This window comes from Candidatus Poribacteria bacterium (genome assembly GCA_028820845.1).
Taxonomy (GTDB): domain Bacteria; phylum Poribacteria; class WGA-4E; order WGA-4E; family WGA-3G; genus WGA-3G.
This window is the reverse complement of the sequence record JAPPII010000092.1, coordinates 108,571-214,130: the sequence shown is the minus strand read 5'-3', so window position 1 is coordinate 214,130 and position 105,560 is coordinate 108,571. Positions and strand designations below refer to the sequence as shown.

Here is a 105,560-nt window from a genome sequence, read left to right as displayed (position 1 = left end):
ATCAAATTTGCCGCTAACAAGGATTTAACCAATCCCAAAACTACTTATTGCGAAATAAAATAGGTTTGTCAAATTTTCCTTTCTAAATTATTCCATACTGGTTCGATTAGAAAAAATAAGCCGTTGCATTACACAACAACACATGTTTCGATTCCAAATTGGTTCGATTAAAACACCATTCACAGATACCACATACACCAGCATCAACGAAATTTCTATTCCATACTGGTTCGATTAAATACGATCTTCGCTGTTTCAGACGCTCACTTTGAAAAAAGGTTTAAAATTGTATTGAACCCCTGTCAGATTGTATTGAGGTTCTCACGTGTATGGCTATTTTTCGGGTGAAGGCGTGCGTGTGTCGGGTTTCGCTCTGTTTCTGGAGCAGGCAGAGGCGTTTGCGATTTGGGCCTTTATTTTCAAGGACAGGGGTTCTGGGTTCTTATCGCTCTACCCGACCTACGGTTCTAACAGTCTATGCTACAAATATAACAGCACCTGTGTAAGTCCTAAGGAGGTATTACGACCTCGCAGTCCGTTCCTGTTTCAGGATTTCTATCTCCTGCCGCAATGCCTCGTATTTTTCGGTGTGTTCGCGGAGTTTCCGTCCTTGCCATGCAGTAATGATCTGTGGCAGTCCTATCGCAACTGCAATCAATGCTATCAAACCGAGGACGAGATTAAAATTCCGTCCTACCTGTGTATCCACTGCGTTAATTTGGCTGGTCAGGCGTTTATCCATTTCATCAATCTTGGTGTTAACCTTCGCGATTTCTTGGGAAACGTATTCTTTCATACGTGCTTCGGATCCTTTGACAATAGACTCTACTTTCTCAATATCTGCAATGGAAAGGTCAGCAAATACGGGTGAATTTATCAATAAGGTACCCACAACGAAAAGCATTATTATCTTCATTTCAAATCTCCTATCACAGCCACAAAATCTGAATATGTCAAGCTATCAACGGGTTATGGGTTGGGAAACCCAACCCATACGTTTGCCACAAAATCTGAATACGGTATACATAGTTTTACATATTTTACGCGGTGTGTCAAGGGTAAACCGTTTTCAACCTTAAACCTCCACCATCCCAAAACCCGCACTGTTTTTGTCGCCGAAACCGCATTCGTAGCCAATCTGGATTAATGCTGGATTCCCTGAGACCCTGAAAGGACACAAGACCCCGCGGACCTTGATGCCCTTGAAGTCTATCAGCCGCGTGACGCGTCCGCGTTTCCTGTCGATGTAATTTTTATCGAATTCGAGGGTGAATGCGTCGTCAGACGGAAGGCGACCATGGATCACCTCGTGCTTGCGAATTAGATTTTGACAGACGAGGTCAGAGAACGCTGGATCGTCGGGCAGGCAGTAGTGCATGACCTGCTCGCCGTTTCGCTCGCGCACTGTGGACATTACAATCGGAGAGAGACACCGAAACTGCATCTCCGATTGGAAACGCGGTATACGCGGTACAGTGACATCTCGGATTTGTAACCGACGCTGACCAAAGGACAGGCTGCCCTCGGTTAGCAGTGTATCGGCGAAATGGGATAGGAACGTCTCTACAGGGGAGGAAACCGACCACGTTAAGGTTGAGCCGAAACGGATACGATCTCCAGTTACGCGGCGGCGTTCTGCCATGAGCTGCGAGAAAGTGAAGAGTTTGAAGCGTCTCTGCTCATCACCGTAGCCTTCGTTGTGGAGGAAGGAGGCGTATTCTGGATTGGATTCGGCGAGGAAACGGTAGATGACACTGGTGAGTAGGTGGTTGTAGTTGATGGGGAGCGTGATTCCCTTCCCGACATCAGCGAGGATTTTGATGCGCATAGAACTCCTTGATAATTATAGTAGATTTTGGCATTAATTTCACACTTCGCGTCCGTGCGGTTGGAAACCGCACCTACCGGGGATGTCCGTGCGGTTGGAAACCGCACCTACCGGGGATGTCCGTGCGGTTGGAAACCTCGCCAGCAGGGATTATAGATTGATGTCCATGCGATTGGAAACCTCGCCAGCAGGAATTATAGATTACTGACTACTGACTGCTGACCGCTATATTATATCCCCATACGCAAAGCAACCGCAGCGAGTAAGATGAGCAGGGAAACAACACCCATCAGACTCGATACAATCGACATCCGAGAACGGAGCGGTTTGATTTCGGGTGGGAGTTCTTCCAAATCTGGATCCAAATTCTCGACAGCGGCAGCCAATTGCGGTGCCAAGACCATACCGTGCAACGCCGTCAGGATCACCAGCACGAAGAAAAGTCCAATCTTAATAAGCAGCGTCCGCATGAACGCGCCAGAGAGCGCAGTCGGTGAGGTAAAGTCTACGGCATAGAAAATGTTAACAATACCCGTGAAAAATAGCACACCGACACATCCCCACACGACAGGTTCAAAACGCTTGCCTATCTGTGTTAAAAGTTGAATACGCTGGACAGGGGGTAGGTTTTGTCGGAAGTGTGGAACAATTACCATCGCTAAGATGAGATTGCCGCCGATCCATGTAACCGCGGCGATGATGTGTAGCCAGAGCATGAAGAGCGAAAATATTTCCATTTTTTATGACTCCTTTCGATAGCGAACCGCGAATCGCGAACCGCTAAGCGTTTTGAAGGTTCTCAATATGGTTGATGATTGCCTTCGCGCGAGCGACGAGTGCATTCCGTTCGTCAGCACTGAGCGGGACAGGTGCAAACCGATGATAATCGCACTTCGTGAGAATATCAATCAACTCTGTCTGGACAGACTCGGCGGTATCCAACTGACTGCACGCCTCGCGGACCGCCGCAACGTTACGCTGTGGGAGTACGAATACGTCCTCAAGGTATTGGTAGAGTGTGTTCGCGAGTGTGTTCGCGAATGAGGTCGCCTCGTTAGCTGTGTCGATATCTACCAACGCCGCAAGTTCAGTCCGTATCGTTCGCGCCTCAGAACCGCTGTCATCGGGTATATCCGTCCTTGCTGGTATATCTACCGATGCCTTCGTGAACCTCGCACGATACCAGAAGAAACCCGCTATCAGACCACCCACTACTAAGATTGCCAATAATAGTGCCACCCAAAATCTCCACGATCCGTCTTCGGTCTCAATATCAGCAATAGCATTCGGGTTTGGACGGACAGAGAGCGGAATTGGAAGCGTCTCAGTGGTTGCGTAAGTCGCACGGTTCGGATCGAAGTAGGCATAAGCAATTGCGGGAATGCGGAGTGTACCGGTGTGTGCGGGAATTAAAGTGTAGGCGTAGACCCGACTCGTTGGCGTAGAGTCCTCCGAAAGGTTCGGTCCGTTCACAATCACCCCTGCCATTGCTGGCAGTGTAGGTGGTGTGACCGTCTGTATATTCCCACGTCCAGAGATACGAACAGAGAGCATTACTGCGTTTCCGGTTTCTACCCAGCCGCGCCCCAGTTCCGCCGAGATTTGATATTCACCGATGGCACCGTTGAAGTGAGGCGGTCTGCCCATCTCGGGTATCGGTTGCACCGTCAACGTCAACGGTTGGGTTTTCAAAGTTCTGTGGCCTTGCGGGAGCGGCAATAGCAGTGCAGCAGCATCAAGAACAATTCGTCCGGCTTTCTTCGCGTATAACTTATGTGTGTATTCCTCGACCCAAAACGTCTTCCCACGTATTTGCCGTGTGTATGGGGGTGGTGTTTCCAATTTCTCGACGAAGAAATCACGGAACTCCGGGAGTCGCGGGGTTGGCGACGCACGCGTTGGGAGGGTTACGGTATAAAGATAGCGGAAGGTATATGTAAACGGGGCGTTGAGATACGGTTTTTCAGTATCGACTTCAACCTCAATCTGATGAACGCCACCCGTTAAGGCTTCTTGATACGTATCGGTACCGCTGACCCGGATAGCACCTGGATTCGCAAAGTAAAGACTGCCTTGATAGTCGAACTGGATATCAGATAGCACAAAGTCCCCAACGACTTGCGGAATGAGTTCATAAATCCATGCCATAGAGACCGCAATCTTGTCTGATTTCAAGTGTGGCACCGTCTCGGAGTGAAGTGGTACAGCAAGAAATGCAGGCAGAAAATTGAATTTCGGTGCCTGAATGTGTTTGATGAAGGTGTCGCCAGAGATAGTGAGTTCCAACCGGGCCTTCTCTCCCAGCTGGATATGGCGAGGCTTCACAACCGCAGCGACGTTAATAGTAGCATGCGTTGCACCAGTTGCTATCTGTGCTTGGGCAGCGGCAAAAAGGGGGAATATTAGGAAGAGACACAAACTAACAGTTTGTGCTACAAAAGAGAAGGATAAGTTACCAATCCTTTTCCCGCCGAAGTCCACTTTTGCGTTGTTCTTGTAATAACTTTTGTCGTATCCGATTCTCATTCTTACTTAAACGTTCCAAGAGGCGGACTGTTTCTGCCTTACCGATGTGTTTCATCTCGGTCTGCGGTGCAGCGTCTTTTTTCGGCTCTTGTTGCTGCGCGAAGTTTGACTGCTGTCTCAGGAGCTGTTGTGCCAATGCGAGATTGTGTTGTGCATCGACATCTTGCGGATCTAAGCGGAGCGCGTGTTTGTAAGATTCAATGGCACGTCCGAGGTCGCCACTCTTAAATTGGGTGTTCCCCAAGTTGTAATGGATCGCTGCGAGATCCGGAAGTTCATCAGTTTGCCCACTGTGTTTAGATAACGATTCCTGAAATGCGAGGGTCGCCTCGTTAAATCTACCTTTTTTATACAGCGCGGTGCCGAGGTTATACGGCGCAACCGGCGTGTCCACATTTTCAAGGGTCGCCTGTTGAAAGGCAGCGTGTGCAGCGTTATAGTTCCCAAGTGTGTATGCTTCATTCCCCGCTTTCAGCACCTGTTTCCAACCGTTCACCCATCCGATAAGCGCAGTGGAAAGTGCAATAAAAACGCAGATTCGGGACCAGTTTCGCATGATACAGTTTCCCGTCGTTGCTATCAATAAATCCGTTGAACCCGTTGATCATACAGAAATATTTTAACGTGTTGATTTGCGTTTGTCAATGAATTCTTTTGATGGTGCCGGAGGCAGTATCCTGAACAAGTTCCATCATGGTAATACACGGAAAAAAATATGGCGAATTACCGTACACAGTCGTACAATAATTCGCCATATATGGGAGCACTTACACAGCACTCCAAAAAAATACCAAGCTAACTATTTGCGTTTGATGTCTGCCCAGGTCGTTGCCAACTTACCCTTGGCTTCAACATCAACAGACGAAGCCACGAAATCAAGTAAGCCCTGCTTGTCCATTCCAGCGTCGGGATAGAACGTAACAGCATCGTTCGTTACATCGTCAAAGTGCAAGTTGAGATATGCAGAACCGCCGGATTCACCACACCGATAAAGCAGAACGTTCAGACCCTTTTGTAACTCAACTTCAACGTCGTGAAGAATCGTTAGGGGTGCACCTGTCCATCTGGAGTTGTTGTACCATTTTTCGCCATTAATCCAGATCTGTGCGTAGTCATCGTGCGCCGGGGACATAACAGAGGTCATGTCGCTCGGTGAATCAATGACTGTAATAACATAAGTATCAACGTTATCAGCGGGGCCGTCTCTATTCATGTGGTTGTTGTCCACAGGATCCAATTCAAAGACAGTCCAGCCGCGGGTGCCGCCGTGGTCATCGCCCCATTCCACATCGATGTCTGCTGTCATAAGCAAGCCATCAATTGTCGAAAGCGAGACTTGGTCGAGTGCACCACCGGTACCTTCTGCTATAAGATCGATGGGGGCAGAAGCTGCGAACCCGCCGTTTTCTTCGTAATTCCCGTCGGGTCCATACCATACACTAAGCCAAGAATCTACACCACTGCGATCTTCTCTGAGAGCATCAGTGTTGGGATCTGGATCTTCTAAGAGCATATCTTCCGCCAGAGGACCACCTTCGATTAGGTTCGCCTGCGAGAATGCGAAGTGAGAGAAACTCATACTCAAGGCGAAAATAATCGCAATTGCGAGGGTAAAAGTATTTAATCTTCTCATTGCTAAGTACTATATCCTTTTTGTAGGTTAATTAAAAGTTGAAAGTAATTAGGTCGCGTTATTATAGGCTCCCTAAGTTTCTTTGACAGTTTTTAAAACGCTTAAACGCGTTCAACAATTACAATCTAATTTATTCTAACATCTTGACGGAAATTTGTCAAGAAAATTAAAATTGATTCAAACAAAATAGAGGGTCTTAGTTACTGCGCTTGATGTCCGCCCACGTAGTCGTCAATTTATCTGTCGGTTCAACAGACAATGCCCCCGAGACTTCGCTGAAGAAACTCTTCTGGTCATTCGACTTATCGGGATAGATGTCGCAAACCTTATGGGTTTCATCGTCAAAGTGGAGGTTCATATAGGCAGACCCTCCCGATTCACCACACCGATAGAGGACCACGTTTCCGCCTTTTTGTAATTGAACTTCAATGTTGTAATCAACTTGGAGCGCGGCACCCGTCCATGCGGAGTTGTTGTACCACTTTTCGCCGTTAATCCAGATTTGCGCGTAGTCATCGTGCGCTGGCGACATAACAGCCTTCATGGCCTTAGGTGCTTTAACAACGACAATCCCATAAGTATCAATATTGTCAGCGGGACCGCCTCTGTTCATGTGGTTGCCATCCGCCGGATTCAATTCAAAGACAGTCCATTCACGGGGACCGCCATTCGCCTTTTTCCAGTTGATATCAACGGTCTGCGTCAGTTTCAGACCGGCTGCAGTCGAAAGTTTCACTTGATCCAACTTGCCGTTAGTAGCTTCATCGATGAGGTCTTTGGGTGCGGAAGCCGCGAACCCGCCATTGTTCTCGTAGTTGCCATCGGGCCCGTACCACTTGGAGATCCATGTCTTTTCCGCTGAATGATCTTCGTTCAGTGCAGCGACTTTAGGGTTTGCCAACCAATCTTTTTCAGGGATGGGACCGTCGTCAATGTTAACTTTCTGTGCAAATGCAAGGTGAGAAATACTCACAATCAAAGCAAATACGATTGCTGTTGTGAGTGTAAACTGGTAAAACATTTTCATTCGTAAGTGTCCTTCCTTATTAACAATTCAAAACTTAACGACAGATTTCAGAAACCTGCCAATTTGGTAGAAATCTAATCAAGTGCGAACGGTTCACTATTCACGGCGCGTTAGTACAACAAACTGTTTGTTTGCGGGATACCAAACGTATAGATGAAACCATGCGATATAAAGAGGACAATCTAATAGATTGTACTATCGGGAGGGTTCTATCGCGCGCCTTCTGTTACGAACACGCTCTATTAATATGATACCAAATCAAAATGCGTTTGTCAAGTTAATTTCAGGGTCATTCGTTGGGTTTTTTGAGCGTACCCCAGCGGGTGGAAAGTTTACCTTTTACGTCAATCGCCCGAAAACCCGTGTCATACGCCTCAACCCCTGGCGAAAATTCGTTTCTTCCCTTAGGTCCATCCCCCCTACCGCCAAGGAGGTAGATTGTACCGTTAGCAACTGCCGCTACCGTCACTTTTGGTGTGAGCATAGGTAGCGATGGCCGCCATCTATTGGCTGCCGGATGATAAACCTCTACAAGGTCAAGATACGCGTCATGATTGTCCAGATCATAGCCACCAATTGTGTAAATTTCACGATCTACAACAACGGTTGAAAAATCATATTTGAAGGTCGGTATATCAGGAAGTCTCCGCCAAGTGTTCGTTTTCGGGTTATATTCCTCAATCCGTCTGGAGAACCGATCAACACGAAGACCTAACCCCTGTTCTAACAAAATGAATCCGCCAATCACATAGATTTTGTCATCAACGACAGCCACATCAATGTAGCCGCGTTTTGTTGGCATATCGGCGCGCTGTTCCCATCTATTCGTCAACGGATCGTAAACCTCAACGAGACCTGTCGACACCTGTTTACCGAGTTGTTTGTTGTGAACGCTGCCACCGATGATGTATATTTTCCCATCCACAACAGCAGTCCCGAAGCTCCTACGGAGCGTCGGCATATCCCGTTTCTTGATCCACGTGTCGGTTCGCGTGTCATACACTTCAACGGTTTTTGTGTAAACAATTTTTTTGCGCAACTCATTGCGAAGTGCCATCCGGGTGTATCCACCAAATACATAGATGTCGGTAGAAAAAACGGCAGCTCGCGCGCCTATCCGAGGGGTCAGCATATCGGCAGCCGTGTGCCATGTGTTTGTCAGCGCGTCGTAGACATCCACTCTTGCAAGCGGAGGCGCGCTACCCCCTAAATTCTCATCCAGATTGATACCGCCGATGAGGTAAATTTGATCGTCAACAACAGGTGTCGCTTTTGCAAATCTCAACGTCGGCAATTTAGATACCTTTTGCCACCCGTCAGCCACATTGGCGAAAATCGCAACACATAGCAGCACTAAAACCGATGGCAAATACCTGTATTTTGCGAACATCTTGTCCTCCTTAGAAGGTAGTAGGCATAAGCCGTGTGCCCTCCACTATTAGTATATAATGTAGTAAGCACAAGCCGTGTGCCCTCCACTATTATAGTAGATTCTGTAATTACTTATACACTCAGCATCAGTGCGGTTAGGAAACCGCACCTACCGCTGGTTGGAAGTGTGCATTTATTTTTGGAATTTACTATAAAAGCATTTAGAAAGAGAATCACTGCTATTCTTTAAAGAGACAATTTTAAGGTGGAAAAGGTGCATAATTTGAAAAAAGCAGGACTTACGCAATTTTGACTGCAGCCCGTTCTGTTTAATGCGAATTTTCGGAAAACACAGTGTTCTCGTGCCACAAACTGGGAAGTTTGTGCTACAAAAGAGCAGCATGCGTAAGTCCTAAAAAGAAGAAAATAGGGCAAAAAAAGCCCCTACCTCAAAGGAGAGACAGGGACTTTTATTGTTTTAGTTAGTCCGTTTAATATCCGCCCATGTCGTCGTTAACTTACCAGCAGCCTCAACATCTAAGACCCCCTGAATTTCCCTGAAGAAACTCGCTTGGTCGTCTGACTTGTCGGGATAGAAATCGGCGACATCGTGGGTCTTGTCGTCAAAGTGGAGGTTCATATAGGCGTGTCCGCCGGATTCACCACACCGGTACAAGACGATATTCGCGCCTTTCACCAAGTCAACTTCAATATTAAAATCGACTTCCTGTGCGGCACCCGTCCATGCGGAGTTGTTGTACCACTTTTCACCGTTAATCCAGATCTGTGCGTGGTCATCGTGTGCGGGGGACATCACGGCTTTCATGTCCTCTGGCGCGTCAATAACACAGATCGCATACATATCCATGTTATCGGCGGGACCGTCGCGGTTCATGTGGTGTGCATCCGCTGGATCGATCTCAAAGACAGTCCAGCCGCGTGCACCCCCGTTAGCACCCTTCCATCCGATATCAACAGTCTGCGTCAACTTCAAACCTTCAATCGTTGAAAGTGAAACCTGTGTCAGTTTGCCGTTGGTGCCTTCATCAATAAGGTCTTTAGGTGCCGAAGCCGCGAACCCATTGTTGTTTTCGTAATTGCCATCGGGACCGTACCATTTCTCGATCCAATTCTTGTTGTCGGCATGGCTTTCGTTCAATGGTGCCTCACCGGGATTCACCATCCAATCTTTCTCAGGTATGGGCCCGTCTTTAAGGTTGACTTTCTGCGCGAATGCGAGGTGTGATATGCTCATAGCCAGCGCGAAAAGAATCACAACGGCGAGCATAAGGTGATAAGATTTCTGCATTGAAGTTTATCTCCTTAGAGTTATCATAAACTTAACAGTAGGTCTCGAAAACCTACATGTCTCACCAAAAAGTTAGGTGAATCTTGAACGTCATTCAGATTCACGAGGGAATTTACACAATTTGTTAGCGATATTCTAAATTTTTAACAAAAATTTGTCAAGAAAATAAATTAATCAATTCAACCTGATGGATAGGCTTCCAACGCAGCCTGCCACTTCGTAAGTTGTGTGACACGATCTGCGGAATCCGTCGGAATTTCGAGCGGCCTGCCGCGGGTATCAATAACCAATCCGACAACACCGCCCATTACCTCTGCTTCAATGGCGGTGCCGCGCCCCGCACCAAGATCAAATTTCCGAGACGGTTGGAGTTTCACCGATGCCGTTTCACCCAATGCCAACGGATAGAGACAGAGTTCACCGTACGGCACGTCCTCGACAACAGGCGGACTGCCCGGTAGATCGAGTTCAATAGAGAGACACGCCTCACCAGCATTGCCAATACCGATAGGAGAGATACACGTCCCTAAATGGATGAGACAATCCCGTTCAAAGACTTGGGTAGCAGCCTCTGGGTTGACTTGTGCAAGCACACCAAGCTGCGGCATCATGAAGATACTGTCAACAGCGAGGTGGGTTATGCCTTCAGGTTCAAAAGCGTCTATTATCATGAGCATCGCTTGCTGCCGACGCGGTGCGTGTGACAAGACACCACCGCTGCCAACAAGCATGTCTAAATCGAGCATATTCACGAGCGTCTGTCCGCTTTCGGCTTGATCGAAGGCTTCAGAAATTGTGCGTTGTTGTTGGACCCCTCGCAATTCGACAGCGAGCTGTTTGTGCTGTTCAAAAGCGAGTCGGAGTGCCTCGCGGGCGATCGCCTGTTCGAGGATCAATTCCTGCAGCGTCTGTGGAATTGTCGTCGGACGAATCATCTTGTTCTTAACTCGGTTTCGGAGATCCCCAACCTCAATGTCAAACGGGACCCAGCGGAGGACGTTTTCTAATCCGGTTTCAGCGAGGACGTTCGAGACACTGTAACTCATACCGAGGTTCGCACTGACGGTTCGGTTAAAGATTGATTCTGCCTCCTTATTCTTGAAAACAGAAAAGACATCGGTCGTCGCACCGCCGATGTCAACCCCGACGACCGCAATATCTTGTTGTGCAGCGACGGTCTGAATAATCTCACCCACGGCTCCAGGGGTCGGCATAATCGGGGCATCCGTCCAATCAATCAGTTTCCGATAACCGGGGGCGTGTGCCATGACGTGTTCGAGGAATTGCTCCTGTATCTTGTGCCGCGTCGGCATGAGGTTTTCACGCTCTAAAACCGGACGTAGGTTATCCACTATCTCCAGTGCCATTACATCTTGCAAGCGTTCTTCAATGGACTCACGTGCATCTATGTTCCCAGCGTAGATGAGAGGGAGTTCATAAGCGATACCCAATCGCGGTCTGGGACGTGCCGCAGCGATAATCTCCGCCAATTCAACGACGTGCGAAGTTGTTCCACCATCAATGCCGCCCGACAAAAGCAGCATATCAGGTCGGAGATGTCGGATGCGTTCAATCTTTTCGTGAGGGAGACGTTTGTCGTTGGAGGCAATAACATCCATGACGATTGCACCCGCACCGAGTGCAGCGCGCTCGGCACTCTCTGCTGTCAGATTGCGGACAACGCCTGCGACCATCATCTGAAGTCCACCACCGGCACTGCTGGTTGATATGTAAATATCAACGCCTTCGTCGCCACGCTGCGGTTTCAGAACGCTTCCGTTATTGAGAAGTTTGCGTCCAGCAAGTTCCTCAACTTCGGTAATGGCGTTAATAACGCCTGCTGTTACATCTTCGACGGGTGCCTCAACCGTCGTTGGTGCCTCACCTCGCACGATGAGTTGGTATTCGGCACCCCGTTTCTCAATAAGAATTGCCTTTGTCGTTGTGCTACCACAGTCGGTAGCGAGAATAGAGCGGATCTCCCCCGCTGCTTTGTTCATGCACTCAGTCTCCAGTTTGAATTTCGCTATTTGCTATTCGCCTACCGCAACTCGCGGTTCGCGGTTCGCGATACGCGGTTCGCTATTTGCTAATACCCTAATTCCCGCAGATATTCGCGGTTGACGCTCATGCGTTCGATATCTGAACGGTCTTCAACCTGTCCGGGACACGCCGTGACCCAGCGGTCATATTTGAGTTCCTCAAGTGTAGACATAATGCCCGGGAAATCCATGACCGTCCCTGCACCGACATCGACCCAACCGACATCGTAAGGTGTGCCATCGTCGCCACCCGTGACGCTGCCGTAGTCCTGGAGGTGGACGTAGACGAGCGCGTCGCTATAGCGGCGTATAGATTCGATTGGATCGTAACCCCAGAGTGCCGAATGCGACACGTCTATACAAAGTTTGCACTTTCGGAGAAGACTCATATATTTCGCCCAGTCGTCAATCGAATCGACGGTGGTGTTGGTGTGGATATGATAGCAGACCTCCAAACCGTATTGCGAAGCGTACTCCGCCCATTCTTCGGAGACATCGGCGAGTGCAGCGAGATCCTCACTATTGACAGGACGGTCTTTCGGTTTGCCTGCCCCCATAAACATGAAACAGTCGGCTTCAACTTCTGCGGCGAAGTCCATACGCCGTTTATTGAGCTCCATCTGCTCCGTGTTTTTATCAATCGGCAGCCCGCGTGCTGTGACAGCAGCAATCGGCAGATCCACATTATCGCATATCTTTCGGATGCGTTGCGGTGTTCCAACCCAATCTAAGGATTGACGCATCTCCCAACCGTCCCAACCTGCGTCCTTGAGTTGTGTCAAGAGTTCCTCAAAATCCGGCGTTTGCCAGCGTAACGTGCTATATCCAAATTTGAAACCCATAGTGTTCCTCCTTGTTTTTGGCTGATGGTCTTTGGTCTTTGGCTGATGGTCTATGGAAACCGACAGCCAACAGCCAATTGCTAATAGCCAACTGCCAACTGCTATTATAACACATTTGAAAAAAAATTACTTGCTATATAACATCGGCATTTGATAGACTATATCCGTGAAATTTAGGGATTCTCCCCAAGCACACATTTTTTTAAGGAGAAAGTTAAGGAGAAAATATGGATAAAGTGAAACTCGGTTTTATCGGAACCGGCGGGATGGCAAGTGCCCACATGCGCAACATCAAAGAAAATTTTGACGATGCTGAATTCTGTGCGATGTGTGATATTTCCGAAGACCGTGCAAAACAACGTGCCGAAGAATTTGGTGGAAATGCTTACACCGACTATCGCGTAATGTACGACAAAGAGGGCCTCGATGCGGTTTACATCTGTACGCCTCCTTTCGCACACGGTGAACAGGAACGGATCGCTTGCGAACAGGGAATTGCGATGTTCATTGAGAAACCGATCCACAGCGAATTAGAACCCGCAATCATTATCAATGAAGATATTCAGCGGAGTGGGGTCATCACAAGTGTCGGTTATCACTGGCGTTATGGTGGCAACGCCCAGAACGCGAAAGCGATGCTCGAAGCAGAGCCGCAAATTCTCGGCGCACTCGGTTATTGGATCGGTGGATTGCCGGGTACACCTTGGTGGCGCGTACGCGCACAATCCGGTGGACAACACGTCGAGCAGACAACACACATCTTCGATCTCGCACGGTTCCTCCTCGGCAGTGACGGTAAAACCGTACACGGTGTTGCCGCAAGTGGTACCCTGACCGATGTTGAGAACTATGATGTAGATGACATCAGTATGGTGAACATCGAATTCAAGAACGGCACTGTCGCGAACATCGTCTCCTGCTGTGCGATGCAAGGTTTCGGACGCGTCCAACTCGAAGTTTTCACACGTGGATTGGTCGTTACCGTCGGTGGTCCGAACCAAGTCAACCGTGGTGGCGAAACAGAGCCACTCTCAAACGAGGATGGACAGGACCGGGATCGCGTCTTTATTGACGCTGTGAAAACTGGAGACAGTTCACAGATTCTATCAACCTATAGCGATGCATTAGAGACGTTGCGTATCATGCTCGCTGCGAGTACCTCCTTCCGCACGGGTAAAGCTGTAGATCTGTAATTTCGCGATTCGCAGTTCGCGATTCGCGACTAAAGAAAGAGAGAATTATGCCAATTAATCAATCCATCTGTTTCGGCGGTTTCAGCCGTGGCAGAGACCCAATAGAAGTTATCAAAAAAGCCGCTGAAATCGGTTATAAATCCGTTGAAATGCTTCCTGCAGAATATTGGTCGGTTGTCAAGGACCATGGGATGCGGGTTGCGATTATTTCTGGACACGCTTCACTCCCCGACGGCTTGAACAAGCGCGAAAATCATGACCGAATTGAGGATGAACTCCTTCAGAATATCGACATCGCCGCAGCGAACGACATTCCCGGACTGATATGTTTCTCTGGAAACCGAGAAGGAAAATCAGAAGAGGAAGGACGTGATAATACAATAGAAGGTTTATCGCGCGTTACCAAAGCCGCTGAAGAAAAAGGGATTAACCTCTGTATCGAGTTACTCAACAGCAAAGTTAACCATCCTGACTATCAATGCGATAAGACGGAGTGGGGTGTTGAGGTTTGCAAGGGTGTCGGCTCTCCGCGGGCACTGCTCCTCTATGACATCTATCACATGCAGATCATGGAAGGCGACCTCATTCGGAACATCACCGACTACAGCGACTACATCGGGCATTACCACACAGCGGGTAACCCTGGACGTCACGATCTCGACGACGAGCAGGAGATTTACTATCCTGCCGTGATGCGCGCCATCGTCCAAACTGGCTACGATCTCTATGTCGGTCATGAGTTCGGGCCGAAAGGCGATGCGCTCGACGCGATGCAACACGCTTACGATGTTTGTAACGTCTAAGCGTAGTTCACACAGATTGTAGGGGTAGGTCTTGTGCCTACCCTTATTTTTTCTTTTGTCTGAATCGCGGATTTTCACGGATTTATCGGATTACGCGGATTTTATGGTAAACCTTAGAATTAATTAGACATTCAGGACCGGTGCGGTTAGAAACCGCACCTACCAGGCCGGGGTAAAATGTTCATTTATTTTTCTGGTTTACCATAAGATTTCCGTTTATAGTAGATTCCAAAAATACTATGTGCAATTTTTGTGTTTCGATTCAACCTAATCTACGAAATGCTTAATTTTCTTTATTAACAACAATGACCGCTGAACAGAGAGCCAGACGCAACATAGATAAGATGCTTGAAGCAGCTGGTTGGCACGTCCAAAATTACGTTGGACATGCTACAAATGCTGCGTTGGGTGTCGCTGTTCGTGAATATCCGTTGAAATTCGAGCAGCGTGCAGATTACCTCCTCTTTATCGGCGGTGTCGCGATCGGGGTTATTGAAGCGAAACCCGAAGGAACAACCCTCAGCGGAGCACTTCAACAAGCGGAACGGTATCGTGCAAGTTTGCCAGATGATTTGCCTAATCGCACCAGATTTTTCTTTTCTTATGCGTCAACGGGGGTTGAAACATATTTTCGGGATATCCGAGATCCTAATTCCCGTTCTCGACCCGTCTTTACATTCCATACGCCTGAAGCACTTTCCGATGCCTTTCATCAACCCAGAACTTTACGCGAGAGACTTAAAACGGATCTACCCCGCTTAGAAAGAGGTTCGTTGAGAAATTGTCAATTTGAGGCGATAAACAACCTTGAAGCCTCTTTGAGAGAGGCACGGCAACGCGCCTTAATCCAGATGGCAACCGGCAGTGGAAAAACGCACGCCGCTGTAAGTAGTGCATACCGACTCATCAAATTTGCGAATGTCAAACGCGTTCTCTTTCTCGTAGACCGGCGAAACCTTGGTAGGCAAACCCTCCGTGAGTTTCAGGCTTACGAAACACCTGATGATCGTAGGAAATTCACAGAACTCTATAACATTCAACACCTCTCCAGTAATGTTATTGATCCGGTAAGTCAGGTTTGTATCACAACACTACAACGTCTCTACTCCATGTTGAAAGGTGAAAGTGAGTATGCAACTGATACTGAGGAAGATTCTGCCTTTGAAAATGATACTGAAGGCGCATTACCGCAGCAAGTTACCTATAACCCAGACATACCAATCGACACCTTTGACCTTATTATCGTCGATGAATGTCACCGATCTATCTACGGCAAATGGCGGCACGTATTAGAATACTTCGACGCGTTTATTACTGGACTAACCGCAACCCCGTACAGGCAAACGCTCGGCTTTTTTGACCATAATCTCATTTATGAATACCGCCATGAACAAGCCGTTGAAGATGGTGTAAATGTTGGTTACTATGTCTATAAGATTGAGACCGCAATTACGCAAAGCGGCAGCCATATTGAGGCGGGCAGTTATGTTGCAAGACGAGATAGGGAAACCCGACGACTCCATTGGGATGAACTGGATGCTGACGTTGAATATACGGAAAACCAGCTGGATCGGGATATCGTCGCCACAGACCAGATTCGGACAGTAATTCAGACTTTCAAGGAAAAACTCTTCACGGACCTTTTTCCCAACAGACGTATTGTTCCTAAAACGCTTATCTTTGCGAAAGACGATTCTCACGCTGAGGATATTGTCCGTATTGTCCGAGATGTATTCGGCAGCGGTGATGATTTCTGTCAGAAGATTACCTATCAGAGTGATAAACCGGAAGATCTCATCAGAAGATTTCGCACACAATTAAACCCACGGATCGCAGTAAGTGTTGACATGATTTCTACCGGCACCGATATTAAACCGCTTGAGTGTTTGGTCTTTATGCGTGCGGTTCGCTCCAGTGGCTATTTTGAGCAGATGAAAGGTCGTGGCGTGCGCGTTATTAATTCTGATGATTTACAATCCGTTACCGGAGATGCCACTGCCAAAACCCACTTTATTATCGTTGATGCGGTCGGGGTTTGTGACTCACTCAAAACCGATTCACAGTCCCTGCCGGGTGAACCGCCTTCTACTGATGATTCAGGCAGCTCATCAACAAGGAATACCGATCAAATCCTTGATGATATAAGCGAAGATCGGATCCTTGATACCGGTTTCGACCTCCAAAGTTCTACACAGGCAACGGAGGTTATTTACGCCTTTAAGCGGTTCATTGATGATAATATAGACAAACTGACAGCGTTACAAATTCTCTGCAGGCTTCCGGAGGCACGAGGCACCCTGACAGAAGCCAACTTGAAAGCGTTAGAAAATGCTTTGCAACGACATTCAAACAACCTCAGTCGCGAGTCCTTGTGGTTTGCCTACAAAAGACGATCACCACAGAATGTTCGAGGAAATACTGAACAGCGTACAGATATTATCTCTCTCGTCCGATTTGCTATGGGTGAAAGTGCTTTTCTGGAGCCTTTCCGTGTAAGCGTGAATCGACGTTTCGGGGAATGGTTAGCAGGTCAAACTTTTACGGCAGATCAACATAAATGGCTTGAGATGATACGGGATCATATTGCGATTTCGCTTGATATTCAGATGGCAGATTTTGAGTATGCCCCTTTTGCCGAACTTGGGAATGTTGTGAAAGTTTATGAACTCTTTGGTGATGACTTAGATGAGATTTTAAAGGATCTTACAGAGAAGTTGGTTTCTTAGCTCCCCTCCTTTGTAGGAGCGAGCGCTGCTCGCGACAGAAAAATGGTTGGCATCCGAGTCAAATTTGTGGTAAACTGCTTAATGCAAATGCGTTAACAAATTTAAAACGTTCCAAAGGGGTATGTTCGGACAACGCCTCGCGAAAATTCAATAACAGAGGACGCGCGTGAGTAAAACAAATTCTATGGGTTTGCCAGAACATTGGCAGATAGTCAGATTTGGAGAGGTTGCTACGTTTACCAAGAAACCGAGAGATTTACGATATTCTGACTATGCTGAAGTCCCGTTCGTGCCGATGAGTTTGATTCCGATTGCGACATTATTTTCAAAGAATTTTATACACAAGCCAACCGACACAATAAGCAGTGGAACTTACTTTGAACCTGGGGATATTCTGCTGGCAAAAATCACACCTTCTTTTGAGAATGGTAAACAGTGCATTATTCAAGAGTTGCCAACGCCGTTTGGTATAGCAACAACTGAAGTAATTCCAATTCGTGAAGTTGAAGGTGTCAGCGACAAATTCTATATCTTCTATTATTTGTTAGTTCCTGATGTCCGCGCTTTGCTTACAGCAAGAATGCAAGGTACAACAGGTAGACTGCGTTTAGGCACTAAAACACTTGCTGAGTTGAAAATTCCGCTTCCGCCGTTGGCAGAACAAGGCCGTATCGTAACCAAATTAGAGGTGCTATTTACCCAATTAGACGCAGCAGTTGATAGCCTTAAAAAAGCACAAAAGCAGTTGCAGCGGTATCGTAAATCAATCCTCAAAGCTGCTTTTGAAGGGGAATTGACAAAGGAATGGCGAGATAGATATTCAAATAAGTCTCAGCCAACGAATAACTCAACTGGATTTCCTGAAAATTGGGAAAAGACAACGGTTGGACAAGTAATAAAAAAAGTGTCTCTAAGTGGCAAGAAAGTAAAAAAAGGTGAATATGAATCTGAAGGAAAATTGCCAGTAATAGACCAAGGATCGTCCTTTATCGGAGGATACACAAACGACGAAGAACTAAAGATTGAATGTGAATTACCAGTTATCGTTTTTGGAGACCATACTAAAGCAATTAAATATGTAGACTTCGACTTTGTAGGTGGTGCTGATGGGATAAAGGTGATAAAATCTCAAGAAATGTACCATCCGAAATTGTTTTATTATTTTATTCGTGCAATTTCACTTCCGGACAGAGGATATTCCCGACATTTTCAATTTTTGGAAAAGGCAAAGATACCCATCCCGCCACTTACTGAACAAGAACAAATCGTCTCTGAAATTGAGCGACACCTTGCAGTTGCTGATGAGGTCGAAACAACCATCGCTACAGGACTTAAGCGCGCTTCGCGTTTGCGGCAGTCTATCCTCAAGCAGGCATTTTCTGGTAGACTTGTGTCACAAGACCCACACGATGAACCCGCAAGTGTTCTGTTAGAAAAAATTAAAGACGAAAAGAAGCAGCAACCAAAAGGGAGAAAAACGATTAGGACGAAATCAAAAGCACAAGACAACGATGACTATCCACTTCTCGCGCGTGCGGGAGCGTTGGAACACCGCGATAACGCTATCGGCGGTGCGTCGTTGGCGGAATTGCGAGGTGACGAAAGTGAATGAAAAAGATCGAGACGAGTTTAACGGAGAGGATACCGATCCGCTTCTCGCCTTAGCAGGCACGTTAGAATGCGATGTTGCAAAAATAAAGGAACGTCTCAAAAATGCTGTCGTTCCAAAGATCCGTGTGGTTAAAGGACCTTATGAAGACCACCCCGATCCGCTTATTGCCTTGCTGGGAACGTTGGAATGTGATGTCACAGACCTGGGTGAACGCCACGACGACTATATTGCGGACGCACTTTTAAGGGAATTGTGGGGAGATGAGGACGAATAAGATGAGGTGAACTGTAATGAAATGGTATTGAATCTAATAGGGGACCATGCTAAAATATAAGATATATCATGAAATGACTCTCAAATTTTGATAGGTGATACACTATGAAAATCTTACAAGATAACTTTGATCCTTTCTTGCTGCCAGCAGACAGGTCACTATTGAGGAAACACATCCAACGCGAACTGGACGAAATTCGCGAGGAGGTCGAGGAAACCTGTAAAGTGGTTAGCGACGTTAGGCCTGTCCCACAACAAGCTTATGACGAAACCTCTACTTTGCTGAAGCGAATATCTCCTGGTATTCCAATGCCCGACCTGATGTGGTTGGAAGATGGCGGGATTGGGTTAGAATGGAGACCCGGTGATGGTATTATTACGATAAGCCTATATGGCGATGAGCATGTTAACTTCGTTGTAGTTTTAGATGATCAGCACGAGATTGCGGGAACTTGCCCGTTATCAGATCCGTTCTTACTACCTAATTTTTTAACAATATTACCTGAGCTTTTCCAACGAAGGACATGATGTGGACGATATTTTACAAAACGAAATTCTCACCCGTTTTATTTTTTCTTCCAGACACTTCGCTCGTAGAAACGAGACAATAAAATTTGGCGCATTTATGCCACCTCGCGCTAGTAAAGATCCACCTTATATATAGCCCAGATATTTCAGTTTACCGTTTATCAGGTCTCTCAGATAGCGAAAAATGGACGATTGGCCGGGAATATGTCCAAACAGAAGGTAGATCCATAAAAGCAAGAGCCGATCTTCCGGCGCGAGAAGTTTACAAGAATAAGCTAAAAGTTATATCAGATATGCAACCTCATGAAAGACATGCCAACATCACACCGTTTCCACCTGATAGATTAGCATGTCAAAGGTTGGCGACTAAACTTGCGCGTGCCAGTAAATTAGTCATGCTCCCCGAAAAGAACTGATTCCCATCTAAACACAATTAAGGGTATCCATGTCAAACGAATCCGCAACAATCGTCCAAAAACTCTGGAATTTCTGTAACGTCCTCCGAGATGATGGGGTCAGCTATGGCGATTACGTCGAGCAACTCACCTATCTGCTGTTCCTCAAACTCGCCGACGAACAGACGAAATCGCCTTTCAACAAACCTTCAACAATCCCCGCCGGTTTGGATTGGGAGAGTCTCCTCCAAGAAAGCGGTGCCGAGTTAGAGGCACAATATGTGAAAACCCTCCGAGAACTCAGCAATGCCTCAGGTTTGCTTGGTGTGATCTTCCGTAAATCACAGAACCGTATTCAGACTCCCGCCAACTTGCAACGCCTTATTCATCTCATCAACGCTGAGAACTGGAGCGGGATGGCTGGCGACATCAAAGGCACAATCTATGAAGGGCTTCTACAGAAAAACGCCGAAGATACAAAGAGCGGCGCAGGTCAGTACTTCACACCGCGCCCCCTTATTAAAGCGATGGTTGCAGTGATGCGTCCGAGTCCGATGCGAACTATCTGTGACCCAGCCTGTGGCACCGGTGGTTTTTTTCTCGCAGCACACGACTATATTTCTGAAAATTACGGCAGTACGATGACCCGCGAACAGAAGGAATTTCTTAGATTTAACACCTTCGCCGGCACAGACATCGTCGATAACGTTGTCCGTCTCTGTGTGATGAACTTATATCTGCACGGTATCGGTGGAACCGAGAGTCCAATTACAACCGATGATAGCCTGAGTCGTGACACTGGTGAACGCTACGATATGGTGCTTACGAATCCACCCTTCGGGAACAGGAGCAGTATTACAATCGCCACCGATGGCAGTCCGCGAAATAACGCTTCTCTTACCTACGAACGCGATGACTTTTGGGCGACGACCTCAAACAAACAGTTTAACTTCCTTCAACACATCAAAACCATTCTGAAAACGGATGGCCGCGCCGCTGTTGTCCTTCCTGATAATGTCCTCTTTGAACGGGGCGCAGGAGAAACAATTCGGCGACAGCTGCTTAAACTGTTTGATGTTCACACCCTATTGCGATTGCCTACAGGTATCTTCTACGCCCAAGGTGTCAAAGCAAATGTTCTCTTTTTTCATAAGCGTCCGGCGCGCGAAGAACCTTGGACACAGAAACTCTGGATTTACGATTTGCGAACGGACAAACGTTTTACCCTCAAAACGAATCCCTTACGCGATAGTGACTTACAAGATTTTATTACCCTCTACAATCCACAGAACCGCTATGAACGTGTAGAGACCGAGCGTTTTCGTGCCTTCACTTACGAGGAACTTGTCCAACGCGAACATGCGAATCTTGACATCTTTTGGCTGAAAGACGATTCATTTGAGGATGCAGCAGACCTCCCTACCCCAGATGTATTAGTGGCAGAAATCACCAAAAATTTAGAATCCGCATTAGCGCAATTTCAGGACATTCGAGCAGCATTAGACAGCAAGGATTAAATGAAAAAACATTTTCTTGAAAACCTCCTCGGTTGCAAATTAGAAGACACGCTCGCGGCGATCTCAGCAGATACCGCCGCAGTTGAAACGCTCCTTTCCTCACTTCCCACAGACACACTCGAAAACCATCTCAACCCGCAGTGGGTTGTACTTGCCGCCGGTAAAGGCACCCGTATCGACCCGACGGGACGCTTGAGCAAAACACTGGACATCACCTTCGGCGAACAGAATATGCTCCAACACTCGCGACAACATCTCCCCGGCACCCGTCCCGATATTGTTGTTATCAACCCAGAGATGGCAGCGCGGATTGAGAAAAGTGAGTCTCCAGAACAGTTATTAGGTCCCAACGCCGTTTACGCTGTCCAAGAAGAGATGAACGGCACAGGTGGCGCATTACAGGCAGCACTCCCTACACTCCGCGAGTCCGACGCTGAATGGATCGGCGTGTCGTTTGGTGATGAACCCTTTTTGGAGAGAGATATTTTTGCACAGACGCTGCTCTCCCACCTCGTCTCCGGTGCGGATGTCACTTTGTGTGGGAAAATCCCTGAAACAGTCGTAGATAAAGGTGGACTTTTCTTTGATGCGGCTGGGAAGTTCATAGGAACCAAAGAGTGGTACGATATGACAGAAGCCGAAAAGCAGGAGATGTGGGACAGATGGCACAACGGAGAAGCATACACCAACACAGGCATTACACTCATTCGGAAAAGCGCGCTCTTAGAACGAATAGATCGGTTACAACCGCACCCAAACCGAAACAACGAACTTCACCAAGTCGATCTGATACGCCACTGCTATGAAGACGGTCTAAAAACAAACGCTTTCATTTATCGCGACGAGGTATTGTCAGGGGTTAACCGTTGGTCGAATGTCTTATCAGGTGAGGCAGCACTATTTGCACAGACCCGCGAACGCCTTGCGCAGAAAGGGGTTCGCGTTGATCCGGCTGCACAGATAACAGTGGGCAGCGATGATATTGAGATCGGAACGGCATGCTACCTCATCAGCAGGGTGCATCTCGGCGAAAAGGTACAGATTGGAGACTATTGTAGACTTGAGAACGTCACACTGCTCGGTGCAACAACGGTCGGGGATTCGGTCGGATTAGAGGGTGTTTCTGCGACCGATACCACATTCAAGGGTAACCCTTTACCCGAAACACTGGCAGCACCTGTCCGTGGCCTCGCTACCGCAAGTACGATTAAAAATTGCACATTCGATGCAGTCAGCATCGGGAACGGCGTTCAACTATCATCGGTTGTAGCACGAGGAACAGTTATCCCCGCGGGTATTGTCTTAGCGGATCGGACGCTTGGTGTGCCACCGGCGCAAACGCCGCCTTCAGTGCCGAAACCCATCTTTGATGAGATTGTGCCATCCGGGTATATCCCAGGGCTTTTCGCGTTTGGTGAGAAGAAAGAACTACCCGACTGGGAGAACCTTCGCCAACATGTCCTGTCGCATAGTTCTACAGAACTGGTCCCGCGAGCCGCACACACACCGGAACTCCAACAGGTTATGCGTGAAGCAGTCCAGACGCTGTTGGATATGCGCCACGCCAACGGTGCCTATCTGATTGAATCCCTTACGTCTGAAGAGATATGGGGGAGTATCTTCGAGATGGTAACACTCCATAGCGGGAACCCAAACCCCTACCACTATGACAAACGTAAAGCAAGGCAGACCGCTTTGGAACTGCTGCCGGAGTTCTGGGGCAACGATTGGTTACAACGTTTGAAGCTGGTTATCACTGGAAATATCGTCGATTACAACAGCGAACGGGTTATGAAGAGATTGAGAGCCAATCCAGACTATTTTTCTGAAGTCTTACGTGCGGCGGTTGAAGCACCTTTCGCGATAGACTGTTATGAAACCTTCCGGGCGAAGGTGATTGATGGGGAACCGCAGGAGATCCTCTGGCTTGCCGACAATGATGGTGAGGTAATCTTTGACATCGCCTTCGTTCAAGACCTTGTCGGATGTGGACACCGTATCACGATTGTTGGAAAAGCAGAAGATGCCAGCAACGATGTAACGCTTGCCGATCTTCACGAGATGGTGAACTATCCACAGTTCACGGAGCTTCAAGCGGCGATTCAGAACGGGACCGTCAGATTGATGTCGTCAGGTGCGAAGACAATCGGGACGAACCTTTATCACGGAACTCCCGAATTCTTCAATGCCCTATTAGCAGCGGATCTGGTTATTTCAAAGGGACAGGGAAATTTCTTTACAACTCCCGGGTGGAAAAAGGATACCTTCTACCTATTACTTTCCAAAGGTGTGACGGCGGAACAGAGTACGGGAGTTGTCGCAGACCGAAATTTAACTGTTGATGGTTTAATCTTGGCTTATCTTCCGAGTGGAACAGAACGGAACGCGCCGCTCCGGGAGCTTGTTGAAATAAACAAAGATTAACTGGTATTTTGGCAGAAGATCTGCAGTAATATCAACCCACTTCTGTTACTCTCGAAATCGTGAATTCTCGTTTGCCTGACGGTGGCAGTGGGATATCATCAACAAACACCACCTCAACACTAACATCCGCCCCGAGTGCTTCCTGAATTCTCAGGACGAGGTACCGGCGAGTCATCTCCCGCCACTGAGCATTAATAACCAGTTTCAAAACACATCGATCAAGCGTTTCCTGAATGAGTTGGAATTGAGTCACGCCTTGAACATTATAGAATTGTTGTGTGAAATAGCCCCCATGTATCAGCGTGCCAGTTCTCGTCCGGAAGGTCGCAGTGGAGCGTCCAAGTAGGTCCGCCAAAACGGGCAACGCATTGCCACACGGACACACTTCTTCAGAGAGAATACCGATGTCTCCAATCCGATAGCGAATAAAAGGCATGGCATAGTTATTGAGTTGCGTAATGAGAATCTCTCCGGGGACAGTGTATGGGTTGGGGCTATCTATTTCAAGGTAGATGTCCCGGCAGTTGATGTGCATCCTGCCTTCCGCACATTCCATAGCAATCAAGCCGACTTCTCGTCCGCCGTAGCGATTATAAACCTTCGTACCGAAAACCTGCTCCGCTAAAGTACGGTAATGCGAATGGAGCATCTCTGCCGAAGAGATAATTCCCGTCAACTCCCACTTGGGCTCCAAGCCGTTTTCTAAGAGAAATCTGGCAAATTGATAAAGCGAGGAGGGATAGGTGAGAATCGTCTGTGGCTGGTACTGCTCCATCTTCTCAAACGCCATTTGCATCGTTCTGTCTGTGAGATGAAATCCGTCGAGCCAATATTGATTCCGACAGAAATTGTTGAGTCGATGTTTCCAACCTTCATCGCCCTTCAGGTCCGCGGGCGCACCCCAGATAATCAGTTGGGGTTCCCCAGGACTCCAGCCCGCCCAGCGATCGAAATAGTAAACGCTCAAATTCCGTTGATTCCAATAGTCCCTGTCTTGATAGAAAGTAAGTGGTGTCCCTATTGAACCACCGGTGGCATTCTTAATGCGTTGATTCGCATTAAAGGCTTCAGAACAGAGACGCTCCAGATGTTCTCGGATATCCTGTTTCTCAAGGGGCGGGATATGTGATATGTCTGGGGGCTCCGTCGTTAGCAACTCGCGATAATAAGAGGTCGTCTGATACGCGTGTCGGAGGAGTTTTTTTAGGCGTTCTGCCTGAAACGCCACAATCGTTTCGCGCGCCCCATCCAACAACGCGGTAATTTCCGAGAGTTGGGAATTGTAATTCATCCCCTTGCGGTAGGTATTGTAGGCATGCCACGCTGCCTTTGAGAGCAGCATTTTAACAGAACGACGCATTGGCATAATTTCAGCATTCGCTATTCGCGGCTCGCGCTTCGCTATTCGCGGAGTGTATCAACGTTTGGTGAATAGCCATCTGGAAACTGATCGCTCACGGAACGTCCGTCTTGGAAAAGCTGACCCGCATCCGGATTTTCAGGTTCATGAGGTGCCGGGAAGTCTCGCCATCTATTGCCATCCAACGGAACTTCGTACCCGTCCTTGCGGAACCATTCAATCAAGCGTTCTCGATAGGTGTTGAGAACCCTACCATATCCCGGGTTACCGGCAACGCTACGTTCGTCAAGTCCACCCGGGGAACGTCTGAAAAGCCACTCCTTGCGATCCGCTGCAGAGTAGATGTATTTGTATTCAGACGTAAGGAGCATATACAGTCCCGTGCCTTCTTGCCCCAATTGACCGACGATGGCATCTCGTTGGGTGTTGCCAGTGGCAATATCTGCGAGATCTACGCCGCTGCGATCTGTTTGTAGCGGTAATTCGGCTGCGCTGAGACTGGTTGGGAGCACATCAACCAAACTGGTCGGTGTGTCGCACTGTGTGTCCCTTTCAAAACGTTCAGGATAGCGGACGAGTAACGGAATCCGAGCCGCTGCGTCAAGAAAAGAGCGTTTCCCATAACAGTCGTAGTCACCGAGCAGCTCGCCGTGATCGGAAGTATAAATGATTAACGTGTTATCCAACTCACCTGCCGATTCGAGATGGTCAAGGATCCGACCAACCTGATAATCTATGAAAGAGATAGCGGCATAGTAAGCCGCGCGCATCGTTCGGAGGAGATTCATATCGCGTCCTTGGTCGCGGTATTTATAACGGTTCTGATGCCGGTTCCAATAGGTATGCAGATGCGCATAGTCCGTTGGTAGGAAAGGCAGTGGCATCTCGACCGTGCGATAGAGTCGGTTCCACGGTACTGGCGATTCAAAGGGCGGGTGTGGTTTGATAAAACTCGACCAACACAAAAACGGTCGGTTCGTATCACGCTGAGATAAAAACTGGAGTGTTTTATCACCTACCCACTGCGTGTGGTGCAAGCGAGCAGGAAGTTGTGAGGGTTGCGGGATGTAGTAGTATTCGCTGCGTTCACCGTGCGGTGCGACGATATGATCGTAGTCGTTCTCGTGTAGAAACTCTGTAAAATCGTCAGGACCCGGTCCCTCTTCGGAATAGTCGCGCGTTTCAAATCCCCACATTTTGCGGCTTTGTGGGCTGAAGTGCATCTTGCCAATACCGTGGGTCTGATAGCCTGCCTCGTTCAGCAACTCCATCACCGAGACGCGATCCTGTGGCATCGGTGAATTGTTTGTGCATCCGGTCTGATGGGGCCACTGCCCAAGTAGGAAACTGCAGCGAGATGCCACGCACACAGGAGACGGACAATACGCCGACGTAAAACTCGTACCCTCGCGAACAAGGCGATCCAGACCGGGGGTCTGAATAAGCGGATTACCCAGCGCACCGACTGTATCAAAACGCTGCTGATCGGTCATGAGAAAGAGGATGTTGGGTTGTTTTGCCATGAGAGGTTCCAGTCCTTGAAAAAAAGCATTTCTATTGGCGTGTAAATTATGGATAGCATACCAGATTTGCAAACAAGACGCAACTATAAAACGCGGAAATTGGGAAACTGGATGGCACTGCTGAACGCCATTTTCTGTTGACACTTGGTGGTATATATGATAACATTCTTATAGTCGAACCCGGGGGAAATTTCTGTTGAATTACACCCATATCCGTTGAAGCGTTGTCAGTAAGTAAACTTTCTTTCTAATAACCAAATACAGAATATTGACACCTACAAAAAGCAGAGGCTTTCGCATGGCTTATAGCAACTTTACCTTAGAGTCAGTGGTAGCAACGTTTCAATTAGAGAGAATTGAAACTGACAACATCTTTTCAGAAACGGAACCTGTGGCCCCGAGTAGTCATCTTACCGCCGCATTAGCGAGAAATGTGTCGTTAGCCGTTGCGATAGGAACAGAGAAAGCACGTTCGGAAATGATTGTTGCAAATGTCCTTGTTGAACTTCGCGAACACTATGAGCGACGCATCAGCCTTTTTTCGGGAATCGATTTCAATGTTGATGCCGAAAAAGGATTGACTGGGGTCTGTGACTTTTTGGTGAGTTTGTCACCGGTACAACTTTCTTTAGAGGCACCTGTTATTGTTCTGGTTGAAGCAAAAAACGCAGAGCCGAAACTTGGGTTAGGTCAGTGTATTGCTGAGATGGTCGCTGCACAACACTTCAACGCCGAAAAAGGAAATGATATTCCACGCATTTATGGGGCTTCTACTACAGGGACTGAGTGGTACTTCCTCAAATTGGAGGGACAAAAACTCCAAATTGATATGGCAGCCTATCAGATTGTGCAGTGCGAGAAAATTCTGGGCATTCTCTCTAAGATGGTCGCTCAAAAAGCATGAGCTCTTTCTGACAACTGATAACTCTAAAAACAGATGCAAAAATGGTATGAACACAGAAAACTCCTGAATACGCTCATCGTTTTAATGTGCGTCAGTTTTGTCGCCTATTTTTTCTTTCAATGGCGATGGGGGATGCCGTTATTTCTGATTGGCGGCACAGCGATTATGGTGCGAGGCGTTGTAAAAATTACGATGCGAATGCGAAATAGAAAAAGAGGCAAGGAAAATTAAAAAAAATGCGAAGACGAACATTCATAAAACTGAGCGCGATTAGTGCCGCAGGAATGGTGCTACCGCTTCAACTCGAAGGACAAACAGACACGATGTCGTCCTTGAGACCGAGCACACTGATAACACCAAACGCCGACTTCTATATCCTACAGATTGGTGATCCGGCTGTACTTGACGGTGCGACGTGGCGAATGGCTATCACCGGACTGATCGAAAAACCGATGCGCCCCTTGGGACTTCAAGACATCACAGCGATGGAATCTGTTACGGCGATGCGGACGTTGAAATGTATTGGGGACCCAATTGGCACGGAACAGATGAGCAATGCGGTGTGGAAAGGGGTGCGCCTACGCGATCTGCTTGAGAAAGTCGCTCCGAAGCCTGAAGTCAAAGTAGTCGTTTTCCGCTGCGCAGACGGCTATCATACAGCAATCCCACTTGAAGAGGCGATGGAGGCGGAAACGCTCCTTGTCTATGAGATGAACGAGGTTCCACTGCCGACAGAACACGGCTTTCCGGTTCGCCTGCTAAATCCGGGGAACTACGGCACGAAAAACCCGAAATGGATCGTCAACATCCAATTGGCTGCCGAACATGAAAGTTATTGGGAGAAACGGGGTTGGGATCCCATCGCACACGTGAAACTTGCCACAATGATTGGCACACCGAGTGAAGGCGAGGCGATTATAGGCGGAAAAACGTATACAGTCAGCGGCGCAGCGTTCGATGCAGGGAACCACGACGGTATCAAGAAGGTCGAAGTCAGCATCGACTACGGTCAGACGTGGGAAGCGGCGGAAATTTGGGCAAAGGATACACCGCTCGCATGGGTACTCTGGAAATGGGAATGGCACGTACCAGAAAACGCAGCCCCTGTTGAAATCTATGCAAGAGCGACCGCTAACAACGGGGTCGTCCAAGACGAAATCGGGCTTGATATCGAACCGGTTGGCGCGACAGGCTATCATATAGTCGATGCAGAGGTCGTCCTACCATAGACCTCAGGTGCGAAACGATAAAATATGCGCCGAAACTTAAAGTTGAGCCAACTGCTTACCGTCTATTTTCCTGTTCTGTTAATCGACTTCGCTTATAGCAGTGTCTTAACGAACACCTCCTTTTATACGAGTTATTTAGGATTATCTTCCACGTTTCTGGGTATCCTCAATGCAGTTATGACCGGTTTCTTCGTGGTGCTGGCGATTCCGTTCGGTCGCCTATCGGATCGGATAGATCGGAGATATGTACTTTATACTGCGTTCCTGGTGATGGGTGCTGCGAGTATCGGGCTTCCCTACTGTCGGAACGGTACGCACCTCTTACTTATTTTTCCCGGCATCGGGGTGAGTATGGCACTCTTCTGGCCCGCTTATGAGGCGTGGCTTGCTGAACGCGAGGGTGAAGCTGAACTCGTCCATCGGGTCATGCTTTTCAACTTGTTCTGGAGTATCGGTATTACTTTAGGTCCAGTGTTCTCCAGTTATCTGTATGGCGACGCGAATCCGTTTAGACCCTTCTATCTTGCCGGCATCTCGACGCTGTTCACCTTGGTGACAATTTTCGGGAATAACTTCCTGAAACTCGATGTTGCCAGAGCCGAGCAATCGGAGCCTACTGAAGTACTTTATCCACCCCTACCCGTTCGGACAACACATCTCAATATTGCGCGATATGCGAATCTTGCCTCTTGGTTTGTGCTGGGGGTCCTGAGACGGCTCGCACCGAAACTTACGAAAGAGATGGGGATGCTACCCACAACATTTGGCAATCTCATGCTAACGCTTGGCGGACTGCAAACACTGGCGTTCGTTATTCTTGGGACAGGGTACTCAACCCGTTGGCACTACCGTTTCGCGCCAATACTCGTCGTTCAGTTACTGGCAATACTCAGCTTTCTCGGAATATGGGGCACCCAAAACACACTCCTTTGGGCATTTGCGTTTGGGATTATCGGTGTATCCGCTGCTTTTACTTATTTCAGCAGCCTCTATTACGGGTTGGACCGGCATGTGGACAAGGGAAACAAAAGCGGGTGGCACGAAGCCATACTCGGTGTAGGGATATTGTTAGGTCCGTTCTTAGGTGGTATTTCAGCGGATTCGCAACTCGGCGTTCGGAGTCCATACTTACTCTGTGGCGTGGCGATTGGTATTGCTATCCTGATAGAGGTTTTTATGCTAATTAAGGGCTCGCAATCTGCAGAAGATTCGCCTTGATGTAGTCTTCATCGGGCGTGACACCGAGACCGGGACCGTCTGGTACTGTTACGACGTGATCCTGAATTTCGACACCACTTACTGCCATAGTTTCCAAAAAAGCGGGGGCATTGAGTTCTGCTGGTAGCACTAAGTCCAACGTTGAAAAGAGGTGGACACTGGCGATGAACCCAATCCCTGCTTCAGTCAAACCGCTGCCGAGGAGTTCTAAGGCGTTGGCTTCAGCGACATGAACGCTTTTGAGGCATTCCCCTAAACCGCCAGATTTACAGACCTTCAGAACGACAGCATCCGCACATTCCAGGCGTACGATTTTAGCGAGATCGAAGGACGTAAAACAACCTTCATCAATCGCAATCGGAACAGGTGCGTCTTCTCGGACGCGCTTCATACCGAACCAGTCTTGGCTTGCCACGGGTTGCTCCATGCAGTAAATTTCGCGGATATCGGCAACCCGCTTCAGCAGTTCCAAGGCATTGGAGGGTGTGTAGGACTGATTCGCATCTATCCAGAGTTTCGCATGTGGCATCGCTTCATGGACTGCGCGTACCCGTTCCTCATCTTCCGCGGGGTTGCCACCGACTTTCACTTTGAAACAGGAACAAGGAGACAACGCCTTCGCCTTCAAACCCATTATTTCTGGGGTATCAATACTTAAGGCGTAGCAGAGCGGGAGTGCCTCGTGTCGTTTCCCACCGAAAAGGGTATGCACCGGCACACCGAGGATCCGTCCACGCAGATCGTGCAAAGCGATGTCTACCGCGGCTTTAGCGAAAGGGTGTCCATTGCTGACAGCCGGTTTCAATGCGTCATAGATGGCGTGGTGGATTTCGTTGCGATTTAACGGATCCCGTCCGAGGAGTAGGGGTGCGATGTAATTGCAAATGGTGGTTGTGATAGATTCAGTGGTTTCGTAGCTCCACGAGGGGAGTGCGCGTTGCTCACCCCAACCGACGTAACCGTCGTCTGTTGTAATTTTGACAAAGACGTGATCGCCTGCGGCAGTGGTATCTCCAACGAAACCCGTGCCGATGTTGAAGACATCTTTCATCCCGACAGCAGTCGGATAAACATGGACGTGTGCTATTTTAGTCATCTGTTTTTAGTTGTTGGTTATTGGTTTTTAGTTTTCGGTATTGTAGCACAAGACTCAGGAATTAACCAAAACAATTCCGTTGACATGCTCTCGGTTATCCGCTATAGTAACGGAAATACGAATTGCTGTACGCCGTTGTGAAGGGAACACAGAATGCTCTTTATTATTTTTGTAATTCTAACGCCTATTGTCGTTTGGTTAATCCTGCACTTTATGTCCTCTCGACAGAAAGCAGACGGGGACGCGGCTGAACCCGTAGCACAAATAGAAGTCTGTGCGATGTGCCAAGACGAGTTCCCGATGACCGAATTGCTCGAAAAAGAGGTCGGCGGCTACGGCAGGGTCTACTGCTTTTGTGGACCGTGTATTGAAAATCTTTATAACGAATACCAGAACAAAACAGATATAGAAACAGGAGAATAAACTATGTACGATTTAGTTACATTTGGTGAAGCGATGATCCGACTCACGGCACCGGAGTTTATGCGGCTTGAGCAGGTGTCATCGCTGGCAATCACTGCAGGCGGTGCAGAGATGAACGTTGCCGTCAACGCTGCACAACTCGGATTGCGGACGGCGTGGGTATCCCGACTCGTGGACAATTGGTCGGGTCGTTATATCCGCAACAAAGGACGCGAACTCGGTGTGGACATGTCGAACATCGTCTGGGCGGACTTCGACGGGATCGGCTTGGAACGGAACGGATTCTATCATCTCGAATTGGGTGCCGGTCCGCGTGCGAGCAGCGTTACCTACGACCGCGGCTATTCTGCGATTTCCAACGTGCAGGTCGGTGAGATTGATTGGGCATCTATATTTAGCGGTGCGCGTTGGTTCCATCTCAGCGGTATCACACCGGCTTTGTCGGAATCGGCGGCGGCTGTCTCAGCGGAGGCACTCAAGGCGGCGCGTGCAGCGGGTGTCAAAACGAGTTACGATCTGAACTTCCGTTCTAAACTCTGGAGTGCGGAGGAAGCACAAGCAGCGAACCGACCCATGATGGAGCACGTCTCTGTTCTCATCGGTAACGAGGAAGATTTCGAGAAATCGCTCGGCTTCGCGGCGGAAGGCACAACCGAATCCTACAGCAAACTCGAACCCGATAGTTACAAAGAGATGGCGCAACGGGTCAAAGACGCTTTTCCAAGCATTCAGATGATTGGGACGACCTTACGCGACGCAAAAACAGGGTGGCTCAACGACTGGCGGACGCTCTTGTTTGACGGTGAAGAATTTTACCTGTCCCGTATCTATGAGGACTTAGAACTCGTAGACCGCGTGGGTGGTGGTGATAGTTTCTCGTCGGGATTAATTTATAGCCTATTAAACGGCAAATCGCCCCAAGAAGCAGTCGATTTTGCGGGTGGTTATTCTGCCTTGGCGCATACCTTCCCCGGAGACTTCAACTGGGCAACGGCAGAAGAGGCAGAAACAGCGATACAAGCAGGGAGTGTGCGTATCAGTCGCTAAACGGACAAAACTATGGCAAAGATTTTACTCTCCCAGATTTTTGAAAACCCCGAATTCGATACTGCGGAACGCCGTGCGGCGTTAGCAGATTTAGGAAAACTCGGTGAATTGAGTATACACCCGCGGGAACTCACTGAAGAACACGCCGATGATGTTGTTGGTGTAATCGCAAGCTCAGTGCCGTTTCACGAAAGCTTCTATCAAGCCGCGGAATCGCTCCGAATCATTGCGCGTTGGGGTGTCGGCTATGAAACTGTTAACGTGGATTTAGCAACCGAATACGGTGTTATTGCCACGATTGCCCCGGAACACATGGTGACTGTCGCTGAATATGCGATTGCACAGTGGCTTGCAACGCTGAAGCGGGTCTACACACTCAACAGGGCTTCGCACAGTGGCGACTTCGGTCTCATCAAAACGCATGAGGCGATGGGTTCTACGCTCGGTGTGTACGGCTTTGGCCGGATTGGACAAGAGGTTGCCCGGCGTGCGCGTCCGCTTCTCGGTGAGGAAGGGAGGCTCTTAGTTTATGACATCCGTCCGGACATTGCCGAACTCGCAGCGGAATTTGGTGCAGAGGCTGTTGATACGCCGCTCACGCTCTTTGAAGAGAGCGATACTGTATCCTTGCACCTCTCCGGAGCGGATACGGTTGTCGGCTACGAGGAGTTCTGTGCGATGAAACCGCATGCGTCCCTAATCAATCCGTCGCGCGGAAATCTTGTTGACGACGCAGCAGCCAACCGTGCTGTTAGTGAAAATCGGTTATGGTATTATGTGGTGGACGATCCGGTCAACGGACCGCGGGAGATTCATAAGGACCACCCGCGTATCATCTGTACGAACCACAACGCCGGTATGACTGTTGAGTCTGGGATTCGGTTGGATCTGCGGACAATTGGACAGGTTACGGATGCGATTGAAGGACGCGCGCCGGCTTATATGCTGAATCCAGAGGTGCTGGAACATCCGAGAGTCAAGGCGTTTTGTAAGGACACTTCGCAAACACTCACGCTTTAGTTTCTCTGAAGCAGGAAAAGGAATTCTCGGTTCGTGAGGATGCTAAGCAAGCGGGCGAGGCGACCTCGCCCCTACGATGGTGTTTTATTTTTTTGAAGTAGGAAAAGGAATTCTCGGTTCGGTTCTTCAGCTGCGTTTATCCACTCGTGCGTCCACTTCATACCTGCCATGACGTTTCTTTTATAGTCAAGCTCAAGAACGGTGAGGAGGTTGCCGTTACGCTGCATGACTTCGTTGAGTTGATCAGCCGTCGCGCGACCGCCGGAACTGTAGGATAGCAGTATCCAACGCGCTTGCGTCATCTGAATAAGGTAGGCAATGGCTTCAACGGCGATGAAACGACCATCGTCGTTGCGGCGGAATTCCTCAAATACAGAGGCGGCGAGGCGATCTGATGTATCTTCTCGCCGTTTTGCTTTGCCGAAAAGGGTGGGTTTATCAAAGAGGACGACGCTTTTCCAGAGATGGTAGTAGGCGGCATATCTGACACGAGAGGGGGGCATTTTCTCGTTGTTTGAACCATAAGGGGGATCGAAATACGCAAGGTCAACCGATACCTGCGGCGTGAGTTCAAAGATGTCGGTTTGATAAACCGTGTGGTCTCCTTCTGACGTGAAAACTTCAGGCACTTCAAGTCGTAGCGTTCTATAGGCACGCGGTGCCCAGTCCTTGAGATAGGCTGAAAAGTGACCGAGCGTGCTGTCAACACGGTCAAGCGCGAGGATTAGGCTTGTGAGTGCAACGGCTTTTTCAACGGGATCGAGATTGAGGATTTCGATCTCTTGTCGAATCGCGTCCAACTTACGGGTGTTGTGGAGCTGCCACGGTTTTTTGAGTCCGTCTGTTTGAATGGCGCAACCGCCGTTGGCGTGTCCGCCGTAGTGTTCTGTGAACCAACCGTCAACAGGTGTCAAAGCATTGAGATGATCAATGAGGGGTTGATACGCTTCTCTCGGTTTCGTGTTGAGGAGGTAGCACGTACCGAAAACCTTCGACCACGGTGCGATGTCGTTGCAGACGAGGGTATAGCCGAGTTTGGCGAGTGCTTGCGAGACGCGCGTCGTGCCTGCGAACCCATCCAAAACTGTTTTCGCGTTGACTTTTTTGACGAGTTGGAGGATATGCGGGATGAGTTTTAGCTTGGAGCCGATGTATTTGATGCTTTGTGTTGGAGGAATGTGAAAGGACAAAGGCGTTTGTTGCATTGTTTATCGTCTGAATCGCGGGTTGTCGCGGATTTCACAGATTTCGCGAATTTTAGAGTTAAAGAGTCCTTGTAGCACAAACTTTCAGTTTGTGCAATTCCCTACGCAAACTAAAAGTTTGCGCTACATTCTATTCAAAAAGTTCCGCAACAGAACATGCAAACCCTTCCACAACATCCTCACCGGTCAATGTATCTTCACACGTCAGCAACGTAAAATCTGTCTCAGAACGATAGACCATCACCGTTTTCGCGACCGGTTCAAGCACCCAGACGAGACGCGTCCCTGCCTTCAGATAGGCGAATGCTTTTTCGGTAACATCGTACTGTTTGTCTGCTGGTGAGACGACCTCTACTGCCAAGTCAGGCGGTATAGGTGACCCTTTGTCTCTATTTTCCGGCAATCGCTCCGTCGAAACAAACGCAACATCTGGCTTTACTACCCGGTCCCCTAAGTGAAATGTCGTACCTTCGGTATAAGAACGTCCCAACTGATGTTCAAAGACGTGCAAACCCAAATGACGGAGAACGTTACTACTGATTTCGCCATGTTCCATTGAGGTGAGGGGCATGGGAACCAATTCTCCTTTTACATATTCATAACCCTCTAAGTCGTTTTCGAGAAATTCCTCCAGCGTCATTGTATCGGCGGTCGGCATTTCTTGAATAGAGTCAGGGTTCGTTTGGGAATTAAGCATCAATTTTCTTCTCTCCATTGCGTGTTTATGTTAAGAAAAAAATGCTTTGATCGCGCCACCGACACCGACCGCGGCGGCAATACGGAACAGCCAATCCATCAACGTTTTCTGGAAAGTTGACACGGCTTTTTTACCCGCGACAGCTTCCTCAACATTCCGCATCCGCGCCTCCAAAGATTGTATATCGCTCCGGATATCTTGCATATCCATGACAAGGCGTGACTCTAAAGATTTTATATCCTCACGCAGCAGCTTAAACATGTCAAGTGTTGTAATTTGCTCGTCGTTCATGGTGTTCTCCTTTATCAAATTTATGTATGCCGAATGGCATCAATAGGAGTCATCTTCGCTGCTTGACTGGCGGGATAATAACCAAAGAAAATACCGACTGCTGCACCTGCAGCAACAGAGACCAGCACGGCTTCAGGTGTAATCACAGAGGGCCAAGTCATCTCTTGCAGAAACCGACCAACGATCCACGCGAAACCTTTTCCGGCGACAGCACCTAATAAGATGCCTAACAAACTACCGATCAGGCATAAGAGGACGGATTCTGTGAGGAATTGGAGCCGGATGTCAAAGCTTTTCGCACCCACCGCTTTCCGGAGTCCGATCTCTGGAATCCGTTCTGTCACCGAGACGAGCATGATATTAAGGATACCGATACCCGCCACAATCAAAGAGACTGACGCAATAACAACGAGGACTGTCTCTATGATAAAGATCATTCGTTTGGCGTTCGCGATACTTTGTTTAGCAGACCACGTTCGGAAGAAGGTATCATCTCCACCGTGATTGCGCATAATCACCGTCTTCACCTCTTTTAAAGCCTGCTCCACCAAAAGTGGACTCTTGGCGCGCACCATGATGTGTCCAACGTGATCGTGTCCCCAAAACCGTTTCTGTGCGGTTGTAATCGGAATGAAGAGCATATTATCATCGCTCTTGCCGCGTTCCAGTCCATCCCCTCGGCTCTCCATGATGCCGATAACTGTGAAACGGTTGTGTCTCCCATGGTTGTTAATGACAACTTCCTTCCCGATGGGATCCTGTCCTTTAAATTGCTCTTTCCATATCTTAGCACCGATGACGCAAACTTTCGTCCAAGTGTCCATATCGGTATCAGCGAGGAATCTGCCGTATTCTGCACGCCAATCGCGAACGGCTTGATATTCATTTGTTGTCGCACGGAGGTAAGTCTGTTGAAATTTTCCGTCAACACCGAGACCGATGTAGTAGCTGCCTTCGACAGTCGCAACTTCAACGGAAGGACAATCTGCTAAGACATCGCGGAGATCGCTCATCTCTAAGTAATGTGGACTGGTGTTGCGTTGCCAGCGTCCGTTCTTACGGATATGACCGGGGCGATAAACGCCAAACATACTCGGGCCACCGATATTGTCGATCTCGGACATTAGGAGTTTTTCAGCACCCGCACCGAAAGACATCATCGCTATCACGCCTGCGATGCCAATGGTGATTCCTAAGAGCGTGAGAATCGTTCGGAGTTTGCTCCCGCGCAGAATAGCAAACGCTGAGATAAGATTTTCGAGTATGTTCATGTCTTTTCCTTACAAAAAAGTTTTGATTGCACGAATTCATTATGTGTGCTAAACTGCTTAACGGACAAAATAGAGATATGTTCAGTGGATTCGGACTGCACCTATAGCACGCCTCGGTGTTATTGCTATAAAGTATATCACAGAATCTTTAAGAGTTGCAAATTTTTCAGGCGAACAGTAGGAGCAAAAATTGTGCAGATGGACGCTTTTAAGACAGGGAGCGTGCTATTATGGAGGCGGAAACAAGAGGCGGCGATACACCGCTCAGAATTAGATGCACTGTCACGACGCGGAGAAGGCGCGTGGATCCAGCTGCCGTCTGCTTTGTTAAAAACGCGCTACCGTTTGAACGCTATAGAATGGGTGTTCAATAATACAGGAACAGCGGCGGCAATCCAAGGGTCGCTTCGGCAATTTTCCCAGAGGCGTGAATCCGAATCCTGTCGGTACTACCTAATTGCACAACCCCACGCCGACGCGCCGTGCTATCATATCAGCGACTACGTCCAGAAATGTGTGGCAGGCGATCTCGAAATCGCTGAACGGCTTCGCGGGCGAACAGTGATTGTGCTTTATCAGACGGAAGAATCGGCAGCAGACCTTTTAAGCGACACCGGCGTTTCAGCGTTTGTAAGACATGTATTGAGGGAATATTTAGAGACTTACGGAAAGCGAGACATCATCGGTTTCAGTTGTGAATTGCCGAAGTTCCTATCGATGATGAGTGTTTTAGAAGCAGAAACGTCGTCGGTTCCGTGGAGTCCAGCACTGTTGGAAACAATAGAAGAGACAGTCGCCGATTATTTGCCGCTGGTGTTTTATGAGACTTACAACTCAGCAGCGGTTAGGAATACATTTTGGCGCGAACTCACGACCCGATTTGCGACGCGTTTCCTTGGTGGTCTGCGTGATTTCTGTCATCAAGAGAGGTTACAGTTCGCTTTAAGCCTACCAGGGACCGCTAAGACATTGGAGTTTGAATTGGGAACGATGTTAGCGGAAGTGGACTCCCCGATTCTAAACGTCACTGAAATAGATACACCCAAACGGTTCGCGGTCGCAAAATGGGTCTGTAGCAACACACAGCATGCAGGCATCGCACGCAAAGACAGTCATAAAACAGACAGGCAGACACTAACAGGAGACGCGAGTCTCGGTTTCAATCTCTGGATAAACAGAAATAGAAGCACAACAAAAAAATCAGATACCACAACACCGACGTTATCGCAACTGTTAGCAATAGGTTACCCAAAAAGACCGCTCCTGATGGTAGCACCGACGCAAAGCCTCTGGACAAAACCCGATCAGAAAGTCTGGAGTCAGGTAACAAAAGCGTGGGGGTGGCTCTGCCAAACGGTGTGGGAATTGGGATACGACTTCAGGGTTGTTTCGGAACAGGAATTGGCTTCAGCGGAGATTATAAATTCAGCGCGTATAGGAAAACGTGCCAATAGGAACTTCAGTCTCCGTTTAAATAATACCCGCATAGACGTTAAAGAGGACTATGGTATTGTTCTATTGCCGAGCTGCATATCATTGCAAGAAGAGACGGTGAAGTGTCTGAAAGCATTTACCAGAGCAAAAGGGAGATTGATCGTAGACGAACCGACACCGTACCTGCTCAACGGCAAGATAGGACTCGAACCCTATCCGCTGGAACAACTTATCTATGGACGGCGCGCAACCATTCTCCGCGGTCCCCTGAATGAGAAAGCCGTCCGACTCAAAAAATGTCTGCGTAAATGGGTGCAGTGGACCGTGTCAGTGTACGTGAAACCGGACAATACGGAGACGGATACCGTTCAGATTCACCATAGAGACGCGGAAAATTCTGAACTTTTTTATCTCTTCAACAGAGGCGATATAGCAATCGACACATTGATTGAGATACGTCGAGCGACTATGAGTGTTGTGGAGTGGGATATATTTGATGGTAGAAAGAAAAACATTGATTCTTGGGACGCTAACGGAAAGACGTATCTGAATACTACGTTTGATCCGCAGCAGGGGCGACTTTTTGAAGTTTCGTAAAATTTGAAATCGAGATTACTCACTATGAAAGGGGTTAATCATGACAGGTGGAGATCTTTTTGTTGAAGGTTTGAAGGCACAAGGTGTGAGCGTCATTTTCGGTTTACCGGGCAACCATCTCGATACCGTCTATGAATCACTGTATAACAACCAAGATAGCATCCAGCACTATGTGACACGCCATGAAGGTGGCGCATCGTTTATGGCGGACGGTTATGCGCGTGCAACAGGTGAAGTCGGGGTTTGCATGACTGTTCCGGGTCCCGGTTCCAACAATGCTTCTATCGGTATTGGCGAAGCGAACACGGCATCTTCACCCGTCCTCTGGATTACAGGTCAGAATCCATCTTACTTAGCGTCGCGCGATCCAAAGAAGAGTTTCCACGGTTTGGATCAACGCGCTGCCTTTACGCCAATGACGAAACATCTGGAAATTGTGCATCGCGTCGATCAGATTCCAGGCGCGATCAATCGGAGTTTCAGTGCACTCCGTTCAGGTAGACCGGGACCGGTGCTGGTTGAGTTGGCGAAAGATGCGTTGGATGCATCGGCAGATTTTTCAGTTCCGCCGTATAACAACGGTATCCAAACAGCAGCGAGTCCACAAGACGTAGATGCCGCTTTGGAACTACTGAATAAATCGGAGCGTCCACTGATTATCTCTGGTGGGGGTATCAATCATACGCGCGCCACTGCGGAGATGCTTGCGTTCGCACAATTGTTAGATGCCCCAATCGTGATGACGGGGTTTGGGAAAGGTTCAGTGCCGGAAGATTCACCGAATGTTATCGGTATCTTCCGTGACGGTGTTGCGCAAGCGGCGATGGAAGCATCTGACCTCCTAATTGCTGTTGGGACACGGTTCAACTATCGGGACACGGGAAACTGGAGCCTCAAGATTCCACAACCCCTGTTGCATATTGAAGCAGACACGGAAGAGATACACAAGGAATATCCGGCGACCGTCGGTATCGGTGCGAATCCCAAACTCGTTTTGCGTCAGTTGAACGCTGCGCTGCGTGATGAGAATCGGTCTGGTGGTTGGGGTGAAGGTCTACGCGAATTGCGTCGTCGATTCACCGCAATTGAACCCCCTCAGATTCTCAAGGAGATGCGCGATGTGATGCCACACGATGCAATCCTATCGGTCGATGTTAATATCACTGGCTACGGCGCACTGCAGCATTTCCCGTGTTACCATCCCGGCAGCTACATCTTTTCGGGTGTCTCTGTTGCGATGGGAATTGGATTGACGGGTGCTATTGGTGCACAGGTCGCTTATCCAGAACGGAAGGTGGTCGCACTTAGCGGTGACGGCGGTTTCTTGATGTCGTGCCCAGACCTTGCAACAGCCGTGATGTATAATCTACCCGTCGTGACGCTTGTGATGAACGACAATCAATATACCTCTATTGAACGCGGTCAACTGCGACGTTTCGGCAAACGGATTGGTGTTGAATTGGCTAATCCGGACTTCGTACAGTTCGCTGAGTCGTTCGGTGCAGTCGGTCTACGGGTTGAAGATCCGAACGATTTCAAACCCACATTTGAAAAAGCACTCGCTTTTGACAAACCCGTTCTTCTTGAAGTCGTGAAGTAGTTTTCGGTTCGCATTGCTACGCAATGCGAACCGAAAACCAAGAAAAAAGGAGTTTTAATATGCCCAAAAAGATCGGTGTTTTAACTGGGGGTGGCGATACCAGTGCACTCAACGCCACCCTGAAAGGCATCGCCTTGAAAGCCGAAGAACTCGGTTTTGAATTGGTCGGATTCATGGAAGGATGGCGCGGTGTCCTAAAAGGTGGACGCTACTTTACGTTAACCCCAGACCTGATTGATGAGAACCGAGGCGGAACACTGCTAAAAAGCTCGCGCACAAATCTGATTAAAGATAATAAGTTAGACGAAGCGGTAAGTAATCTGAAAAAGTTGGACATCAGTGGTCTTATTCCGATAGGTGGTGACGACACTTTGACGGTCGGAACCGCACTCTCAGACCAATTCACGACCACGTTTGTGACCAAAACGATTGATAACGATGTCGGTATCAATCCGCCAGAGGGTGACGCTGTTGATTATTCCAAAATGGTCAACTATTTCTGTCCCGGTTTCCCGTCGTCGGCACAGAGCGTTATCAACGCCGTCCGAGACCTACGGACGACTACCTATTCCCATGACCGTGTGATTGTTGTTGAAGCGATGGGTAGAGATGCGGGGTGGTTAACACTCTCCGCAGCTTATGGGCAGGCAGACCTTATTGTTGTCCCAGAGATCCCATATCAACCTGAGAGACTGGCGGAAGCGATTCGTGAAAAACACGCAGCACAAGGGAACGTCATTGTTGTCGTGTCGGAGGGGATTCGGAACGATGCCGGGGAATTGATGATTAGTTCTCAAGCGGAACTCGATGCTTTTGGGCATACGAAACCGGGGGGATGTTCAGAAATCATCGTTAAAGCGATGAAGAAACTGCTCCCAGAAATTCCAAGTTCAGCGTTTCGTGCGTTGATTCTCGGCTATCTCCAACGATGTGGTAGCCCGATTCCATTGGATAGGGACACTGCTATGAAAGCAGGCGCGATCGCGGTACAGGCACTCTCAGAGGGGATGTTCAACGGTGTTGCGACTATCACGCGAACAGATACCGGTATTGAGCCGACACTCTTGCCGTTAGAACAGGTGCTCAAGCGCGATGAGACGGGGCATGTGATTCGCAGGGATCTCGATCTTCGGTTCTACGACGCGGAACGGTATCAGATTTCTCCGGCGGGTGTGGGTTATTTCCGTCCGCTTTTTGGGGACCTACCGCGTCCAGACAGGACCTTAGACGACCGATTGATTGAGGTTGGCGAGATTGGGTGATACACAGACCTATTTCCGGTAGGCGAGGTTTCCTAGGGGAAACACCCAAGCAAAAACACCTCGCCTTTAATTCTCGCTATAAACGCTTTTTCCCTCGCCGTAGTAAGAATCGTAGATGTGCTGATAAACCGCCTCGGACTTCTGACCAAATAGTTCTCGTGTGTAAGGTTGCGGTAGTCCCTCATCAAGTATGCCGTTAACGGTTTCCTTGACTTCCGCTCTCGACTGGGTCCGTTTCCGCCAATCCAACTCCAATTTTTCCTGTTTGAGCGTCTCAAGCAATTTCCGTACTGCAGTCTTCACTTCGTCTCGCTCAGGGACAGTTAGATGCGGCTCCCGTCGTGTCAGCAGGTCAAATACCGCCAGTTCCTCTTCAGAGAGGTCTTCCGTACTGGAGCGTTGGTCTTCTTGATTGAGGTCACCCACAAAGTCAAAAAGCCTCTCAAAATAATCCTCAACACCAATAATTCCTGCGTTGTATTCCGCAATCATCTGTTCAAATTTCGCCTGATAATCCATGCGGCTCCTGTTGAGGCGAACCATCACAGTGAGTTTCGTGTTAATCGCGCCTCTGAGTCTCTCTGCCTCAATGCGTTTGTGTTGTGTATTGAATTGTTCGCTTAACTGCTCGAAGTCGATTTGGCTTAAATCTATCTGATTCATATCATAACTATCAGGCGGTATCTCAATACGATAGCCTTCAGGTGCGATTGATTGATCGAGTAGGGTTTCGACTTCTGTCATCACACCGGAGATGTTAGCCGGTGGTGTTAAATTCCTGATTTTCTGTGCGATGACATTGATCAGTTGGCAAATTCTGGTGAACTCGTGTGCATCGGGGTCGGGCAGAATCGCTTTGTATAGTTTAGTGGCGTTCCCTGCTAACTGTAGGTAATTCTTTTTCGTTTCATCGTTAATCAAGATGCGTTCCACCGCATCATTGATTTGGCTGATGTTTTGCAGAGCGTGATCCGTTTGGGCTTCCGCCAAGTCAACACCGAGACCTTCGCAGAATTCGGAGATTTCAGCGATCGCCTTTCTGAGTTTTTCGACCAGTTTCGACTTATCCGCGATTGGCGTTTGGTCTCCTTCAACATCGGCACCTGTGGCATAAATCGCCAACGCTTTTTCAAGGTCTCGGAAAACCCCGATGTAGTCAACAATTAAACCATTATTTTTATCGCCGAAGACGCGGTTGGCTCTGGCGATGGTCTGCATCAAGGTATGATTTCGCTGGGGCTTGTCGAGGTAGATTGTGGAACAGGAAGGAACATCGAAACCTGTAATCCACATCGCACAAACGAAGACGATTCGGAAGGGATCGTCCGCGTCTTTGAACTTGGTATCTAAATCTTCAGCGTTCATACGGCGGCGGTGGGGTTCGATATCAACGCCTCTTTCTCTAAGGTCATCAATCTCGTTTTGTCCCGGAGAAACGACAACTGCCATATCGGTTTCTTCCATGTAGTTAATTCTTTCCTCTAAGAAGATCCGTTCGCTACCCGTCTGTGTGGCTATCTTCGATTTTAGACGCTTAATGTGCCGCTTCCAATGTTTCTGAACCTTGTCGAACATCTTAACGGCAGTGGCTTTGTCAATTGAGATGACCATTGCTTTACCTTGGTAACCCCTGCCCATAAAGTGCTCAACAATATCTTCAGCGATGGTTTCTAAGCGTTCCTCTCGTGTGATGAGATGATACTCTCTGGCGAATTCGTGTTCAAGCCTCGCCTCTTGTGCCTCATCAAGCTCGGCTTCGTCAAGAATCTGTTCGATATCTGCGTTAAAGTCTTCGTTCATCAAGTGTAGGGTCGGCACACGGTTTTCATAATAGAGTGGAACGGTTGCACCGTCAACGATAGATTGATTAAAGTTGTAAACACTCACATAATCACCGAATACGGATTTCGTCTTTTCTTCGCCAGTCATGAGGGGCGTACCGGTAAATGCGACAAATGCGGCGTTGGGAAGCGCAGTACGCATGTTCAAGGCGAGTGTATCGTATTGACTGCGATGTGCCTCATCAGTGATGACAACGATGTCTGACCGCTCCGAAAGAACAGGGTGCCTTTCGCTACCTTGCGTCTGGAACTTGTGAATGAGGGTAAAGATATAGCGATGGTCTTCACTTAAGAGTTGGCGGAGATGGACGACACTCTCTGCATGTACCTCCTGCTGGGTCAAGACACCGACTGTACTGGCGAAGGTTTTATAGATTTGGTCGTCCAATTCCTTACGATCAGTTACAACAACGAATGTCCAGTTTCCCGGCACTTTCCTCAAGACTTTCTGTGCAAAGAGGAGCATTGAGATGCTTTTCCCACTACCTTGCGTATGCCAGAACACACCGAGTTTGCCGTGATTGTCTTCAATTTGCTTCAAAGCACCAACAGTCCTGTTGACACCGAGGTATTGATGGTTTTTGGCGAGAATTTTGATTAATCCACCCTGCACCTCCATAAACAGGATAAAGTTCTCGACAATATCAAGCAGTCGTTCGGGTGTGCAGAGGGCATGTAGGATTGTCTGTAAAGAGACGTTAGGTGGTTCATCTTCACTGTGAATTCGCTTCCACTCGGCAAAGTGTTCCCAACTGGCAGTGAGGCTTCCGACCTTGCTCTGTGTGCCGTTAGAGAGGAGAATAAAGGTGTTGTACCAAAAGAGATGTGGGATGGTCCTTTTGTAGTCTCGGAGGTTATCGTTGTAGGCAGCGTAGAGGTCCACATCAATCCGTTTGAACTCCATAAGGATGAGTGGAATTCCGTTGACGAAACAGACGATATCTGGCCGTCTGGTGTACATCTCTCCAGTAATCGTGAATTGGGATGCAGCAAAGAAATCGTTATTTTTCGGATTTTCCCAGTCAATGACCCGAAGTACTTCAACAGTTTCGCCTTCGCCGTTTGGATCGGTGACGGCAACCTTCACACCGTCTTTGAGGAGGCTGTAAATCTCGCGATTCGCTTCGACAGGATCCAAAAGTGCGCGGGATTGAGTGAGTTCCTCGACTGCCTCGTTAATGGCATCTTGGGTTGCATTGGGGTTAAGTTTTTGTAATGCGGGCTGGAGTCGGGAGGCGAGGATAACTTCGGCTTTGGTGTGTCTACCGAGTGAGCTACCATCCTGTTGGTTAAATTCGCTGTGGCAGTTGCGTGTTTCCCATCCTATTTCGGCAAGAATTGCAAGGGTAGGTTGTTCTATGAGTTCATCTTCGCTGTAAGGGTTCATCCACGCCTCACCTCTGCAAGTGCTTCCTCAAAATGACGTATCACTTCCTCCTCTGGTATATCGGCAAAAGCATTGTGGAAGGGTGCTATGGCCCTATTCCATTCTTCCCGAAACCGTTTGCGCGCACTCTCAACCTCAGCGCGCAAATGTGAAACGATATTCTGCCACTGTGCCGGTACGGTGGATTCTGATTCTTGAAGATCGGAGAAGGAAAAGACTTTGTCGGAAAAATTGCAATCTGTGACAACCTGTCTGAGTTGATTCACAAGCGATTTTGACGCTTGCTGTCGTTGCGAATCGGGGTCAATGACGAAAACAATATAGTTGTCTTGCTTGAGGTAGTGCTGAATTGCCTTCCGGAGACTGCCCCTTAGCGGTACGCCTTTTCTGTGGCACTTGCGAAGTGCACTTCTGCCAGCTGTGCGGATAGCGAGATATTCAAGCTGCCTAAATCTCAAGAATTCGTTTTCCAAAAATTTGACTGCTTCGGCCTTGCAGTCCGATTGTAAATTCCAGACTCTTACGCTTAGCATGCCGCTCTCCCCAATGGTAGTGGATCATAAACCATTACAAGCCGCACTCACGATCCTCATGAATAAGGTCATCAATGAAATTCATGAGTTCATCTTCAGTCATTTTATCAAAATTCAACCCTCGCGAGGTACATAGTTTCCGAAATTGGATGTAAGCATACTCTCTAAGGGATATTTGCTGGGTTTCTACTTCCACGGCATCAGTTGCTAATTCAGTCGTCACATTCATTTTATTTTCCTCACTCTCCAAAGAATTGACATGTGTATTCAATTTACTTACTTGCTTGTGTGAGCACATTTCCAAGATCCCTGAGAGAATTGTTACGTCGTAATGTTTCTTGGTTGATGATTATGTGTTTAGCCATATCAGGGGACATTCTTTCATGATACCGATCGCGGCGGACATTCCTTTGAGGCATATTCGGATTGAGTGCAAGCAGGACCTGCTCAGAAAACTTTTCCAAATACTCTTTGGGACCGTTGCCTCCTACTACCGTTTCAACAACGTGTTCCGTATTGCCCTTCTGATAGTGCCTGAGCAGTCGTATGAAGGATTGGTTTGCCGATACTTTATCACGGCAATTATTTCTATATTGTGCGCGCCGACTAGCAAAATAACAGAAAATACCGAGACAGTCAATCAACAACCACGCTTCAAGTTCATGAACAGCTGGAGCGAAAAATGCCTTACCAGCAAAACTTTGATCTCCAATGATTCGTTTAATTTGATTAATCAGCGAATTTGGCTCTTGTCTTCGCTGGTGCATGGACATTGAACTGTCGCTGTCAATGACAAAAATGATATAGTCATCCTTCTTAAGGTATTGCTGGATTGTCCGTCTTAGTCTGTCGCCCAAAGATTGCCCTTTTTTATTATACATCAGGAATTCCGTGCCGCCAGCTGTGTGAATAGATAGATTCCCGAGTTGCAAATGTGTCACCAACTTACTAACCAAATGCCTGACAACTTTGGCATCATTGGTTGATTCCAATGTCCATATCCTTACTCGCGGCATGCAGATTGATCCTCCATCATGTCTTGAAGAATCTCATTATGAAAGATTGCACTGCCAATCCCAAAGTCCGCGAGCCACCCATTCAGTGATTCATCACTCCCACGCTGATCCTCAAGGTTAATTACTTCTGTGCCTATTCCGGGCTGATTATGTAAGAACAAAACACCGAGAAAATTCGTTAACTTATCAAAACTAAACGCATCAAGGAGCTGCGAACTATGAGTTGTAATAATCACTTGTGTCCGTTCAGCAAGTTGCTCAAGGACACCAGCAATATTCGCCAATGCACCCGGATGCAGATTTCTCTCCGGTTCTTCGATAGCAACGAGTGGCGGTAATTCTGGTTGATTGAGCAAGGTATAATATGCCACGAGTCGTAATGTGCCATCGGATGCCATCTTCAAAGGCACTGGATTCTCGTAACCTTCTAAAAGGTATAATTGGTTATCGCCGTTAATTGTACGACAATCAATACCTATATTCATACTATCTGCCAGAGATTCACTAACGCTGCGAAAACCCTCTGGCATATTTTCGTGCCAATCCGAGAGCACCGCCGGTAATCTAAAACCATAACTATCCAACTTTGGAGATTCAGAAACATCTTTTATATCAGATGAAAATATAGCGAGACTATCTCGGATGACATCTGGTCGAAAGTTATAAAATTTCCATTCTTTAACAAACTCTGTTAGGGCACCCGTGATAGGTTTGTTTCCATAAGCACCCGCGGACTGCAAAGCGAGTTTATTAGATGTATATTTCGTTTCATTTTCGCTATCTTCATCACGAACTACGCCTTGTCCGCTCTGAATTGCTATAACCTTTACATCATTAATCGATAATTGTTCAGAAACAAACGGATTATTAGGGTCTGCCGTGAATTCCAGTTGGTAAGTAGTAAGGGTGGTTTCTACCGCTGCATGTAATTGGAAAGTGATGTGACTTGCTCCTCCGGCCCAAAGGCGATCTTTGACGAATTCAACTGGCGGGAGATTATCAGCAGTCATCATAGTTCGAAGCAGACTCAACGCATGTAAGACATTTGACTTTCCGCTTGCATTCGCTCCAACAAGAACTGTCAGTGGTTTTAGCGAAAGTTCAACATCCTGCAAACTCAAAAAATTTTTTATATAAATTTTTTCCAAGAACGCTTTTTGTTCAGACATAATTATTTACCTCTACTTATTTGTTAAATCTTCAGAGTCTCTCAGTTTTCAAGGTTCAAAAGATCATGCGTAAACTCATCAATGTTTGATGCGCGGGCGGCGACGCGGTGTAACTGATCCAGACGTTGTAGATCGTCAATGGCAGCAAGAAAAGGCTTGAGTTTCTCCGCGACATCAGTCTGAAATCGGACCTCCAGTACTGTGAGTATCGCTTCAACAGCGTGCTGTTTTTTGCCTTGTTCAATACCTTGCTCAATACCTTGTTCTATGCCTTGTTCGATACCTTTCTCAGTGAAGTATTGGATGATAGAAGATTCTTGCACGATTTCCTCCGATATTATATCGCGAATGGTTCGCGAGTCGTGTGCTAACCCACCGAGAAAAGTTTTTTCCCAATCGCCTTTCTGTAAATTATACACCGTCGCGTTGTATCTGTCAATTGCTTTTGGGATCAGTCTCAATATCAAGTTTGGATACGTCAATCTCGCCAGAGATGAGTTTGGGGAGGAGGAGGTCGCGGGTTTGTTGAAGGTTAACGTTTTTAAGGTTTAAGGCAACGATGTTGTTAAAATTTGGTTCAATCATCTGGTTAAATTTTTCCAACACACTCTGTGGAGGCGAAATGACAGGAATTCTGTTTAAGTTCTGCTGGTTAATCTTTGGCTGTGCGGTGCCTGTAACATGGCCCGAAATAACTACATTAGACATAAACAAGTAAAGGAAGTTTGTTGAGATTGGTGCTTTCCCTTGAACAACGTGCGTATGATTGTTTACCCAGAATTTACCGGTTACTAATTGTAGCACAGGTTTTCCGTGTTCAGTAACAACGCTACCATCTTCTCCAATCAATAAATACCTTCCATCAAATAGATAATCATTAATATGGTCCAAAACTTTAGCAGCACCATAATATGGATATTCCCCTTGCATTGTTGACCTTACTTTTCCTGATAACGGTTTACGCTGGCGATCAAAGTTAAGAGAGACTTCGCCGAAATTCTTAACCTTCCACCCTTCCGGTATCGGACCCAACGGCGATTCCACCATCGGCACATCCGCATGTCCGGGAAATAGGAAGTGGACGAACCATTCTCGGTAAAGGGTCTGTGCCATGTCTTCAAGGATTTTGATACGGCGGGTGTTGTTTTCGATGAGGTCGTCGTAGGCGGAGAGGATAGCGGCGATTTTGCGTTGGGTTGAGAGAGGCAGCAGCGGAATTAGAATATTTTCAACCGAGGATAAAATAGCGCGCTGTCGTCCTGAAGCACCCGTCATACTCTTTACTGCAGGATCCCGAATTGTAGGGCTCAGAGCCAGATAGAAAATATACGTTGGATCTGACACATTGGGCTTGCCACGAAAGACGAAGAACTCTGTAGATCCAAAACAGGGTTGATTACCGGTATTTTTGAGTCTGACGATTTTTCCATTTTCTAAACACGGTGTAATGCGGGCAAAAAGCGTGTCTCCAGCTTGGAATCGTGAGCCGCCACCTTTGTAAGTACGTTGTTTTTCAGGGAAAACAAAAGCGTTGCCAGGGCTAACATCAGCCATTTCAACATAAGGATATTCTCTGCCTTTTTCCAATTGGATGCGTGGATTAATCTCAACGAAATCACCAAAACGAATTGTATCTCTCATGATGTCTTTTTGTTTCTGGATGTTTAGCGTGACTTGAAATTTCACTTCGTGGGTTTCATCCCAATAATCAGCAAGGCTATGTGTGTCCCAAAATTTTCCGATCTCCTCTGGAGTAGCCTCGGGAGGTGGCATTGGATCTCGCTTTTTATTTTTTATTTTCATAGTTCGTGCGATCTTCTCTTATCCCTTTTTGATTTGTGGAGGCGTTTGATGGGGGCAATCCGCGTTTTCAGTGTTTCTGCTGAATCCACTTCAACAATTTTCAAAATACCTTTTGCTGCCAAAGCCTCTTCAAACTCAAAACGATGGATGCCAGCCAACTCAGCAGCTCTCCCGAGCGTTACCTGATCTTCTTGATAGAGCAAAATCGCGGCATCAAGTTGTGATTCCTTTTCAAGGGATTCACGGAGTCGCTCGCGCTCAATTTTCGGTAGTTTTTGTATTAGTGGCAATAGTTTTTCGAGAGTTATCGGTTCAGAAATTTGAATCATTTCAACCTGCTCCTCTAAGTGTTTATTCCCGATTTACTTCATAAAAAAATAAAGCCAGATCGCAGACACATTGCACAGCCTAACAGGCTATGCTACATAGTGGCAACTTAGGTTATTATACCGTATCCTCCAGAATCTTTACAACATTTTCAGCGATGCGTTCTTCGAGTTGATGTGCTTCCGCGTTCAGAACTGCTAATTCCTCATTGAGTTCTGTAAACCGCTCGGTGAAGTCAAAATCGTCTGCGCGCTGTTCGGCAACACCGACATAACGTCCAGGGTTGAGACTCCACCCTTGTGCTTCAATTTCGGCAACCGTGGAGACCTTACAAAGTCCGGGAACATCAATGTATGCTGCATCAGGGAATTTCGTCGTGAGGAAATCTGCACTGTCGTGTCGGTTTTCAGGGGATTCACTCCGATAAAGTCTGACAATATTAGACAGGAATTCGAGTTGCTTGGGTGTGAACTGCCGATGGGCGCGACTCACCTGTTGATAGAGGTGTCGCGCATCAATAAATAGCACTTTATCGTGTCTATCGGTATGGCGTTTAGATTTGTCGAAAAACCAGAGGGTACAGGGCAAGGTGACCGTATAAAAGAAGTTTGAGGCGATGCTAACAATGATATCGACTGCACCGGATTCGATAATTTGACGGCGGATGTCGAGTTCAGAGGCGCGGGCATCGGCGGCGGAGTTTGCCATGACAAAGCCTGCCCGTCCAGACTCGGAAAGCGAGCTATAGAATAACTGAATCCAGACGTAATTGGCGTTATCGACACGAGGCATGCCGAAAGGGAACCGAGGATCGTCTTTGATGCGTTCCCTATCCACGCGATCGACATTGAAAGGCGGATTTGCCATGACGAAATCGAACCTATCCAAACAGTTATGTGGATCTTCGTAGTAACTATTTGCCTGTTTGACATCACCTTCAAGCGCATGGACAGCGAGGTTCATCTTACACAATCGAATCGTTTCGGCGACGCGCTCTACCCCGTGAATACTGATTTGTCCTTGCTTTCCGTTTTGCTGATGGTTGCGGATGAACGCTGCACTCTGGACGAACATGCCACCGGAACCGCATGCGGGATCGAGAATACGACCGTGAAAGGGTTGGATAACCTCAACGATAAGTTTCACGAGGGAGGTAGGCGTGAAGAATTCACCCCCGCGCTGTCCTTCGCTCATGGCGAAATTGCCGAGAAAGTACTCGTAGACTTTTCCGAAGGCATCTCCCTCAATATCCATGGGAATCTGTTCCATGATGCGTAGGAGTTCAAGGAGTGTACTTTTTTCAAGGCGATTGTAAGTCTTAGGCAGGACTCCGTTGACCTGCGGATTTTCTGCTTCAATTGCCTTCATCGCGTCAGTGATCGCTTGTCCGATGTTTTCACTCTCCGGCAGATTGAGGAGGTATTGAAATCGTGCGGTATCGGGTAGGTAAAATGCGCCGCGCGCTTGATACTGCGTTCGCGGATCCGTTCTACTTCGCTTACCCGCAGCGGTTTCGCTGCCAATCGCTTGTGCGACTTGTGTGAATTTATGATCGGCGTATCTCAAAAAGATTAGCCCAAGTACGGGTGTAGAGTATTCTGAGGCGCGGAGGCGTGAATTGGCTCTGAGTTCATCGGCGGCACTCCAGAGCCGATTTTCGATCTCGGCGAGGTTAGCGTCCATGATATTTCCTTATTAATAAAATTTTTGCTTTCATTAGGCGTTTCCTATTTGAAAGGGGAATTGCTCGGCAACGACGAATCGGTCATTCGTCTCTGGCGAGCGGTAGATAAGGCTAAGAGATACTATTTCACACCGTATCGGTTGCCATTCTGTCTGGAGTCGGTGTTGTTCACTCTCAAGGGATCGGTGTTGGAATTGCCCAACGGAGAGGTGTGGGTGGAATCCGCCTGCGAACCGTGCCGTGTCATCGTAGTTAGGCAGATGCTGTAGGAGTGTGTCGTGTAACCGCACGATTTCATCTGCCGGTTCAGGAACGAGGAACATCGTACACGATCTGCGATGTTTGAAAGCGTCAAAACGTTTCAGTTGAAGAGAAAAGGGTATTATCTGCTGTGCGGCTTTTGCGAGTGCAGCGGTAACATCTCTGAAATCGCGGCGTTCAGCGAACGGATAGAGCAGCGTTATGTGTGGCATCCATCGCACGAAGTTTCGGTCGTGGACTCTGCGGATGGCTTGGATCGGTGGTTGTGCGGATTCTGGCGGGATTAGGACAACGGCGGTTGTGTGGGTTTTGCTTGGCATATTTTAGTTGTCGGTTATCGGTTAACGGTTGATTGTCAGAAAGGCTCGGTGCGGTTGGAAACCGCACCTACCAGTCACGAAAGTGAACACACGCTTCCATTGGATATAGATCAATCTCTGCTAACAGACATTCCCCAACGCCCGCCGTCAACGTGTATTGTCTGCCCTGTGATATAGGAAGCGTCGTCACTGAGGAGAAAGGTGATGGCTGATGCTATCTCTTCGGGGCCACAGCGGCGTTTCATGATGCAGGACCTGATAGGTGTCTCCTCTAACTCCTTTTTCCGAGCCGCGGGGTCGGATGCTCTCCCGAAGTGCATCTCTGTGACAACCCAACCGGGTGCAACGGCGTTAACTCGAATCCCGTATTCGACGAATTCGTACGCCATCGTTTTCGTGGCAGAGACCCATGCGGACTTAATGGCATCGTAGACCCATCCGCCGGGTCTGCCGAGGTAGCCGCCCTCTGATGAGAGGTTGACAATCGCGCCACCTTCCTGTTTTAAGAGGGGTAATAGGTGCTGCGTGATCATTACCCACCCTCGAAGACCGATAGACGTTTCGGGGCCCCACGTTTGTTGCCACGTGCCATCTTCAATTGCGCCACCACCCGCGATAGCGGCATTATTGACGAGGCTATGGAGTGCGGAAAATTTTTCTGAGACGACTTGTGCTGCTGCGATGACACTTTCATCATCAGCGAGATCCACTTCTACAAAGAGTGCCTTCCCGCCTGCTTCTTGGATTTCCGAGACAACCTTGTTTGCCATATCTGCGTTGATGTCAGCGATGATAACGTGTGCCCCTTCGGCTGCCAGACGATTTGCCGTTGCTCTGCCGATGCCAGAAGCACCGCCTGTTATTAAAGCGACTTTATCTGTAAAACGGATTGTTCCCCATGGGTTTGCTTGCATCTGTTGTTACTCCTGGTCAATTTTTTAAAGTACTGTTTCAAAGTCACAAACTAACGGTTTATCCTACACACCAGCGGCGAATCCACCATCCACGAGGAGGGAGGCACCCGTGACCCACTCGGCATCGTCGGAGGCGAGGAACACAGCGGCGCGTCCGATGTCTCTCGGCAGCCCGAAACGTGGCAAAGCGGTTTTCTCCAATGCCTCTTCAATTTGTTCGGGGGTGAGGTAGTCCTGAATGGCTGTTTCAATATATCCCGGACAGATGGCGTTGACAGTTATACCGAATTGACCGATTTCTAATGCTGTATCTCGAACCATGTTGACGACAGCCGCTTTCGCCGGTGCATACGCAGGTCCCGCACCGCCGCCGTAGGCATGGACAGAGGCGATCTGGATAATCCTTCCAAATTTTGACCGCTTTAGATGAGGGAGTGCGAGTTTCGTTGCGACGAAGATGCCGCGGAGGTTTACACTGACGACTTTGTCCCAGTCGGCGATGGAGATCTCTTGCGCGCCACCGGGAATGTGGATACCGGCGTTGTTGACGAGGACATCGAGCCCTCCGAAGTGTTCGACAGTCTGCTGGATTAAGTCCGCAATTTGCGATGCGTCAGAGACATCGGTCTGGACGAATATTCCTTGCGCACCGAGTTTCTCAATTTCTTCAACGGTTGGTGTTGTGGTATCGGTTTCGTGGTACTTGCCCCGAAGCGGTGTCTCTTGCTTATCGGCGATGACGATCCGCGCACCTTCACGGGCATATTCGAGGGCGATGCCGCGTCCGATGCCTGAACTTCCGCCGGTTATGATAGCGATCCGATCCTTAAGTACCATGAAGCTTTTCCTTAAGTTGCAACGACTCGTAGGTACCCGATTTTCTCGTCGGAAGGTGTGATGCGAATCTCCACGTTTCGATTCAACTGACTGAGGATTGTAAATAGTTTATCAACGTTAAAATCAAAATCCCCATTTTGTATTCGGGATACGTCGGATGGATCAAGTCCAAAGTGTGTTGATGCCTTTGCAGGAGTCAACTCAAGTTCCTCAAAAAGTTGATAGATTTTAATCACAAGATCCACCCGTAACTGCTCACGTTCAGCTTCTTCTTTCGAGAAACCGATGTCTAAGAATACGTTTCCAGAACTCTCCTCAATTTTGATTTCTTCACTCATTTTTTTCCTCCATCTCTTGCGCTACCTTCAGACGTTGTTTAATTAAGTCAATTTCCTTTTTCGGGGTCCTAACACCACGAGTAGATTTCTTTTGAAATGCATGAAGCACATAGATGCTCTTGCCAATTCTAATAGCATAAACGGCACGGTAGGTGTTCGTATCATAACGAGCCGTAATTTCTAATACACCAGAACCCACTCCTCGTAAAGGTTTGGCATTAATGTGCTTAAGTCTGGATTGAGCAGCATTTAACGCTTGTCCTACTATTCTTCTTACAGGCTTGGGGAAACGCTGCACCTGTTCACGGGAATCTCCAATCCATTTCACATCTCTCATGATTTCATTCAAAACCTCACTCCGCTGATATTATACTGTATCCTCCAAAATCCTTGCAACACTTTCTGAGATGCATTCGGGCGATTCGATTTAGGTTTTTTGTCGGTTACACAGGCACAGACTAACAGTCTATGCTACAAAAAGAAAAATTAGAAATATGACCTACCGAGCGAGCTCCCGGTACCGAAGGCGTTGTAAGGCATGCCTGCAGGTACGGTGCGGACACCCCAAGTTTCAGTTGTAGCGTCATAGCCGACCCCCATTGAAATCGCAGGTTCCTGAATTAGACTAACTTGGAATGTGAAATCTTGGCGGACGTTGTTGTAGACCGAGTCTTGTCGCTTGATACCAATCCGGTTCCATGAGATGCGGAGATTCCAGTCGTGAAGATTCCGAGTCATCGTAATGCGCTGAGAATAAAACTGCCGCTCAATCGGATAGTAGATGAGACTGATATCAAATTCAAGGTTTCGACTGAGGCGGTAGCGTCCGGTAGCAGTGATTGCCCGGGACGCTTGCCTTGAAGTGTGGCGTTTACTAAAGGAGTTCCCAAGGCTCACGTTCCACGTCTGTCGCGTATAGCGGATATTAGAACGGAAACCGACCATTTTGAAAATTTGTCCGTCAACCGGATGCGGATTCGGATCGTGGGTGAACCGAACGGTAACATTTAGGTTTCGACTCGGGAGAGGTACAAATGTAAGATCACTCTCAACAGGTGTGTATTTACGCTTATATAACGGGTCAAATTCAGTGAAATCAGCGGTAAGCCGTGTATCATAATAGAAAACACGATGCGCCGATTGGCTCCGTCGGGTTTTAATCTCAAAACTTGTGCTGAAGTTATAGGAAAGCATCTTCCGCTCAAAGAAATAGGTACTCGGTCCGAACGGATAGAGACTTTCGTCCTCATCAACAGGCGGCTGATAATCAAATCGGAGCGAGGATTGTATCTCGTGCCGCAATTTCCGCAATCCGGGGATGTAACTGACATCAAAGATACGGAAGAGTGTATTCGTCGCGGTTGCATTGATACTGTAAACACCGCGTATAATGTTCCTATTTTGGCTTTGATCCCGGTCGTGCCAAATCGCGTTTGTGTTAAGATAGAGACTCAGCTGGAGTTCACGGAGCGGTGTAATCAGAAGCGTTGATTGCTTTCGGACATCGAATCCGAGATCCATTGTCTGTAGGTACACATCCCGCTCCTCACCGCCCTTACCACGATAAACCTCTCTAAAGAAATTTCCAAGTTCAACATCCAGGTCAAGACTCGTACTGTCCAGTGTGGGAACTGTAAACATTGAGAGAAACGGTGTTTCCGTTTTGAATTTCTCAGCAATGGATACCATACCATCGTTGAGGGTTTCAAAGAGTGGGAATGCATTCACACGCATTCGTGAGAAGTTCAAAGTGAGTTGTGGGAGTTTTTGCAATGAGTTTGTACCCTCACCCGTGAAATCGTGAATGTGGCGGACTTCAACCCTACCTGTGAAGTCCCCAATAGTTTCTCGTGAAAACCTGAGATTCCCGTTCTCATCAAGATCGTCTCGACTGGAGGCAGAGAAGGCGGTACCGTAGGTGAGTATGCCGAAAGAGTTGAGCGTCGATTCACCCGGAAGTTGCAAATCCTCTTTATAATTAAGGGCGCGTAACTCTGTCCTACCGTTAAAGCTGATGGGGCGTCTGCCGGCTTCTCGGCTGTCCCACGGGGTAAAGAACGATTGGGTATGTGCCCATCGCATAATCCAGCTTCTACCAATCCGAGTAGCGTTCTGTCGTTCATAAGAGTAGCGATCCGCGCCGTAGAAGTAGATATCCCCTCGATACGCCCGCTTTCTATCGACTTTGATAAGACGGAAGGATCTCCGTGTTCTAATCGGGCGACGGCTATGTTCGCCAGCGTACAAGCTCTGCGCTTCCGAGGCGACAGCACTTGGGTCTTCCCACCTTCCGCGAAAGTCGTGTTGCCTGTAGACTCCCTCTTCCGTGTCTTCTTCTTCCGTTTCTTCGTCTGAGTCGACTACATCTTCGTCTTCTGTCTCACCGTCTTGATCGCCTTCCGGTTCAATCGCTTCAGCGTCTTGGCTTTCTTCTTGGTCGCCTTCCGGTTCAATTGCCTCCGTCTCTTGACTTTCCTCTTGAGACTCCATTTCTTGGAGGTCTTCCGGTTCAGTCGTTTCAGCATCTTGGATTTCTTCTTCTGCATCGCTGGTTTCAATTTCTTCTGTCGGTTCTGGAACTGTAGGTGGCACATCCGTCCCTTCTACATCCATTTCATCGGTCTTTTGTGTCTCTGGGGCATCTCCATTTTCTTCGCTGCCCTCTGGTACTGGATTCATTATGCCTTCGTAAAAAGTCTCCCATTCCGCCTCGAATTCTTCAGCGAGTGCCTCAAAAGTAGGTGTTTCCTCTTTTTCAATTAATTGGAAGATGTAAAATCCTTCTGGCGTAGAAACAGGACGACGCTCTGTAACATCACCCGGGTTTTCCATACGCCTAACAGAATATTGCCAAGCGGTATCCATCTCATTTAGCAGCATCCCTTTGCCTTCATTAATTTCGGAAAGCGTCGCTTGGATATAGTCAGAGAGAACATCGGCGCGTTGTAGGAGTTGTTCAAAGGATTCACCCTCATGTGCCTGTTGTAGGAGATCGTCAGCTAATTCCCGGAGCATCGCTTCGGTATCATCGCTTGCAGTAATATTGATGTCGATGCGGCGAAGTCTGACTTCACGCTCGCCATAAACGTCAATCACGCGATCGGCTTTGAGAATATGAAAAGCGGACTCCGTCTGTATAATCGAACTCACTTCGCCTTCTTGTAGTGCAAAGGCGGCTGCCTCCAAAGCGGGATCGAGTTTTGGATTTCCATCTTCATCCGTTTCGCCGGGAACGAGGAACCCTATATCGCCGCCCTCATAACGGGTGTCAGAGTGGTCAGAGTTGCTTTGTGCGAGTTGGGCAAAGTCCGTGCCTTCTTCTAAAGCCTGCGTTCGGACTTCCTCGGCACTCTCTTTCGCGCGGGCGATATCCTCATCCGTAATCTTATATTCAAGGAATAGTTGCCTCAGCCAATAACGATCATATTCACCGTCAAGTCGTTCTTGTAACTCGTTCGCCTTCTCTTCCAATTTGGTGCGTTGGTTCGGCGTTGCATCCTCCGGAATAGCGATATGTATCTCTTTATACTTTGTATCACGAAAACGATACTTTCCCTCAAACCCGTAACCTTGTCCTCGCCGCGCGCTTCTGTCATAAAGGAGTGCGGCATCGTAGCGTCTTTTACGAACAAGGGGTTGGATAATGCTGAGGTAGGGTCCTTGGTAGCTGTCGGTTCCGACTTTGACGATAATCTTGGCAATTTTCCCTTTGCGTAAGTCGCGACGGATGGCTGGAAAGTAGAACAAGGGAAATCCGCCGATGCGCAGGACGATGTTCTTGGCAATCAGTTCCTGATTCATTCGGACAATCACTTCAGAGACACTGAAATAGTAGTGTGGATGTTCCAGAGAACAGGTCGTCAGGGTCGCGCCACGGACATAAGATTTATCTTCCTCTATTTTAAAGATTTCGCTACCGCCAAAATACCAAGGATCGCTATAAGTAAATCCATTTCTGGCGATTCCCTTTTTGGTTTCAAGGTTAAAGACGAGTTCATCGGAATAGGTTTCTTCGTCGCCGACCTTAAGGTGAACGTTTCCAGAAGCACGCATCAGATTTTCATCAAAGTCAGCCCAGACATGATCAGCACGCAGGATGACATCTTCAAATTTGACGAGGGCGTTGCCGTGAATTTGAACAAAATTCTCCACCATCGACACACTGTCACCATCACCAATCACCATGCCTTCCTCAGGAACGTCGGTTTCTGGATTCAAACGTTCAGAGGCAGTTTCGCCTTCCGCTTCCGTCTCATCCGTTGCATCGGGAGGCTGTTCCGCATCAGTCGGCGTTTCGTCTGTGGCATCAGGGGGTTGTTCCGCATCAGTCGGTGCTTCATCTGCGGTATCAGGGGGCTGTTCTCCATCAGTAGGCGTTTCGTCTGGAGTGTCAGGTGTCTGTTCCCCATCAGTCGGTATTTGTTCCTGTGGCGGGGCATCTTGGGCGATAAGCATCTGTGGAGGACAGAAGAGATAGGCAATAACCAAAACACCTATGCCTATAACCGCAATTGAAGCGGCTTCTGCAAAAATAGAACGACGGCGCGATACAGCGTTTCCTGTACCTACGCGTTTCTTGTTGGAGCATCGGTGTTGGTGATAGGTAGGCAGATCGGGGTGGCTTTTTCTCACGTATCTCTTACTCTTTCAATTTGATCTGGATGTAAGCGTTCGAGATGAGGTTGTCGGTGTATACGTCCCACTCTTCTTGAAAACGCTGTTGACGGAGTATCGCAGTAATCTGTTGTTTCTCGGCTTCAGTGAGGTCCGGGGTATTTCGCGCATCGACTTTGAAGATGTGAACGCCAGACTCAGTTTCATGTGGATTGCTGTAAGTCCCTGCTGCGAGCGGTTCAATGATTGTACGGGTTTTAGGGTTGAGTTCAGTTAGGGATCTAACTCCGAGGTCGCCACCGTTTGCTCGCGTCTCAGTGTCGTCGGAATAAGTTGTGGCGAGTGTGCTAAAATCTTCTCCATCTTCCAATTTTTTGAAAATCTCGACACTTCGCTCGCGTGCCACTTGCATCGCTTCGGCACTAATTTCGAGAGGCACAATGAGATAGCGAAACGCAATCATTTTATCGTCTTTTGTTTCGACTTTAAAAAGGTAAAGTCCTTCATTCCCTTCAATCGATTCACTCAGCTCACCGGCTGCTAAATTCGTCAAGACGTTCTGAAATACCTCTGGAAATCTGTTGAGTTCTTCAGTTGTGGCTTCGATAAGGATACCCGCTTGTGAAGTCGTATTCTGCTTTGAGGTATAGCGTTTTGCAATCTCTTCAAAATTAGAACCCGCTGCCAAGATTTCTTCGCGCGCTTTTCCAGCCTTCTCATAAGCGGCATTGCGGTCAATTTCGGTTGGTTCATAAGCGATAAAGATATGCCGTAAATGGACTTTATCCGCCTTAACCGGCAATTGATCCTGATTTTCCTCAAAGAACTTTCGGATCTCGCTGTCTCGTACCTGCAACCGCGGGACAATTCTGCCCATAACAAGTTTTTCGGCTTTAAGGTTCCGTTCTGCCTGTTCACGAAAAGCGACGACTGTCATGCCTTCTCTATTTAACTGTTTTTTAAATTCCTCGTCGGTTTCAATCTGGTATCTATTTTTAAATTCTCGGACGTACTGCTCCACTTCAGCATCGCTGACAGTGAGTTGCAATGTTAACGCCGCCTCCAGAAGTAGCATCTGACGGATAAGACGATCAAGGAGTTCACTTCGTTGTCGTTCAGCCTCGTTGCGGGCTTCGCGTTCGCTGAAACGGTAGACCTGCTGGAGTTCAATTGCGCGCTGGTTCACTAAAACATCCAACTCTCGCTTGGTTACGATGTCGTCATTGACATAAGCGACGATTTTGTCGAAAGTACGAGCCGTCGCGTTTGTAAGTCCACTGGTAAGGAGTAGCAGACAGATGGTTAGATAGGCACCTACATGGCGCATCATGTCCATACCTCCTATTTAGGCAATAAGGGTTCTTGGTTAATGGTTATTAGTTAAGAATCTGTCCTCACAAGGGACCCTCTTAACCAACAACCAACAACTATAAACTAACAACCGTTCGCTAATCGCTATTCTTCGGGTTGCGCCTCAGCAGGGGCTTCCTCTGCTTCGGGTTGATCCTCAGTTGGTTCCTCTTCAGCGGGTGCCTCTGGAATGCGATCAGTGTAAGTTTTAACTTCAGCGCGCTCGCGGAGTTGGAGGATCCATTCATCCATAAGTGCCTGCCGCTTTTCACGCTCGACCTTCCGCTCTACATTTCTACGAACATCCTCTTCCTCAAAAGGCTTCTGATACGCATCACGCGCCTCATCTTTACGGAAGATCATGTAATATTTCTGTCCTTGGACATCAACTTCGATAACGCCATCATGCAGTGTTCCGATTTCTGCGGCGAAAGCTGCATCTAAGAAAGGCTCCGTTCCAGCGGGGAAAGATTCCCGACTAATATAGTCAGTGTCGCCCGGACTCGCTGGATTCGCACCGGGACCGACGAGTTCACCCTTATCCGAAAGTTCCTGAGCGAGTTCAGCGATGTCGCTGCCCTCTTGGATTTGGGCGTAAGTTTCATCTGCCCGCACTTTATCGGTCATAGTGATACACATAAGCCTAACCTGTGCTGGACGGACATAGTCTTCCTTATGCGACTCGTAGTAACCGAGATAGTCCTGCTCAGTCAAAGTGAGTTTATCGTCAACTTCCTGAGTGGTAATCCGCTTAACCATCAACTCGTGAAGATAGTCTTGGACTTTCTTGAGAATTTCGGGGTCTTCATTGAGTTTTTGGTCGCGAGCGAGGTTGAGAATCAAGCGACTTTCCGCCATGAGGAGCATATAGGTTTCGAGTCCCTCTTTGTCCTGATATTGGCGTTGCTTGTACTCAGGGAGCTCGCTAATCTCCTGCTGCATCTCTTCCAAGGTGATATGCTGTTTACCGTTCCATTCAAATTCCGCGATGACAGTACCATCTGCCCCGATTGCTTTGTCACTACAACCGTAAAAAACCGGGTGTATAGCAATCATCGCAAGTAAAAATAGAGGGATAACCGGAAGTCGGACCTGGCTATCCATTTTGCCGATAAAGGGGATAATTCTTGTGAGCATTATTTCTTCTAACTCCTTTTTTCCACTTAGTGCTATGACTAAGGGGTTGTTTCCACAAAATGGGAATAGGCTATTCGTCTGACTCCTCAGTCTCCGCTTCCTCAGGTTGCGGCGGTTCTGGGATATTTTCAGGATAGGTTTTCAATTTACCTTTTTCAGAGATCTCGGCGACCCATTCATTGATGCGGGCGCGTTTCTTTTCACGCTCAACCGTCCGTTTGATGTCATCTTTCACTTCCTCGAATTCCTGCTGCCGTTCTGGCTGGTGCTCCTCTTTACGGAAAATGAGGTAAAAGACCGCATCGTTAACTTCGGTTTCAAAGACGGCATCCGTCCGTTCGCCAACTTCCATCTCGAAAACAGCGTCAATGAATTCTGACCAACGCGCGGAAGCACCCTTCGAGAAGAGATAGGTATTTCCCGGATCATCCTGATTCGTGCCGGGTCCAGCACCAAGTTTGCCAGCTTCAGAGAGCTCCTTCGCCATCTCAACGATGTCTTTACCGGCTTTAATGGCATCGAGTGTCTCATAAGCAAAGTCTTCGTCATCAAGTGTGATACAGATTGCGCGGACTTTTGCTTCCTCAACGTACTCGCTGAGATTTGCCTGATAATGTGCCATGAGATCCTCGTCGGTATGGACGATTTTGGCATCGACTTCAGCCTCGGTTAATTTTTCCACCATGAGTTGATGCGTGTAATCCTCAAGTTTCTTGAGGTGTTCAGGAAGTATATCAAATCCGTCATCTGTCGCACGAAGGATTTTGAGCCGTTCCTCTATTAATTCCTCAAGATACTCGGCTTTATCCGCTCTGTTGTCATAGTTCTGCTGCCGGTAGACCGGCAATTCTGCAATCGCGGCGTTCAAATCTGCCAGCGAGATCTGATAAGTTTTGTCGTTCCATTTGTACTCTGCCAAAATCACTTGGTTTTCGTCGAGAGCAGGCATAGATTCCTCATGCCCGTCAGACTGAACAAATCGCCACGTGAGTAGACAGGTCACAGCGACAATTACAAAAACAGTAATCGTTTTTTTCATATTTTTAATGTTCCTTGCGGTTCGGTCAGGTCGGTTTAGGGAATACAGTACTTTTCCGTATATCCAGCCTGCCCGTTGGTTAGGCTTACGCGCTTTGGATAGTGCGCGCAGCACGTCTTTTTTCGTTTGCCTTTCATCTTTACGATTACACAACAAACAACTTCAGGGTTTGCTGCAATTCGGTTAACATATTCGCGCCAGTCATACCCGGCATGCGAATTTTAAGTTGTGCAGGTGGTTGCAACTGAAGGTTCTTATTTTTGTGTACTATTTCAATGAATTTCTTCACATTAATTCGCGGGTTCTGCTCATCAAAGGTGACCTTTACCTGTTCCTTTCCAGCAACAATAGCACTAATGCCGAGTTGGTTGCTCTGTTGCTTAAGGTTCGCAATTTCGAGTAACATCTCGACCGGCTCAGGAATAGGTCCGTACCTATCCTGCAGTTCCTCGCGAAGTTCTTTGAGAGCCGTATCGTCTTTCAATCCAGCAATTTTTTTGTAGACAGAGACCTTTTGCCGACTGTCAGGGACATAATCATCGGGTAAATAGGCTTCAACTGGCAAACTAATACGTGTATCAAGTGTTTCTTCGACCTTTTCTCCTTTTAGTGCCATTACCGCCTCTTCAAGGAGTTTACAGTAGAGTTCATAACCAATGGTAACAATATGTCCGTGTTGTTCGGCACCGAGGATGTTCCCTGTACCGCGAATTTCAAGATCTCGGAGTGCTATTTTAAAGCCCGAACCGAGGTCAGTGAATTCCTCAATGACCCGAAGTCGTTTCTGCGCGCCTTCGGTAATTGCGTGGTGTTGTGGATAGAATAGATACCCGTAAGCCTGTGTGGTAGCCCTACCCACCCGTCCGCGTAACTGATAGAGTTGCGCCAAACCCAGGGCGTCTGCTCGATTAATCAAGATCGTATTCACATTCGGTATATCGAGTCCAGACTCAATAATCATTGTACAGACGAGGATATCGTGCTTATGGCGGACAAACTCAAGCATCACGCTTTCCAATTCACGCTCAGGCATCTGCCCATGTGCGACAGCGACCCGTGCCTCAGGAACCAGCTGTTGGACAGTTAAGGCGATACTCTGAATATCTTGAACGCGATTGTGGACAAAGAACACCTGACCGCTGCGACTCAATTCTGCAGTGATTGCTTCACGAATGACTTCGGAGTCGTAAGGCATAACATGCGTCTGAATCGGCAATCGATCTGCGGGAGGTGTATTAATAACACTGAAATCTCGGATACCGACGAGCGACATGTGGAGTGTCCGTGGGATTGGGGTTGCAGTCAACGTAAGCACATCAATCGTCTCTTTAAACTGTTTGATTTTTTCCTTGTGCTTAACACCGAATCGGTGCTCCTCATCAACGATGAGGAGTCCAAGATTGTTAAATGTCACCGTTTTAGAAAGCAAACTATGCGTCCCGATAACAACATCAATCGTGCCTTTCGCCAATCCTTCCTTAATCTGCTTTATCTCTTTTGGTGTCCGAAAACGGTTTAGCATCTCGACATGGACTGGAAAATCCTGAAAACGTTTTTCAAAAGTGTCGTAATGCTGGAGGGCGAGGATAGTCGTTGGGACGAGAATTGCGACCTGCTTTTCTGACATGACGGCTTTGAAGGCGGCACGGAGGGCGACCTCTGTTTTGCCGTATCCGACATCACCACAAACGAGTCGATCCATCGGGCGTTCATTTTCCATGTCGACTTTAACGTCCTCAATGGCTTGGAGTTGATCGTTAGTTTCTTGGTACGGGAAAAGGGCTTCAAACTCGGTTTGCCAAGGGACTTCAGCCGGGAAACTGTACCCCTTTCGGGCTTGTCGGAGCGCGTATAAGTTCAGGAGTTCATCTGCCATCTCCTGTATGGCTGCTTTGACACGCGCCTTTCGACGGTGCCACGCAGGACCGCCGAGACGGTCGAGACGCGGTTTATAGGTTTCATCCTTACTACCGATGTATTTTTGCACGAGATCGACCTGATAAGTAGGCACATAGAGCGTGTTATCGTCATTGTATTTGAGCACCAGAAAATCTTGAGGCTTGCCATCAATATCCAATCGACGTATACCATCATAGACGGCAATACCGTGGGAGACGTGAACAACATAGTCCCCAACTTTGAGATCGATAAGGCTGAGAATAGGAGTCCCATCTGTGGGTGGACGGCGGCGGATTGGACGATGGTGCCGGTTTCCGAAGAGTTCATCTTCGGAGATAACAACAAGGTTTAGTGATTTGTTGAAGAAACCCTGACTGATTGCACCAACGCTGATATCTATATCCGGTGGCGACAAGTCGCGTTCGGCTAAGATTTCCGAGACCCGCTTGGACTGCTGTGGGGTTTCGCAGAAGAGATGAACTTGTTTCCCTTGCTGAGCCCAGGTTTTAATCTGATTGATAACTGTTTGATAGTTCCCTGATGGTAAAGCGAGTGCTTCCATTCCAAAGGGCATCGGTGCCAATTTGTTATCTGAAATTTCACGTGGCGGTGCTAAAGACGAAGAGACGATGGGATACTGCTCTATCTGTGTGGTAAGGGTTTCAAAGGGAACTAAGAGTTTATCTGGCGGCACAACAAAATGAGATTCATCGAGCTTTTGTTGATAGATTTCCTGCATCCGTTCGTGTAGGCGCGCTGCTTCTCGTTTCTGCCATTGCAGTTCAATCAGACAGACAATCGTATCGTCGGAGAGGTAATCTGTAAGGAGTTCAACTTCAGATGTGAGCATTGGCAAGAATGCGTCAAGTCCATTATTTTCCGTACAGGCGGCAAGCCCATGCGGAGATGACTCGCCTTCTGTTAGGTCTCGCGTTATCTCTCGGATAGCATTTATGAGTTGTGGTGTCGCGTGTTCCTGAATGAAAGCATCCGTTTGTGTTTGCCAGTAATCCATTGACAGATCAGCAGCAAAGATTTCGCGGAGTGGTGTGAGTGTGACAGATTCAAGGGATTCTATGGAACGTTGCGATATGGGATCGAAAGCGCGGATCGCATCAACTTCATCTCCAAAGAATTCGAGGCGCACAGGCGTATCAGCCGTAAGTGGGAAGACATCCAAAATATCGCCTCTACGGGCAAATTCGCCTTTGACTTCTACGAGTTCAACGTTTTGGTAGCCACCGTCCATGAGCATGACGGCGATGTCGTCTGGATCAATTTCATCGCCGAGATTTACGACGCGACACGCGGCAGCCAAACGTGCTCGCGAAGGGAGTTTGTAAATCAGTGCCTGACTGGTCGTGACAACGACGTTCCGTTCGCCATGTAGCAAGCGATCGAGACATCGCATCCGATCAGCGACGATGTTTTTAGGGGGCGCGATGCCTTCAACGAATTTCCGATGCCAACCGGGGAAGAGATTGAGTTCAGGATAAGCATCTGGGGTCGGTGAATTTTCTAACGCCGGATAGGCACGATATGTACAGATTTCTTCGAGGATCTGTTCGGCTTCGCGTTGCGAAGGTAGCACAATCAGGAAGGATCTGTCTGAGAAATCGTCAATCAGTGCTGCTAAAAGATAAGCAGTCGATGCGTTCACTAATCCTCTGAGCCATGGAAGTTTTTTACCATCTTTGAGGCGTGATACGAGTGTTTGGTAATTTTCTGTTTGACGTAAAAATTCTATCACGGTGTATTGGTTGTTGGTTGATAGTTGATGGTTAATGGTTATTTGCCAATTGCCACGTCTTAGTTTAGGAATTCAATACCTGCTAAAGCCGCCTTGAATGCTCCCATTTTACTCTTTGCTTCCATCTTGACGGGTAGCCGCCGTTCATCATCCGTGAGCCAGAAACGGTCGCCTTTTGAGGTTCCCAACACAAGTGTTTGAACACGTCCTAACGCCTTGTTCTTAATAACTTCTCTGCGTTCAACAGTGAGTGTAACCTTCTGTACTTCTCCTTTAACGACAACAGGGAAGAAATAGGTTTCACCGAGCGCGAGTTGTTTAGAACGTAGAAAGTAGAGTGTCGATAATTCATCCTGTGTACCGACCGGTATCGTTAAGGTTTTTACTTCATGTTTTTGATCTGACTTCCGGTCTCGTTGGGAGATTCTTTTATATTCTGCTTCGCCTTCTCGGAAATCGATTGCGACGGTGGCAAGAAATTTCCGATCCTGTACATGATTCCGAAAACGGACAGGGGCAAGTGTAGACGGATTTAGAAATGTCTCTTGTTGACTTTGGAAACTATAAAATCTGAAAAGCGCACGGGTCTTCATTTCAGAACGGATATGATAAACAGGGACGCCATTCAACGTCTCTGCTTTAGCGATCCGGTCTGTTCTTCTTCCTGCGGGTAATCTTCTCCAACTAATATCGTAAGTTAATTTTTCACCAATCCGCAACGGTTGAGGTGAGATGTCCGGACTTTCAACAAGAGAGGTAGACATACCGTTTACGGTAACACATCCAAACAGAAGATAGATAAAAATTAGGTGCTTCGCATAATGCACACTATTGTCCTCGCGATCGGTATTTAATCAAATCCGAAGGTGGATAGGCGAATGGGTCTATATTCTGGTTTGAATGCGGTTTATGAACCAGACACTAAAACCTATGTGTAAACATCAGAGATTGAACGCCGCTATCTGTTTGTTGCATCTCTACAGAAAATCTTCGACTATTATATGCCTCAGCTGTCTTGGGTGCATCGAGGATATTCCAGATGTGTAGTCCGATACCGGTTGCGAGAAACATGCCACTGAAAAAGGTATGGTTCCACATCCGGGTGCGTCCTTGTTCGTAGGTTAGGAATTCACCCGTGCGAGCGTCCAAGAATCCTGTCTCAAAAACGTTTTGTTTATTGTAGTGTAAGGCGCGCGCGACGTTGTAGCCAGCGAGTGCGAAAGCACCTAATTCCGAACTGAGGAAAAGCGTCGCCTTCATGTAATTACCTGCGTAAGCCTGTCCTAAACCGGGCATAAGAGTTGACAGTTGCGTTGCTTTTTTGACATCTAATTCCGGGTAGTACCGCTCTGCGTGCGAACGGAATAGTGGATAAGTAGATTCCGTTTCGCGCTCCGTTTCCGCCATGTAATTACGGAAAAGAGGTAGGATATCCTGAGTTTCGGCATCAGATTCCGCTGCGGAAGCATTTGTGTCTGTCTCTGAAGTTTCGGCGATTGCGGAAATAGAGCCAGTGATAAGAAAAAGCAAAAATGGAAGGATTATGTATAGAGGCGACATCTGCACCGCCCCCCGACTTTTTTGCATGCGAGGTACTCCTTGTCAAGGTCTATTAAGAGGTGGAGCTAATTGGATATTATCGGGATCGGTTTGGTATGCCCAGTCAAAAATGACGGCATCATCAAAAAGCTCGCGCACCTGAATTTTTGCGAAGTTTCCATCGGGTGTATAGAAGGCATAGATATGTCCTTCTATGAGTTCGACGAACACCGTTGTATATCCGAACTCTGGAACGAAGTCAACTGACTCGAAGTCCTCGTGATACCCTAAATCTTGCATAAGGGTTTCATTGTCTGAATAGAGGTAGGTAACGCCAACTTCCGTATCAAGCCCGAAATAGATATCTGTCTCCGCTGTGTCCCAGTGGATACTCCCTTTGTATGGCTGTGAGAAATCGAACCCGCTCCTTCCCGGAAAAAGGAGATAGTCATCCAGCGTAATATTTCGCCCTTCTGGTCGTGGGGTATCCCAAGCATTTTCAGGACTCAGTTCACTCTCATTACCTTCAGTGTCATAGGCGGAGACGGCGTAATAATAAGTTTCCCCGTTTCGTACATCTGTATCTATGTAGTGTGTCGTATTTTCGGATACGTCTACCAGCAGATCGTTAAAATTGACATCATCTCTGCCACGCCAGACTCTATAGCCTGCCAAGTCGAATTCTCCATTCGGATACCATTCAATGACAACCTGCTCGTCGCCAGTGGTAGTGCGGACACCGCGTGGAATCGCTGGCGGTTCACGATCGCTTTCATTGGTATCAATATAACATCCACTGATACCTGCAATTAGTGTTGTGAAAAGTAGGGTCGAGAGAATTCTGTTAATTTTGAACAACATGGGTCTATATCCTCCAGAGTTTGTATTACATTTGAACTCTGTAACGGATATACCTCTGAAAACGTTGACAGACTTTTCATTAAATAATATCACAAAAGGGGCGGGAATGCAAGACAAAATATTTCTGAAGATGGCTATTAGCAGATGGTGATTGGCAAGAGTCGCGATCCGGAGGTCGCTCCTACAGAGAAAAGGCAGGGCCATTCAGTTTTCCGATAATTTAGGTCCGGAAGCCCGGATTTAGTCTGGGAATAGACTAAATCCATTCCTTGTATTACATTCTTGTTCGGGAAAAGTGTGCTGCCCCGAATAAATTCGGGCATCCATCAAGAGAAATCCTTTACGTAAGTAAACTTATCTCTTAAAACTAAACAGCCCTGGAGAAAAGGCATCAACAATTGACATTGTGTTCTGATTATGGTAGGATGGGGAATAAATACAAAAGCAAGATAAGGTGACATCATGAAAACACTTCTTATTCTGCGACACGCAAAATCGAGTTGGAAGTATCCAGCACTCTCTGATTACGACCGACCCCTTAACAAACGCGGTAAACAGGATGCACCGCGTATGGGGGAACACTTGCGTCAGGAAGGATTGCTTCCAGATCGGATTCTTACCTCATCGGCGAAACGTGCTCGAAAAACAGCGAACAAAGTGGCGAAAGCGTCCGGTTACACGGGAAAAGTAAAAAAACTGGAGGCGTTTTACGCCAGTGTTCCTGGTGTTTACTTTGAAACGCTACAGAACCTATCTAAGAAATATCAACGCGTCATGGTTGTTGGACATAATCCAACAATGGAACAACTCGTGAATCATTTGACAGGATATATCAAGCGGATGCCGACAGCAGCACTCGCCCATATCGAACTTCCTATCGAACGTTGGGACGCACTTGATTTGTATACAAAAGGAACTTTAGTCAACTTATGGACTCCGAAAACGCTTTTCACGGATTAATCAAATCGTTTGCAAGGTTAACGTTTTTCTTCTTTGTAGGTGCTTGTTTTCTATGTAGCACCGCATCGGCTGAAGTCGCCGTTTCGACTGCGGTAGATGGGCAATTCCTGCCGTGGGTTGTAGACGACGGTGAGGGCGGTGTCATTGTTATGTGGGAGGATTATCGGACAGGGAAGGATTGGGATGTCTATGCGCAACGTGTTGATAGTGCTGAAAAAGCGCGTTGGGAACTCAACGGATTAGCAATATGCACAGCAGACAGAAACCAGCGTCGATTGCGAATGATTCGACACGACAATCACGCGATTGTTGTCTGGAACGATAGACGGGATAGAAGCAACTGGGACATCTATGCACAAGCGGTGAGTCTGGAGGGTAATGTTCTCTGGCAAACAGATGGGATTCCAGTCTGTGTGGATGCTGCCGATCAGTCAACCCAGGCGATTATGAGTGATGGTGAAGGGGGTGCTATCTGTGTCTGGGAAGATGAACGCCGGAGTTCTGAATTTCAGGACCTTTACATCCAGCGGATTAATGCTGCAGGGGAACCGATATGGAAGGTTGATGGGATCTCTGTTTTTCCTTCAGAATCGTTGCAAAGCAATCCTATCCCGATTAGAGATGCAACCGGTGGGTTCTATATTGTTTGGTGGGACGTTATCGGTTACGAGGCGTGGCATCTAAAGGCATATCGACTGAGTCTGGATGCGGAACCGTTGTGGGAGGCTCCAATCTTTGTTACACCGACGCGTGGCATGCAAGGCGAACCGCGGGTGATTGCCGATGGCGAAGGCGGGGTTATCGTTTTGTGGCAGGTGTATGAAAATTTTATCAACGATCAACTCTATGCACAACGGATTACCCCTGATGGTAGCAAAATGTGGAACGAAGACGGTATCCCTGTATGCACTGCTGTCGGCATCCAAAAACACGCTTCGGTTGTTAGTGATGGGAGTGGTGGGTTTATTGCAGTGTGGCGTGATGAGCGCGATGTCTATTCCGACCTATATGCACAACGTGTCCGTGGAGACGGGACACTCGCCTGGGAAAAAGATGGTATTCCTATCTGTACCGCCGGTGGTCATCAAGACAAGCCGTTCATTGTGGAAACGGAGAAGGATCGGTTTTTCGTGGCATGGGTAGACTATCGAGAGGACTTCGGTGAAGAGAGTAGAGATGCTATCTATGGACAGCAAATTGATTTATCGGGTACATTGCTATGGGAAGAAACAGGTGTTCCTATCTCTACCAGCAAAGGAGAACATCATCCACCGTTTGTGGTTTCGATTGGAGACGGACAGTGGGCTGTTGTCTGGAGCAACATGCAGGAAGATAAAGGTGATATTTATCTTGAGCGGTTTTAGATAATGTGAGTGCTATAAAAGGTTTCTACAAAATCTACTTCACAATGAGCATCTTCCGCGTTGCTGTGAAATTGCCTGCGGGAACGGAGTCGCGTGTGGCCTCCGTGGACAATGTATAGAAATAGATGCCACTTGCAACAGGCTCTCCGTGTCGGTTTCTACCATCCCAATAGGCTGCGCGGCTCCGACTTTGATAGATACCTGTGGGTTGGTGTCCTAAGGCTAAGGTGCGAATCAACTGTCCGTTTATGGCATAGATAGTCAATGTGACATCCGCCGGGCTTGCTAACTGATAAGGTATCCATGTCTCTGGATTAGAGGGGTTGGGGTAGTTCGGTAGTAAGTTTGTGGTGGCTGGACGGACGACAGCGGGTGCGGCGGCAACAGGTGTCGTGTCTGTATCTGTCCGGAGCACGAGGTCTATCGGATGTGCTAAACCCGTAACGACGTTTTGGATGTTCTTCCCGTTGAGGTTTGCCCGTTGGATTCTGCCTGCGGCGTTCGTCCAGTACACTTTCCGTCCGTGAGTATCCACAGCGATTCCGATCGGTGAGCTTTTTAATGTAGCAAGCGTTTGAAGGTTTGTGCCGTCGAGGTTCGCGCGCTGGATTTTACCGGCATTCTTGCCTGTCTGTTCTGTCCAATAAAGTTTGTCCGCAGCGACGGTAAGTCCGCCGGGTGTTTCCAGTCCGATGATAACAGTTTGAACATTTGAACCGTCAAGGTTTGCCTGTTGGATGCGTTCAGCTGCTGCTGTCCAGTAGATCTTGCCATTTGCAATATCCAAGGTGATGTGTTCGGGGGTATCTAAGTTTGTGATAAGGTTGGCTTCAAATTTTGAACCGTTAAAGTTCAATCGCTGGATCTTGCCAATCGCGTTTGTGCAGTATATCTTTCCGTTCCGTGTGTCAATTGCAATGTCGCGAGGCAAACTAAAGAAGCTCTTAAGAACTTGAGCATTTGAACCATCAAGGTTTGCACATCCTATATCACCCCGTAAATTGCCTGTCTGTTCGGTCCAATAGATTTTACCACCCTCTGTATCTACGACAAGTGCTGTTATATTCAGGACCCCCAGTGCTGTGTGCTCTACGGATGTTTGGGAGCGAATGAAGCGATGGAATCCGCTGGTCTCTGTGTCTGTCCAATAGAGAGGCGGAAGTTGCGGGTCTATGATTTCTAAAATAGGCGAGAGTTGTGTGAGATCAATATCCACTTCCAATCTGGGGTTTCGATTTGAGAGCGTCTGAAGCGGGGTTATGTCGGAAATCGGGTTTCTTGCGAGGCGTAACGTGCTGAGTTTCACAAGTTTTGTGAATGGACGCATATCGCTAATCTGATTATCTTCAAGTGACAGAATTTCCAAGTGCTCCAATTTCCGGAGCGGTCTAATACTACGAATCTTATTGCGATCGGCGCGCAAGGCCTCTAAGTTTGTTAGGGTAGCGAGGGGTGTCAAATCCGTAATTGCACCGCCGTTTATATCGCCAGAGATGTCTAAATGTTTTAGGTTCTTTAATCCACTGAGCGGGGTGAGGTCAGCCAGCGGATTGCCAGGAAGATACAAAAATTGTAGGTTTGTCAATCCGGTGAAGGGCGTGAGGTCGTTGACCTGATTGTACCAAAGTTCTAAGAACACCAAATTCGGCATTTGTGCGATGGGTGTGAGGTCTCGAATCTGATTACTTATTGCGGACAAGTACCTCAGCCGTTTGAGTTGTGTAAGCGGCGTAATGTCCGTAATTCCATTAGAACCGATTGCGAGGTGGACTAAGTCAGGAAAAGTTGTAAAGAGGTTAGCATCTAACGTAACATTTAGGAGATTATACCCACGCACCTCTAATGCTCGCAATCCGGTTAGTGCTTTGATTGGCGTTAAATCCTCTACAGGATTATAGGGGATAGACAGTTCCTCCAAATTTGTCAATTGTGCCAGTGTAGAGACATCAGTAATCTGATTGAATCCAAGAGCGAGATGTTTCAGATTCTTGGCATATTCAAGCCCGGTGAGTTCAATGATTTGTTTATGGTTAGCACTGAGGGCTGTCAAGTTTAACATATCCAGTTCTGTGATATGACTGCTCCGTGTCAACCTGAGTTCATTGCGGATGGCTGCTGCCAAATTGACATCAGGAATCGAGACAACTCGCGGAGTCGGCAGGATCGCGTTGATGTCAATCGGATAGTCTTGCGATGAAAGATTACCAGCAGCATCCACAACGCGCACTGTGATAGACTGGGACTCTGGTGTGAGTTGATTCGTAGCAAACTCTACGTTCTGACTGTTGCCTTCCAATTTTTTACAGTCGATCAATTTCGATGACCCGGGATCCTCATAGATAGAAGTTGCGGGGGTCATCAAGTGTACGTGCCGGAGTCCGTCGGCATCACTTATCTTGAATCGGAAGCGGATCGTATAGTCTGGGTCCGCCTCGGCCGCGAGCATCTCAATTGTCGTTTCGTGATTGTTAGCATGCGTTCGGTGATCATTAAAATAGCGATTGGCATGCAACCATTCAGCGGTACAGCGTGCCAATTGGTCTGGGTTCTGCCCATAAGACATGATATAGGCACTTTTCCTGAAATCATGGGCTAAGCCGAAGGCGTGTCCGAGTTCGTGGGCGGTGAGTTCAAACCCTAAACGTGTATTTAAACAATCTCCGGACGCTGGAATGAAGGCGCGTCCTCCCCAATCTCCGGCAGTATTCCAAACATCTCCACCCCTTCCACAGACGCTATCAATCAATCCTGTACTCACGTCAACGACCACGAGATAGACATTTTTTAGGAAGTCGAATCGTTGGGGGACCTCTGCAACGACTTTAGACACAGTGTCCTCATGATAGTGCGTATCAAGGAATTTCCCGGTCACGCGATGCACGACGGCATTACCGTGCCTATCGATTTCAAATTGGAATGTTTTTCTACCGAATCCGTGGCGTTCCATCTCGTCGGCAAAAAACGCCTGCACGTTTTTTATAAGCGTATCCAATTTTACATCGATGTCTGATTGCGGTTGACGGCGGTAAGGGACGAAATACACCAGTCGTACAATATTGTGAGGGTCAGTTCCTTGTGCAGCAGTATTAGGTACAAACAGCAACATCCCTAAAACAGATAGACATAACGCGGAAAGGAACTTTATTTTCATGATTTATCGGTTTTGAGGGTTTACGATGATCCGAACTATTTCGGTTTTTTCATCGAACCCCAGGTCGTCGTTATGCTTCTTTGCAAGCGTGGTGCAAACTGCACCGCTTCAGGATAGCGACTCATTTCTTCACCTTGGTATGAGAGAATGAGGACATCGCCGGTTTTATATCCGCTCTGTGTGCCGTAGAAGTACTGAAAATCTAAGGCAAAACGCACCTGATTCCCCAACCTTCTAAACAATTTTCTCGGCAGCAGGGCAATCTCTGTGTCGGCGTATTTTTCACCCCGCGCTTTTTGCGGCGTGATTAATAAACTTTCCCGACTCTTCATGTTCACGAATGCGGAACTACCATCGGTACGTGCCAAAGATAGAGCCCAGCCTTGCGTCACATCAATGAAACGTTGTCTATGATTGCGGAGTGTAACGACTAATCGGCGGGGTCCTCTCAATTCAACGACACCGACAATCTCTAATTGGCGTGTGGGCCCTCGGACTGCTAAACTTGAGAGCAATCTGTACCGTCTTCCATCGTCCTGAGACTGAGGCGTGAGCTGGCTTTCCTCGATAGCTTCACCTTCAATGATCGCGTACAACCCGTCTTCTGAGGATTCCGGTTCTGCTATCTCCACAAAATTTTGCTGCTGTCCGTTATGGGTAGCCGTTATTGTTTGCTCTTGATTTTGGATAGCAGGTGGATTTTCCTGGCTCTCTTGAATAGATATAGGCGTTGCTTGAGGAGATAGTGGATCGGCTTGTGCATTTTGCGGAGATTGTGCATCCCCCTGACTATTTGGTGGATCAGGTAAATGACCGGCAATTCCATAGTCCTCATAGGTTGGATCTGGCGTACCAACCGCACTCAGATCATCCGGCTCCGTAAAACCTGGATTGTTATAACTACGCCCATGAACCCCTTTAACGTCACCTGCTTTAGGCAGCCCGTCTATTACACTTTGACGCGTATGCGGGTTGTTCGCGTGAATCTCATCGACTTCTGCTTGTGTATAGCTTGAGGTTGAATAGTCATGGATATGTGCGACGAAATTTCCGTCACTATCATAAAGATCCTTGTGGGTAACGAGTTCAACAATTGTACCATCTGAAGATGTTATATCAAACGGGACGGGTATATCGTGAGAATAACTCGGTTCACTTATGATAAATGATGCCCCCAGCAGCATGCACAACACTGAGAGCAAATAGGTGTTTCTTTTTTCATAATGATTCATTTTGAGTGATCCTTCAGCCGTTATAATTGTTGTTAAATATCGCATTGTTGGATTTTCCTTTTGACTATTTTCTACATAGGACTTACGCAATTTTGACTGCAGTCCGTTCTGTTAGATGAGAACTTTCCGAAAACAGAGCGTTCTCCTGCCACAAACTGGGAAGTTTGTGCTACAAAAGCGCAGCATGCGTAAGTCCTATATAGGTAAAAACGTTAGCGAGAGAGGTTGGGTTTCAAACGAGACGATCTGTGAGGGTCTCTATAACCCGCAGGCTCTGAACGCGTGTTATACCATTTCTAAAAGTTTATATCGCATTAATTGCCGTTTCATGCACAGGCTAAAGCATAGTGCGACGCGCCTGCAGACACTAAAGTTTATGCTACAATTTCAATCAGAAAGGGTGTTACTTCCTTATCAGCATTTTTCGGGTAGCAGCGAAGTCGCCTGCGGTGAGGGTGTAAAAATAGACTCCACTTGCAACAGGCTCTCCGTTTTGGTTTCTACCATCCCAATAGGCTGCGCGGCTCCGACTTTGATAGATACCTGCGGGTTGGTATCCTAAGGCTAAAGTTTGAATTAACTGCCCATTTGTGGCATAAATGTGTAATGTGACTTTGGCGGGTGCCGCGAGTTGATAGGGTATCCACGTTTCTGGATTAGAGGGGTTGGGGTAATTCGGTAGTAAGTTAGTGGTGGTTGGAAGGATGGCAGCGGGTGCGGCAGTGCCTGGTGTCATGCCTATATCTGTCGCGAGTACCAGTTCTATCGGATGTGCTAAACCCGTAACGACGTTTTGGATATTCTTCCCGTTGAGATTTGCCCGTTGGATTTTCCCTGCGGCGTTCGTCCAGTACACTTTCCTTCCATTAATATCCACAGCGATTCCCAGGGGTACGCTTTTTAATGTAGCAAGCGTTTGAAGGTTTGTGCCATCAAGGTTCGCGCGTTGGATTTTCCCTGCATTCTCGCTTGTCTGTTCTGTCCAATAAAGTTTGTCTGCAGCGACGGTGAGTGCGCCGGGTGTTTGTAAACCGGTGATAACAGTTTGAACGTTTGAACCGTTGAGGTTTGCCCGTCGGATGCGTTTGTCTGCCTCTGTCCAGTAGAGTTTCCTACCAACGGCATCCAGAGCGATGTGTCTGGGATCCTCCAAGTTTGTTATAAAATTAGCATTGAAGTTCGCGCCATCCAGGCTTAGTCTCAGGATTTTGCCGTTTGTGTTCGTGGCATATAGGTTTCTGTCTATGGGGTCAATTGCGATGTCAAGGGGCAAGCTATAAATCCATCTAACTTGTTGTACATCGGAACCGTCGAGGTTCGCGGATCCGATTTCACCGCGTTTCTTTCGGCTCTGTTCTATCCAGTAGATTCTGCCTGCGCGCGTATCAATAGCGAGGCTGGTCATGTTCAGAACGCCCAAAGCGACATTTTCTGCTGTCTGTTTGGCACTAGCAGGACGATAGAAGCCGCTCGGATCAAGAATATTCACGGACATCTCCGTGCCATGTTTGGCACTGACGAGATGATACAAGCCGCTGGTTTCGCTGTCTATCCAGTATATCGATGGTAGTTCAGGTCCCACACGGTGCAAGATAGGGGTGAGCTGTGTCGGGTCAATATCAATTTTTAACCTTGGGTTCTGGTCAAGGAGTGTTTGCAGTGGGGTTTTGTCCACAATTGGATTCCCAGCGACGCGCAAGTCGGTAAGATTGCTTAACTGTGTAAGAGGCGTGAAGTCGCGAATCTGATTATCAGTAAGACCTAAGGTTGATAATTGCGTTAATTTCCTGAGGGGTGTGATGTTGCGAATTTGGTTATTATCCAGTTTTAAAAGCTCCAAATTCGTTAATTTCCTGAGGGGTGTGATGTTGCGAATTTGGTTACTTGGGAGGATTAAGCGTCTGAGTTGTGTCAATTCCCCCAGGGGTGTGATATCGTTAATGTGACTGTACCAGAAATCAAGACTGATTAAATCCTTTAACCTTGTGAGTATGGAGAGGTCTCGGACTTGATAACCGAATAAACTTAAACGTTGTAACTGCGTCAATTGTGTAATTGCATCCAGATCCAGTATGGCATTGGGGCCCTGTGATGAAAGCATTAATCCCGTTAGATTTCCCAATTCGGTGAGGGGTGTGAAGTCGGAAACCTGTTTTGTAACCAGTTTTAAATATGTTAGATTTCTTGCATGCTCTATGCCGGTTAGGCTGCTCACCGGTCTCGAAAGCCCCAGTTCAGTCAACTGTAGCATATCCCCTTGGGTAATTGGAGATTGCGCTGATAGATTAAGGGTTTCACGCACGATTGCTGCTAAAGTGGCATCCGGTATGGATACGGGTGTCGTAGGCTTTTCATTGGTATCCGGTTGGGTTGTTTGGGCAATACTCTTAGGCAAAAATGGTGAGATCTGAAAAATAAAAAGTATGAAGAGCGCAAATAGTTTTGTTTTCACGTATGTATCTCCAAGTTGATTCTTATTATCTCCGGGATTTCATGGATCCCCAGGTTGTCGCCATTTTGTCAGTTGGGTCGACAGGCATGACTTCCAGAAATTCTTTCAAGCCCATTTTGGAATTACGGAGTGCTTTTATCTCATAAGGGCTGAATCCAGTTTCAAAGAATCCGAGATCGTCCATCATGATACTTCCTTTGATTTCACCATGATAATGTACGCGGATCAGTGCGGAGTTCCCGATAAATCCCAAGTATGAATCAAATTTCTCTCTTTTGACGAGTTTTCCATCTACGAATAGGTTGAGATAGTTTGCATATTGCGTGAAAGCGATATGGTGCCATCTGTTGTTTGCGACATCTTGTTGGGTGTTGTCCCATGCGTTTGTGGACATATTTGCCCGAGTCAAACCTCTTTCAAGCGTTCCGATCAAATTGCCGTCTGTATTTACCGTAAGTGCCACCATGCCAGATCGGTGTTGGGAATCGTTGCTGCCCCATCCCTCTGCGGACATGGAGAATTGGTATTTCTGCTTTCGCATTTTCACCCAAGCGACTATGGAGAATTCGGCACCTACAATACTCAGTGATTCATCTTCGTAATAACCACACAAGCATCCCGTGTCTGTAAGTTGTAAGGCATTGCCAATCCTACCTTTGTCAGATATAGTGGCTGTTATTTCATCGTTCCCCCCGGCCAATTCGGAGTTCCCGCCGAAGTTCAAATGAAACCCTCTGGGCCCACTATCCTGATTATTGTTAAAATAATACACGGCAATAGTATCATCGTATTTACTATCAGCATCAAGACCAGCAATAGCAATATTTGCTAAGCAAGTTAAAATCAAAATTGTTGTTAGATATCGCACTGTCGAATTTTCCTTTTTTTTAGAGTTTTCTCCAATTAGTGATATTGCACCAACTGCCTGGTATCTTCTGAAGCGCGTAATCTCGCGACCTATTGTAGATATAATAACCTTTTTCCCGCAAGAGATCAAGAAAAAATATCTGAGCTTTGAGATTTTAAGGTGCTTCCTGAGAGGTTTATCGCCGCATTTCAATGAGGTGCGCGCCTTCTAATCCGGCACGTACATCTTCATCATAACTCGTCACGACGATCTGATGCTCCTCAGCAAGTTGACGGATAAAGTCCACCATCAAGACCTTCCGTTCACGATCTAAATGGAGCGTTGGGTCATCAAATACAAAGAAACCGGGATTGCCTAATACATTGGCGAGTGCGACTTTGAAGCAGAGATAGAGGAACATCTTCTCACTACCACTGAGTAACATGAGACTCCGGTCAACACCATCTATGGTAAGGGACGGGAGGAGGTGTTGGCGTTGTAAGTCGATGCGGGTCTCTCCACCGTTCTGGCGAGAAGAAGAAAAAAGTTGCATCTTTTCGAGCCACCGATGGAGTTCTTCCTCAGCAGGTTTGAGAATCTGTTTTTGCAGGGTCGCGATGGTTTTGTCAACACCTGCACAGGCGAGTTCTAAGCTGAGGAGGGTCTTCTCAGTATGCGATGCGTCTCTGTTGACGCGTTGAAGCGCGCCCAACCTATCTAAACGAACAGCCTCTTCTCGCTTGAGTTTGTCAAGTTGTTTCCGTTCGCGATCAATCTGGACTTTCAATTTAGATTTGTCAAGGCTTACGGTGGTTTCAGAAGCCTGCGATTTACTTTGTTGGACACCTTTTTGGTTCAAGCGTGCTGCGAGTGTAGTAAGTCCGTTCTGAACGCCCTCAATTTCCTGTGTGCGTTGTTGAAATTGAGTTGCGCGGGTCTGTAAAGTCTCAAGGCGTTGCTCCAGGGCATGCCTACTTTCCAAATTTCGGGTTTCTGTCTCCAGCGATTTCTTGTGCGCCTCAAGTTCAGCGGAGTATTTCGTTTTTTCTTTTTCCTTCTCGTCAATAATCCGTTGGACGACTTCTTGTTCAACCTCTTGATAACAGGTTGGACAGTGTGGCTCTTCGCTTTCAATGAGCGATCGGAGGGTATAACAGACGTTTGTCAGTGCCGTGATTTGGGACTCAAGACGTCCGATTTGCTGTATAAGTTCCTCACGTTTTGTCTCTAACCCTGCAGCCTCCTGAATGGCAGTCTCAATTTTGGCTATTACCTTGTGGAGATGTGCAATATCGTTGACACCCCTTAAAGCTTCACTTTGCTGGCGTGTCAACGCGTCTAACTGAGTTTGTAAGCGATTCTGGTTCTGCGTCCATTCCGCGATGAGTTCGGCATCTCCTGTGTCGGCACCGTAAGCTGCTTCCAAGCCTCTTAATTTTTCTTCGATGCGCGCGATCTCAGTTTTATGGTCGTTCCGTGCATTGAAGCGGAGACTGTTTTGGTGCGCACGGATTCTGCCTTGTTCACGTTTAGCGATACGACGGGTATCAATGAATCGTTCCCGTACCTCTATTAACCTGTCGATGCCGAGGAGTGTATGAAGCACATCTCGTCGAGTCGTGGATTGACGTGCGAGGAATTCAAAGATTTCGCCTTCGCGGAGAAAGGTGGTGAGTGCAAGCTGCTCGTGCCTAATCCCAAATCGCTCCTGCAGCATTGTTTCAGTTGCTTTGATACGCTTATCATCAAAAAGGACATGCCACCCGTCGCTTTTCTCAGCACGGAGTTGGAGGCGTTTTTCGGTTGCCCGGTAGAGTTGATAGCGATCACCATCGGCGACGAATTGGAGTCCTGCTGTACCGCTATAGGCTTTGGCGTTCTTTATGGCTGAGCTATCCACGCGCGGCACAATCGGTTTACCGGTTAATGTGAAAAAGATGGCGTTGACGAGCGTGCTTTTTCCACTGAAGTTGGGACCAAAAATGAGATTGATACCGTTATGAAGTTCAAAATCACGCTGCTGGAAGCATCCGAAAGTTTTAAGGCGAATTCGCTCTAAGCGCATATTAGCTATCCCTTTTCTCATGAATGAGGTCATAAAGCATTTGGGCTCGGACTTTCTCGCGCCCATTTGTCAAAGTAAATTCAAATGCACGCACAATGACCTCAAGTTCATCAGGACCTAAGTCTCTATACTTCTCATCGCTCTGAATAAGTGTTTCAATTTCTTTTCTGTACACATTCAGTGTTTCGTTCTCAAGGGAGATGTCCATATTTGTGCCTCTCTGGTGCGGAGAAAAGGGGTGAACGGCACACGGCGTGTGCCTACTACTTTGTCAAATTTTCGTTTTGATCTGCATCAAGCGTTCACCGGCTTCCGCGAGGATGTCATCTGCCATACTAAACATAAACCTAAACTTTGTCTTGCCGAGGTGCGGACGACTATAGAAACTGGATCCCGGCACGCCGCCGACACCAATTTCCTTCACCAGCCAGTGTGCGAAGGCTGTATCGTCCGGGAAACCAAAGTCTGTGATGTCTGTCATAATGTAATACGCGCCTTCTGGTTGATGACATCGAAATCCTGCTTCCGTAAGATTTTTCAGAAGACGTTTACGATTCTTGTCATATTTCGCAACGAGTTCTTGGTGGTAACTCTGCGGTAAGTTAAGGGCAACGACTCCCGCACGCTGAAGCGGATGTGGGGCACCGACGGTGAGGAAGTCGTGCATCTTACGAATCGCATCGGTCAGTGTTTGTGGTGCAATGACGTATCCCAACCGCCAACCTGTCATTGAATACGCCTTGCTTAACCCTGATACCGTAATCGTTCGTTCCCGCATCTCTGGTAGAGAACCGATGCTGATATGCGGTTTCTCATCATAAATCATGTGTTCGTATATTTCGTCAGTGATTGCGAGGCAATCGTATTCACAGCAGAGGTCGGCAATCTGTTGAAGTTCATCGCGTGTAAAGACTTTGCCAAGCGGATTGTTAGGGGTATTTATGACAATCGCCTTTGTGTTGGGAGAAAAAGCCGCCCGCAGTTCGGAGGTATCGTAGGTAAAGCGGATAGTGCCATCAGAGGCAGGTGTCTCTTGCAATGCGACATAGACAGGCGTTGCTCCGGAGATGATGGTATCGGGTCCGTAGTTTTCATAAAAGGGTTCAAAGATGATAATTTCGTCGTTCGGATTGATAATTGCGAGGAGTGCGGAGAGCATGCCTTCGGTTGAACCACAGGTGACGGTAACATTTCTGTCGGGATCCGTGGGAATGCCGTTAAATGCTGTCATCTTTTGTGCGATTGCTTCACGGAACACCGGCGCGCCCCATGTAATGCTATACTGATTATATCCCTCTTGAATTGCTTTAATTGCGGCGGCTTTGACTTCGGGAGGTGGTTGATATGCAGGGGTGCCTTGGGATAGGTTAATCGCGTTGTGGCGCAAGCAGAGCTGCGTCATACCTCGGATGACAGATTCCGTGAAACGTGTGGATTTGTCTGAGAGTTTGGATTGTTTTGCTGTTTTTTCGAGCCGTTTTAAAAGGGGTTGGTATTTTTGCATAGTGTGTAGTGTTCGGTGAGTTTCATCGTAAAAGGAGAGAGGCGACAAAAATTGCCGCCTCATTTCAGTTAGCGCAGTCTCTTAATATGCGCCCAAGATGTAGTGAGTTTATCCTTCGGATCGACAGCCAAGAACTCCTCTGCTCCCATCTCCATGCTCTGTTTCATCTCATCGTCAGAGAGGGCACGGTTCCAGAGGCGAACCTCATCAACAATGCCGGGCCATGCTTCACCAGACCATGTGCCGATCTGAACGCGGCTCGTAGCACCTGCGGGTGCAACAGGGTTGTTGGAGTCCTGTTCGTGCGTGACTTCACCATCGACATAAATTTTCACCTTACCCTTGTTATCAGAAGTGTGTGTATAGGAGAGATAGTACCACTTACCGGTATCAAGGGGGGTTTTGTTATCATTAATGTCAAGGAATCCACCACCAGCACCGTTCGTCCAGACCTTTATCCCGTTTTGGGGGTTCATGCCGTATCCGAACCCGATGTGTCTTCCGCCGCCACCCATACGCGTGCCAAAGACAATAGCGTGTGCGCTTGGGAGTCGGTCGAGATTAATCCAGGCGGCTTGCGTGATTTCATCTTCAATGTGAAAGGCTGCATCGTCTTCCACCGCCACGAAATCGCTGGATGCGGAGAATTCCAGTGCCTTTCCGAATTTACCGTCAACCCATTTAGCACCACCGTTGAGTTCACCTTCAAATCCGTTTTCTGAGAAGTCCTCAGTTGCGTTTCCAGCACCCTCGTCAAGTGGCATATACAACACAAGGCCTTCGAGTAAATCGGCAGTCGCGAGAGGATTACATACCAAAATACAAAACAAGAGAATAGAAAGTCGTTTCATGAGTTACCTCCATGTAGATACTTATATGTATAATAATACCACAAATCGTGGTAGGTGTCAAATATGTTTATGATGGCTGTCAGCCATCAGCCGTCAGCAGTCAGCGGAGAAATGCTGAATCACTGGCATAGCTGCCAGCTTCTACCGGGGACATCGGTGCGGAACACTTCCACATTGCCTCGGTCTGCCATTGTGACGTAGCAGGTGCGTCCGTCTGGACCGCCGAATGCAATATTTGAGCAGCGCTTCCCTGTCAACTTCACCTCTAACAACACCTCACCTGCGGGTGAGAGTTTTGCGACCGTCCCTTTTCCGTATCGAGTGACATAGAGGTTGCCCTCAATATCGCACCGCATTCCGTCCATATTGAAATCTGGAAACTGAATCAGCAAGCGTTTATTGCCAATCTCACCTTCAGGCGAGAGGTCATAAGCCCAGATGTTACGTTGCACCGATTCGTTGACATACAGCACTTGTTCATCAGGACTTACCTCAATCCCGTTTGTGGTTCCCATGTCTGGTTCTAAGAGGGTTACCTTTCCATCGGTATCCACTCGCCAGATTTGTCCGGTGAACTCCGCCCAATTCGGATCGCTGACGTAGAGAATATCGTTTGCGCCGATAGCAAGATCGTTAGGCTGATTCATTGTCGGTTCGTGTGCATGGACGCTAATTTCGAGCGTGTCCATATCCACTTTTAAGACGTTATGGTTGGTGTAATCAGCGATGAACATAAAACCTTTGCTGTCAAAGCGGATACCGTTACCAATACTACCGGTTGGTAGCTCGACGAAAACGCTTGCAGTGCCATCAGGTGTAACTTTGCCGATGGTGTGTTGTCTGGCATAATTGACGGCATATAAGTTGCCAGCTGCGTCGCAGGCGGGTCCTTCGATACCAGATGTAAATCCGTTGACCTGTGTAAATTCCTGAGCGACAAAAATTTCTTCGTTCATTTTTTCTCCTTGGTTTTTTACCTTACAGCGGAACAGAGCACGAAAACACCGGTATAGGCGTGTGCAAAGTTACGTCCACCAATTGGTGCGAATTCTGAGTTTCCGAAGAATCCTATAATCGGGAGTCCAGGGAATTTATCTTGGATAACACTGATGTCGTGATTCGCTGCGCCGTAGAGTCCTTTCCCGCGCCCGAGGCAATTAAAATAGAGTCCGAATGCAGGCGGTTGGGACTGCGTTTTTTCAGCCAATTGTGCGATAATCACCCGAATTTCTTCAGCGGCGGCGGCTGGATTCCGAAGGTGGAACTGCACTAACTGTCCTTCTGTCACTTCCTCAGAAACAGCGATTGCGGCGTGTTCCTCGTTAATACCGACCAGATTACGAATTAGAAAATCACCCCGTGTCGGGTTTCTGTTTTCAGCATCCATTGCGATACCGACGAAAACCGTGCCTCCTGATTTACGAATATCGTCTTGTGTTAGGAGTTGCAGGGTTCCCTTGAAGTTTTCCAACGCCGGTTCACCGTCTAATTCAAAGATGATGCGCCCTTCGGCTTTCGTAACCTCTCGTGGCTTCCCAATGGGCTGACACCCTTGTGCAACGCCAATCTCTGTGGTGAGATTCCCTGTCAGCAGTACTCCCGTGACACCGCGTTCCGTCGCTTGCTCACCTTTCCAGTGGTACATCTGTGCGCCGGTTGCATCGCCAGAAACGGCAGCTCCGACGATAGGAAGTGCGGCACCATCACTGCCAATGTGACTGACGAGTTCTGCTGGATTTATTGCGCGGATATCTGGAAAAATTACGAGAAGTGCGTCGTCGCCTATTTCAGGTTGGATATGCTCCTGAATTTGGGCACTAATCTCTGATTCTGTACCTTGTGCAGCGAACGATATAGCAGAAAGTTCCTCGGCGCGGATGACCATTACAGCGATAGCGGGTTCACCTTCAAACTCGCCTGCCGAGGTTAAGACGCTCATCCCACTGCAGCCGATAAGTTCATCACAACTGGAGTTCGCCTGAACGGCTTGATATAACTCGTGATATTCTGCTTGGTAATTAATGGTTGCGAACACAATGGCAAGATCGGCTTTCGCAATACCTGCGTTCCCCATAGCCAGGCGTGTTGCCCGTTCCGCTGCTTCCGTAGTGGAGAGGCTTTGCGAATGTCCTACACCTACATGTATCATTTTGTCCCTCCGCTTTTTGTGACATATCATATAGTATCTACGAGAAAAAGTCAATATATTGGTTGTTAGCTGTTGGCTATTGATAATTGGTTGTTAGTTAATTGTCAGCAGAGAAATAAAAAAACATGCGCTGAAGGGAGATATATGCTATAATAGTTGTTGTTATGAAACCCGAAACTGAATTTATAAGGATTCATTAAATTGCCTTGCGCTACAATTCAGTGAATCTAATACCCGTAAACTGGAGGAAAACGGATTTGTCAGCCGAACTCCTTAATGGCACTCGTCTTGCAAAGCAGATCCGGAGCCAGATCCGGCGGAAGCTTAAAAAACTCACATTCACCCCGGGTCTTGCAGTTGTCCAAGTAGGAGACAATCCGGCATCAACACTCTACATCAAACATAAACAACGTGATTGTGAGAAAGTTCATTTCCATTCTGAAGTCCACCATCTATCAGCAGATGTCAGCCAAAGCGCGCTCATCCAACAAATTGAAACGTTGAACGCTCGCTCCGATATTCACGGGATGTTGGTGCAAATGCCGCTACCCGAAGGCATCGACAAAGAGACTGTTATTGATAGTATCCGTCCAGATAAAGACGCGGACGGTTTAAATCCTGTCAATTTAGGAAATTTACTCATCAACCGCGAAGGCGTTACACCTTGTACGCCGACTGGCATTATTCGTCTGATTGAACTGACAGGTGAAGCGATTGAGGGCAAACATGCCGTATGCGTTGGCAGAAGCCCGCTTGTTGGCAAACCTGTTGGGTTGATGCTCCTCAACCGCAATGCGACTGTTACGTATTGCCACTCTCGAACCCCAGACCTCGCAGCGCAGACGCGAAAGGCGGATCTCCTCATTGTGGCGATTGGTAGACCTGAATTTATCACTGCGGATATGGTGAAACCGGGTGCTACGGTTATTGATGTGGGCATTAATCACAGAGAGGGTCGCGCTGTCGGGGATGTCAAATTTGAGGAAGTTCAGGAAGTTGCAGGATTTATTACGCCTGTTCCGGGTGGTGTGGGTCCCATGACGCGCGCAATGTTATTAGAAAATACTTTGAAATTGGCGTGTAGATAGAGTTTCGGCACACAGGAGTGTGCCTACTACTTTTAAGCGATTGGAGGTTAGCATAGTGGCATTTCCAGGATTTGAGTTGAAAGATAAAGTGATGTTAGTGACCGGTTCCGGTAAAGGTATCGGCAGAGGGATAGCGATAGCGGCTGCGCAAATGGGGGCAAAAGTTATTTTGAACAGTCGCACACCGTCTGACCTTGAGGAGGTTGCAAGCGAAATTCGAGCCAACGGTGGTGAAGCGGCATCTGTTGTATTCGATGTTAGTGATATGGCACAAGTCGCCGAGGGTGCACAAGCGGCGATTGATGTATGGGGACGTGTGGATGTCCTCGTCAACAACGCCGGTACCAACCGCCCAAAACCGGCACTTGAACTCACTGAAGAGGATTGGGATGCAATCTATGATCTCAACTTGAAGGGACTGTTCTTCTTGACACAGACGCTTGTCAAGCCGATGATAGAGCGGGAGAACGGAAAGATTATCAATATCTCTTCGACGATGGGTCTGGTCGGTGGTCCGCTAAGGACGGCGTATTCGGGGAGTAAAGGCGGTGTCGTCCTGCTGACGAAAGGTCTCGCTGTTGAATGGGCACCCCATAACGTCACGGTGAATGCTGTGGCACCGGCGTTTACGCGCACCCCACTTGCCGATGTCCTCTTACAACGCAAAGAATTCTATGAAGATGTCGTCCGTCGCATTCCGATGGGACGGGTCGGTGAGGTAGACGAGGTTGTCGGTGCGGTGTTGTTCCTGGCCTCGGAGGCAGCGAACTGGGTAACCGGACAAACAATCGCCGTTGATGGCGGTTGGGTTGCATGGTAATTCTGACAAATATCAAAACCGATGGAAGAACATCTATCATGGAGGAACGTTAATGAGAAGTTTTTTTCTGATGACAGGTATCGCTCTTTTGATTCTCTGCCAATTGAGTTGCTCTCCTGACGAAGAACAGACAGAAATTGAAAACCCTGTTACGAGTGAACTCATCACAGGATTAAACGCAGCACCACTCTTGGGCGATGTCGTCTTAGAAAATATGTATGAAGATGAAGCCCGAAAACTCACAGATAAAACTCCCGTTCAAATCGTTACAGTCCTTGAAGGTACAAGCAGAGTCGTGCTTGAGGCGCGGTTCCGTGGCGTTCGAGATTTCGGTTTCGGATTTCCGCTCTACGAATGCGAACTGATGGACGCATCGGCTGAGGCTATGGGGGGCATTGCGCAAGGCATGTCTGGCAGTCCTGTCGGTCCGCCTGGACGTATCATGGGCGCGCTCGCTTATGGTAATGCGTTCCCAAAGACACCAACTCGGTTCTGGGTAACATCTATTGACGCGATGGAAGCGACAATAGATCATCAAACATTAGGTGGACTCCTTGATGCAGAACCTGCGCCTGCTGCCCCTGGTGTGGGCATTAATGCGACCTACGTCCCGGTTAAAACACCTGTAATGGTTACAGGCATACAGTCCCATAGGATTCAAGAACTCTCCTCACATCTCTCTGATTCACGCTACAATTTCATTGAATTGTTTGCCGATATCGGTAACGCGCCTGCGGCACCGCCGGCAGGGTCTTCACGGGGACTTGCTCCCGGGGATATGATAGGGGCAGCCATAGCAACAGGGGATATTGTCAACTCAATAGGCTTTGGAACCGTGACGCAAGTTTATGACGACAAATTTGTAGCGTTCGGACATCCATTTTTTTATGATGGTCAATCCGCACTGCCGGTATACAGAGCCGTTGTCAACGGCATCGTTCCGAACTATCAAATCTCCTATAAATCCGTCTCAGCTTATGGTAACCCCATTGGGACGATAACAAAAGATTTGACACCAGCAATCGTTGGTGAACTTGGGGCACCGCCTTCAATGATTCCTGTCAAGGTTTCTTACCATCCTGCCAACAGTGAAACAGCGATAGAAAAACATCATCAGGTGGCTTATGGTCAAGAATCGTTTATCTCGCTGGTCGCTGCGATTACACTCGACTCCCTTCGGATGGAGTTGAGCAACAGCACGATAGAAGGGACTGTCACGCTGCAGTTTGAAGAGACCAACGCGGTCTATACAGAGCCGTTCCGGCGAACTTCTCCAGTTGCGTTCTTAGATGTGTTGCTAAACGTAGACCAGATTGTCAGGTCCTTCGCCGATACACTCTCAAACAGTGCAGGCAAAGCGACGTTAAAAGCGGTGTCGATATCCCTCACGGACAAACCGCAAATCGCGAAGGCAGAGATTGCAGAGGTTATCGCGCCTGAGGAGATAATGCCGGGTGAGAGTATCACGGTTGGCATCACCTTAGTCCCGCACTGGAGCACTGCTGGGGCAGCGCGGACGATTCAGAGAGAGGTCGTTCTTGAGATTCCTGAAGATTTCCCCGCTGGCGAGGCGAATATCAATGTTTCTGCCAGTTCTTTCGACTTCTTCGGAGACCTTGGACCTATTGGACCCCCGCCGGGTGCTATTGTTGATTTCGGGTTTGGCGGTTTCGGGGATGAAGAGGAAAGACCTGTCCCCCAAACGCTCGACGAACTCATCAAACAGATGGAGGAAGATCAGATAGATCCCGGTTTAATCACAGTAACGCTAACGCCACCGGGTTCTGGTTTCCCGGGATTACCGCCAGACTTGCTGCCACCAGATGGCTTTCCACCATTAGACGGTTTGCTACCACCGGATGACGGTGATATGCCAGACGATGGTGAGGAAGACGGGGATGATGGCGAAATGCCAGACGATGGTGAAGAAGACGGTGATGGTAATGAGATGCCCGGAGATTTTCCATTCCCTGAAGGTTTTCCGGGGTTAGATGCATTAGGGATTCCAGAAGACGTTGAACCACCGGAACCTATTGAAGCGGAGCTCACTATCGACGGGTTTGTTGTAACGGGTTCGAGAGATACGACTGTTATGATAAAAGGTGAAGAGATGGATGCGGGTATGCTTCCGCCGATGGAAGGTGAAGCACCTATGGAGCCCGCTGAACCTGTGGAAGAGGAATAATTCCGAAGCCAATTACAAGGGCAGGTCATCGAACCTGCCCTTTTTCAATTTGTATAGGCAGCTCATTATGCTGGTGTACAGGCAACGGGTTTTCGTTGCACATAACACCGCACAATATCAATAATAAGCGAAATATCGTGCCGCGCGGATTCCAGTGAGGTATAGCACGTCTCACCTTCTGTAATACAGGCGTGGAAGTGCCGCAACTCCCGCACGAACGCGCCCTCCCATTCAACTGCAGGTGTCTTGCTATAGGTCGTGCCATCTGCATCTATGCCGTGTATTGTTACCTCTGATAGGATGCCTCGTGAAAAACCCGTCGGATAGGATACAATCACGCGCTTGTTATCCCCGTAGATTTCCAATGTCTCTCTAAAGTCCCACAGATCTGGAAGGTCTACCCACGTTGCGACGCAGCGTGCGCCGTTCGGATAGGCAAAAACGATTGTCACCCCACGTCCATCAGCCCAGACCTCCGCGCTAATAACTTTACTCGGTGAACCGAGCATCACCCGTAAACTATAGATGTCGTGGATCATGCTGCCTGCAAGCAGGTAGAACACCCGCTGTGCTTTGCTGTGGACATGGCTCTCAAGCCCGGCTTGTGATAACACGTCTCCGATGGCTTCTGCCTGTGCTTTTTCACGCGCCGCACCTGCCGGTTTAAACGCGTCGGGTGGTAAGTCGTTAAACCGTTCCACATCAAACTGACTCAGATGTAAGTTGTTATTTGGATGGAGGTGATTAATCTGAACGAAGCGATAACTCTCCATTGTATCGACTTCGCGCTTGGCGAGTTGAAAAGCGGGGTCATGCACCTTCATATAACCGGCTTGTGCCACGGTACCGGCTTTACGTTGTGCGGTGAGCATCCCGTCGATTTCTTGAAGCGAAAAACAGACAGGTTTTTCGATAAATACATGCTTTCCTGCTTCAAATGCAGCGAGTGCGACTTCCGTCTTCGGATCGCCGTGGCAAAGCAGCACGGCATCCACATCTGTAGCGAGTAACTCGTTATAGTCTGTAACATATTGTGGAACGTGGAACCGTTTTGCGACGGCGCGCGCCGCACCGCGAGAGAGATCACAAACGATTGGCACCTCGAATTCCCGATGAAGTGCGGTGAGGTTGGGAAGGTGATGTACCTGTGCAATCGCGCCACACCCGATAACACCTATCCGTATACGACTCATAGTTTATAGCCTCCAGTTAATAACGCGTTCTATTGCGTTTATCGTATCACGGACAGGAAATAGAGGCAAATTATAGTTTTGGGTTATGGGTTGTGGGTGGTCAGTAACGGTTGCGCCTATAGGAAGGGCGGAAGGTAGGAGTTAAGTTTGTGTTGCAGAGAAGTTGACAATAAATGCGAAAACCTACATAATAGAGCAGTAAAACCAGCAATAAGGTGGAACTATAGATATGGACATGGCAATGATCCCGTGGGAAATGGTGCTCTTGTGTGGTTTGTCTCTGTGCGTTGGATGGGGAATACGTGGCAACTTTGGACATGAATACGGTGCGGCACTTCCCGGCGCGCTCGCTGCAATGGCAATCGTCTTGCTCTCTGGGCGGGAGGATTGGTGGCGGCATGTCCATTACTTCGCGTTGTTTGGTGCGATAGGCTGGTCTTTCGGCGGCAGTATGTCCTATATGATGGTCGTCGGGTACAGTCACTCTTCACACTCACCGACTGTCCTTTACGGATTTGCGAATCTATTCGCCATCGGTTTTTTGTGGGCGGCTCTGGGGGGCGCAGGCACTGCGCTGCCAGCGTTTTTGACGCACACGCAGTTATCCTTGTTTTTTGTGCCGATCGCTGCTGTGTTTATCGGTTGGTCGCTCCAAGCGGTGATTATTGATTGGGTTCTCACACCAAGACGCATGCAGCGACACGAAAGTCCGCTCTACTGGTATGACACGGATTGGGTGTCGGCACTGGTGGCCATAGTCGCTGCGATTATCGTCGCGCTTTTCCGTGGTGGTTTGGACATGGGCACGAACCTCGTCTTGTATCTGGGCATCAGTTGGTTCGGTGGGTTTTTGCTGCTGGTAAACATTTGTCGCCTCCGTATGACACCACCGCGTGGGGACAACTGGGCGGGTTGTGTCGGTATGGTTATCGGAATCTTGGGATACTGTTCGCGTTATGAACTCGGCGGCGTGGCTTTCGCTACGCTGATGACAGGGTTTGCAGGCGGCGTTGCCTTCTCATTTGGGCAATTATTGAAACTCATCTATATCCGAACAGGACTCCAAACGAACTGGCACAGCGTTATGGAGCAGACACAAGGGTTCTTGTTCGGCATCGGGATTGCTGTGACGTTCGGCTTGCTGCTGAACCGAGCACCCACCTTAGAGGTTGATCCAAATTTCCCACAGTGGATGGAAATATTTACTGTATTCTGCGTACTTGTTGCCTTGACGTACGTCAATTATCGGAAGGCAGCGGGGACATGGGTGGAGCAGGTTGAGGGCTTACCAGAACGACTCTTTGGGCTGCCCGTTGTGGGATGGTTCCGACACTCACGCCGATGGATCGGGTGGTTTGAACTTTTCTATATCGGTGTCGGGGTTGCTTGTGTCTGGCTTTTGACAGTACATTTCCGAGAACCGCTTGCCTTTATCCCGACGAGTTGGCTGGGAAAAGGGCAGCTCCTCTACCTTGTACTTCTCTGGTGGATGGTTATTTTCAATTTTGAACGCGCACTGGTCGGTTTCAGTCCACATCGCTTGGTAACAGAAGGTGTGATTATTCTCAATGGGATTATTTGTACCGTGCTGATGGTACTGGGTCCACAGTTGGTTCCGAAACAGACCGGAAGTGTCTTTTCGTTCACCGATTGGACGCTGCGGACATCTCTCTGGGGGATAGTAGCACTGATAGGAACGACGGTTATTTTCTGGGTTATCAAGCACGCGCTCTATGGACAAACACATGCGCCGGGTGCGTCGCTTCATATCCGTTTTGGACCGGATTCCAATGCCCCGAAAGAAAAACCGAAAGTGGGAGCACCGCATCCATAGATAATTGTTATACCATTTCTAAAAGTTTATCTCGCATTAACCGAACCCACTCACACCACACCCGGTAGGTGCGGTTTCTAACCGCACCGAGCAGTGCTGAAAAATAGTCAACCTTTTAAGAGGAATTATCAATTAGAATTGGTATTATACCACTTCTAAAAGTTTATATCGCATTAACTGCCCTTTAATGCAAAGGTTAAAGCATAATGCTACAAGCCTGCACAAACTAAAGTTTATGCTACAATTTCAATTAGAATTGGTATTAGTTATCGGTAACTGGGAAATTGGCGAGGTTAGAAACCTCGCCAGCAGAGGTGCCTGTGTCCGTGCTGAAAAAAATAAGATTGTCATGCGTCCCGATTTGTGTTATAATTTCCATACATCTATCAGCAAGTACTATCACCGCTAAAAGGAGGTATCGAACAGTGAATAAAGAAGACTTAATTCTTCAAAAACTTGAGTCTATGGACACAGAACTAAAAAACGTCCGTTCCGAAATAAGGGACGTCCGTTCCGAAATAAAGGACGTCCGTTCTGAGATGAATGATAGGATGGACAAGATGGACACCAAGTTACAGGACGTAGATGCTGAGATCAGGGAGATACGAGATGATGCCTCGGAAATGAAAATCAATCAAGCGAAACATGCCGGGGATCTACATACTTTAGAGGCAAAAATGGATGGTAAATTCCAGACGTTGAATACTAAACTTGATGGTCTTATAGAAAACACGCGCGACCGGAGAGTAGACGCAAACGAGCGTTGGAAAATCGGGGGTATTATCGTCTCGTGTGGTATTGCTGTTGTTTCGTTAATCCTCTCTATTCTCACAAGAATTGGGCAGTAGGTATGACCCGATAGTTAACTTTCACGCCAGCAGCTGCCCGATTATTTTATCTCCCTACTCCTTTCTGTCGATACACTTGCCCACCTTTGACCACGACAATTGGTTCTAACTTCTTTTTCCCAATCCGCACCTGATCGTGTGCATCTGTGAGTTGGAATTCGCCCTCTCGCAGTTCAAAAATCACGGCATCCCCCCAGGCATCAACAGCTAATGTCCCCACTTGTCCCGGCATCAATATAGTTTCAGCGGGAATGCTTGTGACCTTCGCAAGTGCGTCGTCAAGCGACATGCCGAGATGTAGGAATTTATTTACGACATTCACGAGATCGTAAACGGGACCGTCAACGTTGTAGGTATGCAAATCCGATGAGAGTGTTGTGGGTTCAACGCCTTGCGCCATCGCTTTCTGAACAACATCCCAACTGAAAGACCCCGCCCCGTGTCCGACATCAAAGATAACACCGCGTTCTATGGCGGCATGGACGGCATCCCGAATCCTGCCGTTTTCATCCAAAATACCACATTCCATACCGTGGAAGCAGTGGGTTAGAATATCACGCGCTCCCATCAGTGCTAATATATCATCAATAGATTCACACCAAGCGTCTTGCGGATGGACCATTATAGGGAGTCCTGCAGCGTCAGCGGCTTCACGTGCCCTGTGCAACGGCAACATCTGTGCCCTTGCACCGACGATACTCTCCCGCGTCAAGCGGACTTTGACCCCTAAGATGATGTCGCGATGCTGCTCTATCATTCGGCACGCCTTTCCGACATCGGCATAGTCAGGATTTTCCAACTCTCCAATCTCTTGCGTGAGCATGCCTTGCGAAGAGATATTCAATTGCGCCAAGATACGTGTGTCGCTGACATCAATGACGTATTTACGGAAACCGGGGAATGTATCCGCGCCTGCGGACCCAGCATCAACGACTGTCGTTGCCCCACGCGCCAGACAGGTCGGGTCGGGTTCGATTCCAAAGTGGCTTACACCGTAAAAGACATGAACGTGTAAGTCGATGAGGCCGGGTGTAACGAAACACCCTTCTGCATCCAGTACCTCTCTCGCTTCGGATGTTGGCATCGCATCGCTGATTGCTGAGACGCGTCCGTTGGCGAATCCGACATCTTTGCGGGCATGGATGCCTTGGGCAGGATCGACGACGGTTCCGTTTTTAATGATTAGGTCGTAGTTCATAATAAATGTTCGGTGCGGTTAGAATGCACATCGCATTTGGTCGAGTACGCCGCAAAACCGCACCTACCTTCATGGGGAAAATGGTGAGTGAATATAGAGGTTTGTTAGTGCGTGCTTTCACGGTTTGTAATCGGACACCAGCGTGTCATAAGTAGGTAATCAAAAAGTGCCGACTCGGCTTCGGGTGTGTCAATCCGTTTGAGTGCGAGGACGGCATTATCTCGGACGTAGCGATTCTCGTCGGCAAATGCCTTTGTCAGCACGGGGATTGCATCGCTTGCGGCGGGTCCAATCTGTGCCAATGCCAATGCCGCTTCAAACCGTGCCTGTCCGTCCCCATCACTGATTAGCATGTCGCAGAGCACAGGGAGCGCGGGGCTTGCAGCCGGACCGATACCACCGAAGGCTTCGGCGAGATAGCGACGGACTTCAACGGAATTGTCCTTTGTCCGTTCCATCAAGGCGGGGATAGCAGGTTCGGCATCTACACCTATTTGTGCTAAGGCGTAGGTGGCTTCAACACGAACGGCATCCTCGGCGTGTTGTAATGCCTCACTCAAGGCGGAGACAGCAGGTGTCCCGACTGCTGCTAATGCATAAGCAGCCATCCGTCGCATGATTTGGTCTTCAACACCAAGCACTTCAATCAGTTGGGGAACAGCAGGTGCGCCGATAGCTCCGAGAGCGTACGCGGCATTCAACCGAACAGGTTCATAAACATCACACAGTGCCTGAATGAGGTGTGGAATTGCTTCTGCTGCGGATTCACCTAACATCCCTATTTCGTCAGCGGCGTCGGAACGGAGAGAGGTATCCTCATTACCCAATGCTGTGATGTGTTTTGACAGATTTCCATTGGAAACCGGCTGCGCTGCATGCCCGTTGGATTCTCCTGCCATCCAGTTCCAGACGTGCCGCCATGTGCCTTGATGCCGCGGGATTGCCGGATCGCCGTTTTCCAGTCTCCAGTGCGGATTGGTTACGTTCCATTCGGGTGCCCGCGGTGCGTCCATCCGAACGAACTGGAACTTCATCATGTAGCGCGTTTTGTCGGTCAGATTCGCCATGGCGCGATGCCACAGGTCAAAGTGGATAATCGTTATCGTCCCCGCTGCGCCACTGAGTGCTAACTCACCATCATTATTTTTCGTGATGCGAGTGCTATAGTACTGCGTTCCGGGTAAAACGGCTGAGGGTCCGATTTCGACCGGCGAATCTTGGGGGTAGTAGAACGCCATTGCCCAACGCGGACAATGATGGCGGACTTTCTGATAACCCCAATAACTATCCTTGTGGAATCCTTGTCCATCGCTGTGTGGATTGTTGCGATGCGGATGCCGATGGGAATGCATGGCGTAATTCTCGCCGAGAATACTTGTGAACGCACCTCGGACGGCTGGATCTTCAAAAACAGCTTGCAACTCTGGGACGCGCGGCAAGATGTTGTTCCCTAAATTCCCTTCTTTTTCTGTGTATTCCTGCGTTTTACGATAGATGGTTTCATGAAAACTCCGCGGCAGATCGGTTTGGACGGTGAGATGTCCATTCACGATAAACTCCCGCAGCTGCGCGTCGGTCAGTTTGCTGTGCTCGCTCATAAGTGGCTTGGCTTGCATAGTTAAAACCTCCAATACAACAATGATAATATAGGAAAAAAAAGAGATCAAGCGGAATTTACCAGAGGCGATGTTGAATCAGTCTATTCTTCGTGAAAACGGACGTGAATATAGTTTTAACTTAACGATATATTTCTTCGTAATTTCCCTTAAAAATGTTACACTGGTGTAACATTTTGTGTTGGGTGTGTAACGTTAGAGAACATAGTGGTCGTAAGGGTTTGTTGATGTTTCATTCCCGATTTTCTGTTGTGAAAAAAATAATTTGGTAGAAAGTGTAACATTAATCCGCCACATCCGTTTGTGTTGGTTCTTGGTTTTCAGGGTTATCGAACAGATCGGCAACCTGAGCGATTTTCTCAGGGTTTCCGAGCAGATAAACTTCGTCATCAAGCTCAATCCGTAGTTCGTCGTGCGGATTCGTTAAAATCTGTTCATTGCGTCGGACTGCTAAGATCGTCACCTCGGAGGTCCCTCGTAAAGCGATTTCTGTCAAGGATTTCCCAACAAAAGGTGATTTCGGATCGACCCATAGGACTGCAATCTCAAAGTCAGGGAAATGCACCTTCAGGTCGGAGGCGGATGATGTGTCCTCGGGCGGTGTACGGAACATCTTATACCCATCAGCCCGGACCTCGGCAATGAACTGTTCGATCTGATCATGCGGGATGAGATATTCCATCAACACCCGCGTGAAAATTTCGACGGATGTCTCGAACTCCTCTGGAATCACTTCTTTTGCCCCGATACGATATAGCGGTTCGACTTCAGCAAGATGGCGCGTTCTGGCGATAATGTGCGCCGTTGGATTCAAGGCGTGGGCGGCTGCCACGATTCGACGCGAGGCGGCATCATCAGCAATGACGACGACAACAACTCGCGCTGCTTTGATGTTCGCATGGTGAAGTACGGCGTCGTGAATAGCATCACCGTAGAAAATCGGCTCACCATTGGCTTGTTCCGTTCGGACGATTTCGGGATTCATTTCGACGATGACATACGGGATGTCTGCCGCCCGGGCGGCTTTTGCGACGTTTCGTCCGTTGACGCCGAAACCAATAATGATGACATGGTTCGTCCGCTCAGTATTTTGCGTTGCAGCGATGGGTTTTAATCCTGACACGAGTCGTCTTGGGAGCGGCAATCGTAGTATCCCACCGGCGACATGCGGTGCTGCCGAGATGATAAAGGGTGTTACAGCCATCGTTACAACCGAAACAGCGAGAAACAGGTTGTAATTTGCGTCACTGAGCAAGCCGTGTTCGATACCCGATTTCGCGAGGATCAACGCAAATTCTCCTACCTGACTGAGTGTGAGTCCCGCCAGAATCGCCGTGCGTAGCGGGTATCCGAGCATCGAGGTTACTCCGCCCGCAATGATGCTTTTTACAACGAGAACACCGATTGTCAGTCCTGCAATCAACAATGGCTTTTCAAAGAGTATGTGAAAATCGAGTAACATCCCGACTGACACAAAGAAGAAGCTGGTGAACACATCCCGAAACGGTGAGATGTGACCGAGTGCGTCGTGGCTCGACTCCGATTCGGAGACGATTAGTCCTGCGAGGAAGGCACCAAGTGCCAAAGACACGCCGAAACGCGATGTCAACCAGACGACGGCGAGGCAGATTGCGAGAACGCTCAACAAGAAGATCTCTCGGCTGCGCGTTCGCAGGACTTGCGATAGAATGCGCGGCACGATGTATTTTGCCCCAACAAACACCACAGCAATCATCGCGACACCTTTTACCAACAGTAAAATGAGTGCCCTGCTCATGTCTCCTGCGTGTCCGGCAAGGATTGGCGTAATCAGGATCATCGGGACGATGGCAATATCCTGAAAAATCAGGATTGCCAATGCTGTGCCTCCATGCGGCGTTCTTGTTTCATCACGCTCTTGTAGCAATTTCATCACGATCGCCGTGCTGCTAAGGGCGGCGAGGCAACCGATAAAAAGCGATGCGTTGATCGCCTGTCCGAAGTGCCAAGCGAGTGCAAACGCCGCGAGCAGCGTCAATCCGACCTGTAATGATCCCCCTATCAACACTGCTTGCTTAATCTGAAGCAGATGTTTCAGTGAAAATTCGATGCCGATGGTGAACAGCAGTAAAATGACCCCAATCTCGGCTAGGATTTCAACTTCGTGGTCAGCCCGAATTAGCTCCAATCCGTGAGGCCCTGCAATCAATCCTGTCACGAGGAAGCCAACGATCGAGGGCACCCCCAATCTATGACAGATGAGTAGAACGCCAATTGATAAGCCGAATATGATGCAGATGTCATAAAGTAAAGGGATTTCCATAGTTCATTCCAAATTGTGATGCGTTGTGCGTATTAAGTATCGGTCGATTTCAATTCCCTTCGAGCGGGAAAGTGTGTTTAGATGGGTGCTGGGTTATGAGTTGTGGGTTAAGAGTTCCATTCCGTTCGAGCGTGAAAAGGGAAGCAAAGAAACGAATGAAGAAGAATCGGGCAAGCAGCTGGAGGGAAAGGCATTAGATTATTTCAGTTATTTCAAGAAGAGCGCAATAAGTGCAATGATGGCTGCTCCAACAGCAGTAGCAGTCGTGATAACCTGCCAGACACTCGCTCTGTCTTCTTGTCTCCCTTCAAACTTACCTTTTATCCACGCAACATCGGTTTCAACAGAACGGAGTCGTATGTCTATGTGATTAAGCCGTTTGTTTAATGCTTCAAAACCTTCTTTCATTAATTTGGATAGTTCATCTATCGTCGTCATAACAATATCTCCAATACAACAATGATAACATATCAAAGAAGAGAGGTCAAGCGGAATTTGCTGCAGGCACAGCGGCAGTCAATTGTCGAATTGTCTGAATGCACGTCGCATGAATCAGAATCAACGGTATTCATGCCTTAGGGCATGAACCGGGTATTCATGCCGTGTGGCATGAACCGGGGTCGAGTACGCCGCAAATGGCGGATTTTCGCGGATGACACGGATGACGCGGATTTTTGGATATTTTGTTGTCAGAACTGTGATTTATATGATTATAAGATTTGTTCGTCTGAATCGCGGATTGACGCGGATGTTTAGATATTCGTCATCCGCAACCGATTCGGGGTCTGATTTTATAGCAAGGTCGTTTATTTTTCTTTTCGTTTCCATTCCCTTCGATCGGGAAAGGGTAGGCGAAGGTTGGAAGATGGAAGGGAGGAGGGATGGATATCCCTCCTCCCTTCGATTGGGAAAGTGTGTTCAAAAATTGCTTATCGCTCTTCGCTGACCGTTTACCGCTGTTTGCTTTTCGGTATGCGGTTGGCGGTATGCGATATGCGGTTCCCATTCCCTTCGAGCGGGAAAGTGTGTTCAGACTTTCTCGCGAATCGCGTACCGCGGACCGCTATTCGTTCTTGTTTCCATCCGGTTCGATTGGGGAAATGGGCTCAAACCGGTTTGCGGTACGCTAATTGCGGTTCGCGATGAGTTTCAATTCCCTTCGAGCGGGAAAGTGTGTTCAGACTTTCTCGCGAATCGCGTACCGCGGACCGCTATTCGTTCTTGTTTCCATCCGGTTCGATTGGGGAAATGGGCTCAAACCGGTTTGCGGTACGCTAATTGCGGTTCGCGATGAGTTTCAATTCCCTTCGAGCGGGAAAGTGTGTTCAGACTTTCTCGCGAATCGCGTACCGCGGACCGCTATTCGTTCTTGTTTCCATCCGGTTCGATTGGGGAAATGGGCTCAAACCGGTTTGCGGTACGCTAATTGCGGTTCGCGATGAGTTTCAATTCCCTTCGAGCGGGAAAGTGTGTTCAGACACAACTCGCTCCTTTCAATCTAATGGAGGTTCACACAAGTTTCAATTCCCTTCGAGCGGGAAAGTGTGTTCAGACTTTTTTTATAGTATTTAACACAAAAGGTTTTGAAATAGTTTCAATTCCCTTCGAGCGGGAAAGTGTGTTCAGACTGGAATGATGATTCTTTTGAAGAAATCAAAAAAATAGTTTCAATTCCCTTCGAGCGGGAAAGTGTGTTCAGACTGGTGCCGCTGACGGGTTGCCGGTGTCTGTTGACGGAGCATTGTTTCAATTCCCTTCGAGCGGGAAAGTGTGTTCAGACAACCTGCCACACTTCAAATTGAAGGAGACACACCGTGTGTTTCAATTCCCTTCGAGCGGGAAAGTGTGTTCAGACTTGATATTGTAAACTGTATTCTCGGACGTTATAAGTTTCAATTCCCTTCGAGCGGGAAAGTGTGTTCAGACCTCCCAGGTGGCGAGGTGGCCATTGAGGTTGAAATTTCGTTTCAATTCCCTTCGAGCGGGAAAGTGTGTTCAGACTATAATTGTGAACATGGCGAATACTGGTTTACAATTTACGGAGTTTCAATTCCCTTCGAGCGGGAAAGTGTGTTCAGACTTTCCGCAAATGCGATAATAGAGGAAGGGGCAATCGTGTTTCAATTCCCTTCGAGCGGGAAAGTGTGTTCAGACATGCTGCACGAAGTTCTAACTGCTTTTTGCAATGGTTTCAATTCCCTTCGAGCGGGAAAGTGTGTTCAGACCGTTCGTCACCGCTCTTGAGCGGGGTCGCGAGGAACTCGTTTCAATTCCCTTCGAGCGGGAAAGTGTGTTCAGACTATACAAAAAGGCAGTGCTGAATGCAGTCAAAAATGGTTTCAATTCCCTTCGAGCGGGAAAGTGTGTTCAGACAAGAAAAAATTAACTTACTTGAATCTAACGGATATGTTTCAATTCCCTTCGAGCGGGAAAGTGTGTTCAGACTTCAACTCCAAGGAACCATCGTCTACAGTGTAGACATCTGTTTCAATTCCCTTCGAGCGGGAAAGTGTGTTCAGACTATATGAGGTCCCAGGGAGTACGCTTGATCAGAGCGATGTTTCAATTCCCTTCGAGCGGGAAAGTGTGTTCAGACCAGTAAGGAGGATGTGTCCCACCGAGCTTAGACTGTTTCAATTCCCTTCGAGCGGGAAAGTGTGTTCAGACTTCTTAATCGACTCCGTTACTGCTCCCGTCGTGGAGTGTTTCAATTCCCTTCGAGCGGGAAAGTGTGTTCAGACGAAGTCAACGGCTTCATCTATGACGAAGGAATAACAATAAGTTTCAATTCCCTTCGAGCGGGAAAGTGTGTTCAGACTGGTTGTCGCAATGGCAATCTTTTTACCTTTCCTGTTTCAATTCCCTTCGAGCGGGAAAGTGTGTTCAGACCCACACTTCAAACAAAGGAGTTTAGAATGTTAGACCAAGTTTCAATTCCCTTCGAGCGGGAAAGTGTGTTCAGACTGGCCCAAGAAAATGGGTTAAAAGTGCAACACGTTTTTCGAGTTTCAATTCCCTTCGAGCGGGAAAGTGTGTTCAGACTCCAATTAGGGAGTATGAGCCATGACGACCTTCATAAGTTTCAATTCCCTTCGAGCGGGAAAGTGTGTTCAGACCAGTATGGGCTGACAAAGTTCCTCCGACACCAGTAAGTTTCAATTCCCTTCGAGCGGGAAAGTGTGTTCAGACGAAAAGCCTCAAGAATGAGGATGTCCTCCTGTTCCTGTTTCAATTCCCTTCGAGCGGGAAAGTGTGTTCAGACAATCCTTCTATGCAGGGCCCGGCGGAGACGCCGAACGTTTCAATTCCCTTCGAGCGGGAAAGTGTGTTCAGACAGTGTGTCAAGGTTTTTTATATAAAATACCGTCCGCGTTTCAATTCCCTTCGAGCGGGAAAGTGTGTTCAGACCGGAAAGAAATGAAGTTAATCACGGGCCTTTGTGCGTTTCAATTCCCTTCGAGCGGGAAAGTGTGTTCAGACAGAACACTATGCGTGAAGTGTTTTCTGACGTCTCCTAAGTTTCAATTCCCTTCGAGCGGGAAAGTGTGTTCAGACTTGTCTGGAAGACCGCGTAATGGTTTGCCAGACCAAGCTCTTTATGTTTCAATTCCCTTCGAGCGGGAAAGTGTGTTCAGACCAATCCGCGCTTCGCACGAAGTAGCCGTGAGGCATCTCAGTTTCAATTCCCTTCGAGCGGGAAAGTGTGTTCAGACCCACATACACGGGACTTCTCGCTATCGGCATCCCCGATGGTTTCAATTCCCTTCGAGCGGGAAAGTGTGTTCAGACTTGATAAATACAAACCATGGCGAACGTGGGCATCCAAAGTTTCAATTCCCTTCGAGCGGGAAAGTGTGTTCAGACACATCCTCATTACTTTAAAGTAGAATTAGATGGCGCGTTTCAATTCCCTTCGAGCGGGAAAGTGTGTTCAGACTGTTAATGAAATCGTTCAACTGAACGACAACGGGATACGTTTCAATTCCCTTCGAGCGGGAAAGTGTGTTCAGACAAATGTCGGCGGTTGACGTAGGCGGGTATGTGAATGTTTCAATTCCCTTCGAGCGGGAAAGTGTGTTCAGACTATAGGGATGAACTACACAGCGCGTGAATTAGGAATCACGTTTCAATTCCCTTCGAGCGGGAAAGTGTGTTCAGACAGACTTGCCTCTAAAGGTTAGGGAGGCGATTCTTAGTTTCAATTCCCTTCGAGCGGGAAAGTGTGTTCAGACACGGGATAGTATTGCGGTCCAAGTGGCAGAACTGGTTTCAATTCCCTTCGAGCGGGAAAGTGTGTTCAGACGAGGTTGTTTAACAACAACTCGTTCTTTTAACGCCGTTTCAATTCCCTTCGAGCGGGAAAGTGTGTTCAGACTCCGTGCCAACATTGCGTTGGCGGATCCCGAAACAGTCGGATTTATAAATGTTTCAATTCCCTTCGAGCGGGAAAGTGTGTTCAGACTACTGTATGGTACCGCCTCACGATCATTGAGTCCCATGTTTCAATTCCCTTCGAGCGGGAAAGTGTGTTCAGACGAATTGAAAATGAAGAATAAGCTCGAGGTTTTTGTTTTGTTTCAATTCCCTTCGAGCGGGAAAGTGTGTTCAGACTCGGCAGCACGACAACGGTGACGTCGGTGGAAGAGGTTCTGTTTCAATTCCCTTCGAGCGGGAAAGTGTGTTCAGACCAATAACCAACCAATCCGCTGGAAAAAAGAAGAATACTGTTTCAATTCCCTTCGAGCGGGAAAGTGTGTTCAGACATTTTCTATAAAATGTTAAAAAGATTTTTTGGAATCGCGTTTCAATTCCCTTCGAGCGGGAAAGTGTGTTCAGACACACGGAGATGTCCTTACGGCAAACGATCCACGCAAAAAAGTTTCAATTCCCTTCGAGCGGGAAAGTGTGTTCAGACGGCTGTCTCGCTTTTGGAGAAACTTCTGGAGAAATGTTTCAATTCCCTTCGAGCGGGAAAGTGTGTTCAGACCGAAACCTATTACAGCTTTGTGGAAGCTCAATTGTTTCAATTCCCTTCGAGCGGGAAAGTGTGTTCAGACAGGATTATCGTTCCCGCATAACAAGGGGAAAATAGTTTCAATTCCCTTCGAGCGGGAAAGTGTGTTCAGACCAGATAGCGAGCGGGTCAAGGTGTCTTTGCCTAAATTGGGTTTCAATTCCCTTCGAGCGGGAAAGTGTGTTCAGACGGAGGAAAAAGCAATGAAAGTAGACGTTTTGGGATTAAGTTTCAATTCCCTTCGAGCGGGAAAGTGTGTTCAGACAATTTGAAACTTAAAAATTTACCTCCCGCCTGAAAAAAGTTTCAATTCCCTTCGAGCGGGAAAGTGTGTTCAGACCGGAATTTTATATTTTGGTTGAAGCTTAAAAATCTTAGTTTCAATTCCCTTCGAGCGGGAAAGTGTGTTCAGACTCACCCCTTTTTGCATCCAGGCCAGACGGGGAGCCGTAGGCACAAAACCAAACGCGAACTGCGCGAGGCTTTTTTGCCTCAAAATTCTATCCCAAAAATCCCATGAACCCTTGTAAACATTGATCCAAACGCGGTTTTTTTGAAAAAACCATCGAGAATCCAAATGCAGTATGGGTTCTTGGGCAATTTGTGATACACACGCGCACCCTCAATAAATCGCGTTTGGAATACCGTATTAAATATTATACTAAATCCGCAAAAATGTCAAATTTTTTCTGAAAAATTCAGCTGAGCCTGCCTTTTGAGCATAAGGTCATGCGTGGATGGGCACGGGGGCCATCCACGCATGAAGTAAAGCGTTTTTAGACATCAATGAGAAATGGTCTATAGATCTCATCTTCGCCCATAATCACACGTGCCAAATGCCTGACCTGAAGTTCAACACAACGCAGGTAGTTCGTTTTCTCCTTGCGTATCGGGTGCTGAAACGTCTGCTGCATCCGTCCATAGTACCCAGTCAGAAAGCGATCCAATGCCTCTTTCGTGAATCGGATGCCTTTGTTAGTTTGCTCAAAATCTTCGGGTTTAACCCGATTGTTGTTAATCAGTGAAAGCACATATCCGTCAACAATAATCTGGCGGAACTCTTCCATCATGTCCGATGCGAGTGCTGCATGTCCGTGCTTGGGTTGATGGAAATATCCGCAGTATGGATCGAATCCGACGACATGGGTGAAGGTATAGACATGGTTGTGTAAGAGTGTATAACCGAGTGAAAGCATGGCGTTAATTGGGTCGGGTGGTGGTCGGAATTGTCGGGATGTGAAGCCCCAATCGTGGCGTAGCAGTTGCCGGAATGCGCGGTAATAGGCGGCTGTGCCCGTGCCTTCGTATCCGAGCAGCGATTCCAAATTCTTCGCACGTTCAAGTTTTTGCACGGTTTGACGCACAGAACGGATTGCTGACTTAATTTCGGCATTTTGGGTGCGCTGTCGTTGGCAAAATCGGATGGCGTTTGTGAGTTTGCCGCGAACGAAACACTTCGCTAACGCCACACAATGCTTTGAATCTGTAGCAACGGCGTACTGTTGTTGGCGTACGCGTGTATCTTTGCCATACGCGGGTTGGAGTTTTCCTTTATACTTTCCGCGTGAGGAGAGAAAAGAGACTGGGATGCTTTTATCAAGCAGGTATCCCATCGTCGGTGTTGTGATGTGTCCATTGCCGAAGATAACGACTTCATCCAATTGGACAATTGGGATTTCCTGAAGGACCTCGCGTTCTTTTTTCACGAGGATTTGGTTTCCGGATTTGTGGAGCATTGCGCCTTGTTGGGTGATGTAAAGGATTGCCATTTGATGCCTCCTAAAGATTAACGGGTAATGAATTGCCCTACTACAAACGGTTTGGTTCGTAGTAGTGCGATTTATCGCACGTCTTCCGCTTAACAACGGGCAATGAATTGCCCTACTACAAACGGTTTGGTTCGTAGTAGTGCGATTTATCGCACGTCTTCCGCTTAACAACGGGCAATGAATTGCCCTACTACAAACGGTTTGGTTCGTAGTAGTGCGATTTATCGCACGTCTTCCGCTTAACAACGGGCAATGAATTGCCCTACTACAAAC

The 105,560-nt window shown here is 48.0% G+C and carries 81 protein-coding genes and 1 CRISPR repeat array; of the genes, 25 read left to right on the top strand and 56 right to left on the bottom strand.

Annotated elements, in window-relative coordinates; all coding sequences use genetic code 11:
• Positions 1–520 precede the first annotated feature (520 nt).
• The 11 genes from OXN25_17770 to OXN25_17720 all read right to left on the bottom strand — a co-directional run bounded on the left by OXN25_17770 (position 521) and on the right by OXN25_17720 (position 12,578).
• Entirely contained in the window at positions 521–916 is a 396-nt protein-coding gene (locus OXN25_17770) for a hypothetical protein (GenBank protein MDE0426702.1), read from the bottom strand.
• Positions 917–1,075: 159 nt separating this feature from the next.
• The gene (gene cas6, locus OXN25_17765) at positions 1,076–1,828 is read right to left on the bottom strand and encodes a CRISPR-associated endoribonuclease Cas6 (protein MDE0426701.1); all 753 of its coding nucleotides are present in this window, start codon (positions 1,826–1,828) and stop codon (positions 1,076–1,078) included.
• 230 nt (positions 1,829–2,058) lie between these two features.
• Complete coding sequence (locus OXN25_17760) at positions 2,059–2,565, bottom strand: CopD family protein (protein MDE0426700.1); 507 nt, start codon at positions 2,563–2,565, stop codon at positions 2,059–2,061.
• 43 nt (positions 2,566–2,608) lie between these two features.
• Positions 2,609–4,354 (bottom strand): BatD family protein, encoded by a 1,746-nt coding sequence (locus tag OXN25_17755; protein MDE0426699.1) that lies wholly within the window; start codon positions 4,352–4,354, stop codon positions 2,609–2,611.
• Entirely contained in the window at positions 4,281–4,910 is a 630-nt protein-coding gene (locus tag OXN25_17750; protein ID MDE0426698.1) for a tetratricopeptide repeat protein, read from the bottom strand. The genes OXN25_17755 and OXN25_17750 overlap by 74 nt, the downstream gene beginning before the upstream one ends.
• A gap of 243 nt (positions 4,911–5,153) precedes the next feature.
• On the bottom strand, positions 5,154–5,987 hold the full coding sequence (locus OXN25_17745; protein ID MDE0426697.1) for a hypothetical protein: 834 nt from the start codon (positions 5,985–5,987) through the stop codon (positions 5,154–5,156).
• Between the two features lie 196 nt (positions 5,988–6,183).
• The gene (locus tag OXN25_17740; GenBank protein MDE0426696.1) at positions 6,184–7,014 is read right to left on the bottom strand and encodes a hypothetical protein; all 831 of its coding nucleotides are present in this window, start codon (positions 7,012–7,014) and stop codon (positions 6,184–6,186) included.
• A gap of 289 nt (positions 7,015–7,303) precedes the next feature.
• A complete protein-coding gene (locus tag OXN25_17735; protein ID MDE0426695.1) occupies positions 7,304–8,404 on the bottom strand; it encodes a hypothetical protein in 1,101 nt (366 codons plus the stop codon).
• A 459-nt stretch (positions 8,405–8,863) separates the two neighbouring features.
• Positions 8,864–9,694, bottom strand: coding sequence for a hypothetical protein (locus tag OXN25_17730; protein ID MDE0426694.1), 831 nt, complete (start codon positions 9,692–9,694; stop codon positions 8,864–8,866).
• 179 nt (positions 9,695–9,873) lie between these two features.
• The gene (locus OXN25_17725) at positions 9,874–11,694 is read right to left on the bottom strand and encodes a glutamate mutase L (protein MDE0426693.1); all 1,821 of its coding nucleotides are present in this window, start codon (positions 11,692–11,694) and stop codon (positions 9,874–9,876) included.
• An 89-nt stretch (positions 11,695–11,783) separates the two neighbouring features.
• Entirely contained in the window at positions 11,784–12,578 is a 795-nt protein-coding gene (locus tag OXN25_17720) for a sugar phosphate isomerase/epimerase (GenBank protein ID MDE0426692.1), read from the bottom strand.
• 227 nt (positions 12,579–12,805) lie between these two features.
• On the opposite strand from OXN25_17720, the gene OXN25_17715 reads away from it, so the two are divergent.
• From OXN25_17715 to OXN25_17680, 8 genes are all read left to right on the top strand, one after another.
• Complete coding sequence (locus OXN25_17715; protein MDE0426691.1) at positions 12,806–13,771, top strand: Gfo/Idh/MocA family oxidoreductase; 966 nt, start codon at positions 12,806–12,808, stop codon at positions 13,769–13,771.
• A 47-nt stretch (positions 13,772–13,818) separates the two neighbouring features.
• Positions 13,819–14,574 (top strand): TIM barrel protein, encoded by a 756-nt coding sequence (locus OXN25_17710; protein ID MDE0426690.1) that lies wholly within the window; start codon positions 13,819–13,821, stop codon positions 14,572–14,574.
• Between the two features lie 344 nt (positions 14,575–14,918).
• Positions 14,919–17,300, top strand: a complete 2,382-nt coding sequence (locus OXN25_17705; GenBank protein ID MDE0426689.1) for a DEAD/DEAH box helicase family protein — start codon at positions 14,919–14,921, stop codon at positions 17,298–17,300.
• 184 nt (positions 17,301–17,484) lie between these two features.
• On the top strand, positions 17,485–18,912 hold the full coding sequence (locus OXN25_17700; protein ID MDE0426688.1) for a restriction endonuclease subunit S: 1,428 nt from the start codon (positions 17,485–17,487) through the stop codon (positions 18,910–18,912).
• Positions 18,905–19,186, top strand: a complete 282-nt coding sequence (locus OXN25_17695; protein MDE0426687.1) for a hypothetical protein — start codon at positions 18,905–18,907, stop codon at positions 19,184–19,186. Before OXN25_17700 ends, OXN25_17695 begins: the two co-directional genes overlap by 8 nt.
• A 104-nt stretch (positions 19,187–19,290) precedes the next feature.
• A complete protein-coding gene (locus OXN25_17690; protein MDE0426686.1) occupies positions 19,291–19,713 on the top strand; it encodes a hypothetical protein in 423 nt (140 codons plus the stop codon).
• Between the two features lie 445 nt (positions 19,714–20,158).
• Entirely contained in the window at positions 20,159–21,625 is a 1,467-nt protein-coding gene (locus OXN25_17685; GenBank protein ID MDE0426685.1) for a class I SAM-dependent DNA methyltransferase, read from the top strand.
• Positions 21,626–24,049, top strand: a complete 2,424-nt coding sequence (locus OXN25_17680; GenBank protein MDE0426684.1) for an ARMT1-like domain-containing protein — start codon at positions 21,626–21,628, stop codon at positions 24,047–24,049.
• Between the two features lie 31 nt (positions 24,050–24,080).
• On the opposite strand, the gene OXN25_17675 is transcribed toward OXN25_17680, so the two are convergent.
• Positions 24,081–25,409 (bottom strand): hypothetical protein, encoded by a 1,329-nt coding sequence (locus tag OXN25_17675; GenBank protein MDE0426683.1) that lies wholly within the window; start codon positions 25,407–25,409, stop codon positions 24,081–24,083.
• Between the two features lie 41 nt (positions 25,410–25,450).
• On the bottom strand, positions 25,451–26,932 hold the full coding sequence (locus OXN25_17670) for a sulfatase-like hydrolase/transferase (protein MDE0426682.1): 1,482 nt from the start codon (positions 26,930–26,932) through the stop codon (positions 25,451–25,453).
• Between the two features lie 298 nt (positions 26,933–27,230).
• Here OXN25_17670 and OXN25_17665 point away from each other — a divergent pair, with 298 nt between their 5' ends.
• Genes OXN25_17665 through OXN25_17650 form a run of 4 tightly spaced genes read left to right on the top strand, consistent with a single transcriptional unit; the run spans position 27,231 to position 30,283 of the window.
• Complete coding sequence (locus OXN25_17665) at positions 27,231–27,836, top strand: hypothetical protein (GenBank protein ID MDE0426681.1); 606 nt, start codon at positions 27,231–27,233, stop codon at positions 27,834–27,836.
• Between the two features lie 33 nt (positions 27,837–27,869).
• Positions 27,870–28,067, top strand: a complete 198-nt coding sequence (locus OXN25_17660) for a hypothetical protein (GenBank protein MDE0426680.1) — start codon at positions 27,870–27,872, stop codon at positions 28,065–28,067.
• A 5-nt stretch (positions 28,068–28,072) separates the two neighbouring features.
• Positions 28,073–29,065 (top strand): molybdopterin-dependent oxidoreductase, encoded by a 993-nt coding sequence (locus OXN25_17655; protein ID MDE0426679.1) that lies wholly within the window; start codon positions 28,073–28,075, stop codon positions 29,063–29,065.
• Positions 29,066–29,089: 24 nt separating this feature from the next.
• The gene (locus OXN25_17650) at positions 29,090–30,283 is read left to right on the top strand and encodes an MFS transporter (protein MDE0426678.1); all 1,194 of its coding nucleotides are present in this window, start codon (positions 29,090–29,092) and stop codon (positions 30,281–30,283) included.
• On the opposite strand, the gene OXN25_17645 is transcribed toward OXN25_17650, so the two are convergent.
• A complete protein-coding gene (locus tag OXN25_17645; protein MDE0426677.1) occupies positions 30,249–31,379 on the bottom strand; it encodes a mandelate racemase/muconate lactonizing enzyme family protein in 1,131 nt (376 codons plus the stop codon). The genes OXN25_17650 and OXN25_17645 overlap by 35 nt on opposite strands.
• A 153-nt stretch (positions 31,380–31,532) precedes the next feature.
• Between OXN25_17645 and OXN25_17640 the strand changes: the two genes are divergently transcribed.
• Genes OXN25_17640 through OXN25_17630 form a run of 3 tightly spaced genes read left to right on the top strand, consistent with a single transcriptional unit; the run spans position 31,533 to position 33,869 of the window.
• Complete coding sequence (locus tag OXN25_17640; protein ID MDE0426676.1) at positions 31,533–31,802, top strand: hypothetical protein; 270 nt, start codon at positions 31,533–31,535, stop codon at positions 31,800–31,802.
• 3 nt (positions 31,803–31,805) lie between these two features.
• A complete protein-coding gene (locus OXN25_17635; GenBank protein ID MDE0426675.1) occupies positions 31,806–32,849 on the top strand; it encodes a sugar kinase in 1,044 nt (347 codons plus the stop codon).
• A gap of 12 nt (positions 32,850–32,861) precedes the next feature.
• Positions 32,862–33,869: a hypothetical protein gene (locus OXN25_17630; protein MDE0426674.1), complete on the top strand. Its 1,008-nt coding sequence runs from the start codon at positions 32,862–32,864 to the stop codon at positions 33,867–33,869.
• 71 nt (positions 33,870–33,940) lie between these two features.
• On the opposite strand, the gene OXN25_17625 is transcribed toward OXN25_17630, so the two are convergent.
• The 4 genes from OXN25_17625 to OXN25_17610 all read right to left on the bottom strand — a co-directional run bounded on the left by OXN25_17625 (position 33,941) and on the right by OXN25_17610 (position 37,333).
• Positions 33,941–35,074 (bottom strand): DNA adenine methylase, encoded by a 1,134-nt coding sequence (locus OXN25_17625; GenBank protein ID MDE0426673.1) that lies wholly within the window; start codon positions 35,072–35,074, stop codon positions 33,941–33,943.
• A gap of 130 nt (positions 35,075–35,204) precedes the next feature.
• Entirely contained in the window at positions 35,205–35,771 is a 567-nt protein-coding gene (locus tag OXN25_17620) for a Uma2 family endonuclease (GenBank protein MDE0426672.1), read from the bottom strand.
• Between the two features lie 30 nt (positions 35,772–35,801).
• Complete coding sequence (locus OXN25_17615; protein ID MDE0426671.1) at positions 35,802–36,062, bottom strand: hypothetical protein; 261 nt, start codon at positions 36,060–36,062, stop codon at positions 35,802–35,804.
• Between the two features lie 20 nt (positions 36,063–36,082).
• Positions 36,083–37,333, bottom strand: a complete 1,251-nt coding sequence (locus tag OXN25_17610) for an ABC transporter permease (GenBank protein MDE0426670.1) — start codon at positions 37,331–37,333, stop codon at positions 36,083–36,085.
• A 198-nt stretch (positions 37,334–37,531) separates the two neighbouring features.
• On the opposite strand from OXN25_17610, the gene OXN25_17605 reads away from it, so the two are divergent.
• Genes OXN25_17605 through OXN25_17595 form a run of 3 tightly spaced genes read left to right on the top strand, consistent with a single transcriptional unit; the run spans position 37,532 to position 42,226 of the window.
• Positions 37,532–39,364: a hypothetical protein gene (locus tag OXN25_17605; GenBank protein MDE0426669.1), complete on the top strand. Its 1,833-nt coding sequence runs from the start codon at positions 37,532–37,534 to the stop codon at positions 39,362–39,364.
• Positions 39,365–39,404: 40 nt separating this feature from the next.
• Complete coding sequence (locus tag OXN25_17600) at positions 39,405–40,964, top strand: thiamine pyrophosphate-binding protein (protein MDE0426668.1); 1,560 nt, start codon at positions 39,405–39,407, stop codon at positions 40,962–40,964.
• A gap of 59 nt (positions 40,965–41,023) precedes the next feature.
• Complete coding sequence (locus OXN25_17595) at positions 41,024–42,226, top strand: 6-phosphofructokinase (GenBank protein MDE0426667.1); 1,203 nt, start codon at positions 41,024–41,026, stop codon at positions 42,224–42,226.
• Positions 42,227–42,292: 66 nt separating this feature from the next.
• On the opposite strand, the gene OXN25_17590 is transcribed toward OXN25_17595, so the two are convergent.
• From OXN25_17590 to OXN25_17485, 22 genes are all read right to left on the bottom strand, one after another.
• Positions 42,293–45,454 carry a type I restriction endonuclease subunit R gene (locus OXN25_17590; GenBank protein MDE0426666.1) on the bottom strand — a complete coding sequence of 1,054 codons (3,162 nt, stop codon included), beginning with the start codon at positions 45,452–45,454 and terminating at the stop codon, positions 42,293–42,295.
• Positions 45,451–45,987 (bottom strand): hypothetical protein, encoded by a 537-nt coding sequence (locus OXN25_17585; GenBank protein MDE0426665.1) that lies wholly within the window; start codon positions 45,985–45,987, stop codon positions 45,451–45,453. Before OXN25_17585 ends, OXN25_17590 begins: the two co-directional genes overlap by 4 nt.
• Before the next feature lie 34 nt (positions 45,988–46,021).
• The gene (locus OXN25_17580) at positions 46,022–46,216 is read right to left on the bottom strand and encodes a hypothetical protein (protein MDE0426664.1); all 195 of its coding nucleotides are present in this window, start codon (positions 46,214–46,216) and stop codon (positions 46,022–46,024) included.
• Between the two features lie 43 nt (positions 46,217–46,259).
• Positions 46,260–46,979, bottom strand: coding sequence for a hypothetical protein (locus tag OXN25_17575; protein ID MDE0426663.1), 720 nt, complete (start codon positions 46,977–46,979; stop codon positions 46,260–46,262).
• 11 nt (positions 46,980–46,990) lie between these two features.
• Entirely contained in the window at positions 46,991–48,172 is a 1,182-nt protein-coding gene (locus OXN25_17570) for an AAA family ATPase (GenBank protein ID MDE0426662.1), read from the bottom strand.
• 41 nt (positions 48,173–48,213) lie between these two features.
• Positions 48,214–48,633, bottom strand: a complete 420-nt coding sequence (locus OXN25_17565) for a hypothetical protein (GenBank protein ID MDE0426661.1) — start codon at positions 48,631–48,633, stop codon at positions 48,214–48,216.
• Positions 48,608–49,975 carry a restriction endonuclease subunit S gene (locus tag OXN25_17560; GenBank protein ID MDE0426660.1) on the bottom strand — a complete coding sequence of 456 codons (1,368 nt, stop codon included), beginning with the start codon at positions 49,973–49,975 and terminating at the stop codon, positions 48,608–48,610. Before OXN25_17560 ends, OXN25_17565 begins: the two co-directional genes overlap by 26 nt.
• Positions 49,972–50,304: a UPF0175 family protein gene (locus tag OXN25_17555; protein ID MDE0426659.1), complete on the bottom strand. Its 333-nt coding sequence runs from the start codon at positions 50,302–50,304 to the stop codon at positions 49,972–49,974. Before OXN25_17555 ends, OXN25_17560 begins: the two co-directional genes overlap by 4 nt.
• 115 nt (positions 50,305–50,419) lie before the next feature.
• A complete protein-coding gene (locus tag OXN25_17550; GenBank protein MDE0426658.1) occupies positions 50,420–51,985 on the bottom strand; it encodes a class I SAM-dependent DNA methyltransferase in 1,566 nt (521 codons plus the stop codon).
• 33 nt (positions 51,986–52,018) lie between these two features.
• A complete protein-coding gene (locus OXN25_17545) occupies positions 52,019–52,567 on the bottom strand; it encodes a 2'-5' RNA ligase family protein (GenBank protein ID MDE0426657.1) in 549 nt (182 codons plus the stop codon).
• Between the two features lie 110 nt (positions 52,568–52,677).
• Positions 52,678–53,481, bottom strand: coding sequence for an SDR family NAD(P)-dependent oxidoreductase (locus tag OXN25_17540; protein MDE0426656.1), 804 nt, complete (start codon positions 53,479–53,481; stop codon positions 52,678–52,680).
• 63 nt (positions 53,482–53,544) lie between these two features.
• Entirely contained in the window at positions 53,545–54,318 is a 774-nt protein-coding gene (locus OXN25_17535) for a glucose 1-dehydrogenase (GenBank protein ID MDE0426655.1), read from the bottom strand.
• 11 nt (positions 54,319–54,329) lie between these two features.
• Positions 54,330–54,656 carry an XRE family transcriptional regulator gene (locus OXN25_17530; protein MDE0426654.1) on the bottom strand — a complete coding sequence of 109 codons (327 nt, stop codon included), beginning with the start codon at positions 54,654–54,656 and terminating at the stop codon, positions 54,330–54,332.
• A complete protein-coding gene (locus OXN25_17525; GenBank protein ID MDE0426653.1) occupies positions 54,649–55,005 on the bottom strand; it encodes a type II toxin-antitoxin system RelE/ParE family toxin in 357 nt (118 codons plus the stop codon). The genes OXN25_17530 and OXN25_17525 overlap by 8 nt, the downstream gene beginning before the upstream one ends.
• A 137-nt stretch (positions 55,006–55,142) precedes the next feature.
• On the bottom strand, positions 55,143–59,288 hold the full coding sequence (locus OXN25_17520; GenBank protein ID MDE0426652.1) for a peptidylprolyl isomerase: 4,146 nt from the start codon (positions 59,286–59,288) through the stop codon (positions 55,143–55,145).
• A gap of 7 nt (positions 59,289–59,295) precedes the next feature.
• Positions 59,296–60,600 carry a peptidylprolyl isomerase gene (locus OXN25_17515; GenBank protein MDE0426651.1) on the bottom strand — a complete coding sequence of 435 codons (1,305 nt, stop codon included), beginning with the start codon at positions 60,598–60,600 and terminating at the stop codon, positions 59,296–59,298.
• 125 nt (positions 60,601–60,725) lie between these two features.
• Complete coding sequence (locus tag OXN25_17510; protein MDE0426650.1) at positions 60,726–61,757, bottom strand: peptidyl-prolyl cis-trans isomerase; 1,032 nt, start codon at positions 61,755–61,757, stop codon at positions 60,726–60,728.
• A 70-nt stretch (positions 61,758–61,827) separates the two neighbouring features.
• Positions 61,828–62,796, bottom strand: a complete 969-nt coding sequence (locus OXN25_17505) for a peptidyl-prolyl cis-trans isomerase (GenBank protein MDE0426649.1) — start codon at positions 62,794–62,796, stop codon at positions 61,828–61,830.
• Between the two features lie 145 nt (positions 62,797–62,941).
• The gene (mfd, locus tag OXN25_17500; protein ID MDE0426648.1) at positions 62,942–66,445 is read right to left on the bottom strand and encodes a transcription-repair coupling factor; all 3,504 of its coding nucleotides are present in this window, start codon (positions 66,443–66,445) and stop codon (positions 62,942–62,944) included.
• A gap of 59 nt (positions 66,446–66,504) precedes the next feature.
• Positions 66,505–67,272 carry a DUF3108 domain-containing protein gene (locus OXN25_17495; GenBank protein ID MDE0426647.1) on the bottom strand — a complete coding sequence of 256 codons (768 nt, stop codon included), beginning with the start codon at positions 67,270–67,272 and terminating at the stop codon, positions 66,505–66,507.
• A gap of 94 nt (positions 67,273–67,366) precedes the next feature.
• Complete coding sequence (locus OXN25_17490; GenBank protein MDE0426646.1) at positions 67,367–68,032, bottom strand: hypothetical protein; 666 nt, start codon at positions 68,030–68,032, stop codon at positions 67,367–67,369.
• A 15-nt stretch (positions 68,033–68,047) separates the two neighbouring features.
• Positions 68,048–68,845 (bottom strand): fibronectin type III domain-containing protein, encoded by a 798-nt coding sequence (locus OXN25_17485; GenBank protein ID MDE0426645.1) that lies wholly within the window; start codon positions 68,843–68,845, stop codon positions 68,048–68,050.
• 462 nt (positions 68,846–69,307) lie between these two features.
• Here OXN25_17485 and OXN25_17480 point away from each other — a divergent pair, with 462 nt between their 5' ends.
• Together OXN25_17480 and OXN25_17475 are read left to right on the top strand one after the other, a co-directional pair.
• Positions 69,308–69,805 carry a histidine phosphatase family protein gene (locus OXN25_17480; protein ID MDE0426644.1) on the top strand — a complete coding sequence of 166 codons (498 nt, stop codon included), beginning with the start codon at positions 69,308–69,310 and terminating at the stop codon, positions 69,803–69,805.
• The gene (locus tag OXN25_17475; protein MDE0426643.1) at positions 69,775–71,169 is read left to right on the top strand and encodes a hypothetical protein; all 1,395 of its coding nucleotides are present in this window, start codon (positions 69,775–69,777) and stop codon (positions 71,167–71,169) included. Before OXN25_17480 ends, OXN25_17475 begins: the two co-directional genes overlap by 31 nt.
• A gap of 34 nt (positions 71,170–71,203) precedes the next feature.
• On the opposite strand, the gene OXN25_17470 is transcribed toward OXN25_17475, so the two are convergent.
• The 10 genes from OXN25_17470 to OXN25_17425 form a co-directional block, all read right to left on the bottom strand.
• Positions 71,204–74,320: a leucine-rich repeat domain-containing protein gene (locus OXN25_17470; GenBank protein ID MDE0426642.1), complete on the bottom strand. Its 3,117-nt coding sequence runs from the start codon at positions 74,318–74,320 to the stop codon at positions 71,204–71,206.
• 35 nt (positions 74,321–74,355) lie between these two features.
• The gene (locus tag OXN25_17465; GenBank protein MDE0426641.1) at positions 74,356–75,552 is read right to left on the bottom strand and encodes a hypothetical protein; all 1,197 of its coding nucleotides are present in this window, start codon (positions 75,550–75,552) and stop codon (positions 74,356–74,358) included.
• Positions 75,553–75,955: 403 nt separating this feature from the next.
• The gene (locus tag OXN25_17460) at positions 75,956–78,004 is read right to left on the bottom strand and encodes a DUF5050 domain-containing protein (GenBank protein ID MDE0426640.1); all 2,049 of its coding nucleotides are present in this window, start codon (positions 78,002–78,004) and stop codon (positions 75,956–75,958) included.
• A gap of 25 nt (positions 78,005–78,029) precedes the next feature.
• Positions 78,030–78,872, bottom strand: coding sequence for a hypothetical protein (locus OXN25_17455; protein ID MDE0426639.1), 843 nt, complete (start codon positions 78,870–78,872; stop codon positions 78,030–78,032).
• Positions 78,873–79,047: 175 nt separating this feature from the next.
• Positions 79,048–80,916, bottom strand: a complete 1,869-nt coding sequence (locus OXN25_17450) for an AAA family ATPase (protein MDE0426638.1) — start codon at positions 80,914–80,916, stop codon at positions 79,048–79,050.
• A gap of 1 nt (position 80,917) precedes the next feature.
• Positions 80,918–81,124, bottom strand: coding sequence for a hypothetical protein (locus OXN25_17445; protein ID MDE0426637.1), 207 nt, complete (start codon positions 81,122–81,124; stop codon positions 80,918–80,920).
• Between the two features lie 63 nt (positions 81,125–81,187).
• Entirely contained in the window at positions 81,188–82,483 is a 1,296-nt protein-coding gene (locus tag OXN25_17440; protein ID MDE0426636.1) for an aminotransferase class I/II-fold pyridoxal phosphate-dependent enzyme, read from the bottom strand.
• 5 nt (positions 82,484–82,488) lie between these two features.
• Positions 82,489–83,271: a LamG domain-containing protein gene (locus tag OXN25_17435; protein ID MDE0426635.1), complete on the bottom strand. Its 783-nt coding sequence runs from the start codon at positions 83,269–83,271 to the stop codon at positions 82,489–82,491.
• A gap of 119 nt (positions 83,272–83,390) precedes the next feature.
• Positions 83,391–84,227, bottom strand: a complete 837-nt coding sequence (locus OXN25_17430) for an SMP-30/gluconolactonase/LRE family protein (protein ID MDE0426634.1) — start codon at positions 84,225–84,227, stop codon at positions 83,391–83,393.
• 17 nt (positions 84,228–84,244) lie between these two features.
• The gene (locus OXN25_17425; protein MDE0426633.1) at positions 84,245–85,420 is read right to left on the bottom strand and encodes an FIST C-terminal domain-containing protein; all 1,176 of its coding nucleotides are present in this window, start codon (positions 85,418–85,420) and stop codon (positions 84,245–84,247) included.
• Positions 85,421–85,677: 257 nt separating this feature from the next.
• Between OXN25_17425 and folD the strand changes: the two genes are divergently transcribed.
• From folD to OXN25_17410, 3 genes are read left to right on the top strand one after another with little or no spacing between them, the layout of a single operon-like run.
• Positions 85,678–86,508 carry a bifunctional methylenetetrahydrofolate dehydrogenase/methenyltetrahydrofolate cyclohydrolase FolD gene (folD, locus tag OXN25_17420; protein MDE0426632.1) on the top strand — a complete coding sequence of 277 codons (831 nt, stop codon included), beginning with the start codon at positions 85,678–85,680 and terminating at the stop codon, positions 86,506–86,508.
• A 55-nt stretch (positions 86,509–86,563) separates the two neighbouring features.
• On the top strand, positions 86,564–87,328 hold the full coding sequence (locus tag OXN25_17415; protein MDE0426631.1) for an SDR family NAD(P)-dependent oxidoreductase: 765 nt from the start codon (positions 86,564–86,566) through the stop codon (positions 87,326–87,328).
• Positions 87,329–87,380: 52 nt separating this feature from the next.
• The gene (locus OXN25_17410; GenBank protein ID MDE0426630.1) at positions 87,381–89,513 is read left to right on the top strand and encodes a hypothetical protein; all 2,133 of its coding nucleotides are present in this window, start codon (positions 87,381–87,383) and stop codon (positions 89,511–89,513) included.
• 65 nt (positions 89,514–89,578) lie between these two features.
• On the opposite strand, the gene OXN25_17405 is transcribed toward OXN25_17410, so the two are convergent.
• Complete coding sequence (locus tag OXN25_17405; GenBank protein MDE0426629.1) at positions 89,579–90,706, bottom strand: Gfo/Idh/MocA family oxidoreductase; 1,128 nt, start codon at positions 90,704–90,706, stop codon at positions 89,579–89,581.
• Positions 90,707–90,935: 229 nt separating this feature from the next.
• Between OXN25_17405 and OXN25_17400 the strand changes: the two genes are divergently transcribed.
• The gene (locus OXN25_17400) at positions 90,936–92,540 is read left to right on the top strand and encodes a hypothetical protein (GenBank protein ID MDE0426628.1); all 1,605 of its coding nucleotides are present in this window, start codon (positions 90,936–90,938) and stop codon (positions 92,538–92,540) included.
• Between the two features lie 425 nt (positions 92,541–92,965).
• Complete coding sequence (locus OXN25_17395; GenBank protein ID MDE0426627.1) at positions 92,966–93,388, top strand: hypothetical protein; 423 nt, start codon at positions 92,966–92,968, stop codon at positions 93,386–93,388.
• A gap of 46 nt (positions 93,389–93,434) precedes the next feature.
• Here the strand turns inward: OXN25_17395 and OXN25_17390 are convergent, their stop codons facing one another.
• The 5 genes from OXN25_17390 to cas1 form a co-directional block, all read right to left on the bottom strand.
• On the bottom strand, positions 93,435–94,586 hold the full coding sequence (locus tag OXN25_17390) for an amidohydrolase/deacetylase family metallohydrolase (protein MDE0426626.1): 1,152 nt from the start codon (positions 94,584–94,586) through the stop codon (positions 93,435–93,437).
• Positions 94,587–94,690: 104 nt separating this feature from the next.
• Positions 94,691–96,202 (bottom strand): HEAT repeat domain-containing protein, encoded by a 1,512-nt coding sequence (locus OXN25_17385; GenBank protein ID MDE0426625.1) that lies wholly within the window; start codon positions 96,200–96,202, stop codon positions 94,691–94,693.
• Positions 96,203–96,485: 283 nt separating this feature from the next.
• Positions 96,486–98,504 carry a cation:proton antiporter gene (locus OXN25_17380; GenBank protein ID MDE0426624.1) on the bottom strand — a complete coding sequence of 673 codons (2,019 nt, stop codon included), beginning with the start codon at positions 98,502–98,504 and terminating at the stop codon, positions 96,486–96,488.
• A 207-nt stretch (positions 98,505–98,711) separates the two neighbouring features.
• On the bottom strand, positions 98,712–98,942 hold the full coding sequence (locus tag OXN25_17375) for a hypothetical protein (GenBank protein MDE0426623.1): 231 nt from the start codon (positions 98,940–98,942) through the stop codon (positions 98,712–98,714).
• 560 nt (positions 98,943–99,502) lie between these two features.
• A CRISPR array of direct repeats spans positions 99,503–103,932; the repeat unit is 37 nt; unit sequence GTTTCAATTCCCTTCGAGCGGGAAAGTGTGTTCAGAC.
• A gap of 362 nt (positions 103,933–104,294) precedes the next feature.
• Positions 104,295–105,287, bottom strand: coding sequence for a CRISPR-associated endonuclease Cas1 (gene cas1 / locus OXN25_17370; protein MDE0426622.1), 993 nt, complete (start codon positions 105,285–105,287; stop codon positions 104,295–104,297).
• Positions 105,288–105,560 lie beyond the last annotated feature (273 nt).

Coding starts and splice junctions, on each gene's coding strand:
- OXN25_17770 (MDE0426702.1), bottom strand. CDS start 916: ATGAAGATAATAATGCTTTTCGTTGTGGGTACCTTATTGATAAATTCA.
- cas6 (MDE0426701.1), bottom strand. CDS start 1,828: ATGCGCATCAAAATCCTCGCTGATGTCGGGAAGGGAATCACGCTCCCC.
- OXN25_17760 (MDE0426700.1), bottom strand. CDS start 2,565: ATGGAAATATTTTCGCTCTTCATGCTCTGGCTACACATCATCGCCGCG.
- OXN25_17755 (MDE0426699.1), bottom strand. CDS start 4,354: ATGAGAATCGGATACGACAAAAGTTATTACAAGAACAACGCAAAAGTG.
- OXN25_17750 (MDE0426698.1), bottom strand. CDS start 4,910: ATGCGAAACTGGTCCCGAATCTGCGTTTTTATTGCACTTTCCACTGCG.
- OXN25_17745 (MDE0426697.1), bottom strand. CDS start 5,987: ATGAGAAGATTAAATACTTTTACCCTCGCAATTGCGATTATTTTCGCC.
- OXN25_17740 (MDE0426696.1), bottom strand. CDS start 7,014: ATGAAAATGTTTTACCAGTTTACACTCACAACAGCAATCGTATTTGCT.
- OXN25_17735 (MDE0426695.1), bottom strand. CDS start 8,404: ATGTTCGCAAAATACAGGTATTTGCCATCGGTTTTAGTGCTGCTATGT.
- OXN25_17730 (MDE0426694.1), bottom strand. CDS start 9,694: ATGCAGAAATCTTATCACCTTATGCTCGCCGTTGTGATTCTTTTCGCG.
- OXN25_17725 (MDE0426693.1), bottom strand. CDS start 11,694: ATGAACAAAGCAGCGGGGGAGATCCGCTCTATTCTCGCTACCGACTGT.
- OXN25_17720 (MDE0426692.1), bottom strand. CDS start 12,578: ATGGGTTTCAAATTTGGATATAGCACGTTACGCTGGCAAACGCCGGAT.
- OXN25_17715 (MDE0426691.1), top strand. CDS start 12,806: ATGGATAAAGTGAAACTCGGTTTTATCGGAACCGGCGGGATGGCAAGT.
- OXN25_17710 (MDE0426690.1), top strand. CDS start 13,819: ATGCCAATTAATCAATCCATCTGTTTCGGCGGTTTCAGCCGTGGCAGA.
- OXN25_17705 (MDE0426689.1), top strand. CDS start 14,919: ATGCTTGAAGCAGCTGGTTGGCACGTCCAAAATTACGTTGGACATGCT.
- OXN25_17700 (MDE0426688.1), top strand. CDS start 17,485: ATGGGTTTGCCAGAACATTGGCAGATAGTCAGATTTGGAGAGGTTGCT.
- OXN25_17690 (MDE0426686.1), top strand. CDS start 19,291: ATGAAAATCTTACAAGATAACTTTGATCCTTTCTTGCTGCCAGCAGAC.
- OXN25_17685 (MDE0426685.1), top strand. CDS start 20,159: ATGTCAAACGAATCCGCAACAATCGTCCAAAAACTCTGGAATTTCTGT.
- OXN25_17680 (MDE0426684.1), top strand. CDS start 21,626: ATGAAAAAACATTTTCTTGAAAACCTCCTCGGTTGCAAATTAGAAGAC.
- OXN25_17675 (MDE0426683.1), bottom strand. CDS start 25,409: ATGCGTCGTTCTGTTAAAATGCTGCTCTCAAAGGCAGCGTGGCATGCC.
- OXN25_17670 (MDE0426682.1), bottom strand. CDS start 26,932: ATGGCAAAACAACCCAACATCCTCTTTCTCATGACCGATCAGCAGCGT.
- OXN25_17665 (MDE0426681.1), top strand. CDS start 27,231: ATGGCTTATAGCAACTTTACCTTAGAGTCAGTGGTAGCAACGTTTCAA.
- OXN25_17660 (MDE0426680.1), top strand. CDS start 27,870: ATGCAAAAATGGTATGAACACAGAAAACTCCTGAATACGCTCATCGTT.
- OXN25_17655 (MDE0426679.1), top strand. CDS start 28,073: ATGCGAAGACGAACATTCATAAAACTGAGCGCGATTAGTGCCGCAGGA.
- OXN25_17650 (MDE0426678.1), top strand. CDS start 29,090: ATGCGCCGAAACTTAAAGTTGAGCCAACTGCTTACCGTCTATTTTCCT.
- OXN25_17645 (MDE0426677.1), bottom strand. CDS start 31,379: ATGACTAAAATAGCACACGTCCATGTTTATCCGACTGCTGTCGGGATG.
- OXN25_17640 (MDE0426676.1), top strand. CDS start 31,533: ATGCTCTTTATTATTTTTGTAATTCTAACGCCTATTGTCGTTTGGTTA.
- OXN25_17635 (MDE0426675.1), top strand. CDS start 31,806: ATGTACGATTTAGTTACATTTGGTGAAGCGATGATCCGACTCACGGCA.
- OXN25_17630 (MDE0426674.1), top strand. CDS start 32,862: ATGGCAAAGATTTTACTCTCCCAGATTTTTGAAAACCCCGAATTCGAT.
- OXN25_17625 (MDE0426673.1), bottom strand. CDS start 35,074: ATGCAACAAACGCCTTTGTCCTTTCACATTCCTCCAACACAAAGCATC.
- OXN25_17620 (MDE0426672.1), bottom strand. CDS start 35,771: ATGCTTAATTCCCAAACGAACCCTGACTCTATTCAAGAAATGCCGACC.
- OXN25_17615 (MDE0426671.1), bottom strand. CDS start 36,062: ATGAACGACGAGCAAATTACAACACTTGACATGTTTAAGCTGCTGCGT.
- OXN25_17610 (MDE0426670.1), bottom strand. CDS start 37,333: ATGAACATACTCGAAAATCTTATCTCAGCGTTTGCTATTCTGCGCGGG.
- OXN25_17605 (MDE0426669.1), top strand. CDS start 37,532: ATGGACGCTTTTAAGACAGGGAGCGTGCTATTATGGAGGCGGAAACAA.
- OXN25_17600 (MDE0426668.1), top strand. CDS start 39,405: ATGACAGGTGGAGATCTTTTTGTTGAAGGTTTGAAGGCACAAGGTGTG.
- OXN25_17595 (MDE0426667.1), top strand. CDS start 41,024: ATGCCCAAAAAGATCGGTGTTTTAACTGGGGGTGGCGATACCAGTGCA.
- OXN25_17590 (MDE0426666.1), bottom strand. CDS start 45,454: ATGAACCCTTACAGCGAAGATGAACTCATAGAACAACCTACCCTTGCA.
- OXN25_17585 (MDE0426665.1), bottom strand. CDS start 45,987: ATGCTAAGCGTAAGAGTCTGGAATTTACAATCGGACTGCAAGGCCGAA.
- OXN25_17580 (MDE0426664.1), bottom strand. CDS start 46,216: ATGAATGTGACGACTGAATTAGCAACTGATGCCGTGGAAGTAGAAACC.
- OXN25_17570 (MDE0426662.1), bottom strand. CDS start 48,172: ATGTCTGAACAAAAAGCGTTCTTGGAAAAAATTTATATAAAAAATTTT.
- OXN25_17560 (MDE0426660.1), bottom strand. CDS start 49,975: ATGAAAATAAAAAATAAAAAGCGAGATCCAATGCCACCTCCCGAGGCT.
- OXN25_17555 (MDE0426659.1), bottom strand. CDS start 50,304: ATGATTCAAATTTCTGAACCGATAACTCTCGAAAAACTATTGCCACTA.
- OXN25_17550 (MDE0426658.1), bottom strand. CDS start 51,985: ATGGACGCTAACCTCGCCGAGATCGAAAATCGGCTCTGGAGTGCCGCC.
- OXN25_17545 (MDE0426657.1), bottom strand. CDS start 52,567: ATGCCAAGCAAAACCCACACAACCGCCGTTGTCCTAATCCCGCCAGAA.
- OXN25_17540 (MDE0426656.1), bottom strand. CDS start 53,481: ATGCAAGCAAACCCATGGGGAACAATCCGTTTTACAGATAAAGTCGCT.
- OXN25_17535 (MDE0426655.1), bottom strand. CDS start 54,318: ATGGTACTTAAGGATCGGATCGCTATCATAACCGGCGGAAGTTCAGGC.
- OXN25_17530 (MDE0426654.1), bottom strand. CDS start 54,656: ATGAGTGAAGAAATCAAAATTGAGGAGAGTTCTGGAAACGTATTCTTA.
- OXN25_17515 (MDE0426651.1), bottom strand. CDS start 60,600: ATGATGCGCCATGTAGGTGCCTATCTAACCATCTGTCTGCTACTCCTT.
- OXN25_17510 (MDE0426650.1), bottom strand. CDS start 61,757: ATGCTCACAAGAATTATCCCCTTTATCGGCAAAATGGATAGCCAGGTC.
- OXN25_17505 (MDE0426649.1), bottom strand. CDS start 62,796: ATGAAAAAAACGATTACTGTTTTTGTAATTGTCGCTGTGACCTGTCTA.
- OXN25_17490 (MDE0426646.1), bottom strand. CDS start 68,032: ATGCAAAAAAGTCGGGGGGCGGTGCAGATGTCGCCTCTATACATAATC.
- OXN25_17485 (MDE0426645.1), bottom strand. CDS start 68,845: ATGTTGTTCAAAATTAACAGAATTCTCTCGACCCTACTTTTCACAACA.
- OXN25_17480 (MDE0426644.1), top strand. CDS start 69,308: ATGAAAACACTTCTTATTCTGCGACACGCAAAATCGAGTTGGAAGTAT.
- OXN25_17475 (MDE0426643.1), top strand. CDS start 69,775: ATGGACTCCGAAAACGCTTTTCACGGATTAATCAAATCGTTTGCAAGG.
- OXN25_17470 (MDE0426642.1), bottom strand. CDS start 74,320: ATGAAAATAAAGTTCCTTTCCGCGTTATGTCTATCTGTTTTAGGGATG.
- OXN25_17465 (MDE0426641.1), bottom strand. CDS start 75,552: ATGAATCATTATGAAAAAAGAAACACCTATTTGCTCTCAGTGTTGTGC.
- OXN25_17450 (MDE0426638.1), bottom strand. CDS start 80,916: ATGCGCTTAGAGCGAATTCGCCTTAAAACTTTCGGATGCTTCCAGCAG.
- OXN25_17445 (MDE0426637.1), bottom strand. CDS start 81,124: ATGGACATCTCCCTTGAGAACGAAACACTGAATGTGTACAGAAAAGAA.
- OXN25_17440 (MDE0426636.1), bottom strand. CDS start 82,483: ATGAGGCGGCAATTTTTGTCGCCTCTCTCCTTTTACGATGAAACTCAC.
- OXN25_17435 (MDE0426635.1), bottom strand. CDS start 83,271: ATGAAACGACTTTCTATTCTCTTGTTTTGTATTTTGGTATGTAATCCT.
- OXN25_17430 (MDE0426634.1), bottom strand. CDS start 84,227: ATGAACGAAGAAATTTTTGTCGCTCAGGAATTTACACAGGTCAACGGA.
- OXN25_17425 (MDE0426633.1), bottom strand. CDS start 85,420: ATGATACATGTAGGTGTAGGACATTCGCAAAGCCTCTCCACTACGGAA.
- OXN25_17410 (MDE0426630.1), top strand. CDS start 87,381: ATGAGAAGTTTTTTTCTGATGACAGGTATCGCTCTTTTGATTCTCTGC.
- OXN25_17405 (MDE0426629.1), bottom strand. CDS start 90,706: ATGAGTCGTATACGGATAGGTGTTATCGGGTGTGGCGCGATTGCACAG.
- OXN25_17400 (MDE0426628.1), top strand. CDS start 90,936: ATGGACATGGCAATGATCCCGTGGGAAATGGTGCTCTTGTGTGGTTTG.
- OXN25_17390 (MDE0426626.1), bottom strand. CDS start 94,586: ATGAACTACGACCTAATCATTAAAAACGGAACCGTCGTCGATCCTGCC.
- OXN25_17385 (MDE0426625.1), bottom strand. CDS start 96,202: ATGCAAGCCAAGCCACTTATGAGCGAGCACAGCAAACTGACCGACGCG.
- OXN25_17380 (MDE0426624.1), bottom strand. CDS start 98,504: ATGGAAATCCCTTTACTTTATGACATCTGCATCATATTCGGCTTATCA.
- OXN25_17375 (MDE0426623.1), bottom strand. CDS start 98,942: ATGACGACGATAGATGAACTATCCAAATTAATGAAAGAAGGTTTTGAA.
- cas1 (MDE0426622.1), bottom strand. CDS start 105,287: ATGGCAATCCTTTACATCACCCAACAAGGCGCAATGCTCCACAAATCC.